The sequence below is a fragment of the Paenibacillus xylanilyticus genome (assembly GCF_013359935.1).
GTDB classification, from domain to species: Bacteria; Bacillota; Bacilli; order Paenibacillales; family Paenibacillaceae; genus Paenibacillus; species Paenibacillus xylanilyticus.
Genome location: NZ_JABMCB010000190.1, coordinates 288,358 through 403,700 on the forward strand (window position 1 = coordinate 288,358; position 115,343 = coordinate 403,700).

Annotated in this window: 104 protein-coding genes and 1 pseudogene (2 of these 105 only partly in view); 29 read left to right on the forward strand and 76 right to left on the reverse strand. The window is 49.5% G+C overall.

Annotation, left to right across the window (positions count from 1 at the left end):
- The 3 genes in view from cydD to HP552_RS18275 are tightly spaced (at most 1 nt apart) and all read right to left on the reverse strand, a layout consistent with a single transcriptional unit that may run on beyond the window.
- Window positions 1–589, reverse strand: partial view of a thiol reductant ABC exporter subunit CydD gene (gene cydD, locus HP552_RS18265; RefSeq protein WP_175396832.1) — the 5' portion only. It extends 1,286 nt beyond the left edge of the window; only the first 589 of its 1,875 coding nucleotides appear in the window; the start codon lies at window positions 587–589; its stop codon lies beyond the left edge, outside the window.
- 1 nt (window position 590) lies between these two features.
- Window positions 591–1,646: a cytochrome d ubiquinol oxidase subunit II gene (cydB, locus tag HP552_RS18270; RefSeq protein WP_246310948.1), complete on the reverse strand. Its 1,056-nt coding sequence runs from the start codon at window positions 1,644–1,646 to the stop codon at window positions 591–593.
- Window positions 1,591–3,006: a cytochrome ubiquinol oxidase subunit I gene (locus HP552_RS18275; protein WP_175396833.1), complete on the reverse strand. Its 1,416-nt coding sequence runs from the start codon at window positions 3,004–3,006 to the stop codon at window positions 1,591–1,593. The genes cydB and HP552_RS18275 overlap by 56 nt, the downstream gene beginning before the upstream one ends.
- Window positions 3,007–3,390: 384 nt before the next feature.
- Between HP552_RS18275 and HP552_RS18280 the strand changes: the two genes are divergently transcribed.
- The 5 genes from HP552_RS18280 (at window position 3,391) to HP552_RS18300 (ending at window position 8,209) form a co-directional block, all read left to right on the forward strand.
- On the forward strand, window positions 3,391–4,683 hold the full coding sequence (locus HP552_RS18280) for a hypothetical protein (protein ID WP_175396834.1): 1,293 nt from the start codon (window positions 3,391–3,393) through the stop codon (window positions 4,681–4,683).
- Window positions 4,683–5,573 carry a glycosyltransferase gene (locus tag HP552_RS18285; protein ID WP_175396835.1) on the forward strand — a complete coding sequence of 297 codons (891 nt, stop codon included), beginning with the start codon at window positions 4,683–4,685 and terminating at the stop codon, window positions 5,571–5,573. Before HP552_RS18280 ends, HP552_RS18285 begins: the two co-directional genes overlap by 1 nt.
- A gap of 1 nt (window position 5,574) precedes the next feature.
- Window positions 5,575–6,915: a glycosyltransferase family 4 protein gene (locus HP552_RS18290; RefSeq protein WP_175396836.1), complete on the forward strand. Its 1,341-nt coding sequence runs from the start codon at window positions 5,575–5,577 to the stop codon at window positions 6,913–6,915.
- Window positions 6,912–7,583 carry a class I SAM-dependent methyltransferase gene (locus HP552_RS18295; RefSeq protein ID WP_175396837.1) on the forward strand — a complete coding sequence of 224 codons (672 nt, stop codon included), beginning with the start codon at window positions 6,912–6,914 and terminating at the stop codon, window positions 7,581–7,583. The genes HP552_RS18290 and HP552_RS18295 overlap by 4 nt, the downstream gene beginning before the upstream one ends.
- 77 nt (window positions 7,584–7,660) lie before the next feature.
- On the forward strand, window positions 7,661–8,209 hold the full coding sequence (locus HP552_RS18300; RefSeq protein WP_175396838.1) for a hypothetical protein: 549 nt from the start codon (window positions 7,661–7,663) through the stop codon (window positions 8,207–8,209).
- Between the two features lie 88 nt (window positions 8,210–8,297).
- On the opposite strand, the gene HP552_RS18305 is transcribed toward HP552_RS18300, so the two are convergent.
- The 7 genes from HP552_RS18305 to trhO form a co-directional block, all read right to left on the reverse strand.
- Window positions 8,298–9,605: an MFS transporter gene (locus HP552_RS18305; protein ID WP_246310949.1), complete on the reverse strand. Its 1,308-nt coding sequence runs from the start codon at window positions 9,603–9,605 to the stop codon at window positions 8,298–8,300.
- A gap of 66 nt (window positions 9,606–9,671) precedes the next feature.
- Window positions 9,672–10,850 (reverse strand): winged helix-turn-helix domain-containing protein, encoded by a 1,179-nt coding sequence (locus HP552_RS18310; RefSeq protein ID WP_175396839.1) that lies wholly within the window; start codon window positions 10,848–10,850, stop codon window positions 9,672–9,674.
- Window positions 10,851–11,015: 165 nt separating this feature from the next.
- Window positions 11,016–11,810, reverse strand: coding sequence for an ABC transporter ATP-binding protein (locus tag HP552_RS18315; protein ID WP_175396840.1), 795 nt, complete (start codon window positions 11,808–11,810; stop codon window positions 11,016–11,018).
- A gap of 2 nt (window positions 11,811–11,812) precedes the next feature.
- Window positions 11,813–12,673, reverse strand: coding sequence for an ABC transporter permease (locus HP552_RS18320; RefSeq protein WP_246310967.1), 861 nt, complete (start codon window positions 12,671–12,673; stop codon window positions 11,813–11,815).
- A 150-nt stretch (window positions 12,674–12,823) separates the two neighbouring features.
- Window positions 12,824–13,873, reverse strand: coding sequence for an ABC transporter substrate-binding protein (locus tag HP552_RS18325; RefSeq protein ID WP_175396842.1), 1,050 nt, complete (start codon window positions 13,871–13,873; stop codon window positions 12,824–12,826).
- A 318-nt stretch (window positions 13,874–14,191) separates the two neighbouring features.
- The gene (locus HP552_RS18330) at window positions 14,192–14,830 is read right to left on the reverse strand and encodes a helix-turn-helix transcriptional regulator (protein ID WP_312884309.1); all 639 of its coding nucleotides are present in this window, start codon (window positions 14,828–14,830) and stop codon (window positions 14,192–14,194) included.
- Between the two features lie 21 nt (window positions 14,831–14,851).
- Window positions 14,852–15,739, reverse strand: a complete 888-nt coding sequence (gene trhO, locus HP552_RS18335) for an oxygen-dependent tRNA uridine(34) hydroxylase TrhO (RefSeq protein ID WP_175396843.1) — start codon at window positions 15,737–15,739, stop codon at window positions 14,852–14,854.
- A gap of 418 nt (window positions 15,740–16,157) precedes the next feature.
- Between trhO and HP552_RS18340 the strand changes: the two genes are divergently transcribed.
- Complete coding sequence (locus HP552_RS18340) at window positions 16,158–16,775, forward strand: tail fiber protein (RefSeq protein ID WP_175396844.1); 618 nt, start codon at window positions 16,158–16,160, stop codon at window positions 16,773–16,775.
- Between the two features lie 8 nt (window positions 16,776–16,783).
- Window positions 16,784–19,780 carry an InlB B-repeat-containing protein gene (locus tag HP552_RS18345; RefSeq protein WP_312884318.1) on the forward strand — a complete coding sequence of 999 codons (2,997 nt, stop codon included), beginning with the start codon at window positions 16,784–16,786 and terminating at the stop codon, window positions 19,778–19,780.
- A 97-nt stretch (window positions 19,781–19,877) separates the two neighbouring features.
- Here HP552_RS18345 and HP552_RS18350 read toward each other — a convergent pair whose 3' ends face one another.
- The 17 genes from HP552_RS18350 to lspA form a co-directional block, all read right to left on the reverse strand.
- Complete coding sequence (locus HP552_RS18350) at window positions 19,878–21,302, reverse strand: YfcC family protein (protein WP_246310950.1); 1,425 nt, start codon at window positions 21,300–21,302, stop codon at window positions 19,878–19,880.
- A gap of 4 nt (window positions 21,303–21,306) precedes the next feature.
- Entirely contained in the window at window positions 21,307–22,500 is a 1,194-nt protein-coding gene (locus tag HP552_RS18355) for a M20 family metallopeptidase (protein ID WP_175396847.1), read from the reverse strand.
- A gap of 370 nt (window positions 22,501–22,870) precedes the next feature.
- A complete protein-coding gene (locus HP552_RS18360; protein ID WP_175396848.1) occupies window positions 22,871–23,779 on the reverse strand; it encodes a LysR family transcriptional regulator in 909 nt (302 codons plus the stop codon).
- Between the two features lie 134 nt (window positions 23,780–23,913).
- Window positions 23,914–25,023 carry a hypothetical protein gene (locus HP552_RS18365; protein WP_175396849.1) on the reverse strand — a complete coding sequence of 370 codons (1,110 nt, stop codon included), beginning with the start codon at window positions 25,021–25,023 and terminating at the stop codon, window positions 23,914–23,916.
- A gap of 56 nt (window positions 25,024–25,079) precedes the next feature.
- Entirely contained in the window at window positions 25,080–26,585 is a 1,506-nt protein-coding gene (locus HP552_RS18370) for a sensor histidine kinase (RefSeq protein ID WP_175396850.1), read from the reverse strand.
- A complete protein-coding gene (locus HP552_RS18375; protein WP_175396851.1) occupies window positions 26,582–27,292 on the reverse strand; it encodes a response regulator transcription factor in 711 nt (236 codons plus the stop codon). Before HP552_RS18375 ends, HP552_RS18370 begins: the two co-directional genes overlap by 4 nt.
- 239 nt (window positions 27,293–27,531) lie before the next feature.
- The gene (locus HP552_RS18380; protein WP_376768966.1) at window positions 27,532–28,425 is read right to left on the reverse strand and encodes a helix-turn-helix transcriptional regulator; all 894 of its coding nucleotides are present in this window, start codon (window positions 28,423–28,425) and stop codon (window positions 27,532–27,534) included.
- A 261-nt stretch (window positions 28,426–28,686) separates the two neighbouring features.
- The gene (locus HP552_RS18385; RefSeq protein ID WP_175396852.1) at window positions 28,687–30,096 is read right to left on the reverse strand and encodes an MATE family efflux transporter; all 1,410 of its coding nucleotides are present in this window, start codon (window positions 30,094–30,096) and stop codon (window positions 28,687–28,689) included.
- Between the two features lie 286 nt (window positions 30,097–30,382).
- The gene (locus HP552_RS18390) at window positions 30,383–31,246 is read right to left on the reverse strand and encodes a carbohydrate ABC transporter permease (RefSeq protein ID WP_175397077.1); all 864 of its coding nucleotides are present in this window, start codon (window positions 31,244–31,246) and stop codon (window positions 30,383–30,385) included.
- Window positions 31,247–31,301: 55 nt separating this feature from the next.
- Window positions 31,302–32,183, reverse strand: a complete 882-nt coding sequence (locus HP552_RS18395) for a carbohydrate ABC transporter permease (protein ID WP_175396853.1) — start codon at window positions 32,181–32,183, stop codon at window positions 31,302–31,304.
- Window positions 32,184–32,239: 56 nt separating this feature from the next.
- Window positions 32,240–33,571 (reverse strand): extracellular solute-binding protein, encoded by a 1,332-nt coding sequence (locus tag HP552_RS18400; RefSeq protein WP_175396854.1) that lies wholly within the window; start codon window positions 33,569–33,571, stop codon window positions 32,240–32,242.
- Window positions 33,572–33,696: 125 nt separating this feature from the next.
- Complete coding sequence (locus tag HP552_RS18405) at window positions 33,697–34,485, reverse strand: response regulator transcription factor (RefSeq protein WP_175396855.1); 789 nt, start codon at window positions 34,483–34,485, stop codon at window positions 33,697–33,699.
- Entirely contained in the window at window positions 34,475–36,262 is a 1,788-nt protein-coding gene (locus tag HP552_RS18410; RefSeq protein WP_175396856.1) for a cache domain-containing sensor histidine kinase, read from the reverse strand. The genes HP552_RS18405 and HP552_RS18410 overlap by 11 nt, the downstream gene beginning before the upstream one ends.
- Before the next feature lie 255 nt (window positions 36,263–36,517).
- A complete protein-coding gene (locus HP552_RS18415) occupies window positions 36,518–37,345 on the reverse strand; it encodes a carbohydrate ABC transporter permease (protein ID WP_175396857.1) in 828 nt (275 codons plus the stop codon).
- Entirely contained in the window at window positions 37,345–38,211 is an 867-nt protein-coding gene (locus HP552_RS18420) for a carbohydrate ABC transporter permease (RefSeq protein WP_175396858.1), read from the reverse strand. The genes HP552_RS18415 and HP552_RS18420 overlap by 1 nt, the downstream gene beginning before the upstream one ends.
- A gap of 24 nt (window positions 38,212–38,235) precedes the next feature.
- Window positions 38,236–39,441, reverse strand: coding sequence for an ABC transporter substrate-binding protein (locus HP552_RS18425; RefSeq protein ID WP_175397078.1), 1,206 nt, complete (start codon window positions 39,439–39,441; stop codon window positions 38,236–38,238).
- 296 nt (window positions 39,442–39,737) lie between these two features.
- Entirely contained in the window at window positions 39,738–40,229 is a 492-nt protein-coding gene (gene lspA / locus HP552_RS18430; protein WP_175396859.1) for a signal peptidase II, read from the reverse strand.
- Between the two features lie 229 nt (window positions 40,230–40,458).
- On the opposite strand from lspA, the gene HP552_RS18435 reads away from it, so the two are divergent.
- Window positions 40,459–40,938, forward strand: coding sequence for a heme-degrading domain-containing protein (locus HP552_RS18435; protein WP_246310951.1), 480 nt, complete (start codon window positions 40,459–40,461; stop codon window positions 40,936–40,938).
- 195 nt (window positions 40,939–41,133) lie between these two features.
- Here HP552_RS18435 and HP552_RS18440 read toward each other — a convergent pair whose 3' ends face one another.
- The 15 genes from HP552_RS18440 to HP552_RS18510 form a co-directional block, all read right to left on the reverse strand.
- Complete coding sequence (locus HP552_RS18440) at window positions 41,134–42,081, reverse strand: nucleoside hydrolase (protein ID WP_175396860.1); 948 nt, start codon at window positions 42,079–42,081, stop codon at window positions 41,134–41,136.
- A 57-nt stretch (window positions 42,082–42,138) separates the two neighbouring features.
- Window positions 42,139–42,543 (reverse strand): DUF350 domain-containing protein, encoded by a 405-nt coding sequence (locus HP552_RS18445; RefSeq protein ID WP_175396861.1) that lies wholly within the window; start codon window positions 42,541–42,543, stop codon window positions 42,139–42,141.
- A 15-nt stretch (window positions 42,544–42,558) separates the two neighbouring features.
- Window positions 42,559–43,869, reverse strand: a complete 1,311-nt coding sequence (locus HP552_RS18450) for a glutathionylspermidine synthase family protein (protein WP_175396862.1) — start codon at window positions 43,867–43,869, stop codon at window positions 42,559–42,561.
- 5 nt (window positions 43,870–43,874) lie between these two features.
- Window positions 43,875–44,156, reverse strand: coding sequence for a hypothetical protein (locus HP552_RS18455; protein ID WP_175396863.1), 282 nt, complete (start codon window positions 44,154–44,156; stop codon window positions 43,875–43,877).
- Window positions 44,156–44,689 (reverse strand): hypothetical protein, encoded by a 534-nt coding sequence (locus HP552_RS18460; RefSeq protein WP_246310952.1) that lies wholly within the window; start codon window positions 44,687–44,689, stop codon window positions 44,156–44,158. Before HP552_RS18460 ends, HP552_RS18455 begins: the two co-directional genes overlap by 1 nt.
- Window positions 44,690–44,871: 182 nt before the next feature.
- On the reverse strand, window positions 44,872–46,800 hold the full coding sequence (gene abc-f, locus HP552_RS18465; protein WP_175396864.1) for a ribosomal protection-like ABC-F family protein: 1,929 nt from the start codon (window positions 46,798–46,800) through the stop codon (window positions 44,872–44,874).
- A gap of 97 nt (window positions 46,801–46,897) precedes the next feature.
- Window positions 46,898–47,059 carry a hypothetical protein gene (locus HP552_RS18470; RefSeq protein ID WP_175396865.1) on the reverse strand — a complete coding sequence of 54 codons (162 nt, stop codon included), beginning with the start codon at window positions 47,057–47,059 and terminating at the stop codon, window positions 46,898–46,900.
- 109 nt (window positions 47,060–47,168) lie between these two features.
- The gene (locus tag HP552_RS18475; protein ID WP_175396866.1) at window positions 47,169–47,453 is read right to left on the reverse strand and encodes a YesK family protein; all 285 of its coding nucleotides are present in this window, start codon (window positions 47,451–47,453) and stop codon (window positions 47,169–47,171) included.
- Window positions 47,454–47,504: 51 nt separating this feature from the next.
- Window positions 47,505–48,503 carry a glycosyltransferase gene (locus HP552_RS18480; RefSeq protein WP_175396867.1) on the reverse strand — a complete coding sequence of 333 codons (999 nt, stop codon included), beginning with the start codon at window positions 48,501–48,503 and terminating at the stop codon, window positions 47,505–47,507.
- A 17-nt stretch (window positions 48,504–48,520) separates the two neighbouring features.
- Window positions 48,521–49,498 (reverse strand): phosphotransferase, encoded by a 978-nt coding sequence (locus HP552_RS18485; protein ID WP_175396868.1) that lies wholly within the window; start codon window positions 49,496–49,498, stop codon window positions 48,521–48,523.
- Between the two features lie 274 nt (window positions 49,499–49,772).
- On the reverse strand, window positions 49,773–50,714 hold the full coding sequence (locus tag HP552_RS18490) for a glycoside hydrolase family 113 (protein WP_175397081.1): 942 nt from the start codon (window positions 50,712–50,714) through the stop codon (window positions 49,773–49,775).
- A 34-nt stretch (window positions 50,715–50,748) separates the two neighbouring features.
- Window positions 50,749–51,786, reverse strand: a complete 1,038-nt coding sequence (locus HP552_RS18495; protein ID WP_175396869.1) for a glycoside hydrolase family 130 protein — start codon at window positions 51,784–51,786, stop codon at window positions 50,749–50,751.
- Window positions 51,787–52,015: 229 nt separating this feature from the next.
- On the reverse strand, window positions 52,016–52,855 hold the full coding sequence (locus HP552_RS18500) for a carbohydrate ABC transporter permease (protein ID WP_175396870.1): 840 nt from the start codon (window positions 52,853–52,855) through the stop codon (window positions 52,016–52,018).
- The gene (locus tag HP552_RS18505) at window positions 52,852–53,739 is read right to left on the reverse strand and encodes a carbohydrate ABC transporter permease (protein WP_175396871.1); all 888 of its coding nucleotides are present in this window, start codon (window positions 53,737–53,739) and stop codon (window positions 52,852–52,854) included. The genes HP552_RS18500 and HP552_RS18505 overlap by 4 nt, the downstream gene beginning before the upstream one ends.
- Window positions 53,740–53,930: 191 nt before the next feature.
- On the reverse strand, window positions 53,931–55,244 hold the full coding sequence (locus HP552_RS18510) for an ABC transporter substrate-binding protein (RefSeq protein WP_175396872.1): 1,314 nt from the start codon (window positions 55,242–55,244) through the stop codon (window positions 53,931–53,933).
- A 231-nt stretch (window positions 55,245–55,475) separates the two neighbouring features.
- Between HP552_RS18510 and HP552_RS18515 the strand changes: the two genes are divergently transcribed.
- From HP552_RS18515 to HP552_RS18525, 3 genes are all read left to right on the forward strand, one after another.
- Window positions 55,476–56,648, forward strand: coding sequence for an AGE family epimerase/isomerase (locus HP552_RS18515; RefSeq protein WP_175397082.1), 1,173 nt, complete (start codon window positions 55,476–55,478; stop codon window positions 56,646–56,648).
- Window positions 56,649–56,650: 2 nt separating this feature from the next.
- On the forward strand, window positions 56,651–57,835 hold the full coding sequence (locus HP552_RS18520) for a glycoside hydrolase family 130 protein (protein WP_175396873.1): 1,185 nt from the start codon (window positions 56,651–56,653) through the stop codon (window positions 57,833–57,835).
- A 180-nt stretch (window positions 57,836–58,015) separates the two neighbouring features.
- On the forward strand, window positions 58,016–59,029 hold the full coding sequence (locus tag HP552_RS18525) for a substrate-binding domain-containing protein (protein ID WP_175396874.1): 1,014 nt from the start codon (window positions 58,016–58,018) through the stop codon (window positions 59,027–59,029).
- A gap of 156 nt (window positions 59,030–59,185) precedes the next feature.
- Here the strand turns inward: HP552_RS18525 and HP552_RS18530 are convergent, their stop codons facing one another.
- Window positions 59,186–60,613 (reverse strand): pectate lyase family protein, encoded by a 1,428-nt coding sequence (locus HP552_RS18530; protein ID WP_175396875.1) that lies wholly within the window; start codon window positions 60,611–60,613, stop codon window positions 59,186–59,188.
- A gap of 283 nt (window positions 60,614–60,896) precedes the next feature.
- Entirely contained in the window at window positions 60,897–61,412 is a 516-nt protein-coding gene (locus HP552_RS18535) for a DUF2179 domain-containing protein (protein ID WP_175396876.1), read from the reverse strand.
- A 315-nt stretch (window positions 61,413–61,727) separates the two neighbouring features.
- Between HP552_RS18535 and HP552_RS35420 the strand changes: the two genes are divergently transcribed.
- Window positions 61,728–62,915: a Leu/Phe/Val dehydrogenase gene (locus HP552_RS35420; protein ID WP_281366089.1), complete on the forward strand. Its 1,188-nt coding sequence runs from the start codon at window positions 61,728–61,730 to the stop codon at window positions 62,913–62,915.
- A gap of 210 nt (window positions 62,916–63,125) precedes the next feature.
- On the opposite strand, the gene HP552_RS18545 is transcribed toward HP552_RS35420, so the two are convergent.
- From HP552_RS18545 to HP552_RS18585, 9 genes are all read right to left on the reverse strand, one after another.
- Window positions 63,126–64,784 (reverse strand): hypothetical protein, encoded by a 1,659-nt coding sequence (locus HP552_RS18545; RefSeq protein ID WP_175396877.1) that lies wholly within the window; start codon window positions 64,782–64,784, stop codon window positions 63,126–63,128.
- Window position 64,785: 1 nt separating this feature from the next.
- Window positions 64,786–65,571, reverse strand: a complete 786-nt coding sequence (locus HP552_RS18550) for an ABC transporter ATP-binding protein (protein WP_175396878.1) — start codon at window positions 65,569–65,571, stop codon at window positions 64,786–64,788.
- A 235-nt stretch (window positions 65,572–65,806) separates the two neighbouring features.
- Entirely contained in the window at window positions 65,807–66,439 is a 633-nt protein-coding gene (locus HP552_RS18555; RefSeq protein WP_175396879.1) for a PepSY domain-containing protein, read from the reverse strand.
- Window positions 66,440–66,574: 135 nt separating this feature from the next.
- Window positions 66,575–67,366, reverse strand: a complete 792-nt coding sequence (locus HP552_RS18560) for a PepSY domain-containing protein (protein WP_175396880.1) — start codon at window positions 67,364–67,366, stop codon at window positions 66,575–66,577.
- Between the two features lie 76 nt (window positions 67,367–67,442).
- On the reverse strand, window positions 67,443–68,831 hold the full coding sequence (locus HP552_RS18565) for a sensor histidine kinase (RefSeq protein ID WP_175396881.1): 1,389 nt from the start codon (window positions 68,829–68,831) through the stop codon (window positions 67,443–67,445).
- Entirely contained in the window at window positions 68,828–69,574 is a 747-nt protein-coding gene (locus HP552_RS18570) for a response regulator transcription factor (protein ID WP_175396882.1), read from the reverse strand. Before HP552_RS18570 ends, HP552_RS18565 begins: the two co-directional genes overlap by 4 nt.
- A 49-nt stretch (window positions 69,575–69,623) precedes the next feature.
- Window positions 69,624–70,268, reverse strand: coding sequence for an SDR family oxidoreductase (locus HP552_RS18575; protein WP_175396883.1), 645 nt, complete (start codon window positions 70,266–70,268; stop codon window positions 69,624–69,626).
- A 309-nt stretch (window positions 70,269–70,577) separates the two neighbouring features.
- Window positions 70,578–71,759: an NAD(P)/FAD-dependent oxidoreductase gene (locus HP552_RS18580; RefSeq protein ID WP_175396884.1), complete on the reverse strand. Its 1,182-nt coding sequence runs from the start codon at window positions 71,757–71,759 to the stop codon at window positions 70,578–70,580.
- Window positions 71,760–71,782: 23 nt separating this feature from the next.
- Window positions 71,783–72,223, reverse strand: coding sequence for a DUF1641 domain-containing protein (locus HP552_RS18585; protein ID WP_175396885.1), 441 nt, complete (start codon window positions 72,221–72,223; stop codon window positions 71,783–71,785).
- 684 nt (window positions 72,224–72,907) lie between these two features.
- On the opposite strand from HP552_RS18585, the gene HP552_RS18590 reads away from it, so the two are divergent.
- Entirely contained in the window at window positions 72,908–73,081 is a 174-nt protein-coding gene (locus HP552_RS18590; RefSeq protein ID WP_175396886.1) for a CsbD family protein, read from the forward strand.
- A gap of 160 nt (window positions 73,082–73,241) precedes the next feature.
- Here HP552_RS18590 and HP552_RS18595 read toward each other — a convergent pair whose 3' ends face one another.
- On the reverse strand, window positions 73,242–74,246 hold the full coding sequence (locus HP552_RS18595) for an NAD-dependent epimerase/dehydratase family protein (protein ID WP_175396887.1): 1,005 nt from the start codon (window positions 74,244–74,246) through the stop codon (window positions 73,242–73,244).
- Window positions 74,247–74,397: 151 nt separating this feature from the next.
- Between HP552_RS18595 and HP552_RS18600 the strand changes: the two genes are divergently transcribed.
- A complete protein-coding gene (locus tag HP552_RS18600; protein WP_175396888.1) occupies window positions 74,398–74,913 on the forward strand; it encodes a cupin domain-containing protein in 516 nt (171 codons plus the stop codon).
- 133 nt (window positions 74,914–75,046) lie between these two features.
- On the opposite strand, the gene HP552_RS18605 is transcribed toward HP552_RS18600, so the two are convergent.
- From HP552_RS18605 to HP552_RS18625, 5 genes and pseudogenes are all read right to left on the reverse strand, one after another.
- Window positions 75,047–75,703, reverse strand: a complete 657-nt coding sequence (locus HP552_RS18605; protein ID WP_175396889.1) for a TVP38/TMEM64 family protein — start codon at window positions 75,701–75,703, stop codon at window positions 75,047–75,049.
- A 245-nt stretch (window positions 75,704–75,948) separates the two neighbouring features.
- Window positions 75,949–76,386 (reverse strand): annotated as a pseudogene (locus tag HP552_RS35925) (HNH endonuclease); the annotation flags it as partial.
- Window positions 76,387–77,480: 1,094 nt separating this feature from the next.
- Window positions 77,481–77,636, reverse strand: a complete 156-nt coding sequence (locus HP552_RS18615; RefSeq protein ID WP_175396890.1) for a hypothetical protein — start codon at window positions 77,634–77,636, stop codon at window positions 77,481–77,483.
- Window positions 77,637–78,029: 393 nt separating this feature from the next.
- Window positions 78,030–79,205, reverse strand: a complete 1,176-nt coding sequence (locus HP552_RS18620) for an acyltransferase (RefSeq protein ID WP_175396891.1) — start codon at window positions 79,203–79,205, stop codon at window positions 78,030–78,032.
- Window positions 79,206–79,418: 213 nt separating this feature from the next.
- On the reverse strand, window positions 79,419–79,904 hold the full coding sequence (locus HP552_RS18625; protein WP_175396892.1) for a GyrI-like domain-containing protein: 486 nt from the start codon (window positions 79,902–79,904) through the stop codon (window positions 79,419–79,421).
- 134 nt (window positions 79,905–80,038) lie between these two features.
- Between HP552_RS18625 and HP552_RS18630 the strand changes: the two genes are divergently transcribed.
- On the forward strand, window positions 80,039–80,782 hold the full coding sequence (locus HP552_RS18630; protein ID WP_175396893.1) for an effector binding domain-containing protein: 744 nt from the start codon (window positions 80,039–80,041) through the stop codon (window positions 80,780–80,782).
- Here HP552_RS18630 and HP552_RS18635 read toward each other — a convergent pair.
- The 5 genes from HP552_RS18635 to HP552_RS18655 form a co-directional block, all read right to left on the reverse strand.
- Window positions 80,736–82,082, reverse strand: coding sequence for a cryptochrome/photolyase family protein (locus tag HP552_RS18635; protein WP_217506474.1), 1,347 nt, complete (start codon window positions 82,080–82,082; stop codon window positions 80,736–80,738). The genes HP552_RS18630 and HP552_RS18635 overlap by 47 nt on opposite strands.
- Before the next feature lie 19 nt (window positions 82,083–82,101).
- Window positions 82,102–83,265, reverse strand: a complete 1,164-nt coding sequence (locus HP552_RS18640; RefSeq protein WP_175396895.1) for a response regulator — start codon at window positions 83,263–83,265, stop codon at window positions 82,102–82,104.
- 118 nt (window positions 83,266–83,383) lie between these two features.
- Window positions 83,384–86,467 (reverse strand): ATP-binding protein, encoded by a 3,084-nt coding sequence (locus HP552_RS18645; RefSeq protein WP_175396896.1) that lies wholly within the window; start codon window positions 86,465–86,467, stop codon window positions 83,384–83,386.
- 234 nt (window positions 86,468–86,701) lie between these two features.
- Window positions 86,702–87,124, reverse strand: coding sequence for an SRPBCC family protein (locus HP552_RS18650; protein WP_175396897.1), 423 nt, complete (start codon window positions 87,122–87,124; stop codon window positions 86,702–86,704).
- 349 nt (window positions 87,125–87,473) lie between these two features.
- On the reverse strand, window positions 87,474–88,508 hold the full coding sequence (locus HP552_RS18655; protein WP_175396898.1) for an NADH:flavin oxidoreductase/NADH oxidase: 1,035 nt from the start codon (window positions 88,506–88,508) through the stop codon (window positions 87,474–87,476).
- Window positions 88,509–89,052: 544 nt separating this feature from the next.
- Here HP552_RS18655 and pepT point away from each other — a divergent pair.
- Window positions 89,053–90,291 carry a peptidase T gene (gene pepT / locus HP552_RS18660; protein ID WP_175397084.1) on the forward strand — a complete coding sequence of 413 codons (1,239 nt, stop codon included), beginning with the start codon at window positions 89,053–89,055 and terminating at the stop codon, window positions 90,289–90,291.
- A 127-nt stretch (window positions 90,292–90,418) separates the two neighbouring features.
- On the opposite strand, the gene HP552_RS18665 is transcribed toward pepT, so the two are convergent.
- Window positions 90,419–91,111, reverse strand: a complete 693-nt coding sequence (locus HP552_RS18665) for a Crp/Fnr family transcriptional regulator (RefSeq protein WP_175396899.1) — start codon at window positions 91,109–91,111, stop codon at window positions 90,419–90,421.
- Between the two features lie 285 nt (window positions 91,112–91,396).
- Here HP552_RS18665 and HP552_RS18670 point away from each other — a divergent pair, with 285 nt between their 5' ends.
- Window positions 91,397–92,239, forward strand: coding sequence for a methyl-accepting chemotaxis protein (locus tag HP552_RS18670; RefSeq protein ID WP_175396900.1), 843 nt, complete (start codon window positions 91,397–91,399; stop codon window positions 92,237–92,239).
- A gap of 139 nt (window positions 92,240–92,378) precedes the next feature.
- Here HP552_RS18670 and HP552_RS18675 read toward each other — a convergent pair whose 3' ends face one another.
- On the reverse strand, window positions 92,379–93,821 hold the full coding sequence (locus HP552_RS18675; protein ID WP_175396901.1) for an alanine/glycine:cation symporter family protein: 1,443 nt from the start codon (window positions 93,819–93,821) through the stop codon (window positions 92,379–92,381).
- Between the two features lie 429 nt (window positions 93,822–94,250).
- On the opposite strand from HP552_RS18675, the gene HP552_RS18680 reads away from it, so the two are divergent.
- Entirely contained in the window at window positions 94,251–95,180 is a 930-nt protein-coding gene (locus HP552_RS18680) for a response regulator (RefSeq protein WP_175396902.1), read from the forward strand.
- Between the two features lie 135 nt (window positions 95,181–95,315).
- Here the strand turns inward: HP552_RS18680 and HP552_RS18685 are convergent, their stop codons facing one another.
- Complete coding sequence (locus HP552_RS18685) at window positions 95,316–95,492, reverse strand: aspartyl-phosphate phosphatase Spo0E family protein (RefSeq protein ID WP_175396903.1); 177 nt, start codon at window positions 95,490–95,492, stop codon at window positions 95,316–95,318.
- Window positions 95,493–96,185: 693 nt separating this feature from the next.
- Between HP552_RS18685 and HP552_RS18690 the strand changes: the two genes are divergently transcribed.
- Together HP552_RS18690 and HP552_RS18695 are read left to right on the forward strand one after the other, a co-directional pair.
- Window positions 96,186–96,809, forward strand: a complete 624-nt coding sequence (locus HP552_RS18690) for an acetate uptake transporter (protein ID WP_175396904.1) — start codon at window positions 96,186–96,188, stop codon at window positions 96,807–96,809.
- A gap of 164 nt (window positions 96,810–96,973) precedes the next feature.
- Window positions 96,974–97,486: an acyl-CoA thioesterase gene (locus HP552_RS18695; protein ID WP_175397085.1), complete on the forward strand. Its 513-nt coding sequence runs from the start codon at window positions 96,974–96,976 to the stop codon at window positions 97,484–97,486.
- 8 nt (window positions 97,487–97,494) lie between these two features.
- On the opposite strand, the gene HP552_RS18700 is transcribed toward HP552_RS18695, so the two are convergent.
- Together HP552_RS18700 and HP552_RS18705 are read right to left on the reverse strand one after the other, a co-directional pair.
- Window positions 97,495–98,571, reverse strand: coding sequence for an anthranilate phosphoribosyltransferase (locus HP552_RS18700; RefSeq protein ID WP_175396905.1), 1,077 nt, complete (start codon window positions 98,569–98,571; stop codon window positions 97,495–97,497).
- An 18-nt stretch (window positions 98,572–98,589) separates the two neighbouring features.
- On the reverse strand, window positions 98,590–99,183 hold the full coding sequence (locus HP552_RS18705) for an ANTAR domain-containing response regulator (RefSeq protein ID WP_175396906.1): 594 nt from the start codon (window positions 99,181–99,183) through the stop codon (window positions 98,590–98,592).
- Between the two features lie 593 nt (window positions 99,184–99,776).
- Between HP552_RS18705 and nirB the strand changes: the two genes are divergently transcribed.
- From nirB to cobA, 4 genes are read left to right on the forward strand one after another with little or no spacing between them, the layout of a single operon-like run.
- Entirely contained in the window at window positions 99,777–102,218 is a 2,442-nt protein-coding gene (nirB, locus tag HP552_RS18710; protein ID WP_175396907.1) for a nitrite reductase large subunit NirB, read from the forward strand.
- 16 nt (window positions 102,219–102,234) lie between these two features.
- A complete protein-coding gene (gene nirD, locus HP552_RS18715) occupies window positions 102,235–102,552 on the forward strand; it encodes a nitrite reductase small subunit NirD (RefSeq protein WP_175396908.1) in 318 nt (105 codons plus the stop codon).
- 52 nt (window positions 102,553–102,604) lie between these two features.
- Window positions 102,605–103,486, forward strand: a complete 882-nt coding sequence (locus HP552_RS18720) for a formate/nitrite transporter family protein (RefSeq protein ID WP_175396909.1) — start codon at window positions 102,605–102,607, stop codon at window positions 103,484–103,486.
- Window positions 103,483–104,253 carry a uroporphyrinogen-III C-methyltransferase gene (gene cobA / locus HP552_RS18725; protein WP_175396910.1) on the forward strand — a complete coding sequence of 257 codons (771 nt, stop codon included), beginning with the start codon at window positions 103,483–103,485 and terminating at the stop codon, window positions 104,251–104,253. The genes HP552_RS18720 and cobA overlap by 4 nt, the downstream gene beginning before the upstream one ends.
- Before the next feature lie 18 nt (window positions 104,254–104,271).
- Here the strand turns inward: cobA and HP552_RS18730 are convergent, their stop codons facing one another.
- Window positions 104,272–104,910 (reverse strand): TetR/AcrR family transcriptional regulator, encoded by a 639-nt coding sequence (locus tag HP552_RS18730; RefSeq protein ID WP_175396911.1) that lies wholly within the window; start codon window positions 104,908–104,910, stop codon window positions 104,272–104,274.
- A gap of 197 nt (window positions 104,911–105,107) precedes the next feature.
- Here HP552_RS18730 and HP552_RS18735 point away from each other — a divergent pair, with 197 nt between their 5' ends.
- Entirely contained in the window at window positions 105,108–105,875 is a 768-nt protein-coding gene (locus tag HP552_RS18735) for an SDR family NAD(P)-dependent oxidoreductase (protein ID WP_175396912.1), read from the forward strand.
- A gap of 148 nt (window positions 105,876–106,023) precedes the next feature.
- Here the strand turns inward: HP552_RS18735 and HP552_RS18740 are convergent, their stop codons facing one another.
- The 3 genes from HP552_RS18740 to HP552_RS18750 form a co-directional block, all read right to left on the reverse strand.
- On the reverse strand, window positions 106,024–106,278 hold the full coding sequence (locus tag HP552_RS18740) for a hypothetical protein (RefSeq protein ID WP_376768967.1): 255 nt from the start codon (window positions 106,276–106,278) through the stop codon (window positions 106,024–106,026).
- A gap of 114 nt (window positions 106,279–106,392) precedes the next feature.
- Window positions 106,393–107,685 (reverse strand): sensor histidine kinase, encoded by a 1,293-nt coding sequence (locus tag HP552_RS18745; RefSeq protein ID WP_175396914.1) that lies wholly within the window; start codon window positions 107,683–107,685, stop codon window positions 106,393–106,395.
- Window positions 107,685–108,362, reverse strand: a complete 678-nt coding sequence (locus tag HP552_RS18750; RefSeq protein WP_175396915.1) for a response regulator transcription factor — start codon at window positions 108,360–108,362, stop codon at window positions 107,685–107,687. Before HP552_RS18750 ends, HP552_RS18745 begins: the two co-directional genes overlap by 1 nt.
- Before the next feature lie 256 nt (window positions 108,363–108,618).
- On the opposite strand from HP552_RS18750, the gene HP552_RS18755 reads away from it, so the two are divergent.
- From HP552_RS18755 to HP552_RS18765, 3 genes are read left to right on the forward strand one after another with little or no spacing between them, the layout of a single operon-like run.
- Complete coding sequence (locus HP552_RS18755; protein ID WP_175396916.1) at window positions 108,619–109,437, forward strand: polyphosphate polymerase domain-containing protein; 819 nt, start codon at window positions 108,619–108,621, stop codon at window positions 109,435–109,437.
- On the forward strand, window positions 109,430–110,110 hold the full coding sequence (locus HP552_RS18760; RefSeq protein WP_175396917.1) for a DUF4956 domain-containing protein: 681 nt from the start codon (window positions 109,430–109,432) through the stop codon (window positions 110,108–110,110). Before HP552_RS18755 ends, HP552_RS18760 begins: the two co-directional genes overlap by 8 nt.
- A gap of 34 nt (window positions 110,111–110,144) precedes the next feature.
- The gene (locus tag HP552_RS18765; RefSeq protein WP_246310954.1) at window positions 110,145–112,469 is read left to right on the forward strand and encodes a carbohydrate-binding domain-containing protein; all 2,325 of its coding nucleotides are present in this window, start codon (window positions 110,145–110,147) and stop codon (window positions 112,467–112,469) included.
- Between the two features lie 54 nt (window positions 112,470–112,523).
- Here HP552_RS18765 and HP552_RS18770 read toward each other — a convergent pair whose 3' ends face one another.
- Together HP552_RS18770 and HP552_RS18775 are read right to left on the reverse strand one after the other, a co-directional pair.
- Entirely contained in the window at window positions 112,524–113,102 is a 579-nt protein-coding gene (locus tag HP552_RS18770; RefSeq protein ID WP_175396918.1) for a class I SAM-dependent methyltransferase, read from the reverse strand.
- Between the two features lie 29 nt (window positions 113,103–113,131).
- Window positions 113,132–113,821: an FHA domain-containing protein gene (locus HP552_RS18775; RefSeq protein WP_175396919.1), complete on the reverse strand. Its 690-nt coding sequence runs from the start codon at window positions 113,819–113,821 to the stop codon at window positions 113,132–113,134.
- 212 nt (window positions 113,822–114,033) lie between these two features.
- On the opposite strand from HP552_RS18775, the gene HP552_RS18780 reads away from it, so the two are divergent.
- Window positions 114,034–114,189: a hypothetical protein gene (locus HP552_RS18780; RefSeq protein WP_175396920.1), complete on the forward strand. Its 156-nt coding sequence runs from the start codon at window positions 114,034–114,036 to the stop codon at window positions 114,187–114,189.
- A gap of 199 nt (window positions 114,190–114,388) precedes the next feature.
- Here the strand turns inward: HP552_RS18780 and HP552_RS18785 are convergent, their stop codons facing one another.
- Window positions 114,389–115,343, reverse strand: partial view of a DUF2339 domain-containing protein gene (locus HP552_RS18785; protein ID WP_175396921.1) — the end only. 1,634 nt of this gene lie beyond the right edge of the window; 955 of the gene's 2,589 nt are visible here — the last part of the coding sequence; the start codon falls outside the window, past its right edge — the gene reads right to left on this strand; the stop codon is at window positions 114,389–114,391.

Consider the following 115,343-nt stretch of genomic DNA (forward strand, 5'->3'; position numbering starts at 1 on the left):
CCACGAAGTGATTCGCCAGTGCCTTGTATGACTTGAATTGCCCATCCATCTTGCGCTGTGCAGCAAGACCAACCAGAATCATGAACACAATCAATATGGGAAGGGTCAGCATCAAAATAATGCCGGACATGACATCCAGCTTGAACACATACAACAGAATCACAATAGGGGTGAACCCCATGCCCAGCATCCGGGGAATAAACAGCTCCAGATACGTTTTGTACTGGGCCGTCCCTTCCCGTGCCAGTGTGACCAGGTGTCCTGTGCCTTCTGTTTTGGCAAAACGCGGGCCCAGCCTGAACCACTGCTCCACCATCTGTCTGCGCAGATCGGTTCCTGTTTTCTCTGCATAACGCAAGGCAACCCGCTGCAACCAGAAGGAAATGGCATACCGGGCGGCAAAAGCAGCCAGGAACAGCAGCAGCACAGGGTACTGCTCTGTTATGGATGACCCTTCAAACAATGCTGTTATGGCCTCGGCGAGCCATTTGGCCTGCATAATAATTGTCATCGCCTGCAGCAGCACCAGCGCTGAAGCCAGCGCCAGTACTGGCCGAATCCCCGGCAGCTTCAGCAATCCCCGTCCCATGTCAGTACTCCAGGTGATGCTGCTCGTTCAGACGTTTGCGGAAAATGTAATAACTCCAGATCTGATAGCCGAGAACAAAAGGCAGCAGCGTGCAGGCTACAATGGTCATCACTTTCAGCGAATATGCACCGGATGCCGCATTGTAGACCGTCAGGTCAAACGCGGAGCCAAAGGAACTCACCATAACTCTTGGGAACAGGCCGATAAATACGGAAGCAAAGGCGATGGCAATGACACCTCCAGTCATGCCAAAAGCCCAACCCTCGCGCTTATGCCGCACGAAGTAAGCGGCAAGACCCAAGGAGACAGCGCCAAGGACCACCATGATCCAGAGCGCCCAGCCGCGCACGGCGAACACGTCCGTCATGAAGTATGTCATTATGGCATACACCGCAAGAATGGCAGCCAGCGGCAGCATCAGTTTTTGGGCAGTTTGCAATGCTCTCTCCCTGAGATCGCCAACCGTACGCAAGGAAGCGAACAGCAGTCCATGAACGAGACACAACAAGGTTACGCTTAAACCGCCAACGACAGTATACGGATTGACGATGTCCAGGAATCCCGCACGCATCTGCATCTGCCCATCGATGGGGAGACCCTTCATGAGCGTGGCAAACACTACGCCGAACAGAAAAGGCAGGAGGCTGCTTGAGACAACAATGATGACGTCCCATGTTTTGCGCCAGCGTTCATGTCTCATTTTACTGCGGAATTCAAAGGCCACCCCGCGACCAATTAAGGCCAATAACACCACTACAAGCGGCAGATAGAAGCCACTGAATAACGTAGCATACCAGTGAGGGAAGGCAGCAAACATTGCTCCCCCTGCCGTAATCAGCCACACCTCGTTGCCATCCCAGAACGGACCAATCGAATTGATCAGGGTACGGCGTTCACGATCCGTTTTGGCAATAATGCCAGTCGACATGCCAACCCCAAAATCAAAACCCTCCAGAAAGAAAAATCCAACAAATAATACGGCAATCAGCAAAAACCACAACTCACTTAGTGACAACTGAATAACCCCCATCCACGCCGAACGGATCGGACGATTCATCGTGGTCCTCCGGCTTTTCTACTGCATATGGTCCTGCCTTGATCTCACGCACGAACAGATAGACCATTACAATACCCAGAACCGTATAAGCTGCCGTAAATGCAATGGTAGAGAACAGAATCTGGCCTGCACTCACGTTAGGCGATACACTGGCTTCGGTCGTCATATATCCGAATACCGTCCAAGGCTGCCGCCCCACCTCCGTCATGATCCAGCCCGACGTATTGGCGATAAACGGCAGGGAGATGGCAAATACCATCAGGCGCATAAACCACTTTCCGGCTACCTCCAGCTTCCTGCGGAAGGCCAGGAACGTACCGTACAAGGCGAGTATAATCATTAAACCACCCGCTGCAATCATGATGCGGAAGCTCCAGAACGTCGTCCGTACTGGCGGGATGTAGTCCCCTGGCCCATAAGTCTGCTGATACTCAGCATTCAGCTCCTTCATGCCTTTAACACTTCCGGAGAACTTGCTGTAGGACAGATAACTGAGCAATCCGGGAATCTTGATCTCACCGGAGTTCTCCTGTTTGTCCGGATCGATAAACGCGACTACCGTCCATGGTGCAGGATCTTCCGTTGTTGTCCATGTCCCTTCACTGGCTGCCATCTTCATGGGCTGCGTTTCCACCAGGTATTGCGCCTGGAAGTGCCCGGAGAACGCTACACCGAATGAGGAAACAAGACCAATGATGATCGCAATGTTGAATGATTTGCGGAAAATCTCCACATCCTGCTTCTTCATCAATTTGTAGGCACTAATTCCCGTTACCACAAAGGCACCCGTCATTAATGCGCCGAAGATGGTATGCGGGAATTCAACCAGCAGCTGACCATTGGTAAGCAGTGCCAAGAAATCATTCATCTCCGCACGGCCGTTGTTAATCTCGAAACCAACTGGATGCTGCATGAATGAATTGGCTGCCAGAATCCACAGCGCGGACAGGAATGTGCCGACAAATACGAGCCAGATACAGGCCAGATGCACTTTTTTGGACAACCGATCCCATCCGAAAATCCAGAGCCCGATAAACGTAGACTCCATAAAGAACGCCAGTAAGGCTTCAACCGCCAGCGGCGCACCAAACACGTCCCCGACGAAGCGGGAATACTCGGACCAGTTCATGCCGAACTGGAACTCCTGCAAAATACCCGTAACGACCCCGACAGCAAAGTTAATCAGGAACAGCTTGCCCCAAAATTTGGCCATCGTTTTGTAGATTTCCTTACCTTTGACTACGTACAACGTCTCCATAATTGCTACCAGCAGCACAAGACCGATGGACAGCGGTACAAAAAAGAAATGGAAGATCGTTGTGAGTGCATATTGGATACGCGATAACATAATCGGATCCATACCGTTACCCCTTCTTTCTGTTACATCGCAGTTAATTCGCATTCGGCATGGAAGCTGCACCTTCGCTGTCTGTCCGCCAAATACGCTTGATGAACGTATTGTGCCAGATTGCCTATTTTCTACATGTGACAATTATCACAATCCTCATCGGAATTTCGAAAAAAATGTGACGATGGTCACACATTAGATAAAATTCAGCCTATCAATATGGCTTGCCAGCTTCGTCTATTCAGGGAAGTTGCTCATGTTTGGCACATAATGCCCATATGCTAGAGTCAGACATATCATGCGAAGTGCCATAAGGGCTTTACATATGATGTGGAAGAACGGATCCCGGAAACGGGGCAGAAACCTTGAACGCAGTCAAAGTGAGGTGATTAACACATGGATAAATCCGAAACCATACCGGAAAAAGCCACAGAACCGGCTTCAAAAGAGGGGAATGCAGAGCTCCCTCCCATCAGGTATATTCTCTTTCCACGCAAAGGCGGATGGTCCACTTTTCCTTACCCGGCCATCGCTGCCTTACTTGCGGCAGAGGGAGAGGTATTCTATGTAAGCAGGCAGGAACGTTCAGAAGATATGCCCCCGGCCATTGCAGTGGTTACCTTGCCGGAAGCAGAATTACTGCTGCAGCAGTCTCGCACCGCAGCTGTAATCACCCACCCCTATTGGCTTATGGCAGCAGCTTCGCTGCATCCGGAGATCTGCATTGTACTGCTTCCCGAACCGGCAGGCGATGAAGCGGAGTCACCGCTGTGGGAAAGCTGTATATCCCGGCTGGTTGGCGTTGCATCCCTGGTCGGCACGTCTTCGGAAGCGCGTTATATGAAGCTGGCCTTTCAGGGTATGCGCGCGGTCTGGTTGGGTGGTGAAAACACGGCTCCTGCCGGCACCATACCAAAGAATGATCTCGAATTTCCACTAAAGGATTGCGAATTGCTGTTCCTGCACGCCCTGAGACAAATCGTTGCAGGTGCACCGGACACCATTACTCCGCTCCAGTGCAGTATGCGTGCGGACTATTATCGCCAGCTCCGTTCAAAAACGGGGCCGCATGAGACGATTTCCTTTTTGCTGGCAGCCTATGAATACTTGCTGGACGATTCGCGAGCAGCTGCATCGCTTAACGAGGCTTTCATCCATGCCATCATGAGCGGACGAAGTGACTGCATCCATTCCCACTACCGGTTCCTCTCGGCCATTCATGCCAAAGCAGGAGAAGTGGAGCATGCGCTGCAGGTCTACGGGATCAGTGCAGGCCATGCACAGGAACGGCATCACTATGAACAGTTATGCCGCTGGCTGGAGGCCGGGGAGAATCAACTTGTTCAGGCGGAGCTGCTGCGAATAAACGATGATTACGGAGCAGCACTCAGCATACTGGACGCACTTGGAGGAGAGACCGCCCGGCATTGGAAATTCCGAATTTATCAGGAGACCGGACGTGTGGAGGACGCCATGGCTCTGGTACACGCGGTGGATATTCAGGATGGCTCCAGCCGCAGGGATTATCAGGTATTATCCGGTACTGCCATGGCACTTCGCGGAGAACGCCACGGGGCAGTACATCAGTTCCTCGAAGCAGCCATGGAGAATGAGGATGCACTCTCCCGGATTGTGGAGTTGGAACTGCTGGATCAGGCTGTACAGCAATTACTGGGGGAGGTGCCGTGATGCTGGACCCGAAGAAGCGCACACAACATATTCGGGGTCTGGGCATGCAGACAGACATCCGGGTTGATGTCCCCTCAGCTTTAACTGAACCAATTGCAGACAGTGTGGTGCATTCGAAGGGCACGGAGGAGCAGCGGGAACGTTCAAACCCGGTATCCTCTTCCATTCGCCGCGTTCGCAAAAGTAAGGGAAATAAACTGACCGCAATGCTGCAGGTCCGCAACGAACGAGGCAGATACCTCGAAGAGGTACTCGGTGATCTGAGTGAGTTCGTGGATGAGATCGTTATTGTAGATGATGCGAGCACAGATGGCACACCCGACCTATGCAGGGCCTATCCGAAGGTTGTCCGTCTTGAGGTGCTGGAGAAGCCCCTGTTCGCCGAGGAATGGCGGCTCCGTAACGCCCTGTGGCAAGCGGCAGTGAGTACCTCTCCGGACTGGATGCTGTCCGTCGATGCGGATGAACTCTACAGCTCGGAGGCCAAGGAAGCCATACGTACTCTGATCAATCAGGAGCATGCGGACTGGGTTGCATTCCGGTTTTACGATATGTGGGGTGGTCGAACTCATTATCGGGATGATGAATTATGGGGACTGCACAGACGACACACGGCCTCCCTTGTACGCTATATGCCGAACTATCCCTACTTTTACCCGCAGCAAAACCATCATGTTCCCCGCCTCCCCTTGTCCTGCACAGTCCTGCCTGGTATTAGCACGGAGCTGAAAGTACAGCACCTTGGATGGGCGGGCAGTCTGGAAGACCGGGTTCGCAAGTATCTGCGTTACAAACGCATTGATCCACACGGCCAGTGGGGCAGTCTGGAACATTACGAATCCATCCTGGACCCGGAACCTCGGCTGGTTCCCTGGAAGGAGGAGCGGTGAGATGGGTGTGGTCAGTATTTTGACACACAGCTTCACAGATGGATACAACCGGGATTTCGGCCGGGTATTCGGAGGTGGGCTTGAACGTTACATTCTCGATCTGTGCAGAGTGATCCGCGAATTGGGGCACATTCCCGAAGTGCATCAGCTGTCCTATTATGAAGCATTTCAGACGCGGACGGAGCAGATTGACGTGTTTGGATACGCCTATGATATGGATGATGTGCCTGAAGCCTTTGCCCGGATGGCCGCAGCAGCGCGCGGTCCCGTAATCTATGCCAGCTGCCTCTGGCAGCCCATCAGCTACAAACCCGGCAGTCTGGGGATCTGCCACGGCATTAACTGGGATCGTCCCGGTCTGCCGCTGGAGACCAAACAGCAGGTCGCCGGGCACATCCAACTGGCACTGGATGGACTGGTACGCATCGTATCGGTGGATTCCCATTTCCAGACCTTTTGCCGGGCTGCTTGTACGTTTGGTGATCCCAATCAGGTCGTCCTCATTCCCAATGCAGTGGATACTTCCTATTTCACTCCAGCTCCGCCCAGACCAAGATTTGGTCAGGAGCAGGAAGCGGAATGGTTGTCGGCGTGGAAGGAAGACCTTGCCAGCCAGGAAGAAGACATCGGAGTAGTCATCTCGGGGTTGAGCACAAAAGAAGCTATGGAGCTCGCTGAGGCTGACTTTTCCGATATGGCAAATGAACACATTGAACCTGTTGCCAGCACCGCTAGCCCTGTTTTACATCCGAACCTTACGCGCCCACTACGGATTTTGTATCCGCGCCGTATCAGTATGGAACGCGGCATAATCCCCATGATGCTTGCCTCAGATCGGCTGCTGGGTGCCTTTCCTGACCTGGAAATTGAATTTGCCGGGGAGCTGGTCGAGGGCAGCACTGTGGGCAGAGCGTTTCGCTATTGGCATCGCACTCACCCCCACAAAGATCGGATAATACAGCGTACGTATGACTTCAGGGATATCCGGGAGGCCTATCACCAAGCCGATATTGCTGTGATCCCTACGGTGTTCTCGGAAGGTACCTCCTATGCCTGTCTGGAAGCCATGAGCTGTGGCATTCCGGTCGTTGCCTCCAACGTTGGCGGATTAAACGATCTCATTCAGGATGGTTTCAACGGGCTGCTTGTACCTCCGGGAGATGATGCACTCACTGCTGCTCTGGTACGTCTCCTCGAGGACAGGGCAGAGCGGGAGCGCTTGGGCATATACGCCCGGGAGACAGCACTGGCCTATGACCTGTCCGGATGGCGGCGCAAATGGAGTACGGTATTGGAAAATTTCCTGGCAGACGCAGGATTGAGAGAGGGGATTCGGGGATGATGGACACACCTGATCAGACAGAACAGCTGGAATCAAGATTTGTTCGGCAAAGTGACCCTAAAACAGATACGCTGATATTTCCGCTGCATCCGGCATGGTGGAGCAGACCTTACGAATACGAGTGGGCCCGTCAGTTTGCCCGTTCGGACGACGTCGTACTGGATGCGGCCTGCGGCATCTCCCACCCGTTCAAATTCTGGTTGGCCGAACACTGCCGGGAAGTTCATGCCTGTGATTGGGATGAACGCATTTTGTCGGAAGAAGCCATCCGGCTGAATATTGCTTCTGACTTTGGCGAAGAGGCTGCACGTGATCTGCCGGAATCCTGCTTGACCAGGCTGCATCGCGCCCGGGCCAATCTGGCCCAGCTGCCGTATGCATCCGGCATGTTTGACCGAATATTCTGCATCTCGGTTCTGGAGCATCTGGATACAGGCACGATGCTGCGTGCCTTTCGCGAATTTGCCCGGGTCATGAAGCCGGATGGACAATTAATTGCGACCTTCGATGTACCGGAGATGCGACCTGATCTACTCGAAACCATCATGGCTGTTACCGGGCTGACGATTGACGGGAAGCTCGTTGTGGATGAGCCGGATGATGCCATCTGGTCAGACATGTATGGTGCACCGATTCGCTGCTTCCGGGCAGTTATTCGGAAAGGATGAAGTATTCTGAGTTCCTTGAGTGGAGCAAAACAGGTTAGAGATGAACGAATAGCATCCTGCAGCGGGCTGCATCGCTCGTGGAAGAGGCTGCGCCAGAAGCTGTCAGGCGCAGCACTCCCGGCATTGTTGCGCCACCGGAAAATAATGCAGGAAGCGTGGGAAGTCTGTTTAATTCAGGTACAACCAATTCCACCACCCTTGGGTTATTGGGAGGAAGCGTAATCGTGACTGTCCAATTGGCCAATCCTGCTGGAAGCGGCAGAACATTGTATGTATCCCGATTTTCTGGTGGAATCACGGTCTCCCTCAATCTCCTGTCTTCCTTCAGTGGATCCATGATCCTCAGTGCCAATGGAACGCTGGCCTCGCCCAGTACACTAACACCTGTGAACAGCAATCTGTCCAGCACCAACATTAGTGTTGCAGCGGTCCGATTCTCCACTTCCGCTCCATCCGGGGCAACCACGTTAATGACGCTGGCTTTGCAAGCGGGACCCTTTTCATCCAATGTTTTTGGCAGTTATGTCGTCCCGCCAGGACAGTCCATTAATCTGACGGTCAGCGGTTCCCTCACCGTCGGTGGCCTGCTTGCTTCCACTGCCTATTTCGCTTGGTGGGAGGTATAATTTATCCCTCTTCAAGAAGAGAAAGCCGCTCTCCGTCGAACCGGAAGCGGCTTTTGATTATTGTTTTTTTGCACCAGAATTACTGATGTTATATGTGTTCCTGCCGGACAGCACCCAGCGCTTCCTGGCCATTCCACAAAACACGCTGCAGCAATATACCTGCAAAACCAATAGCAAGCGTCGCAATACCAATGTATTGAAAGGTAAGACTTGGCCCTGTGGCACGAATTAATGCACCCCCTGCAAGCGGGGCAACGACAAGCACGATACTGGACAGAGAATTTTGGATGCCGAAGACGCGCCCTACATAGGCAGGAGGCGTTTCCTTTTGCAGCAAATAATTGAGCGTCACCATAAAGAGACCATTTCCGAGTCCGATGCACAGCCCCCAGACGATGACCCAAATATCTGGTGTTAGCGGCGCAACTCGTCCTAAGGCAGCAATACCTACCCCAATAACAAGATAACCCCCTCCGAGCCCCCAGCCATAACCGATCCGCGGCAGCCGATTCAACAGTAGAATCATGATGACTGCACCCGCACCAGCTGACGAGCCGAGCCATCCGATCAGGGCTTCATTTTCCGGTTTAATGCTGCGAAACAGCGTCGTGAACTGGTAATCAATCATAAGAATGGCCATTAAGCCAAAACACCCAAATAGGATGGTGCTCAGAATGGGCCGACTGCTGCGGATAAAGCTCCATCCTTTTGCCCATTGCGCAAGCACAGATTCGTTTTCTGCCTTCTCCTGCCCAAGCGTTTCATCCATATCTGAATCTTTTGGCTGTTCCGTTAAACGTCGCAAAGGCCATAATACCAACCCAGATAATAGACGAGTGCAGGCATTGATGACAATGCAGATCTGGGGTGAAAATACGGCCAGGATTACGGCACCCAGCAGCGGCCCAGCCACCTTGGAGCATTGTCCAACAAAGCCGTTCAGGGACGAAGCCTGAAACAAATGCTCCTCTGCCACTACTTGACGTGTCAGCGCCTGTTGGGCCGGAATGTGGAAAACTCCCATCATGGCTCGCAGGGCCAGAAGCGGAAGCAGCCATGCCGCACTAGGGGCGAACAGGATGGCCAATGTCAGTACAACGGTAATCACATCACAGAGCATCATGATCTTTACTTTGTGCAAACGATCCGCCAGCGTACCTGCGACCGAGCCCAGCAGTATGCCCGGGACAGCCATACAAACCGGAATAAGCGCGATGATTAGTGGATCGGCACCCCACCGATATGCAACCATCACCTGGATGGCGAGTGCATCGAACCAGTCCCCAAAGGTCGCGAGCGCGTACGCGATAAACATGCGGACAAACTGAAAATTACGCCATAAACCTTTGGATGACATTTTGGACGGACTGGATGATTCATTGGAAATGCTAGTCATTATGTAGTAACCCTCCTTGATTACAGCCGTAGTGGTCTGTGTTCCATGGCTGTAATCATACGGGAGTTATATCAGAGGAAGATCAGAGGCTGGAGGAAACATGGATAAAAAAGCCCGGATTTCATCCGTAATCTGCTGTCCATATTCAGGAATTCCAAATTCTTTGGCGATTTCTGTGTAAACTTGTCTATATTTATGAAGCAGACGCCCCTGGATCCGGTGATGTGCCATGAACAATAGCACTTGATGCGCAGAATTTATATATAACGGTGCGTTTAAGCTCATTTTCAGCACATCGAGCCCATCATCGATTCTTGGCTCTGCTTCACGGGTCCGTCCTTGCCTCAGCAGCCATAACCCTTCCATCACCTGAAATCGCCCGATTTCACGCAAATAGGGTGCATCCTTCAAGCCTGATCGTAATGTGATCATCTGCTCCTCCACCCTCTCACCACTGCCGCCCCACAGCTCTACATACAATTCCGACAGTGCTACGGGAAGCTTGAAGTTGACCAGGTTGTCTGTCTCAATGACATGATATGTATCTGCCAGCTGCGCTTTGGCCCGTCGATATTGACCCACCTCTGCATAAACCTCAACAATATTCAGGATGCGGAGCTCTCGAAGCTGATCCGCGGACAAAGCCGATGAGCCCAATGCCCGTTCATACAACTGTAGGCTTTCCTCTGGTTCAACCAAGGCGTGTACAAAAATCAACAGCCAGTACACACGCTCCTCGAAAGGTATTTCCTTCGTTGTGATCAGCCATTCCAGATCTCCCTGAATAAAGCGGGTATACAATTGATAGAACGAGTCAATCTGAATGCCGAGGGCGTCCTGCTGATGAATCAGGGTTAGCATCGATCGCCCCTGCCCAAACAGATGATATTTGCGGAACAATCCATGGATCACTTCTCGCATCTCCAGATCTTGGGCGGAGGGATTAGAGGGCAGTGCTGTCCTATTGGCCTGAATGGTGAGCCGGTAACCATAGCCGCGTACGGTATCCAGCGAAATTTCTTCCCAACGTTTCAGTTTCTTGCGCAGCCGATACACATGATCATCCACGGTGCGTTCAACCGGATACTCCAGCGGCCATACCCGGTCCAGCAGCTGGCTGCGTGTAAATGCTTTTTCCTTGTTCTCGTATAAAAAATGAAGAAGCGCAAATTCCTTCGCCAGCAGTCGGATGGAATCGGTACGCCGGGTTACGGTAAATGTGCCTTCATCAAATTGCAATGACATGCTTGGTCCTCCTGTGCAAACTTGCTAATCCTAACGGTGTGGCGTCATTCCAAGATTTGATTTCACTACAATCTCGTATTTATGACATTGAAATCAATGTACCACAAAAAACCTTTTGCGAGCACGCAAAAGGTTTTTGTATGATCCAACCCTATATCCCTGTACCTAACCAAGTACAACACGGTCGTCTGCCATCTTTTTGCCGCTGATGCGCTCGAATTCGACGAGCAGCTCGGGTACGGTCAGTGTACGCTTACGCTCTTCACTGACATCCAGAATGATTCTGCCTTTGTCCATCATGATCAAACGGTTGCCAAGACGAATCGCTTGCTCCATATTGTGGGTAACCATTAAGGTGGTCAATCTCATCTCACGCACCAACGTTTCGGTCAGTTCCGTGATCAGTTCGGCACGCGCAGGGTCAAGCGCTGCGGTGTGCTCATCCAACAGCAGAATCTGCGGTTGGGTAAAGGTCGCCATAAGAAGGCTGAGCGCCTGGCGTTCTCCGCCTGAGAGGAGACCCACTTTGGCATTAGGACGCTTATCGAGTCCAATCCCCAGCTTCTGCAGCTGGGCATTGAAAATCTCCCGTCTTGCCCGGGTAACCCCGAAGCCAAGACCTCGCCCTTTACCACGTTTGTACGCCATGGCCATGTTCTCTTCGATGGACATATGTGGAGCCGTTCCTGCCATCGGATCCTGGAATACCCGGCCGATCCAGCTGCTGCGCTTATGCTCAGGCAGGTTTTTGATGGAACGATCATTAATCAGCACATCGCCCATATCCGGCTTCATTACGCCTGAAATGATATTCATCAACGTGGATTTCCCCGCACCGTTACTGCCGATAACCGTTACGAAATCCCCTGGATTCATCGTTAGATTCACGCCAACCAGAGCTGTCTTCTCGTCTGTCGTTCCCGGATTGAACAGCTTCGTCACATGTGAAATCTCCAGCATGATCACATGCCTCCCTTCGCTTGTTGACCCGTGGACCGCATAAGCTCTTCGGTTCGTTTACGAGCAAGGCTCTTCTGCTTCATGGAGCGCTGCATGGTCGGGAACACAAGGGCAATGATGACGATCACCGCGGTAATCAGCTTCAGATCAGAAGTATCAAACCATTCGACCTGCAGGGCAAGCGCGACAACAATCCGGTAAATAATTGAACCAACCACAGCAGCGAGTGTTGCCCAGAATACCGTTCTTGCACCAAGAATAGCTTCACCGATAATAACAGAAGCGAGTCCGATCACGATCATACCAATTCCCATGGTGATGTCTGCGAAGCCGGATTGCTGTGCAATAAATGCTCCGGACAAGGCCACAAGCCCGTTGGACAAACTAACGCCAACAATGGTGGTCACATCTGTGTTTGCGCCAAAGCTGCGAATCATGCGTTTGTTATCACCTGTCGCGCGGAGTGCAAGTCCAATATCTGTTTTCATGAACAGATCGAGCATGATTTTAAACACCAGCACCACGATAATAATTAGCACCATGACATGTTCACCCGAGAATGGATTATCCATGCCCATAATGGATTTATTCGGTGCGCCAAGGATACGCATATTAATGGAGTAGAGCGCAATCATCATCAAAATACCGGATAACAATCCGTTAATTTTGCCTTTGGTATGAAGCAGACCTGTACATGCCCCAGCCACCATGCCTCCAGCCATTGCCGCCAAACAGGCGAGCCAAGGAGAGAAGTCATTGGAGATCATAACCGCTGCGATTGCGCCTCCTGTTGTGAAACTTCCATCTACGGTAAGATCGGGAAAATCGAGAATACGGAACGTAATATATACACCAAGTGCCATCAGGGCATATAACAGACCGAGCTCTATTGCCCCTTCAATTGAATTCCAACTTATACTCACGCTACTTCCTCCCTGTCTATCGAAAAGAATGAGGCGAACCAACTGCACGTCCGCCTCGCATCCGTACTGCCGGGTTGTCGTCCGGTCAGATTATTGAATAATGTTGTTGTCCTGGTCCTGCACTTCAGCCTTCATCTCGTCGGTAACCGTGATGCCTTGGGCTTCAGCAGCTTTAAGATTCAGGATCAGGTCGAGCTTGTCCGGAACAGTGACTTTCATATCGCCAGGCTTCGTACCATTCTTCAGAATATCTGCGGCCATTTCGCCGACCTGGTATCCGTGGTCATAGTATTTGAAACCTACAGTTGCAAAGGCACCTTTTTCAACGGTATCCCGGTCACTGGAGAAGAACGGAATTTTGTTGCTGTTTGCCGTTTGAATGATGGTATCCACCGCACTGACAACCGAGTTGTCCAGCGTAATGTAGAAGGCATCGACTTTGCCTACCAGAGAATCCGTTGCCTGTTTAACTTCAGACGTATTTGTAACTGGGGCTTTCACCAGCTTGATGCCATGTGTTGCCAGCGCTTTTTCTGCATTGTCTGCCATGACAACGGCATTCGGTTCACCCTCGTTAATGACCAAACCAACGGTTTTGATGTCCGTCATGTATTTGGCAATAAAATCAGCCAATTGCACAATCGCCTCCGGATTCGTATCCGATGCCCCGGTTACGTTGCCACCCGGTTTGTCCATGTCACTCACCAATTTGGCACCAAGCGGGTCAGTGACCGCTGCGAAAAGCAGTGGCTTTTCTTTTACTTGTTGAGCCAGAGCCAGCGCAGATGGGGTTGCAATCCCCAGCACCAGGTCATTTTTGGAATCCCCTGCGATCTTTTGGGCAATGGACAGATTGTTTGTTGAATCACCTTGCGCATTATTGTAGTCAATGGTCAGGTTTTTATTTTCTTCAATTCCCGCTTCCTTCAGTGCCGCAATGAAACCTTCTCGTGTTGCATCCAGCGATGGATGTTCCACAATTTGCGAGATAGCGATACGATACGATTTCTCTGCAGTGCCTTCACCCGCTGTAGTACCAGATCCTTCGGACTCTGTACCTGTACTGCTGTTATTTCCGCAACCTGCTGCTACGATCATTGAGGCAACCATCATCAGTGACATCCAGAACTTCTTTTTCATGTGAGAACCCCTCTCCATCTTCTAAATGTTGTACCCTTTTTCCTCATCCAAGTGACACGATAGGGCGGGACAAAGCGAACGCTTCAGCGCATTGTTGCTTTTATCGACAAAAGCAGACAAACATAGACGTTCGTCATGCGACTGAAGTCCATGACCCATATTGGTCATTTTGTGTTTCTCTAATATTAAGGTGCGGCCTCTTTCCCGTCAATGGTTGAACCGCTTCCAATTTGGTTTGATCTTCTATGTATGATAGAAAACATTACATAAAGCAAAAAGAGATTGCTTCGAGTGATCGAAACAATCTCAAAATGTAAACTAATTTCCCGCAGCTTCGCGGATCTGATATGTGCATTTCTTGCCGCCGTCTGCGTAACATTCGGTGCGCTCCACATCCGCCTTCAACAAGGAACGGAACAGCTCGAGTTCACACCGGCAAGCCTGACGATATACATTCGCTACCTGCACAATCGGACAATTCAGCTCGGTTAACACGTATGAACCGTCCTCTTCTCTCGATGCATCCGCCATATAGCCATTTGCGTTCTGTATGCGTGCCAGCTCCTCCACACGTCCGGCCAGATCCTGGCCTTCCATCTGTGGTAACTTGCTGCGGAGCAACTTGTCCCGTCGGCTCTCGAACAACGTATCCACGATGCCTTCACCAGCCGACTCCGTCAGCTCCTCCAGCAGTTCAAGGGTAAGCGACGGATAGGATTTTGGAAAAAAGCCATCTCCGCGCGCCGTCAGGTGGTACACCGAAGAAGGACGTCCAGCTGTGGCCCGGGCTTCTCTGACTTCAATAAGTCCGTCCTGTTCCAGTGCCGTCAGATGACGGCGAATCGCCATGCCGGTCAGTCCCAATTCGGCAGTCATTTCCCTCGCGGTCATTGTGCCCTGACGCTTCAGCATGAACAATATCCGTTCACGAGTCGTCATTTCGTCTTCACGCTTCACGTGCAGCACCTGCTCTCCTGCTTATGCGTGTACCGGCGCTGCCTCCCGGCAAGCATCCGAACAAAAGCGGTTATGCGTCTCTTCGCAATCCTCACAGCACACGTGCTGCAGGTTGCAGGTTGGACAATTAATATATCGGTCATGTGTCGTTCCACAGTGATAACAGCTGGCAATGACGATATCTTCATCTGTCCGGTTAATCGGCACGGAGATTCGTTCGTCAAACACATAACATTTCCCGTCAAATAAACGTCCTTGTACTTCCGGATCTTTACCATAAGTCACAATACCGCCGTCCAGCTGTGCAACGTCCTGGAATCCTTCATTGATCATGAAGCCGGTCAGCTTCTCACAGCGAATGCCGCCCGTGCAGTAAGTAATGATCTTTTTGTCCTTCATGTCGCCCAGATTCTCCCGAATCCAATCCGGGAACTCGCGGAACGACTCGACGTCCGGACGAATGGCTCCGCGGAAATGACCGATTTCGTATTCGTAGTCATTGCGGCCATCGATAACGATGACGTCTTCCCGTTGCAAATGCTCGTGGAACTCCTTTGGTGAGAGACGTTTGCCGCTAATCACGTTAGGGTCCAGATCTTCGTCCACGCGGAAGGTTACCAGCTCCGCTTTGTGACGAACAAATATTTTCTTGAACGCATGCTCTTCCACATCATCAATCTTGAATACCATATCGCTGAACAGCGGATTGGCATGCATGTCCTTCATGTATTGCTCCGTTTGCTCCGGTGTACCGGACACGGTGCCGTTAATGCCTTCCGCTGCAATCAGAATGCGGCCTTTCACACCCAGGTCTTTGCAGTATTGCAAATGTTCTTGGGTAAACGTCTCGGGGTCTTCAATCTTCACGAACTTATAATATAAAAGCACGCGGTACGCGCTGTTACACATGTGTATCACCTGTTCCTATTCCATGTTGATATTGGCCGGATCATCCGACAAGCCTACAACGTTGCAACCTTGCTCATTAAAAAAAGAAAATAAACAGCCGCCCGAAACATCGTCTCGAACTGCTGCCCAACATTCGACTTTTATTCCTGCATTCTAGTTTATCGGAAGCGGAATGGCTTAGTCAATATAAATGTATAGAAAGGGATGAAAGTTATGGAACATTCCAACCATAAATGATGTACGTCTGGAAAGTTTCAATAATTATTTTAAATTTGAACTGAAATCTTATTCATTTTTGCTTTCGTATCCATTACACTATGCTCATCATTATATGGCTTACCATTGTAAATCAGGAAAGTACAGTGGACGGGAGTAAGCATAACGTGAACATATCTATGAGGAAAATGGGGATGAAATTGTGAGTTTAACACTGTTCAAGAAAGTAAGTGTCATCTGGTTGGTATTCCTGATCGGACTGAGTGGTCTGTGGAATAATTTCAGTGTAGAACGGGCTAATGCGGCAGCAGTAGAGCCTTATCTTGGTGAGATCAGATTATTTCCGTACAATGCAACACCCAGAGGATGGATGCCTGCCAGAGGACAAACCATGTCCATCTCTCAGAATAACGCTCTCTACTCTCTGCTGGGTCTAAATTTTGGGGGTGATGGAGTAAGAACTTTTTCACTACCCAATCTAACAAATGTTGCGCCTGATGGCATGAGCTACTACATAGCGATAAACGGAATTTTCCCTTCGCGTGAAGAGAGCATTTATGGTGAGGGACTATCCGTTCTTGGAGAAGTTCGTCTGTTTCCGTATCAGTTCACCCCACCAGGGTTTTTAGCTGCGAATGGCCAAGAGCTCTCCACATCTGCATACAGCGACTTATACAAGATGATCGGCACGACCTATGGTGGAGACGGGAATACCACATTTAAACTGCCCAATTTACCCAAAATACACAACAATATCAAATATGTCATATCCACTGATCCGACCCAGCTTGCCGAAAACGGTACTGGTAACGAGTATTAGGCGAGATCATTCCCATGCTGGTTAACCTCTCGACTAAACACTGGATTCTTGCTGATGGGTCTGCACTCCTCACTAACCAAAATCAAGCCTTATTCAGCCTATTGGGTACCAGGTTTGGGGGCGATGGTCAGGTAAACTTTAAAGTCCCTAATCTGAACAGCAGTCAATCTGACCTGATCTATTATGTTGCTAACGCAGGAATATTCCCCAGCTTGGACGGTGGGCAACTTCCCGAAGCAATCGAAGACACTTATGCAACCAATCAAAACTCCGCCCTGGTTTTGCCTGCACCAGGTGTACTGTCCAATGATAGAGATGCTTCTGCCGCTATATTGAGAAGTGGGCCGACGAACGGAACACTCGTGATGAATCCCGATGGTTCGTTTACGTATACTCCGAATGCCAACTATGTGGGAAGCGATAGCTTCACTTACAGTGCTTACAATGAATGGGGCACCAGTGTTCCGGTGGCAGTGTCCATAACTATTGAGCAAACTACAGCTCCAATCATTAGCGGCGCAGCTGACGGCGGAATATACAATCAAGCAGTCACACCTCAATTTAATAGTGGTACGGCACTACTTAATGGTGCTCCATTTGCAAATGGCACTGCGATTACGACAGATGGCGATTATACCCTGGCCGTTACCAATAGCCTTGGTACGACAACGATTCACTTTACGGTAGATACCCATCCCCCTGTTGTCACAGGCGTGACCCAGAACGGCGTCTATAACGTTAGTCCCGTAATTACCTTTAATGAAGGAACAGCTACCCTCAATGGTTTCCCATTCAACAATGGGGATACGGTCCAATCTGAAGGAGAATATGTACTGGTTGTTACCGATCGTGCGGGCAATACCACAACCATCCAATTCAGCGTTTATACGCCGCGAACGATCACGTTTAATAGTAATGGCGGTTCTGAAGTTACAGAACAAACGGTGTCTTACGGTGAGAAGGCTATTGTTCCAGCAGTTCCAACCAAAGCCGGACACACTTTCGCTGGATGGTTCACCGATTCAGGCTTGAGTCAGGCCTTTAATTTCAATAATACAACTGTTACTGAAGATATTACGCTGTATGCGAAATGGACGATCAACTCCTACACCGTTAACTTTGAATCCAATGGTGGTACGGCAGTCGACGATCAATCTGTTCAATACAGAGAGTTAGCGACTGCTCCGGTCGATCCAACCAAAGAAGGACACACCTTTGCCGGATGGTTCACCGATTCAGATTTGAGTCAGGCTTTCGAATTTGAGAGTACGACTGTAACTGGCGATATCACCCTGCATGCAAAATGGACGATCAACTCCTACACCGTCAACTTTGAATCCAACGGCGGTACGGCAGTCGATGATCAGTCTGTTCAATACGGAGAGTTGGCGACTGCTCCGGTCGATCCAACCAAAGAAGGACACACTTTCGCTGGATGGTTCACCGATTCAGGTTTGAGTCAGGCCATTGATTTTAACAACACAGCCGTAACTACCGATCTTACGTTATATGCCAAATGGACGATCAACTCCTACACCGTTAACTTTGAGTCCAACGGCGGTACAGCAATCGGTGAACAGTCTGTTCAATATGGTGAGTTAGCGACAGCTCCGGTCGATCCAACCAAAGCTGTCCACATCTTTGCTGGATGGTATACCGATTCAGGTTTGAGCCAGGCTTTTGACTTTGCCAACACAGTAGTAACTGGCGATCTTACCCTGTATGCAAAATGGAATGCAAACCAATACACCGTCTCCTTCAATACTCTCGGAGGATCTGCAGTAGCTGATGTTGCTGTTGAGTATGGGAAGAAACTGTCAGCTCCGGTTTCGCCGAGCCGTTCAGGCTTTACGTTTGCAGGCTGGTATACCGACTCTGAACTGCAAACACAGTTCAACTTCGAACAAACGGAGATTACTGCCAATCTGACCTTATTTGCCAAATGGAATGTTAATGCTTCTCCACCATCAGGCGGCAATGGCGGTAACAGCGGCGGCTCCGGTAACCAAAATAACAACGGATCAAATGGTAATCCATCGCCATCTAACACAACAAATTCGTCAACTAATGGCCGTTTAACCCTTACATCGGGGCAGGCAGGGCAAGTAAGTTTGGGCAATGGCATCACGTTAACGATCCCTGCCGGGGCGATGAATCAGGAACTGACGATCACGATGGATGAGGTTGCAGATTCTTCACACTTGCTGACCAATCAGACACAACTGCTTAGCCCGGTATATGAACTGCTCAAAAATGTCTCACAGAATTTCAATAAACCCGTAACATTGAAGATGGCCTTCGATGGATCAAGCTTGCGAAGCAATCAGCGGGCTGAACTATTCTACTTTAATGAACAAAACAAGACGTGGCTCTCGGCTGGTGAACCTTCTCTTGAAGGGTCACAGATCCAGGTGGACGTAGACCATTTCACCAAATTCGCTGTATTCGCAGTCGATCCATCTACAGCACCAACAGACATTGCGTTAAGCGATGTCGAGGGTCACTGGGCGGAAGAATTCATTCGGCAAGCTGTCCGTGATGGCATTGTGCAAGGGTACGCGGACGGATCATTCAAGCCAAACGCGTCCATTACGCGTGCAGAGTTTACGGTGATGCTGATGAATACACTGCAAACAAAGTACACAGAAGCCACTTTATCTTTTACCGACCGTTCAAAAATAGGAGCATGGGCACAGTCTGCTGTATCACGTGCTGTGCAAGCAGGATTCATTCAGGGAGACGCAGACGGCGCTTTCCGTCCGAATGATGCAGTAACCCGTGCCGAGATGGCCATGATGGTAGCGAATGCCTTGCAATTGAAGACAGAATCGGGCACCAGCTCCACTTTTGCAGATGACGAACAGATTCCTGTGTGGGCCAAAGCAGCGGTCGCTGGAATGCAAAATTCCGGATTGTTGAATGGTAAAGGATTGAATACCTTTGCTCCAAAAGATAACACCACACGTGCAGAAGCAGTGAAGTTACTGCTGAGCATGAAAAATTAAATCCCATAAATAAAAGCCTGTGTTCTGGCAGTATCCTATCTGAACTGTATATAACAGTTGGAGAGGAGCTGCCTCAGAACACAGGCTCTTTTCTTTATTAGGAATACTGAATGGTACTCGCGATCAGCATGAAGATAATGCCCAATGCAATCCACATCACCATCAGGGGCCAGAAAAACTTGACCCATTTCTGATACGGAATGCCGGATACGGCGAGACTGCCCATCAATGCGGAAGACGTTGGCAGAATCATGTTGGTGAAGCCATCACCGAACTGGAATGCCAGTACGGCGGTCTGACGGGTAATGCCGAGCAGATCGGACAGTGGCACCATGATCGGCATCGTTGTTACCGCCATGCCTGTACCGGATGTAATGAACACATTCATGATATTTTGGAAAAAGTACATGCCCAACACCTGAACGGATGATGGCAGTTCACCGACCGCTGTAGACATCCCATACACAACCGAATCGATAACATTCCCCTGATCCAGAACAACCATAATCCCTCTGGCCAAACCGATGATAAAGGCTCCGTACGCGATACTACTTGCTCCCTTGACAAATTCACTCGCAATACGGCTCGGTCCGAATCCGGACACCAGACCGGAAATGACACCCATGCTCAGGAAAAGTGCCGCCAGCTCCTCCATCCACCAGCCTTCCTTCGATACGCCCCAGATCAATAGGGCAAACCCGGCAACAATCGTAACAATCGTAAGGATATGTGTGATGCGAATGGTTGGCAGCTTATTCAGATCAACGGCTGGTGTATCTCCTGCCTGCTCCTGTTCCAGCTCGTGTACCAAACCTCGAGTCGGGTCTGATTTTACCCTTGAAGCGTAGCGCATGATATAGATACTTGTAATGGCAATCAAGCATACCAGGATGATCGCACGCAGCCACATACCGGAGAAGATCGGAACTTCGGCAATGGCTTGAGCGAGCCCCACATTGAACGGATTCAGCAGTCCGGCGGTGAAACCACAGGAGGCGCCAAGTGAAATCATCGCTGTACCCGTTAGAGCGTCATATCCCAGTGCCCTGGCAATAGCGATACCTATGGGTACGAATACCATGACCTCTGTCGACATGCCCATCGTAAACCCGCCGACAGAGAACAGGGTGATAAACACTGGGATGACCCACAATCCCTTATTAGCGAATGAACGCGCCACCCTGCCAGTGAGGGCTTCGATCGTCCCCGTGCTTGTAATGATCTGAAAGGCTCCGCCAATGATGAAAATAAAAAATACGACGTCAGCGGAATCAACCAGCCCGCGGACGATGGATTTGGGGATATCCCACAGGCTTGTTGGATTGGCCTCCACATGATGATATGAACCCGGGACGAGTAGGGATTTGCCTGTAGCTTCATCTTTTACCCGGTCGAATTCACCTGCGGGAATGATGTAGGTCAGTACGGTAGCGACCAGTACCAGAATAAACAAGATGACGAAGGTATGCGGCATCTTGAACCATTTGCGTCGTTGTTGTGGTGGTTTTGTTATGTTTTCCAATTGATCATCCCTCGTCCTTCTGTTGTTTCCAATCTTCAAATTCATTCCGCACCTGCTGCAATGCCGCCTTGTCCGCACACAGGTCATACGTTGTCAGTGCAAGTGCCTTGGCCGCACGGTTCAGCTCAATCATCCCCTCTTCTGCTCCGGCAAGCCGGGCAAACTCAGGGGTATGGGTCGTTGCGTCTCCCAACCGGATATACGGATGAATCGCTGCGGTTACCTGGCTCACATTGCCAATGTCCGATGAACCCACGCCACCCGTTTGCGGCGGATCATGTACTTCAATGCCCATGTCCTCCAGATTCTGCTGAAACAGACTCGCCAGCGCCTTGTTGTTATTGCGTTCGGCATAGATCAGTCCTTCCGAAATATCTACCGTTGCACCTACACCCTCGGCAGCATGGCGTACTACGCGGTAGACTTTCTCCATGACTGTCTTCAATTCCTCAACGGTTTTTGCCCGGATAATATATACCGCCTCTGCCAGTTCAGGCACAACGTTGGGAGCATCTCCGCCCTTGGTGATAATACCGTTCACCCGCACGTCATCCTTCAAATAAGGACGAAGCGAATTAATACCCGCATAAGCATTAACCAGTGCATCCAGCGCACTGATTCCTTTCTCGGGGGAAGAGGCTGCATGCGCTTGTTTGCCATGAAAGGTGAAGGTTGCGTCCACACAGGCCAGCGCTCCTCGGAGTACCATCGTCTTTTGCTGCGGATGACACATCATGACCGCATCAATTTCGTCGAAGACACCCTCATTGGCCATGATGATCTTGCCGCCACCCTCTTCCTCGGCCGGAGTACCCAGAACAATGATCCGTCCAGGCAACTGAGGGCTGGCTTCCTTGAGAGCCAGCGCTGCACCTACTGCAGAAGTTCCGATCAGATTGTGTCCGCAGGCATGTCCAATGCGAGGCAGAGCATCATATTCGGCCAATAGAGCGATGGTAGGACCACCTGTTGCTCCTTCCCATACAGCTCGAAACGAGGTTGGAAGACCGGAAATCCCTTTCTCCACCTGAAATCCTGCTGCTTCAAGCGGTTCGGTCAACCACTGCTGTGCCTGGACCTCCTTAAAACTAAGCTCCGGATTGGCATGAATGCGAAGCGATAACTCCCTTAGTTGTTGGTCAAGCTGATCCACCGTTTCCTTAATTTTTTGCTTCATATGAGCATGATCTTGATTCATAAAGTTTTGCCGCCTTTCTCCGAACCAGTTTTTCTATATTCAATTCAACCGAATAAATATACAATACGAATTTCATATATTGTATGTGTGGCCATGCCATAAGTAAATTCAAAAAAATTAAGGAAAGACCCATAAAAAAATTTATGGGTCTTCGATTACTAACATATGAATATCATGATTTGTAAGCATAGACGGCCATTTGACCTTCACTGCCGAGTTGTCTTTTGAGCCATTCAGCGTATGTACATCCCTCTTTAAACAAGCACTCACATAGAATTCGTATCATACTGTCCCGTAAAAACCCGCCTTTACGGTCCAAACGACACGAATAATTATACATAATGGCATGCAGCTGCCGAGATGGTTACATCTAATTTCCGTTCAATCCAGTCTGAGTCCCTTCCGTTCTCATCAAATCGATAAAACGGTTCACTGCAGCTTGCTGCAGCACACTTTTCTTATAGACAAGCCATGTATTGCGTCTAACGCTCTGCCCGTCCAGTCGAATCAGCTCCTGCTGATGGAGCCTGTCCGCATCTGTTACGAAGATCCCCGGGATAATGGCGTAGCCAAGTCCATACCGCACCATCTCCTTACAGGTCTCATAGCTATCTACCCGCATCGCCACCGCTGGCGAGCGATCATAGCGTTCATACCACCAGGCGGCCACTGCTTCACGAAACGGACTTATAGCCGCTCCCCCTGCTTTGGTCGCGGGTTCCTGAAAGGCGATCTGCGGCAGTTTGGGGAGTTCATTCAGATCGATGGGTTCCCGGGATACGATACAGACCGCTTCATCGTGCAGCAGATGTTTGCACTCAAACCAAGGGTGCTCTCCCCGAATGACGCCCACCTGAATTTCATCCCGCATTAACAGTTCAATCACCTCTACACTCAGTGCGCAGGTGACGGCAAACTCCACCTCAGGATACAATTCCCTGAATTGTTTTAACAGCGGCGGAAGCTTGTACAATGAGTAATGATTGGCGATCCCGAGTCGCAGTGTTCCCTTGACTTCATTGCGAATATTTGAGAGCTGCTCTTTCACCTGATGGAGATCACTCAGCATTTTTCGGGCGTAGATCGCCAGATGTTCACCTTCAGGTGTAAACCTGGCTCCTTTCAGCGATTTGTCGATGAGCGGTACGCCGAACTCCTTCTCCAGCTGCTGCAAACGGTAAGTCAATGCCGGCTGAGTCATAAACATGCGTTCCGCAGCTCGGGTAAGACTGCTCTCTTCGGAAACGCTCAGCAGCAAACGGCAGTCCTTTTCATCCATGACATGCCCCTCCTTCACTTCTCGTCTCTCCAGTATAACTTACTGCAGCCCTGACAACGTGTCTCTCCTTTAATACTTACCAATCAGCATAAGAAAAAGCCTGTGTCCTTCTGGGACCAGGCTCATCCTGATATTTACTCCGAGATCGTGATAACGGATGTGACAAAGTGGTACGATTCATTCTGCAGCACCGCTTGGGACAGCAGGATCTTGTTGCCTTCCGGGCTCCAGGCAAGCGGATCGGAGACATTGTCCATATCGGCCGAGATCTGAAATTGTTCAGCGGACTCCGTATTGGAAACGAACAGACCCTTCTCATCATCGCTCTCCGAGTTAATCGTGTACGTGATCTTGGAATCATCACCGGACCAACTGGTGCCAAAAATCTGTGTGCCTCTGGCAAGTGTCGCCTTCTCATTGCCTTCGAGATCGGTGAGCACCAGCGCCCGTTTCGTATCAGCTGTTTTTTTCACAATGGCCAGCCTGGTCCCATCATTGGACGGAATAACCCACTCGACACTTTTCAGCAACTGCTTCACATCACCCGTGGTTGTATCGTATGCATTCAGCTGCCCGTCTTCTCCGGTAATATAGTAGATCATACTGCCCGAAACCCTAACGCTCCGCACGTTGAAGTTGCCGGTCTCCACCAATACTTTCGTTGTACCATCCACACTGGCAGAGACGAGGTCTCCCTTCATATTCGGAAAGACAACATGCTCATTATCGAGCCATGCTCCTTCCTGGACGAAACCATCTTCCTTGCCCGCGTTCACGGTCTCTCCGTTATGCAAATTCAGAAAGAAACCTTTGCCCGTCGATTCCTCCGGCTCCCGGTAGAACAGGTACTGACCATCCGGTGATACGAGCGGTGAGCCCAGACTGACTTCGCTCTCTTTGAGTGGTGTATCTGTTCCCTTCGTCAGGTCATACATATATAAGTTATGCGGGTATCTCTCCTGGCCTTCAACCGTGACGGGCTTCATTGCTGTGTTTTCTTTGTCCGATACGATCCATTCGTCACTCAGCCAGGCCACACCGCGCATATTGGGCAATTTATCGATTTTCTCCAATTTGAAGCTCTGGTACACCGACGTATTGGGATTGTCTTTTACAGTAATATCGGTGCCCGTTTTCCCGCTATGAGCATTTCCCTCGGGCTCCGTGCTCCCCCCACAAGCCGCTGCAGACAACAGCGCTAACGCTCCCAATGCACTCAATGCTGCCTGTTTCCAATTCATCATGGTCCCCCCTGATTTCTCTGCTATAGACCAAGCATACACATGCCATACTTCCAAAGTTATTCAGACTTGTTTCCAACTTGTAAACTTGAATCAGCGAGCGGGAGAACCAGCTGGAACGTGGTTCCTTCCTCATTCTTCGGATCGTTAGGCAGCAGTGTAATAGTTCCGCCCTGCTTCTCTACAAATTGCTTCACGAGCGACAGACCGAGTCCGGTTCCGCCTGTTTTTCTCGCCCTGTCCTTGTTGACCGTATAAAAAGGCTCAAAGATCTTCTCTCTTGCCTCTACCGGAATCGGCATACCCGAGTTGAAAATGCGAATCACTGCCTCACACGTCTGCAGCCGCTGCTCGCTCTGTACCCGAATGACGCCGCCAGGCACGTTATACTTGATTGCATTATCCAGCAGGTTGATAAAAATATGCATGAGGCTCTCTCGGTCACTGCGAATGACGGCAGGCTGGATGTCCAGCTCCATCCGAAGCGCAAACTTCTCGGCTTTGCCTCGCATGCGTCCGCAGGCATCCTCCAGCAGCGCACCCACCTCTACATCCTCCGCCTGATTCTCGAAATCGTACTTCTCCAATGCTGACAAATGCAGCACCTTCTCAACCATTTCGTACAACCGCTCGGTCTCCTTGCCAATGTTGCTTGAGGCGTCCTCAAGTAACTGAGGGTCATCCCGGTACATATCAAGCAGTTCCACATATGCCTTGATCGAGGTAAGCGGCGTTTTGAATTCATGGCTGATGTTGCCGATATATTGTTTCTGCTGTTGTTCCAATGCCTGCAGTTTCTCAATTGCCAGCTGCAGCTTCCGCTGCTCTGCATGCATGTCTGTAATATTTTGCTGGATGGACGTGCTCATATAATAAATGCCTTGCCCCAGTTCTCCCAGTTCATCTTTGCGTTTTACAGGAGATTCCGTAATGTACTCGCCTTCCCGAATGGAATCGGCCGATTTTTTCAGCCTGGTAATGGCGACGGCGAAGCGATTATAGAATAGGTATCCAAGAATAAAGCTCAATGCAACGACGGCAATACCCGCCCATATGAACAACTGTAAAATCCGGGCATAGAATTCATGGTAGCTCTGAACCGGATACTGCATCCATACCGCACCCATCTGACCATCCGGACCGTCCAGCGGTGCTGCATAGAGCAGCGTGTCGCCTTGTTCATGGTAGGCGATTTTATTTTGCAGAGCATAGTTCAGTGTCTCCTGGATTTCCAGACTCTCACCTGGTGTAATGGACGAGCCCACCTGTGTTCCAGTCATGTCATAGAGGGCAATCGGTAGCCCTGTGGAGTTCGCAAGTTCCTGTGCAAGCCTGCGGCCATTTTGCTTCAGAAAGGCATCCGTCTCCAGCCGAATGGCTTCGGTGTAGTAGGCCTGACGCACATTCAAATTGACCAGACGTGTCTGCTGCGACAGAATACCCTCAATCTGTGACTGCTGGTTGCGTTCGATTCCCCGCAGTACGAGGGAGCTGAGCACCACAACAGTCAAAATGAGCAATGCCGCAAGAAAAACGCTGAATTTCAGCTTGATGCTGACCCTCATGCCGAACCGCCCGGATTGGGAGCAGATGCCTTGTAGCCGATGCCGTAGACGGTCTGAAGCTTTTGCTGATCCGTATCACCAATTTTTTTGCGCAAACGCTGAATATGAATGTCCACCGTCCGCGTGCCTCCCGCATACTCCATGCCCCACACCCGATCCAGCAGATCATCCCGTGTGTACACCCGTTCCGGATTGGACATCAGGATGGTGAGCAGATCGAACTCTTTGGGGGTCAGATCCAGCTTCTCTTCCTTTACCGTCACCGTTCGATGAGCCACATGAATACGCAAGTCACCATTTACAATGGCCTGACTCTTCTGCTCGTCTGCTGGAGGGCTGCTCTTCTCCACCCGCCGCATGAGCGCCTTCACCCGGGCGAGCAGCTCCCGGATCTCAAACGGTTTCGTCATATAATCATCTGCGCCCATTTCCAGGCCAACAATCTTATCCACGATGTCATTTTTTACGGTGAGTAAAATAATCCCGATATCATCGCGGTCCTCCAGTCTGCGGCATACGCCGTATCCATCGAGCCTCGGCATCATCACATCCAGAATCATCACCTGTGGGTGAAATGACGCCACCTTAACCAGCGCTTCCTCGCCATCATTGGCTGTCTCCACTTCATATCCTTCGCGCCGCAGCGCGTAAGCAATGGCACTGACGATACTTGATTCATCATCTACCACAAGCACTTTTTTATTCATCGGATTCATCCTCTATATTGATGTCATAAGTTCCTTATTCCTGGATCTATGTTAACAAGGTCTGGCCGGATAATCCATGAGGACTATACAATCTTGCAAGAAAGCCTGTATCCTCTCAGCTTGGACTTCGCCCCACTTTGTTTATACCCGCACACGACAAAAAGAGCCAATCCGCTATTGGATCGACCCATGACTCGATATTTCATCAAATTCAGGTTATAGCGTGAATACATGATGAGCTATTCCTCAAATGACAAGTTCATCGGCTCATCCGCCATCTCATATTCCGTCGCCATGTGGGTCAGCGGCGTATTTGGATCAACCTCTTCGAAACGGAAGCTGTCCACCCACACTTTGCCTTTGCCGTTCAGAATGACCCCGAATGAAATGACGGCACTGTCCTCCGGCACATCCAGCACGATGCTGTACTGATTCCATGGCTGTGTGCCCGTGATCGGCCGGTCATGCATGTTATCAAACTGAAGCACATCTTGTACATTGTTATCCACGCGCATCCATAACCCACAGAACCCATCCACACGTTCGGTCTTCACGAATCCGGATAATTTCATCCGTTTGCCCACATACTTGTCTGCCTTGAACTGCTGCATCATCGTGGCAAACTCATTACTTTCCATTGGTGTAACGGCCTTCAAGTAGCCGGACGCTTTCCCTTGATGAACTTCGGCGGGATCAATGCCCATCTCATAACTTTGCGGATGACTCCCCGTCAGCATCCAACCTTTAACTGTTGACTTCTGATCCATATGTAATTCTCCTCCTCTGGTTTTTCCGGTGAATACCTTCAGATCGAATAATTTGCGAAAACGTCCCGGTGGCATGCCATATATTTTGCGAAAGGCACGGGTGAACGCTTCCTGACTCTCAAATCCGCATGCCAGAGAAATGTCCAGAATACCTGCATCGGTGGAACGAAGTGCAACGGACGCATAACTCATCCGGCGATTCCGAATATAATCCACCACCGTCATGCCCACCTCATTGCGGAAAACCCGATGGTAGTGGTAGGGCGACAGCAGCGCCTCGGATGCCACTTCTTCAAGCCCGATATCCTCATCCAGGTGTGTCTCTATAAAATACAAACTCTGCTGAATCATTGCGCTGTAGCGGATCAAAATGAAGTAACGCCCCCCTTCCATATCCATACTATACGGGATGGGCCTGAAACCGTTTTGATCAATTTTGCTAAACTTAGAATCGAACTCCCTGGAAACAACAAAGAGCCGGGTTAGGGACATCATCGTCCTTAACCGACTCTTCTCGGGTATTGCGGCTGAAGAAGGTGTAAGACACCTTAGAGCTGCATGCATAACCTTCCAGCAACAGATGCTTCTATTCAAACTAAATTAATCCTTTACCGCAGGCTAACGAGATCAGACGGCCGGAACCGGCTGTGCACTAACCTCATCCTCATCATGCTCCACCAGTTCATGTTTCTCCCATGCCCGGCTCTTCCAGCGGAAGTACATAATGACCGCACGTGTCCATTCGTCCGCCGCTATCGCGAGCCAAACCCCGGCCAACCCCAGATGAAGCTTAAATACTAGAAGATACCCAAGCGGCAGACTCATGCACACCATGGAGATCAGTCCCATATATACCGGGAACTTGGCATCCCCTGCCGCACGCAGGGAACCGATAATGACAATGTTGCAGGTACGTCCGGTTTCGAGCAAAAGACTGAGCAGGAGTACCTGAGCACCCAGCTTGATAATCTCCGGGTTATCCGTAAAAATGCCCATTAATGGCACGCGGAAAATAATAATGATCACGTCAATAATCACGGTGGCCAGCAGAGCCCATTTTACACTGTCGAATACACGTTTGTAAGCATCATCTTTGCGGCGTGCCCCCACAAGACGGCCGACAATAATGGACGTTCCCATCCCAATCGCCATGCTGAACAGATAAATGTAGCTGGAGATATTGCCCGCATATTGCTTGGTTGCCATGGCTTCCGCACCCAGATAGGTCACGTACAACGTAAATACGAGTTGGCAGGAATGATACACCATGGATTCCATCGCAGACGGAATGCCGATTCGCAGAATTTTGCCGATAAAATTTTTGGACAGTTTAATGTAATAACCGAATTCTACCCGAACCTCACTCACACGGTACAAAAGCCAGAAGAAGATCAGCAGGCAGATGAAACGGCTTCCCACCGTCGAGATCGCTGCCCCTTCCACACCCAGCTTCGGCAGGCCGAAATGTCCAAAGATCAGGGCATAGTTACCAATAACGTGAATGACATTCATAAACACGGATACGTACATGGTTTCCTTGGTATACCCGTGTGTACGAATGGTTGCAGCCAGCGCATTAATGAGGGCCTGCAGGAAAATCCCGCCCCCGACAATGCTTATATACGAACGAGCATAATCGTAAATTTCACCTTGTATATTTAAAAGCGACAACAAATGTCCGCCAAACACCAGGAAGATCACACTCAGGATCAACCCAACCACAAGATTAAGCGTGATGGCATTACCTGTAACCTGTGCTGCTTCTGTGAGCTTTTTCGAACCGATATATTGGGCTACAACAATCGCAGCACCATGTCCAATGACTTCTAGAACAAGAATGGCAATCGAGATAATCTGGTTGGCTGCCCCTACCCCGGAGACCGCATTATCAGATACCGAACTAAGCATGAGCGTATCGACGCTCCCCATCAACATAAACAAGAAGAGTTCCAGGAAAATAGGCCAGGTCAGCCGAATGAGCTTCAGATCCTTGGCATCTGAACGGAGGGACTCTTTGGTCGAGGATATTGCTGTCATTTTCTCACCTTTCCAACGTGGGCTTGATTTCATAGGGTATGTTAGCACAGGTGGTTTGAAAATGCAGTAGTTTTGCGAAAATAATTGAAAAAAAATTGAAATCCCATAAAAAGGTATTTTCATCATTTTCATTACATGCGTCTTCCGTGCGCCTCGGAGAGATTATGGACGAGGAAACATAACCAATAAAGACCCTTTCATCGCTCGCCGGAAGGAGAGCTGAAAGGGTCTTCAATCTCAGAGAACGCGTATGATGCAGTGAAGTGAAGCACCGAGTCTGTACAACTTAACCTTTGACCGACCCCGCGGCAATCCCCTCTACAATTCGATTGCTCAGGACCAGAAACGCTATCAGGATTGGCAGAATGCTGATCATCAGCGTTGCACCGATCGCCCCCCAATCGGTTGTGTACTGTCCGATGAAGTTTTGCACCCCAACGGTTAAGGTTTTGTACGCATCCGTACTGATAAACGTATTGACGAAAATAAACTCGTTCCAGTCATAAATCATGTTGATGATTGCTGTCGTAGCAAGTACAGAAGCCGTCATCGGCAGCACAATCTGGAAGAAAATCCGATGCACCGAGCAGCCATCCATGACCGCCGCCTCCTCCACCTCTCTGGGAAGAGTATAATAGAATCCGAGCAGAATCATAATTGTAATCGGCATGTTGAATGCAATGTAGGACAGGATAACCGATAGGGGATGATCCGTGAGATTCAGCTTCAGAAACAGGCTGAACAGCGGGATCAGTGTGGAGTGCACAGGAATCATCAGACCCACCATGAACAGCCCCAGCACCAGTGAACGCCCCTTCCAGTGCATACGTGTGATAGCGAAGGTCACCAAACTGGCAAACAGAACCGTGAACACCACTGAAACCACCGTAATCCATACACTGTTGAAAAAGTATAAGCTGATATTGCCTTCGGTCCATACCTTGACATAGTTCTCCCAGCGCGGCGTAGCCGGGAGCGCAAAAGGCGCCATATCGAATACTTCCTGATTATTTTTGAGCGAGAATAACAGCAGCCAGACTAATGGCAATATTTGAAGCAAAGCCACCAGGGACAGGAGCACATACAGCAGGACATACCCGAATCTTCTCAACCATGCCGAACCTGGGCCTGTCTCCGGATGGACTGGCAGCCGAACAGCCGTGTCTGTCTTCACCGAAATGAACCTCCTTTCATTTTACATCGTGTCAGGAATACTGAATCGGTTCTTTCGAGGCTGTCACCTTGCGGAGCAGCCATGTAACGACCAGGCAGATCAGGAGCAGGAAGAACCCTACAGCACTGCCGTACCCAAAGTCAAAGCTGCGAAACGCCTGACGATACATGTAGGAGGCCATCACTTCGCTGGAGCCGTTCGGGCCGCCATCCGTCATGACGTAGATGAGGTCAAAATACTTGAGTGAGCCCACCACAGCCAGCACAATGGTTACCTTGATCACTTCCGTAATCAGCGGCAGCTTGATACGGAATGCAATCTGCCACGGATTTGCGCCGTCAATTCGGGCGGCTTCGACCAGCGACTCCGGGATATTTTTCAGTGCTGCATAATAGATCAAAATATAGAAGCCCGCGTACTGCCACAGAATTGGTACAAACAGCGCATACAGCACGAGCGATGGCTCCGCCAGCCAGGCTGGCGGATTACTTAATCCAATCGCTTCCAGAAACGTGTTCAGCACACCGTTGCTGGGATGATAGATTTTCAGCCATAACTGGGCGATAGCAACCGAAGACAGCAGCATCGGAATCAGATATATCTTTCGAAACAGATTTGCACCCTTGATCTTGCCCGACAGCACCAAAGCAATCATCAGATAGCCGATGAGGCTCAGCGCGGAGAACAAGGCCAGTAAGAAAGTATGATTCGCACTCTGCCAGAACGTTCCGTCCTGGAGCAGCCTGCTGTAATTATCCAATCCAATAAATGTCATTGCACCAATCCCATCCCACTGCATCAAGCCATAATAACCGGTGAGTACGATCGGAATGTAGATTAAGACCAGCAGCAGAAGCAGTCCAGGCAGCACGTACAACGCAGCAACCAGACGGTTTGACATGACTCTGTTCAAAACATGATCCTCCCTTCAAGCGTTCAAGCATCCGAGTGGTGTAAGTGAGGGGTACATCAGTTGCCTTTATCAATCGCTGCCTGATGATTTTTCACAAAGTCCTCCGGTGTCACGGCTTTGCCAAACAACGCCTGAATCATATCCAGATGAGCCTGAGCTGCTGCCGGTTTCATCTGCACGTCTGCAAAGAGCGTAAGGCTGCTTGCCTGATTCAACTCATTCAGCAGATCGATATAGAGCTGAGGCAGCTGTACTGCAGCCGTATCGACTTTGGTCGCCGGAATGACCCCAGCTTCGGTCACGGAGCTTTCGCCCCATTTTTCCACAAAATACTGGACAAACTTCTGTGCCTCTTCCTTCACTTTGGAGTTCTGGGCTACAAACAAACCTACGCCCGGTCCACCTACCCAGCTGTTGATGTCGCCTTTGCCTCCGTCAATCGTCGGGAATTTGAAAAATCCAACCTTATCCTTGAATTCCTGCGGAATATCCGGGTTCGTTGTAAAGTTTGGCAATTCCCATGTTCCCATAAGGTACATGGCTGCCTTCTCATTCATGAATTCGGATTTGCCTTCGTCGTTGGACAACCCGTTAAAACCCTTGTTGAATGCGTTCATATCGACGAGCTTCTGCACTTCTGCCGCAGCTTGGGTCAGAGCAGGATCTTCAAACTTGCCTGATCCGCTAATTGCCTTTTCCAGCGCATCGCCGCCTAAACGATTCGCCAGATACATGTACCAGAGTGAGCCGGTCCACCGGTCTTTATTCCCGAGTGCAATCGGCACTTCGCCGTTCTCGGTCAGCGTGTTCAGCACATTCAGGAATTCATCGTATGTGGCTGGCGGCTGCAAATTATATTTGGCAAAAATAGCTTTGTTATAATAAATGGGTGAGATGTTCAGTTCGATCGGGAGTGCATACGTTTTACCGTCTACAGCATACGCTTCTGTCGTTCCGGCTATAAACTTCTCGCCCAACGATCCATTCAGCAGATCATCGAGGGGCGCAAACAGATTGCCCTTTACATAAGGCTCCAGGAAGCCTGCGGCCCAGGTTACCCCGACATCAGGAAGTTCATTGGATGCGGACAGGATTTTCAGTTTGTTTTTGTATTGTTCGTTCTCCAGCACTTCCTGCTTGATGGTCACATTTGGATTATCCGTCTGATACTGCTGGATAATATCGTTGACCAGTTTGTTCTGCTGTGCAGAACTGCCGGCTGGCCAGAGGTGCATAAATTTCAGGGTCACCTTTCCGTCAGCGCCGCTGCCACTAGTATTACCACCGGATTCATCGCCTCCACCGGAACCTGCATTGTTGCATCCTGACAAAATGACAGCAAGGACCAGCGTCCATGAGAGAAGTAACGCCATCGTCTTTTTGCTCATAATCCCAACCCCCAATAGTGGTTTATCGGTTAATGTAACCGCTTTATAAAAATTGTAGCATGGGCACATTCACTCCATAAGACCAGAATGATTTGGAAAAACTCCACTATTTTAAGGTGTATTTGTTAGTTCTTTTCATGGACAGAATGACGGTATTTGCTGGGACTAAGCCCCTCCAGACTTTTGAATACCTTGATAAAATATTTATCCGTCTGGTATCCGACTCGCTCGGCTACCTCCGAGATGGGCATGGCTGTCTGTACCAGCAGTTCCTTCGCTCTCTGCACCCGTTTGCGCGTCAGATATTCACTGAAATTCAGCCCGACCTGCTCCTTGAACAGTACGCTGAAATAACTGGAATTCAGGTGCAGGGAATCGGCAATTTCACGCATGGTCATGTTCTCCCCGAGATGCGCTTCAATGTAAGCCAAAGCTTCGCCAATCGGCGTATCCCCGCGCTGTTCCCTTCGCTCCCTGACATCGATCAGCTTGGGATCAACCATCTTCTCCATCGTTTGAATGCGCCGCTGCTGTTCATGGACATGCAGTGCCTTCTGTACCGTCTGGAGCAGCTGCTCTTTATCAATCGGCTTGAGCAAATAATCCACCACACCAAGCTTGATCGCCTGCTGGGCATAATTAAAGTCTGCATACCCCGACATAATGAGGACAGCCGGCTTGCCGGGAAACTGCTGAATGGCCTCCACCAGCGACAAGCCCGATAACTCCGGCATGCGTACATCGGTGATCAGGAGGTCTGCAGGCTGGCTGGCGAGCCATTCCCTGGCTTCAACACCACTCGCAGCAGTCTGAATCCGGTTCTTCCCGGCAGACCATTCCTCAAGGGTTTTACGTATGCCTTCTCTTGTACGCGGCTCGTCGTCCACAATCAGAATCGTTTTCTCATGAATCATGTGCAGCCCCCGTTTCCCTCGGAATTTCAAAACTTACGACTGTTCCTACCCCCTCTTCGCTCTCCACTACAAGTTTGGCTGAGTCACCCAATTGGCTGCCAAAATAAACTTTCAGCCGGCGATGCACATTGATCAGCCCCACTCCCGTTCCCTTGGTGGATGCCGCAGGCCCGCCGTCCAGGGCTTGAATAATGGATAGCAGACGCCCCTCATCCATGCCTGGCCCATTATCGCGAACCTCGACGCGTACCCGACCTTCTGCCGAGGAAGGTTCAACACAGATCTCCACCTTTCCCGGTCTTAACGTACTTTCAATCCCGTGCAGTATCGCATTTTCCACCAATGGCTGGATCAGCAGCTTGGGGATAGGCACGCTGCGCAGTTCCTGGCTAAGCCTGATCTCCCACTGCATTCTCTCACCCAACCGCATCTGCATAATGTTCAAATAACGCTCTGCGTGCTCCAGTTCATCAGCTATCGTGACCCATTCATCCTGATGAGGACTGGAGATGATGTAGCGAAACAGCCGGGACATCGCTACCACCATACGGGACATTTCCTCGTCTCCCTTCTCCTCCAGTGACCAATAAAATGCCTCTAACGTATTAAATAGAAAATGGGGATTGATCTGGGATTGCAGCGCCTTCAGTTCGGCCCGGGACTGCATGACTTCCTTCTCATGCACCTCCCGGGTCAATTCGTTCTGCCTGTAGACCATCTGGTTATAAACGTCATTCAGTTCATTGATCTCCATCGTGGAGCTGACCATCAGATTGGGTCTCATCGCCCCCGGCTGTGCCCCGCGCATGGCCCGCATCAGCCGTATCAGCGGACGTGTGATCATCGTGGACAGAAAAAAGGACATCACGAGAAACAGCACCACACCGATGATTCCCGAAACGAGCAAGGCCGTTCTCAGGATCGATACCCCTTCGGTCGTTTCTCCTAGCGGTGTCAGCACAGCAAGTGTCCATCCCGTCAGCTCGGACTTATGCCGAACAACGATATAGGATTCCTCTCCATTCTGAATGACGGACCCGCTGTCCATGATGGCCTCGGGATCAAGGTTAATCTCCAGATTGGAAGTCACCACTTCACCATCTCCGTCCAGCAGCAGGATGGAGTCCTGTAACTCCCCTGTCTCATTCGAATCATTCAGTTGAAAAAAACTGCGCTGCATCCGCACCACAACATAACCCCCATGTTCAAAGGCATGATCCAGCAGGTTGATTCGACGAATGGCGAGAAGGACACCCGGATCTTCAGGGTCAGAGCCTGCCCACACTAATCTGCCTTTGCCTTCGTCCGCTTGGGTGATCCAGCTGCGCTCCACCCGGAGATCCAGGGATCGGTCATCCATCGGGAAAATACGGTTATAACCAGTTGTGTAGATCTCCATACTTTGTGCCCCGTTAATAAAAGATTGATAGCTGCCTGCAATTTGCAGCAGTGCTTGGCGTTGATTAAAGGTGGCCGGTTTTCCCCGCTTCTCGTCACTGAGCAGACGCTGCACGTACGAATCATCCGCGACCTGAGCCGTCAGGGAGTTCACTTGTGCAATGAGCGCATCCAATCGTCCACTGGCCTGTACTGCGGTCTGATGGATATGTTTCTCGGCATTGCTCTTCAATAACGCAGCCACCCGGTCATAGGCCGTCACACCTGCGAGCAGCAGAACGATGAGCATCACCAAGACGAAACCGACGAAGATCTGATTGCGAAGCGAGTTAAAGCGCCCTGTTTTTCCCTGCAACTTCTCCAATTCTCCTTTCTGCATATAAAAGAAACCACCATCTTACGCCTTGCTCTTGAAGACTGAGTACGACCGATGCTGGATTCTTCCATTTATTTAATTAAAGCGCTTGCAAAAAAAACAGCTTACTTTCTTTGTTTATCGATTAAACTAACGAATAAAAAATAGCACAGTTTCCTGGGTTAATCAATCCGTTCGAATCGTTCAGAACGCTTTCTTAAAATAAAAAAAGAGAGGAGGACTCTTAGGGCCCGCCTCTCTATAGTCATATCCCTTTATTCATTTAACAGAACCTTGGGTCACCCCGTTAATGATCCACTTCTGAGCAAACAGATAGATGATAATCATCGGCAGCAAGGCCAGCAGGTACGACGCAAACGCCAGGTTGAAGTCGGTATTGAACTGACCTTGGAAGACGTATTGCACCAGTGGCAGTGTGTACTGCGCCGGGTCACTGATAATAATGAGCGGCAGCAGGAAGTCGTTGTAAGTAGACAGACATGTCAGAATACCAACCGTAGCACTGATCGGTGCCATGAGCGGGAAAATGATTTTCCAGAACGTTCCCCAGGTTGTGGCTCCATCCACAAAAGCTGCTTCTTCCAGCGCCACCGGAATGGACCGGATATATCCAACATAAACGAATACGTTAAAGGCAAGTCCATACACCGTATGTAATAAGGTAAGGCCAAGCAGATTCGTCATGTCCAGCGAAGACGTCAGTTTGACAATCGGCAGCATGATGATCGGAAACGGAATGAACATCGCACTGACGAAGTAATAGTACAGCCCTTTGAAAAACTTACGTTTCTCCATATTGCGCGCGATCGCATAGGCAACCATGGAGTTACTTAGCAGTGTCAAAATGACGGTAGATGCAGTAACGATGGCACTGTTACGGAACGATTGGAAAAAGTTCGTCATGTCGATGGCGCTTGCGAAGTTCTCCCAATGCAGTGTTGTCGGGAAGGCAAATACCGACTGAGCCATTTGCTCCGGATTTTTCAATGCAATCGTTACCGTCATATAGAGCGGGAACAGGATAAACAGCGTACCCAGAACAACGAGCAGCATAACGAGCCAGTTTGTACGTGTACGGCTTCTCATTACAGATCCATCTCCCTTCTTTGCAGGAACCGGATTTGCAGAATCGAAATCACCGCAATAACGATGAAATAAATAACCGAGTTCGCAGATTGATACGCATATTCGCCGCCTTCAAATCCACCCGTATAGATCAGGTGGGAAATGGATTGCGTCGCCCGGCCAGGTCCCCCGTTGGTCAAGGCTACGATCTGATCGAAGACCATCAGGGAGTTTTTCATGGCCAGCACCATATTAATGGTGAAGAACGGGGCAATCAGCGGGAACGTGATGCTCCAGAATTCACGCCATTTGCCAGCACCATCGAGGTTCGAGGCCTCGTATAGTGTCGTTGGTATCGTTTGCAATCCGGCCAGATACAGGATCGTATTGAGTGCTACCGATTGCCATACGGCTACGATAACGATCCCGATCCATGCCAGACTTTCGCTACCGAGGATGTTGGTCGATAAGGCGCCTATTCCCAGGTTTTGTCCCCAGATTGGAAATACGTTGGAGAACAGATAGTTAAATATGTAACCTACAATCAATACACTCAGGATATTCGGCAGGAAGTAAATGCCCCGGAAAAAGTTGCGGAACTTGATCTTGGCATTCAGCCCAAGTGCGATGAGCAGACTCAGAATATTCGTCAGGATCGTCACCACGATCGCAAACTTGAAAGTAAACCAGTAGGCATTGCCCACATTGTCATCCTGGAACAGATTGAAATAGTTTTTGAAGCCGACAAAATCATAACTTTTCCCGAAACCGTTATAGTTCGTAAAGGAATAATAAATCCCCTGGAGAGCCGGCAGCGTCATAAAAACGAAGAACAATACCACCGCCGGAACCGTCATCCAGTAATAGGGTGCGATACGTTTGTTCATACTCCATCCTCCTTTGGACAAGGCTTAACGCCGGTTTGCTACCTTGTCCCATTCTTTGTCGAGTGTATTCAGATAGTTGTCGATGTTTTTGTTTTGCAAAAAGGACTGTACGATGGAATTCAGCTGCACCGCAGCCGGAATGTAGTGATCGGCAAAATCAATAACTTTGCCCTGCTCGATATAAGGCGTCAGTTCCTGAACTGCAGGGTCGTCCTGCTCCACGCCTTCGACCGCCGCAAACAACGTTTGCTCTTCAATGTATTTCCCGATATTTTCAGGTTCCAGCAGAAATGCGATAAACTCTTCAGCCTGTTCCCGGTTTGGCGTATCCGCCGAGATCGTAAACAGGGAGTCAATGCCGTTTACCAGCTTGATCTGGCTTGGATCATTTCCGGTCGGGAACGGGAAGAAACCGATATCCACATTCGGATTCGCTTTGCGAATCTCGGAGATCGCCCAGGTTCCCTGGATATACATGTATGCTTCGCCGTTGGCAAAAGCCCGGTTACCGTCGGAATAGGCCTTACCGAAGTTATCGCCATGACCGTAATTCATAAGTTCAAGCTGTTTCTCGGCCACTTCGCGGTATTTCTCCTTGAAGGTTACCTTGTTCTCGCGTCGATCCAGATAGAAATCAATACCGACCAAGTTAGGTCCGAGTGCATTGAACGGCAGATTCGTCTGCCAGTCATCCTTGTATGTGAAGTAAAACGGAATCTTGCCTGCGTCCTTAATCTTTTGGGCGGTAGCAATCAGCTCATCCCATGTCTTGGGAACATCCAATCCCATTTCCTTAAACAGCGTTTTGTTATACATGATGCCGTTTGCATTTGTTGCATATGGAATGCCCGTCACTTCCTCCATGCCCGTGACATCCTTCAGCATTTGTATGTAATTCGGATCGATTGTCTTGGTCAGCGAGCTGTCCGTCAGATCGGCAAAAATCTCACTCTGAGCCAGAATTGAATATGTATCGGTTGCACCCATGGCCATAATATCCGGCACATCGTTCTTTACTACACGGGTCTTCAATACAGTTTCTGCATCTGGCGGATTCACCTGAGTGACCTGTATATCGGAATGCTCCGCATTGAATGTTTTGATCAATTCGTCAAAGGTTCCTTTGGCTTCGGGTTTGTTCTGGAAGAATTCGATTTGCACTTTGCCGCTTGCGCTCTCCCCGCTTGTACAAGAAGATAGAAGCACAGCCATTATTCCACATAGCAACATTGTCCCGAGTGCCTTGGTAAGCGATGTTCTCATGTTGTACCTCCCTCAGCGTTATATACGTAAAGATATACCCATTAAATTGGTGGAATAACCATTTGGTTAATTCTTCCACACAGAACATAGCATAGGGGCGGGTTATTCAACCCTTTATTATTTCTAAAACGGTTTCGGCAAAAATGAATCATGGTGTTGTTTTCCAAGGGAACTGTCCGCATAACAAAAAGAAGGACATTGGATAGTCCAATGTCCTTCTTCATTTCAATTCACGTAATTACAAAAAATTGATTTATTTCGCTCTAGGAACGTTCAATTTTGGGCAATGCGCTGCGCAATCGCTTGGCCCGGTGACTCCGGTATGCTCGGATTAACATGCCGATCACCAGGAGTACTACACCGATGTTAATGGCTACATCCGCCAGGTTAAGAATCCCCCGCCCGGACGGAAATACGAGGAAATCCGTGACCTTCGCATAAACAAAACGATCAATGGCATTCCCCAAAGCTCCACCAACCATGAAACCTGCCCCCGCCTGCATCCAGAAACCGCGAATTTCACCTTTTCTCCGGTAATACAGAATACCCGCAATAAACAAAATGGCGACTACGCCGAATAGACGCGCATTCCCCTGAAACATGCTTCCCGCCATCCCGCTGTTCTCGTAATGCTGCAGCTGCATGCCCGAGTCACCGAGCCTCATCATGTCGCCAACTTCCATATACATCCTTACTGCCATCTTGGTTCCCTGATCCACCAGCGTAACCAGTAATGCTATAAAATAAAACAGCATATCGCCTCTCCTCCTGCCTCACTTCGCTTAGTCATATCCTATGTTAACCTGTGGGATCTCCAGTGTATGTTCCCTTCACTTTAACACAGCCGAAGTCGTCTCTCCAAATGGATTGGCACGATACCCAAGCAGGGAAACGATTACATTGCCCAACCGTACCCGGCAGGGACCACACCGATCCGTGTCGAATGTAGACATGAACTATACATGTAAAGGGGCTGCCTGTAAATTGAACCTAACGATGACAGAGAAACTAAAGGAAATGCAGCAGGAAGAAACGGACTTGGTATTTCGTACATTCGACTCTGAACGGGCACTCCAGCTCGGACTCCATTTGATCGAGGAAGCAAAACAACGCTCACAGGCGGTTACGATCGACATCACACTCCAAGGACATCGCCTTTTTTTACATGCCATGGAAGGCACTCATCCAGACAATGAGGATTGGATTCGGCGTAAAAACAACGTGGTGAATCACTTCTCCTCCAGTTCATGGCATACCGCTCTTCGTCTGCGTAGTGAGAATAAAACACTTGAACAGGATTTTGGCCTGCCTTCTTCTGACTATGTACTGGCTGGCGGTGCTTTTCCATTAATTATGGAGGACAAGGGACAAGTCGGCACCATTACGGTATCCGGTCTGCCGGATGAGGAGGATCATGATCTGGTGACCACCGGAATCCGCTCATTTCTGTTGCAGCAAAGCTAATACGCTATACAAAAAAGTACACCTGATCGATATGGATCAGGTGTACTTGCCATGTCACAGCAATCCTTCCGATAGCACAGACAATCGTTGTCCGGATGATCAGGAAGGATTTTTGCATTCCATAAGTTGATATACATTGCTAAAACTGCCGGACCGTATTCCGGTAATCAGGCATATGGTCCAGGTAGTTCCGGTTTATTGAATAGCCGACAAAACGTCGAGCAGCATGGACTTGAATTTGGGCCGATCGATGGCCTCGCATACGCGTACGTTAGGCTCTTTGCCGAAACGTCCATTGATATCCACTACGCTGTATCCACGCGTCAGCTCTCCTGCCGCTTCCACATCCACGTAATACTGTCCCGATTTGGTCATGAGTGATTCGTCTGCGGCAACCGCCATCAGCAATGTATCCGGGTGTGTGGTGCCATTCAGCTTATGTACCGATTTGTTGAACTGCATGACCACTTTGTTGATTGCCGTAAAAAAGTCTGCTCCAGCTGTGCCAAGAGCTGCAATTTCTGCATGATCGTCATCATCCATGACGGAATATTGGGTACACATCTCCCAGCCAACCATCGTTGTTGGAATGCCGGCATGCAGTACAATTTTGGCTGCCTCGGGGTCCACATAGAAGTTGTACTCCGCAGCTGGCGTAATGTTACCCAGTGCATTATTCGTTCCGCCCATAATGTAGAGATGAGCAATCTCCGGAATAATGGTCGGGTCCTTCTGAATCGCCATCGCAATATTGGTCAGAGGTGCAATAGCCAGAAGAGAGATCTCTCCCGGATTGGCATGCACTTTCTCAATGATAAAATCAACGGCATGGCCGCTCTCGGGACGCTGGTCTGCCTTGGGGAAATGCGCGCCGCCCATGCCATCGTCACCATGCACGTCTTCCACTGTACGGTGCTGTGCCTGCCCATAGGCCATCAGTGGACGTTCGCATCCTTTATATACAGGCACCTTGCCGCCATGTCCAGCAACCTGTACGGTGTACAGGGCATTTTCAACCTCTTGGTCAAACTGAACGTTCCCACCCGTAATTGTGATGCCTTCCACCTGAAAGTGGTGCAAAGCCGTCAGGATCGCAATCGTATCGTCTCCTGCTGTATCTGTATCGATGATGACTTTTCTCATGATGCCGCGCTCCTTCTTCCGTTTGATATTCATTCCAAATAAACACTAGGGTTTATTTTACATCAAAAATGTACCGATGACGATGGAAACGCCGATGATAATGGAACGCAGCAGCTGTGCCACCGCCAAATTACCTCGTGCAATTTCATCACACACACGCATTTTTGGAGTCAGGAAATCAAATATAATATAGACCAGACACAAAATAATGATTCCCAGCGCAGACCATAGCAGCATATCCAGCCACGAATGCGTGGAGAAGGACACCATTCCAACAATGATGCACAGTCCCAGCAGCTTGCTGCCCATGTACATGCCCGCCGCTTCATTTCCTTTGGTGATTTCCTCACTATCGTTATACCGGGTCAATTTGCTAAAAGCAAAATACCCACATACCAATACAACCAGCAGAATGCCAATACCTATCACAACATTCAGCAGGTTCAGCCCCAAGTTTTCCATTCCTACTCCTCCTCATTATCCATTACGTTCATTGACTGCAGCTGCACAATAATAAGCCATATCTCCGGTCACTTTCTCCCCGATCCGGGGCAGCACACCGGCAAAACGTCCACCGATGACAAACACACCTGTAAGCAGATAGCCGCTATAATCCCCGTCCTCTGTCTGAATCACCGCCTGCTCCATCGGAACAAGCTGCTGATAGATCTTCGGTTGATTGTTATAATAGGCTGCCATTTCTTCATCTTCATCCGGTCCTGCCGTGTTAATCTCCGTTTCCTCACCTAGCAAAAGGGTGCCTCGACCCTCACGGCCCCAATAACTTTTCTCTACATAAGGAGTAGATTCCAGCTCAAAGGGTCCTGCTTCGAAATAGGTGGGCAGCAGATACCGGGAAATCGAATCCAACTCTGCATCGGTAAACAGCCGAAAACCGCAGTACTCTGGAGTCTGTTCATTGCGTTCATAGAGGGACCAAATTGCAGCCATGAAGCCTTTGCTCTGCATCAGGACATGCTGTACGGGGTTCATCAGGCCAAGGCGACCATCCTGTACCAGTTCTAGCAGCGCCGCACCGATGTCCACACCTGTTGTCTCATCCCGATCATCCACAAGGTACTCCAGCGGATAAAGGCGATACAGCAGCTGAATCTGATGTCCATCATGATACAGCGCATCGCCTGGAAAAATCTCCAATTCCTCCAGGGGAGCGTAGCGCACCTCATACCCGGCTTCCCGGCAGCGTTCCATCAGGTATTCCGTATTGGTCCGATCCTCCACATGCTCACCAAATGAGGTAAACGTCACAGGGCCTTGCAGTCCTTGCCCGGCATATGCCTCCAGCCACTTACGGAAGCAATTCCGGATACATGCATCCATGTCTGCGGATGGCGCAGTTAATGCAGCATCTTCAGCCATGCCTACCAAAATACGCTCCAGAACGGCCGCTTCGGGTATGCCGGTAGGCGTGTCGGTATTATTTTCGATACACTTGAATCCAGCCTCACCGATAATCCAGTCCTGACGCGTAATGCCACCGGTCACAGTCTCCATTCGTGCTGCCGCAATCAGTCCTGGATGAATACCCAGCTGGTGCTCCAGAAAACTGTCCGGCATATACTGCTGGATAAACCGCATGACTTTGCAGTATATTCCGTCGATCAGCTCGACTGCACGCTGCAGCTCATGTATCTCTTGAGGGGTATACATCGTCAGCGCAGGTACACAATATTGCTTGCCATACATCCGGTGATAGGGGACATGCTGCCCGGCTTCGCCCGCAAACACCTCTTCGTGACGATAGGGCAACGAGTGCATTTGCCTCATAACACTTAGCCTCCCGAACTGCGGAAGAAGCTGCCAAAGCCGCTCGATTTGGACTTTGATTTACTATAGGAGCTGTTCTTGCTGCTGCTACTGCCGCCGTATGAGCCACCATAATAATAATGGCCGCTGCTAGAGTCATACTCACATCCGGTATCATATTCCGGGTCACACTCGTCGTTGCTGCCACAACCGGACAACACCGCAGGCACGGCGAGCATCAGGGAAAAGGCAACCAGCTTCGCCCGCGATCCGGGTTTGGCCGTGTTATTCCGCTCTTCTTCTGTCATTACAGGTCTACCTCCTTCATGAAAAACAACACTTTCCTGCGATCCGCATCGAGCACGGAATACACGAATTCATAGGTCGTTCCGCTACGAACCATGTAATGGTCCAAGAGCCGTTCGGCAAGTTCCATCGTGTACGAAGAGGAATCTGCCAGTTCCAGCTCCTGAAATGCCTTTCCATTCCACAGCATATACTCTGCGCTGTACATGGAGGACATTTTGCACATGGCCAGTGCAGCGTCCGCAATCGCTGTACCGTAGTCTGCAGGCACCTGGTTGTTGTACGCAGTCACATAGATGGCATGATCCCGAAGATCCTCGCATTCATTGGACAGGTGGGTCCACAGTTTGTTTTTCATCAGGGTTGCATCCACCAGTTTGCGCATGAACAGTTCATCCCGGGTAACGGATACCTGTTCCAGCTGCCCCGTCTCAACCTGCCGATCATCCGACCAGCTTCGATAAGTCAATGCATAATAGATAACGATAACCTCCCTTTTGTGTAGCTCTAAGATGAGCCGCCTCAATTCATACAAACGTATTTAACGCATGAGAAGGAAAAAAGTTACACTATTCTCCATGACATGAAAATAAGAACATTTGGAAATGAGTGGATCGCTAGACGATCGACCATGCTGCTGGTTGCTACCACCATCCAAAATAAAAAAAGCCGGAGACATTCTCCGGCCTTGCAAACAGATTCGAGGTCCGACTATACTCACATCTCTGCCCATTGGGCCAACATCTCATTATATTCACCGGACAGCTGCTCACGCTCGTTCCATACCTGTTCCAGATCAGGGGAATTTGCCAGTAATTCAAGCTGCTGATCCAGCTCCTGAATCTGCGCCTCAAGACGTGCCAGCTTTTGTTCCAGCTGCTCGGCCGACTGCCTTTTCTCCGTACCGCTCTCCGCTTGACGGGAAGCAGGCTGATCCTTTGATTTGACACTTGCCCGAGATGGAGCTGCAGCAGTAACGGTATGCTCTAGAACTGCTGCTCCTGCACGCGCCTGCAGATCAAGCTTTTTCTCCCGATAGTCTTCATAGTCTCCAAGATAAGTGGTCATCTCCCCGTTCTCCAGTTCCCAGACACGTGAAGCGAGGCGATTGACGAAGTAACGATCATGAGAAATGGCAAGCACAGTACCTTCAAAATCCACCAGCGACTCTTCCAGCGCTTCTCTTGAGGCGATATCCAGATGGTTGGTCGGTTCATCGAGCAGCAGCACATTGGGTTTGCGCTGCACCAGCAGAGCCAGCCGCAGACGGGTCCATTCACCGCCGGATAGCTGACCTACCGAGCGAAATACATCTGCGCCGTAGAATAGATATCTGGCGAGAATTCCACGCGCTTCGCCTTCTTCCACACCTGCCTCCAGGCGGAAATACTCAAGCACACTCAGCTTCGGATTGGAAGGCTCCTCCTGTTGGGCCAGATAGCCCACATCCACTCGTGCTCCCCATTCAAGCTGGCCAGCAGTCGGCTGCTCCTCTCCAAGCAGGAGCTTGAACAATGTTGTCTTGCCTGAGCCGTTGCGGCCAATCAGGGCAATTTTGTCCCCATGCTCAAGTAAACCCGAGACACCGCGCAGGATCGGACGTTCTCCATAGGCCTTCTCCACCTGTTCAATCACCGCCACCCGGCGTCCCGTCCGGTCTGTAGGGCGTACATCGAAATCCGCATTGCGCCGCTCGAGCACAGGCCGCTTCACCTGCTCCATCCGCTCCAGTGCTTTGCGCATCGAAGCGGCCCGCCGGAAGAACTTCTCGTTCCCGCCGATGCGTCCCCATTCCTCCAGCTGGCGGATCGTTTCTTTCATTTTCTTCATGACCTTCTGCTGTTCCTTGAACTCTTCGAATTGCTGCAGCAGCCGTTGTTCCTTCACTTTCATGTATTCCGTGTAGCCGCCAGCAGACGTTTGCGCTTCGCCATCCTCCAGCTCCAACGTTCGGGTCACCACGCGGTCCAGAAAATAACGGTCATGGGAGATCAGGACGATTGTGCCCGTATACTCCCGCAGAAATCCTTCCAGCCATTCCACCCGTTCCAGATCAAGGTGGTTGGTCGGCTCATCCAGCAGGAGCAGATCAGGACGCACGATCAGCTGTGAAGCGAGCACAACCCGGGTCTGCTCTCCCCCGGACAGGGAACCGAACCGCCAGCCGTAGTGCGCTTTGGCGATATCCAGACCGTCCGCCACCTGATCAATCCGAGCGTCCATTTCATAACCGCCCTCACGCTCAAACTGCTCCTGGAGTGCGGCATATCTTTTCAACAGACGGCCCAATTGGTCTGGATCTGCTGCATAGTCCGGGTCAGACATCTGCTGCTCCATTTCCTTCATTCGGCTGCGGCACTCCGCTAGCTCCTTAAATCCGAGCCCCAACACGTCCAGTACCGTATGATCATCCAGTCCTTCCGGAACCTGAGCCACATAGCCGATCCGTGTATCTTTCTTGATCATCAATTGCCCTTCGTCCGGCTGGTTCAGCCGGGCCATCAGGCGCATGAGTGTTGTTTTGCCGCTTCCGTTGCGGCCGATCAGGGCGACCTTGTCACCCTCCATGATTTCAAAAGTAATGCCGTCCAGCACCAGATGTGCTCCGTGATATTGTGTCAGTTGTTGCGCGCTAATGATCATCATAATAAGGTTCCTCCTATGATATGGAAGATCCTGACCGCAACACAAAAAGAGCCGCAGAGGTTAGCTCCGCGGCTCTTCAGAATTCAAGCAAAATTGCTTATCGTCCGAATGAGGTCAAGGCAGGCATCTTCTCGCAATGGTTAACTTCCGTATATTCAAAATTGGACAGACTTCTCCCGTTGTAGAAAAAAGTGTGAACAATGCCAGCCATAGCAATCGGCAGCTGGCTAATACGGTTGTTAAGCATCTCGTGATTCACCTGTCTTCACCTCCCTTGTCATAATTATTGTCAATATATCACAGACGAATGCATTCCTGCAACCATCCCATTTGCCCGATTCATCCTTATCGCGAATTAATCGTCCCGGTTAATTCCTTCCCCGTCGACGCAGTACCAACTCCGCGATCACAACCGTAATCAGTGTCAGCATTCCCGCTGTACCCAGAGAAACGCCGAGCAAGGCATACCCGATGCCATTCCAGCCGCCTATATCAATGCTAATCATGACCACAATGGCTCCCCCAAGCAAGGCTGCACATGGCAGTATATATTGTCCCCAGGTCATTCGCCGTCCCTGCATCCGGTAAATAAGCCAAACGATCAATAACTGAACTACCCACATGCCGAGCGTCCACAGAATGAGTACATCCATCAGGTTCTCCTCCGATCTGCTACATGGTCAAATTCCTTCATAACAGCCTTATCACTTCAACCAATCTGCAAAAAACTTCCGGTACCCCTCCTTCATGATCGTACGCGAGAACGCACCGAACGCATACTCCCGGTTATCTTCCGATACACTTCGCGGTGCCGCCGCAGCCATGTTTACCAGCTCAAACCAGTTATCCTCATTGCCTGCAAAGGCATGTGTGGATCGAATATGACCATAGCACGGATGCTCCGGCTTCACGACCATTTTGCCCATCGCCATCGCTTCTGTCAGAGGCATCGCGAACGTGTCAAATGCTGAACAGCTCCAGTATACCTTGGCCGAGTTCATTAGCATAAATACCTCATCTTGGGTCAACGCAAACTGAAGTTTCACATTGTCCGGAATGCTGTATTTCTTCATGCTCTCCTCGTAACGCCGTCCACCAAATACCATGTAGACTTCCTTGTCCGGGTTCTGCCGTGCATACTCCAGCACCAGGTCGGGACGGCGGTTCTCTTCATCCCGGCCGATCCAGAGCACACGGTTATGCACCACCTGACTTGGATCGTAGTGGCGGTGTGCCAGCTCTTCATTGAACCCGATCGGAATGACATTCACGTCATGTACACCGAAATTGCGGGCCAGCTCTGTTTTTAGAAACTCTGTCTGTACAATGGCTTTATCCACCATCGTATAGAATGGCTTCATCATCTCATACCCTGTAAGTGCCGGATCAGGGAAGCTGTGCGGGAACAATACACTCTTCGGCAAGAACATTTTGAGAAACGTAAAGCCGGATACGGTGTAGATGACTTGCTCTATATGTTGGCTGTAGATCTGGTCGAGTACGATATCGTAGTTCACCAGGTCACCCTTCTCATGTTCATAACCCGGCAGCCAGTCGTATCCACTCACATGACGCTCCGGCGAAATGAACACAATATCCACCCCCAGCTCCAGACCAATCTGCTTCAGGCGATCGGCGAATACGCGCGGCCCCTGTGCTTCGGTGAATTGAATTTTACGCATAACGAGTCCTACCTTACGCATGTTCTGCCCCCTCATTTCTATTCCGTAAATAACTGTTTCATGCACTGTCCCAGCGTTCCCACCGTCTCATTCCACTGATTGCGCAATTGCTCCTCTGGCCATACACAGTCCGGATTCTTCAGATCAGAATCGATCAAACGCAGCATCCAGAGCGAGAATACAATGGCATACGCTTCATACCATCTTTTGAAAGAAACCCTCTTCACCTTTCTAGCGAAGCCCTCCAATCCGTCCAGATATACCTGAACCACTCGATCCCGCAGCTGTGATGTAACATGTCTTGGGAACAGTGGATGAGACAGATCGATTAAATGGTACAAATCCCAGAGCGGTGTATTGAGATGGGCATGTTCCCAATCGATAATGACAAGTCTGCCATTCACATCTGCCATATTGCCGGGATGCAGGTCCCCGTGACACAGAACGAGCGGAAGTTCTGTCTCTGCCGTTTGAATCAGTGTTGTGATCTCATCCCAGCAGGATGCAGACAGCGTCATTCCAAGCTTGGACAGCAAGTCACCCGTTGATTCCTTGGCGCCCAAGAGATCTTCAAGCATGTTCCCAATGGGCGGCTTCTGACCCACACGTGGCAGCTCGTCCCAACGGGGTGCCCAGAGCGTATGCCATTGCGCCATATGCACCGCAGCAGACAGCATCTCAGTTTCCTGCGACTGGTGCACCAGAGGCCCCAGATCCTCGTAAATCAACCAGCTCTGTTCTGGAGCGATTTCTTCGTTAGAAGAGGCGATTAGCTGCGGATAGATGGATGGCAATACGGACAGTACATGCCGGGATATCCACCGTTCACGCCCGTGCTGCCCGAGGTTCGTGAGGGGTTTGAAAATATAACTTTTCCCGGTATGGACCGTGAATCGCTCCACATATTTGCCATTCATCCCCTTGTAGAGCTGCTGCCGGCTGGTTATAAACTGTTCGTTCAATGTCCCTTCAGCCGTAACCCAGTCATGCGCATATTCGTTCATGCCCACCATCATCCATTCGTCCTTCCGTGCCTGCACATTTATATTTTCTATCCATCATACGTTGCTGCTCACAAGCCTGCAAGCTTGGAACAGAGTGCTTTTCGGATTAACCGGCTCACAAAATGAGCATTGAATGAATTCACAAAATTTAAAAAAGCAATCAAAAAAGACGCACATGGAGATAATCCTGAGATCACCTCCATGTACGTCTTTTTCTTCGTGTTTGCTCACACTGCGTATTCATTTATATCTCGCGATTTGTGAATTGCTCCACACCGATAAAAAGTTAAACTTCGACCGCAATACCTTCATAAAAACGACGAATAACTTTCTCTGCTGGTTTACCATAAACGCCGTACCCGTCATCCGTCAGTGCATCCTGCTCCTGATACAGATGCGCGCTCCAGTCCCACAGGCCAAAGCCCCGAACCCACTCCCGCTGGCTGGCATGACGGAACATGGCTTCATAGAACCGCTCCTGTTCCTCTGCATTGACTTCACCTTCTAATCCCCAGTCATTCGGCACCTGCGCCGATCCACTGCGGCTCGGACAGCCCGCTTCTGCAAAGAAAAAAGGTTTGCCATAAGGCGCAATTTCCCGTTCAATGCGATCCAGCTGCGCTTCCCAATCCCCGATAGGATAATATCCGCTCGACGAGATCACATCCACGGCATCCCACCATTTCACATGACCTTCCTGATACTTGTCGGTGTTGTAGGATACAAGGCCGGAATAGACCTCGCGCACTCCCGCGATCACCCCGCGCCACTCCTGATCCCGGCGCTCAGACTGCACCATCTCACAGCCAGCGATGAACATTTCGCACTTCTCTTGCTCTGCAATCGCTGCATAGTGCTTCTGATACGCGGTATAGCTGCGGAACCAGTCTTGCCATTTCGGCTCACATGGTACATCGATATCAAAAAAGTTAATATGTGCACGCCATGTGCCATCGGTGCAGTTGACCGTTGGTTTCAGAATGACACGCAGTCCTAGCGTGCGGGCATAACGCATCATGTCTACCAATTCATCGTCTTCCACCATATGTTTACCCCGGTACTTGACCTCTGTCGCCTGCGGATGATCCTGATGGGCCGCCAATGCAAAAATGACATGTGAACTGCCTGTGCGTTCGGCCATCAGGCGCAGGGATTCCTTCGCTTCCGGCTTGCGGAAGTCCCCCCTGCCGCTCATCCAGCCAAATGTAAATCCTTTAATGTACTCCATTTGCATTGTGCTTTAGAGCCCCTTTCATGTTCAATTAAAGCTTGCCTTCCTCGCGATCTCCGGCAATCACTTCATCGGTCTCAATGACGTAGTTCACAATTTCTTCAACGGTCGTGTAAGCAACGCCAACGTACGTATCGGCAGCACCATAATAGATCGCGATGCGCCCTGTCTCCGCATCATGCAGCGTTGCACATGGGAAAATGACATTATCGACGAACCCTTGCTCCTCATACCATTTCTCTGGTGTCAGCACGAAATTGGAGGAACGATACTTCACTTTGGACGGCTCCTCCAGATCCAGAATGACCGCACCCATGCTGTACACAAAACCGTTGCAGGTACCGGTTACGCCGTGGTAGAACATCAGCCAGCCTTCGGACGTTTCAATCGGAGCAGGACCGCCGCCAATTTTGACCGATTGCCACCAGCCCTCGCCGCCTTTGCTCATGACATGACGGTGTTTGCCCCAATACACAAGATCGGGGCTTTCGCTCAGGAAAATATCCCCGAACGGCGTATGTCCGCTGTCGCTTGGTCTGGACAGCATGACGTAGTTGTCCTTGATTTTGCGCGGGAACAACACGCCATTGCGGTTAAACGGCAGCATCGGATTTTCGAGACGGACAAACGTTTTGAAATCGTCGGTCTTCGCCAGACCCAGTGCTGCGCCGTAGAAATCGGTACACCAGATGATGTAATAGGTGTCCTCCACTTTGACCAGACGCGGGTCATACGCATAGTTTGGCATGAAGGGGTCGCCATTCTCATCCACAAAAGCAATGCGCTCCTCCTCAATCGTCCATGATAATCCGTCTTCACTGGAACCCATATGCAGGTGCGGGCGGCCATTAATCGTTTCGGCGCGGAATACGCCGATAAACTTCCCTTCATAAGGAACGACTGCACTGTTGAAAATACGGGCAACCCCCTTGACCGGGTTACGCGGTACGACCGGATTCGCTGAATGTCTCCATACCGGCCCTTCCGTACCCTCCGGTTTGTCCTCCCAAGGCATATTCGGTAACGCATCCCCAACAATGTGCACGTTCTTCGTTTCAACAACTGTCATCGATTCATTTCTCCCTTCGGTGATAGGTTATATGAGATGAACTTATGACTTGCACGAGACCACTCCAATGGCAGAACAACCTTCCGATCGCTGTTATCCCCAGATTTTTTCGATTCCCTTATAAAAGGGAAAATCCGGTGATAAATGCGAGCACTGCGTTTCTCCAGGTTTTTTCTGCCCTCTCCGTTCCTGCGCATGTTCATATCCATCTCCCATAACCTTCGTTTTTCTATTTCACGGAGCCTTGCGCGAAGCCGTTGTAGATGTACTTTTGTAGCAGCAGGAAGATGATCATCGTTGGAATGATGGCGATCATGATGCCGGCACTGATGACTTCCCACTGGGATCCGAATGGCCCCTTGAATTTGAACAAGGCCGTGGATATGACCTGTAGATCCGTCTTCGGCATGTAGAGGAACGGCGTGTAGAAGTCGTTGTAGATGTTGACCCCCTTCACGATAATGACTGTTACAATCGCCGGTTTCAGGAGTGGCAGAATGATTCTCCAATAAATGGTGAAGTACGAAGCCCCGTCCAACATCGCTGATTCATCCAGCGCATTGGAGATGGAACCCAGAAACTGCAGAAAAATGTACACCGCAATAATATCCGTACCCAGGTACATGACGATCGCGGCCCAACGGGTGTTGAACAGATCGAGTGCGTTAATGATCTGGAACGTGGCGACCTGTGTCGTCACACTCGGAATCAGGGTAGCAAGCAGGAACGCCGCAACCATGATTTTTTTACCTTTGAATTTGAATCGATCCAGTACATACGCAATCATGGAACCTGTTAATGTGGCACCCACGATGGAGATGATCAGGATAATAATTGTATTTTTAAAACCAACTAACATGTTCCCGTCCACAAAAGCCTTCGTGTAGTTCGCAAAATTGAACCAGTTTTCAGGCGGAGCAAGCGGACTGCTTGTCGCGTATTCGGCATTGGTTTTGAGTGACGCAAACAGAACAACAACGATAGGCACAAGCGCAATGAACGCTGCGAGAATGAGTGAAGCATATTTAAATATGCTCGCGAGGGTGTATTTGAATGGTCGCACGTTCATTCCTCCCCTTTCATGGTGACACGTTGAACCAGTGTAACCAGAATAACGATAAACAGCAGGACAACAGCCATGGCTGATGCCAAGCCTAGTTTGCCATACTTAAAGGCCAAGTGAACGGTCTGAATGACAAACGTCTCACTGCCGTTGGAACCATCCGTCATAATATATGGAATATCGAACGCACTGATTGCGCCGCTGATCGCCAAAATCAGATTGAGCTGCAGGATACGTGTAATGCTTGGCAGGATAATGTGGCGGAATTGCTGCCAGCGATTCGCACCATCGATATCCGATGCTTCATAGACATCCTTTTGAATGGAAGAGATCGCACCCAGGAAGATGATGAAGTTGAAGCCCATGTACCTCCATACCGATGCGCCTGCAAGAGAGACGTTGATAATATCGGGATTACCGAGCCAGAGCTGGGTGTACTGTCCAAGCCCGATCGCTTGCATCAGTGTGTCCAGTGTGCCGTCCGGTTTAAAGAAGAACAGGAAGATAAATCCGATCGCTACCCCGTTTAATAAATAAGGGAAAAACAGTATGCCTTTGAAGAAGTTTTTGCCTCGGATTTTAAAACTCAGAATCGTTGCAAAGTATAGAGCCAGGCCCATTTGCACGAAGGTAGCCACAAAATAATACAAACTGACTATAAACACTTTGAAATATTCAGGATCACTGAAAATCCGCGTGTAGTTTTCGAATCCGACATAGTCGAACCTTTTGCTGTAACCATTCCAATCGGTAAAACTGTATTTGAACATGTTAATGACTGGCAAGTAAGCAAACGTGAACAGCAGTGCCAACGGAATGATCGAGAAGGCACAGATGATAAATATGCGCTGCGCTGAGTAACCCCAATTCGAAATTTTTAAGTATTTCATGCTCTCCACACCTCCAAGCGGTTCAACCGCTTTATATCGAAAGACTCCCGCCCAATAAACATTCAGAATTAAAGACAGCCGGAAGAAGGCATTTTGCACCATTCATGCGATACAAAATGCCTGCTGCAAAGGTTAGTTCAGCCATTTTTCCCGGCAGCTTTCATCCTGGCACAATCAGCTCGCACTTCTTGTTATTTCGCGAGTTCTGCCCGTGCTTTCACCCATTTGTCATTCAGATCTTTCATGATGTCATCATACGATTCGCTGCGGTTTCCAATAGCGGCTTCGATAATGCGTTTCTTGAAGTCAGGCTGCCAGAGGCCGATTTCACCCTCGTTATCAATTTTGTCGACCAGCCCTTCCTGCCCTTCCTTCGCAGGTGTAAGCGTGGAGAACTCAACATCTTGGAACTGATCCAGAATCGGCGGCAGTTCAGCACTTTTGTCTGCACTCATGCCTCCGCCTTGTTCTACCGCATAGTTCGACTTCGCCAGGAACCAGTCAATCCAGGCTTTAGCTGCCGGTTTGTTCTCGCTGTTTACATTCATCCCGATGTTGTAGTCTGCAGCGAGTGGAACGACGACATCACTTGCATTTGTAGGGAATGGCAAGAATCCAATATTATCCGGCGTATCTGTCAGACCTTGAATTTGGGTGATGGCCCATGATCCGAGCGCCATCGTTGCAATTTTGCCGTTAGCCAGATCGGCCTTTGAGCTTTCCCAGTCGGTAGTTGTTGGATCCTTCTCGATCAGGCCGTTTTTCGCTGCATCATACAGCACCTTGTACAGCTCATAATGTGGTTTGCCTGGCACAAAGTTCTCATCCGTGTTCGGTTGGTCAATGTTGACGTAATCCACACTGCCTGCAACGGTTGGCAGATCCGATTCCCATTGCGTCAATGCCCAGCCGGAAGCGTAGTTGGTGTAGAGCGGTATGGCATCGGTATTATCTTTGACTAACTGCAGAGCCGCCTGAAATTGTTCCGGCGTTTTTGGTACATCCGCAATACCAGCGTCTTTGAATACCTGTTTGTTATAGATGATGCCGGAGAAGGTGATGACCGTAGGGATACCATATACCTGACCGTCCACCATCCGTTCTTCAATCCCCGTGTACTTGTCTTTCAGCTCGTCATACGTGCCCAGCGGCTCGAAAAAGTCGGGAATGTCCGCAATCGGTACACTCGTTGGGATCATCAGCACATCACCGTAATCCTTGGTACTCATCCGGATTTTCACTTGACCCTCATAGTCGGCGAGTGCCTGGAAGTTCACTTTGACATCAGGGTACTTCTTGTTGAACTCTGCTGCGTAATCTTTGAATACGGTATCAACAATATCCGTCCGCTGCGTCAGAACGGTAATCTCACCCTTAATATCTGCCGGATCTGTGCTAATCTCCTCTCCAGCCTGTGTGGATTCACCTCCTGATGAACAAGCGGCAAGCAGTGAAGTAATGAGCAGCATGGTAAGCAACAACGTCCAACCTTTATTTTTTCTCATGTGTTTCGGCCCCTTTCTTAAGTTAATTTAAGTTATCGATTAAGTTACAAAATGAATTTTATTATGGTAACGCTTACCTGTCAATTGATTTATTTATAACTTAATAAAAAGTTTTGTGACCGGATGCGTTGACAACGCTTTTTCAGATCACTAATATTGTTTAATAAAGTTACCGATAACTTAATCAATTATGATTCTTGTTATGTTGAAGGAGCGCTCACGATGACTCAAATGACTTATGTCAAGACAGAAATAAAGGAACATTGGGAAACACACATCCTTCCCTTCTGGTCCAACCTCAAAGACGCTGTTCACGGCGGATTCTACGGGTGGGTCGGCAACGATCTTCAGGTAGATCGGCTCGCGCCCAAGGGCGGAATTGCCACTGCACGTCAACTATGGTCTTTTGCCGCGGCCTATCGGGTTACGGGAAATGAAGTCTGGCGCGAGCACGCCGAGCACGCCTATCGTTTTCTAGCAGACCATGTGATGGACAAGGAATACGGGGGCATGTACTGGATGGTAGAGGCCACAGGGGAACCACTAGATACGAGTAAACATGTGTACACGCAGTCCTTCGGGGTTTACTCACTCAGTGAGTACTATCGTGCAACCGGGGATGCTTCTGCGCTGGAACTGGCGAAAACGCTTTTTGCTCTAATTGAGGATCGAGGCCTGAATGCAGAATTACCTGCATATAAGGAGCAGTTTGATCGCTTCTGGAATGAACAGCCCAATGAAATGCTGAGCGAAAATGGTGTGATCGCGGATTATACGATGAATACTCATATTCATGTGCTGGAAGCCTACACCACGCTCTATCGCGTGTGGCCGGATCAGCAGGTGAAGACCGCGCTGGAGCGCCTGCTTGGCATTTTGCATGAACGCGTGTATGACAAGGACACCAAGTTTCTCGGCGTATTTTTCAACAAACAGTGGCAGTCCATTATCGATCTGCGCTCATTCGGACATGACATTGAAGCCAGCTGGCTGATCGATGAAACGCTGAAAGTGCTTGGACTGGAGCAGCACCCGGAGTATGCAGCGATGGTGACGGATATTGCCTATAACATTTCCAATGTCGCCGTACAGCCAGATGGCTCCCTGATGAATGAACAAGAGGGAGATCATGTGGATGAGCAACGGATATGGTGGGTTCAGGCAGAGGCGATGGTCGGCTTCTATAATGCCTATCAGCGTACAGGGGATCCGTTGTTTCTGGAGAGAGTGGAACGCTTGTGGACGTATACGAAGGAACATATTATCGATCACCGCGCCGGCGGGGAATGGTACTGGTCGGTGGACGGGAACGGCACACCGGATCAAAGTGAAATCGCCGGACCTTGGAAATGCCCGTATCACAATAGCCGGTTCTGCATTGAACTAATTGAGAGGATGGGATAACGATGATACACCCAAAATACAATGAATTGTTGGAGAAACAGGAGCAGCTGCTTACACGCCAAAACGAGATCGATCCTTCATTTTACAACGGTGTATATGATCGGTACCGTTATCCGGTGATCACACGTCATCATGTACCGCTGCACTGGAGATTTGATCTGGATGAAACAACGAATCCGCATTTTATGGAGCGTCTGGGCATTAACGCCACGTTGAATCCGGGAGCCATCTATTTCAATGGCAAATACGTAATGGTCATCCGCACGGAAGGTTTGGATCGCAAATCCATCTTTGCCCTCGCGGAGAGCGACAATGGCATCGACGGATTCCGCTTCACAGGCAAGCCATTAGTATGGGAAGATATCGATGCTGAAGAAACCAATCAGTATGATATGCGATTGGTTCAGCATGAAGATGGCTGGATCTATGGCATCTACTGCTCGGAGCGCAAAGACCCGGAAGCTCCGGCATTTGATACATCCAGCGCGGTGGCACAAGCAGGACTTGTGCGGACACGAGATCTGGTCAGTTGGGATCGTCTGCCCAACATCACGACCAACTCCCCCCAACAACGAAATGTCGTGCTGCACCCGGAATTTGTTGATGGCAAATACGCGTTCTATACACGTCCACAGGACGGATTCATCTCCACAGGCAGCGGCGGCGGAATCGCTTTTGGTCTGTGCGATGATATCCTGAGTCCGGTTATTCATGAAGAGACCATTATCGACGAACGGAAATATCATACAGTGTATGAAGTCAAAAATGGACAGGGGCCCGCTCCGCTCAAGACGGAACGGGGCTGGATTCACATTGCCCACGGGGTAAGGAACACCGCAGCTGGTCTGCGTTATGTGTTATACACGTTCGCCACAGATCTGAATGATCCGGCACGTATCATTGCCAAGCCTGGCGGACACTTTATTGCTCCTTACGACGATGAGCGTGTAGGCGATGTATCCAATGTCATTTTCTGCAATGGGGTCGTGGTCAATGAAAATGATGAGGTCTTCATTTATTACGCGTCCAGCGATACCCGATGTCATGTAGCCACAACTACCCTTGATAAATTGGTTGACTATACCTTCAACACACCTGCAGATCCATATCGATCCCTGGACTGTGCTGTCCAGCGCGGTGACCTGATCGAACGAAATGAACTGCTTTTGCAGAAGCAATTCGCATGAATTTGTCCGACCAATGACCCCGTCTGCATGATTTGAGCCGGATTTTCTTTATTCCACGTTGGTAACGATGTATACTGATATGGATGGTTATTATGTTTAAGTAAACGCTAAGCATAATGACAACACATTGTACTTAAACCGGCTTGAAGGAGGCGACCAAAGCTGAAGAACAATATCACCATGCGGGATATCGCCGACAGGCTCGGGGTTAGCAGTGTGACGGTCTCGAAAGCATTAAATGACAAAGATGGCGTCAGTGGCGAACTGAAGGAAAAAATCAAAGTGCTTGCCGTTCAGATGGGTTATCGGTATAACGCCGCAGCCCGTTCGATGAAGGAAGGCTTGACTCATAATATCGGCGTTATCATTCCGGAACGTTTTACCGGACCTACACAATCGTTCTATGTACGTGTATTCCAGCGCATCACCAAGCACCTGGAGGATCAGGGATACTACGGTATTCTGCACATTCTGAATGTGGAGGACGAAGAGGAATTAACACTGCCCAAGCTGTACAGCGACTCCAAGGTAGACGGCTTCATCGTGCTCGGACAGATCAGCAAGGAATATATCGAATTGGTACAGTCCATGGATGTCCCCAAAATGTTCCTCGACTTTTATGACGAGCATTCCGAGATCGATTCCGTCGTTACGGATAACTTCTATGCCGCTTATGAGCTGACGAACTATCTCGTACAGCAGGGACACCGGAGCATCGCTTATGTCGGGAATCTGTATTCCACGAGCAGCATTCAGGACCGGTTCCTCGGTTACTACAAATCATTGCTCGAACACCGGCTGCCCATGAATCAGGATTTGGTTCTCAACGACCGTGATGAACGGGGAACCTTCATTGAGATTGATCTGCCGGAGCAGCTGCCGACCGCTTTTGTCTGCAACTGTGATCAGGTTGCTCATCTACTGGTGCAGAAACTCACCTCAATGGGCATTCAGGTACCGCTTCAATGCTCGGTCGTTGGTTTCGATAACGATATCTATGCCACTCTTTCCGATCCCAAGCTGACTACGGTTGAAGTGGATATTGAACAGATGGCGCGCACTGCCGTTCAATCCATGCTCAAAAAGATTGAGAATCCGCATCGCAGCTTCGGCCGTGTACACGTGAAGGGCAACATCATTTATCGGGATTCGGTAAGTGCTGCGCCTGCTCTCTCGGATGCCGCATCTAACTAAAAAGGAACTAAGACTTCTCATTCCACAAAAAGAGTGCTCCCGGCCAATACGGCTGCAGGAGCACTCTTTGCTTATGAAAAAGCGATGAAATGGCCAGAGACCCCTTTTGATCACAGACGCTCGCCACTCGGTTCAGTACCCAATTCTTGCTGCAGCCTAGTAACTCGTCTTCAGCCAGTTGTCTTTCGACCAAGTTAATTTGCCTGCACCTGCTCCGCTTGAACTGGTGAGACGTGCATTCAGCGTCGCTGGATCATCTGTAGTGTAGCTGTAAGGAAGTGAAGAGAATCCATTCCAGGAGAACGCTTTCACCGCAGCTGGAACCGGGCTGAGCGGACTGCCGGACGTATTACTGTTTCCACGGAATGAGCTTCCATCCAGAGAATACATCGTGTCAGTCACCTGGATTTTACCGGTATACGTTGCATCGGCTGGATCTGTCTGGTTATTGCGAACCGGGAACAGTACGTCTTTGATCACCGATTTTTCGACCAGCACTGCACCGCTTTCGGTGGAGATCGCTCCGTTACTGATGATATCAAAATGATATCCTTTGGACGAAATCGCCGTTGCCATCGCCGAAGTGATTCTGGATTTGGCCGCACGTGCCCCTGACGCATCCATCACGATATTGTAGGCGTGTGCATTCCCTCCGCGCAGACGCGGCATGCGATCCTGGATATCCTTGTACAAATTATGGTGCAGGGTCATGGACAGATTGGCGTTAGCTGACTCGAAGCTGGTTGAGCCAACCAGATGGCCTTTTTTCTGCGGTCCCGAAATGGCGATAATGTCCGCTTTGCTGAGGCCTACAGCGCTGCTGCGCAGGTAGTTGTACATTGGATAGGAAGCCTTGTTTGCTTCCAACTCGTTGATCTGCTGGGTAACCCAGCTGTTCGCGCTGCCGTCATCCCCTTTGAAGAGAGACCAGGAAATGGTCACACCACTGGTTCCTTTCTTGGAATCGACAAGTCCGTCATAAGCTTTATTAAAGGTACAGTGATCAATCCATACATTGCTGTTCTCTTCCAGGGTAATGTAATCCCAGTCGTTCTTGTCGTAATCACCTTTGGTTGCTTCATCCCATTCCCATAACTCATCAAATTCGAGATTGCGGATGATGACGTTAGAACTGCGTTTGATGCTGATGGCTGCATGTTTGATCTTGGACCCGTTGGCCGAAAATATGGTCAGGCCATTAAAGCTGTCGATCGTCAGCTTGCTGATGCCCGTTTGTTTCAACACAGGGTGAGTCAGTGCATCATTATGCTTGGCAAAAGGAGATGTCTGAGCTGTGCTCGGTATTTCATTCCATCCCAGGTTGAGGTCGTTCATAATCTCGACGACTTTGACCCCGGAGTTCTTTTTCAGAGCCGCAGCCAGATCAGTTGCATTGTATACCTTTTTATACTTGGACGTATCCGATTCGCTGATGGTACCTCCACCCGTGTTCCCTTGGGAGAAACCTGTAAGATTGTAATCTGCATTGCCCGCTGCCTGTACACTTGCGGGTCCAGACAGTAGGGTAAAACCCAACGTCAGCGCCAGCGCTGCACTGCACCATGTACGAATTTTGCTTTTCATGAAACCATTCCTCCCTGAATTATAATGAGCATGTCCGTCCATCTCTGCCAGCGCATGTCATGAAGGACATGTCCACAATGTACATCTTGGAAGCGATTACAACAATAATCCCTATTTTACATTCGTGATAACCGTTGTCGGAGCTGCATGGAGTGTACTGTATGCAACCTCAAATCGTACGCAATTAACCTGAAAGGAACTCCAGGGACATGGAGAATTCGTAATGAACCGATACACTGCCCACAAAAAAAACAGGCCTGCAACACTGCAAGCCTGCCTTATCCTATTTTTTGATGGAGCGTGTCCAGAACCCACCATGGAACTGCTTCGGCTCAACGGTGATAACAAATGCTTTCGGATCCAGTTCCAGAATGGTCTGGTAGAGCAATTTCTGATTTTTCCGTTTCGCAAGAATCTCCATGACCAAACGATCTCCGTCACGCCCACTGCCTACCCATGCCGTGACACCGTAACCTTTATCCCTTAGTGCATTGGCTACATTGCCACCCATCTGATTACAGATTACTTTAACGGTAACGTAACCAAGCGCAATTTTCTCTTCGATCCAGGCACCGAGCAGTACACCCAGCCCGTAACCTACAGCATAAACGAGCAATGCGGAAGGCTGCTTCAAGTACTGGAGGACCAGATTCAACCCCAGTACATAGATCACGATCTCACCCATACTGATCAGCGCAGCGATGTATTTCTGACCTTTCAGTGTCAGAATCATTCGAAGCGTATAAGCCGATACATACACAATCTGGATCAAAAAGATGAACAACAATATTTTAAACAACAGCAATCCCTCTTTCCTGGCTGCACACCGGTTGGACCCACTTTCCGTGCTCCGGTCCGTTTCCTGTACGTTTTTCTATATCTCCATCATTGGACCTTATACAGTCATTTTAAACGGTCGAATAAAAATCTCTGGGCAATTCCTGTCGAATGACAAGCTGGAACTGCCATTATAGAACCGTTTGTACCGATTATCAACCCGGCCGAAGACCCAGGGGCGAAACCAGGTTTTTATGAATATGATGAAGGGTCAGCAAACGGAGAGCAAACGCTCAGACAACAAGATGGGTACAAGGTGACATAAGGGGGAAGGGCCATGCTGCTATGGCAGGAGATGGAGCGTGAAGGCCTGGAAGAACTCGTATTTTGTCATGATCCATACAGCGGACTGAAAGCTGTCATTGCCATCCACAGCACCGTACTGGGGCCAGCGCTGGGAGGATGCCGCTGTTGGGCGTATGCGTCGGAGGAAGAAGCCGTTCGGGACGCGATTAAGCTGGCCAAGGGCATGACCTACAAAAATGCCGTTTCCAACCTGCCGTATGGCGGTGGAAAAGCCGTGGTCTGGGAGATGCCGGCGGCAGTGCGGGCCAATAACTTGGATAGCGGCAATCAAGACAGCCAAGACAGTAAGCGTGCTACTGATTCCACTGCAGACCCTAAGACAGTGAAACAAGTACCCGGAGTTGATCCGTCGGGCAGTAAGGTCATGAACCCGAATATCTCTCAACGCGCCGACATCTTCCGTGCTTTGGGACGATTTCTGGAACGGCTGAATGGACGCTATGTCACAGGCCTTGACCTGGGCACTACGGCGGCAGACATGGACCAGATCCGGATGGAGACCACATATGTAACAGATACCACCGGATCGCTGGGCGCTCAGAATGACTTCACAGCCGAGATGACCGCTTATGGGGTGTACACGGGCATTGTGACCTCTCTGCGTCACCAGGGTGTCCCTTCTCTTCAGGGCATTCCCGTTGCCGTCCAGGGACTGGGCAAGGTTGGGTATGCCCTGTGCCGTCACCTGCATGCAGCCGGGGCACGGCTCATTGTGGCAGACGTTGTACCGGAACGTGTACAACGTGCCCTTGTGCAGTTCAGCGGCGCCACCCCGGCCGATCCGGCCCATGTTCACGCCGCTGACTGCAAGGTGTTCGCCCCCTGTGCCCTGGGGGGCGTGTTGACCCCGGCAGCGGTAGAGGAGCTGCGCTGCTCCATCGTTGCCGGGGCGGCGAACAACCAGCTCAGCGAGCGGGAGCTGGTTGTTCGCCGCATGCAGGCGCGGGGCATCCTGTACGCGCCTGACTATGTGCTTAACGCAGGCGGCATCATCAGCACCGCCTACGAGCTCGAGGGTGCAGGTCCAGACCAGATCCGCCAGCGAGTGGCGGGAATCGCGGACACACTCACCCAGGTCTACCAAAGAGCTGCCACATCAAGCATCCCAACTGCTGATGCCGCAGACCAGATGGCTGAAGACAGACTCGCACAGCCATAAGTTGAATTTAACTTCCCCTTTGCGCGTGCTGGAAGCTACTTTTCACCTTTGTCCCGTCGTGAAGAAGAACGAACCGTATGAAGAACACGAGCGATAAATAATGTTCACCTATAAAAAGCCAACCTGTTTGAGGTAAACAAGGTTGGCCTTCTATCTTACTCTAGCTTGCTGTGTGTGTTGTTTGTTTTCCTTCTATATTTCTTATTTCCTTCAGACCTGTACTTCTTGTACCCGCTTGACCCGGAATAACATGGTCCAGAGCAAAACATTCGCCACAATCAGAAGCCCCCCGAAGATCCAAACGCCTCCAGGAAGCGTACGGAAGAAAACATGTATCCCCCATAATAAGGCAAGCACCGGGAAGGCGGCAAAAACGAACCATCCATCACTTTGCTGGGCAATGCTAAAGGATAGGGAGAACGGCGGTTTACGCAATAAAAGTTTGCCTGTTATCGGAATCAGGGCAGTAGCCACCAGCAGAATCACGGCCAGATCAGGCAGAATCCGCAGCCCAAATGTCCAGGCAAACACGAGGGCATTCAGCAGAAACACGGGCAAAAACATATTGCATAAAAATGCCTTCAAGGCACCTTTATATAATACATTCTCAATTGCAACTGGCGCCGCCCGGAACGTCCAGAACGCCTTGTATTGGCCAGAATACTTAAGCATAATGACTACCGATACAACCAGGATCAGCATGATATACAGCGTGTAAAAAAACGAGCTTTCTTTCAGCTCCGCCCACGAGGATGACTGCAATTCGGTGAACCAGAACACATAAGGCAAAACAAAGGATAAGCCAATGGATGGATACACCTTAAGCTTGAATTCCCGTTCATTCCGCATCATACTCGCTGACAACCGGAAGCAGGCCTGCTCCTCCCCCGACCTACAGAACACCTTGGCGAGTGTACGATCCCACAACCCTTTTCTTCGTCCTGAAGTGGAGCCTGAATAGGTCATTTTCTCCAAATACAATTCAAAGGACGGCATTAGCTTCACATACACGCCCAGACAGACAATGGGAACTACAACAGCCAGAGCGCTGAAGGTATACAGCCACGCATCTCCGCCACCGCCGAACAGCCATTCATACACAGCCGCATACCACATAGGAGGGAGCAGCAGCTGCCACCAGGCAGGTGTGAAGACCATGTCAAAATTAATGATACTGAACGAGCGTGCAACCAGTTGGTATCCAACAGCAATTCCAACGGATAACAGAATCTGTACCATATTGATCATGTCTTTCAGCTTTTCTCCATCGAGAAATTTCATCATGAACAGGTAGACCAGAGATGTGGTCACCAGAATGAACATATTGATCAGAATGAGTTCTACGATAAAAATAAGAAAAAAAACGATGCCGTATGTAATCAATCCCGCAATTAGCGGTGCAGCCGACAGGGAACCTGTTAACAGCAGCAGATAAACCCCGGCGTGAATGGCACGAGCCATACCAACGGTGCGTCCATTCACCGGTTTGGTCATAATAATATTTCGATCACGGATGTCCAGCAGCACGGACGAAAAGTCCGAAATCATGGACGTCATGATGATAAACATCAGCACTGCGGTGACCAGACTCATCTGGAGCATATAGTGACCGGTATCCCAGACGATAAAAGGTACCAAAATCAAACCCATCAGTCCGTATAACCACAAGGAGCGAAGATACAGGTTTCCTTCTTTTTGCTCCTTGTTACCGCTGCGTGCAGACAATACAGTCGGTACCCTGCGCTGATCCATTTGGAATTTTACCCGCAAAATAAGCCGCAGCACATCATAATCTGCCCCTGTCCTGGCAATGACATGTCGGAAACGATCCAGAATCTTCAGCGTACGGAATTCGGAGGATTCCGCCATATCAGTACACCTCCTGCACAATCGACACAAAGCGTTCAGCAATCGCCTTATGCTCATTAAAACCTGTCAATTGGTTGAACACTTCTTCGAGCGTGCCTTCCATGGACTGCTGCTGCAGCTGCTTAAACGATCCATCAGCCAATACCCTGCCTTCCGCGATCAGGATGATTCGGCTGCTGATCTTCTCGACCACGTCCATGATGTGTGAGGAATAGAAGATGGTTGTACCTTTAGCGGACAGCTGTGACAAAATCTCCTTGACCACCATCACACTGTTGGCATCCAGTCCGCTGAGCGGTTCATCCAGAAACAACAGATCCGGGTCATGCAGCAATGCGGAGACGAGCAATACCTTTTGGCGCATCCCCTTCGAGAAGGTTGCAATTCGGGAGTGATAGGATTTTTCGAGTCCAAAACAATCCATCAGCTGCTTGGCCTTGTAATCGGCATCGTCGTAGGACAGGCCATATAATTCTCCAATGAATGTCAGATATTCTGCAGGCGTTAGTTGTTCATACAGCTCTGCCACTTCCGGCACATAACCGATTCTGCGTTTATATTCCACATCGCCATCTGCAATATCCTTGCCAAAGATGTGAACCTTGCCTACATATCCTTCAACCAGCCCAAGCAGGATCTTGACGGTGGTACTTTTGCCGGCTCCATTCGGACCGATATACCCGATCATCTCTCCCCGATTCACCTCAAGATCGATTCCGTTCAGGACATAGCGTCCGTTATATCGCATACGCAAGCCTTCAATGGACAGTACTTGTTCTTCGCTCACTTCGTTATCCCGCCTCCTGTCACAATCCATTTCTATAATTCTACTAGTTTACCACAGTTTAGGCGGTGCCCGAATATGTAATTTGTGTACCAGACAGCAGAAAAAAAAGCAAAAAGACGCTTCATGGGAAGCGCCTCTACCGTGTGCATGCTCTGATTCTAGATTGTACCCTCTTATGGTATAGGAGCATGCCTACTTATATTGGTTCAAACGTGTGTTTATCCAGCTTTATTACTTAATCCTCATCATCAAAATCTTGGTCAAAGGACAGCACTTTACCTGTATTGGCATCCACGTCCACGTCAGCCTCGCCATCCGCGGTTCTGATCTCGATCTCATACACATACCGGCCGTCATCATGGTCAAGCTCAATTTCGGTTACTTTCCCACCAGTCACTTGTTTCAGGGCAATGGCAGAAGCTTGTGCTTCTGTCAGTTTAACCTGTTTCGCAGCAGATTGGCTGGAAGAAGGGGCCTTGGCAGAGCCATTGTAATTATAATCATCATCGTCATCATAGTCTTCATCATCCACAACCGCCAGGATCTTGCCTGTGTATGCATCCAGACGAACCACGACATCATTGCTTCCTTTTCTGTCGATCTCGACCTCGTAGTAGGTTTGGCCGTTTCTGCGTTCCAGATCGATGTCATCCACTTTACCTTCCGCTGCTTTCAGGGCTGCCGCTTTTGCTTGTGCTCCAGTCAGCAATTTGCCTGTGCTGCTCTGCGTGACCGACTGCGAAGTCGATGTTGACGTAGTTTCCACCGATTGTCCGTTTACACTGCCGCTTGCTGCTACCGCTGATCCTCCAAGAAGCACCGCTGCCGAAAGGCTGCCAATCCATAGTTTGTGTTTGTTCATCATCATTATTCATCTCCTCGTTGTTTTTCTCGTTCTTGTCTACAGGTATAGAATAACCCCTGCGGATGAGAGATCAGCGAGAGTCAGATTAGAATTTGATGAGAAAATGAGTAGAACATTCACATTATTCTATTTATCCGTTTAATCTTCTTCGTCCTCATCCCAGGTCACGGACCGGATTGCGCCCGAGATCGCGTTCACCTGCACGATGGCCTCTCGGCCATCCTCCAGATCAATCTCCACCAGATAATACGGATTTCCACTATTCGTTCCACGAAGTTCGGTGTCATCCACTTCCCCAGGCACCCTGGCAAGCGCCTTTTGCTCAGCTTCCTTTTCGCTTAGAAACCGGGGCGGATCGTCCTCTTTTGCCGGTTCCGAGGCGGGTGTGTCCAACGTTTTGGAAGATTGCTTCTCCCCGTTATATGGATCAACCGTCCATTGCTCACGGCTGTTGTCTTTCATTTTCAGAACAGCCAGATACACCGGGCTCCCCTGCTGCTCCACCAGCTCCAGTGAGACCAGCTGCTCATTTGTTTGCTTGAGCAGCTCTGTCTTGATTTGCTCCCGGCTGAGCAATGTTTTTTCTTCCGCTTGCGGATTGGATTCCAGTCGTTTAATGGCACTGACTGTAGCCGTTTCAGCATCCAGTTGTACATCGTACAGCCCCGTTTCGGAACGGAGCTGCATGATATATGTGCCATCCTTCAATGTGGAATTCACAATTTCTCCGGGGTATTGCTCCAAAACTGCTTGCGCGGCTGCATCTGCACTCAGCATAACATGGCCTGACTGCCATGGTTTCCACCAGCCAACGATGATCACAAGCAGTACAGCCACAAGACCTGCTCCCCACCATAATGGACGCCGTGAACTCCTTTTGGACTTCTGCTGTTCTCGTTTCATTTCCGGTGGCATCTGTGATTTTTCCAATCGGGCTCCTCCTTTCACACGTTCATCTACTCCCGAAATACTCTTGCCATCAGTATATAAGAGAAGAATGAGAATTTCATGAGAATGGAGCGGTATGAACGGATAATGGCAAAATAATCGAAGCCTCGGTTCCGATCCCCTCGGTGCTGGTCAGTTCAACACGTGCCCCTATAGCCCCCGCGATGTCCTTCGCCAGAGACAATCCCAAGCCGGAACCACTTGCTCCTCCGCTGCGTGTCCTAGCCGGATCAACACGGTAGAAACGGTCAAAGACTTTCGACAGCTCTTCCTCCCGCATTCCGATCCCTGAATCCACAATGCGTATCCGGCATTCCTGCCCTATGGATTCTAGTCTGACCTCAATGGCAGCTTCACTATATTTACGGGCATTGTCCAGCAAAATAAACAGCATCTGCTTCAGCTTACTCTCATCGCTGATCGCCCATATACTGCCCGGATCATCACAATAAACCTCACGGTGGTATGCTTCGCGAAACGCACGAGTCGATTCCTGGGCAAGCCGTGTGATATCTACCCGTTCCAGCTGCACATTCCACTGCTCTGGCTGCTTCGCCAGCAGGAGCAGCTGTTCCGTCATCTCCCGCATGCGGACCGATTCGGACAATATTGCTTCTACGGCTTCATCAAACACCTCCGGCCGCTCCTTGCCTCGTCGCTGCAGCAGACTGGCATAACTTTCGATGATGGTCAGCGGTGTTTTAAGCTCGTGTGAGGCATCTGATACAAAACGCTCCTGGCGCTCGAAGTTGGATTCCAGCAAATCCATCATGCGGTTGAACGTCTGACCCATCGTACTCAGCTCATCCTTGGACTGGGCTGCTAGCGGAAGCCGCTTGAACTGACCGCTTGACTGGATATCACTCATCGTACGTGTCATCTGCTGAATGGGCCTTGTCATCCGGTTGGCCAGAATCCAGCTGGAGATAATGGCAGGGATTAGCGCGATGATCGTCACGGCAACAAGGACTGTACGCAGCACCGATAAGCCATTCTCGGTATCTGCAATACTTTCGGTGACTTGCACATTCACCACTTCACCGTCAGGCCAGATCACCGGCACGGATACCCATACATAATCGACCTGTCCAAGCCGGTTATATTCCGATTTCTTCTGACTCTCATACTTGTATGGCAGCTTGCTCAGCGTCACGTTCAACTGAGGTTCTGCTGCGGTCGTTACCGGATCAGAGCTGGTGCCGTCCTCATTGACAATACGGAGCATTCCTTCCACTGGTGCATAGGCACGCAGCAGGTCGTCCGGTGGAATGGATTCGGCAGAATCGCGTACTCCCGTTACAATGGCAGCAGCCTCAGCTTCCACCCGTTTGATCTCGTTATCCAGCGAGATACGTTCGAACACGATGTATACCGAGAGGTTCACAGCAATGAGCAGCACGGCAAACAATACCGAGGAGTATCCGTAGATTTTGCTGCGCAGGCTCATGATTGCTCCTTCAGGACGTATCCCACACCCCGAACCGTATGTATTAAGGGTGGATTGAATCCGTTATCTACTTTTTTGCGCACATAACGGATATACACATCCACCACATTGGTATCTCCATAATAATCGTAACCCCAAACCGCCTGTACAATCTGGTCACGACTTAATACTTGACGCTGATTTTGAAGCAGATAGACCAGCAGATCAAACTCACGCGGAGTAAGCTCAATCGGTGTACCATCTCGTGATACCTCACGAGTACCCTCATTCAATTTTAATCCAGCGGCCGTTAGCCAGCCTGTTTCGTCTTCATTCGCATGGCCTGATGATTCGTGCGTGGCATGCGGTGAAACCCCGGATAAAGAAGCCGCGGCGGCAGCACTCAACCTTAGCGCTGCTCGCACCCTGGCAAGCAGTTCTTCAATTCGGAAGGGCTTGGTAATGTAGTCGTTGGCACCGAGGTCGAGTCCGGATACCTTGTCCTCGACAGAATCCTTCGCTGTCAGCATCAGGATGGGTACCATGGCATCCTTGGCACGAATTCGCCGTAATACCTCAATTCCGCTCAAACCTGGAAGCATAATATCCAACAAAATCAGATCCCACTGGCCATCATTGTACATTTCCAGCCCTTCCGTGCCACTCTCCGCCTTGCCTACCTGATATCCCTCATACTGCAACTCAAGCTCAAGCAGGCGTGCGATTTTGGGCTCATCTTCAATTACCAGCACGGCTTCATTCATACAGCGTTCCCCCTCATTCCATTCTCCCCCGGATATATTACAATAGAGTCTACAATTTGCCCAATGCATCCTCCACGAAGTCATCCCCGGCAATCAAATCAAAAGCCATTCGATACGTCTTCTCTTCCTGCAAGGAGGCAGCGATAACGCGAGCTACATCCTCACGTGAGATGCTGCCTGGTTTCAAATCTGTTCCTACGGCGATTTTGCCTGTTCCCGGTTCGTTTTTCAAGCCGCCTGGACGAATAATCGTATAATTCAGCTCGCTCGCAAACAAAGCACGATCTGCATAATGCTTCGCCACATAATACGGCTTAATGGCATCCGACCATTTCTCCCGCCGATCCGCACCAAACGCACTGACCAGAATGTACCTGGAAATGCCCTGCTGCTGTGCGGCCTCCATTGTTTTTACAGCGCCGTCGAGGTCAATTAGAAGTGTCTTGTCTGCACCTGTAGAGCCACCGGAACCGGCTGTAAATACAATTGCATTATGATCTTTCATTGCCTCGGCCAGCTCGTCCACACTGCCCTCCAGATCGCCGATGACCACATTTGCACCCCGCTCTTTCAATGCATCCGCCTGTTCCGGTTTGCGAATCATCGCCGTCACCTGATGCTTGCCTTCCCGGGCCAGCAGTTCCACTAAAACTTTGCCAATTTGTCCGTTTGCTCCAATAACCAATACTTTCATTGTCATGCTCCTCTCGGTTAAACGGGGCATCCCCGTTTGATTTAAATTCTGTCCTGGACTTGTCTTTAATTTAAACGAAAGCCGACGCTTCTAAGCGCCGGCTGCTGTTGTCCAATCCGTCCAGCGCATCGCCCGCGCAAGAACATTCAATTAATATACTTCTTAATATACCATACATCCTGTACTGTCTATACCTGCCTGTTAACTCCGCCTCCGCTGGCATTCATCTCGGCACCCCTGCCTTGAAGCAGAAGCAAGAAACGCAAAAAGGGCGCCCCAAGGGGCACCCTTATATGGATGGCTACTAAATTAGTAAGCCAGTGCAAACAATCCGTGGATGTGAGACAGGTAACGAATGTTACTTGCTTCTTTCATCATGGTTGCTGGCAGACCTTTCAGACGAGTCTGGTTGCCACCGATCATGCCGACAGCATCCTTACGACCCAGACTTCCCAGTGTACCGGAGAATACTGGTGTGAAGGATTCCATTGCGCCACCTTTGAACATTACGCCCAGGTTGTGACCGATGGTTTCACCCATTTGCCAAGCCAGTTGTGCAGTTGGTGGGTACGGACGAGCGCCTTCGCTAGGGAAGACCACTGCGCTGTCACCAGCAACGAACACATCTTTGTGGGATGTGGATTGCAGAACTTCCGTCACTTTTGCACGGCCGCGATCCACTTCAATTCCACTGTTAGCAACTACCGCATTACCTTGTACGCCACCTGTCCATACGAGTGTGTTCGTAGGGATCGAGCTGCCGTCTTTCAGCAATACTTCGTTTTCTTTCATCTCCGTGATCGCTACGCCAACGATGAAGTTAACGCCACGTTTCTCGAGACTGGATTTTGCACGGTCAACCAGTTCTGGCGGGAATCCTGCCAGGATGGAAGGACCTGCTTCAACTGTGTACAGGGAGATATCTTTGAAATCGATACCTTTTTCTTGGCATACGCCTGGAAGAAGGTCTGCGAATTCGCCGACAAGCTCAATACCTGTCAAACCGCCGCCGCCAATAACAAACGTTGCGTCTGCTTTGTTGCCGGATTGTTTGTATGCATCCAGACGTGCTTCAACGTGTGCACGAATACGGTTAGCATCACTAACGGATTTCAGCGTGAAGCTGTACTCCTGCAATCCCGGAATTCCGAAGAATGCCGTTTCGCTGCCCAGGGCAACGACGAGTGCATCATAAGAGTAAGTGGAGCCGCTGGTCATCAGAACTTTTTTCTCGTCCGGCTTGATTGTGTCCACCGTATCGATTTTTAAGTTCACGTTTTTACCACGCAGCAATTTTTCAAGTGGAAGAGCAACTGCCTTCTCAGCAATGCTTCCTGCTGCAAGACGGTGCAGTTCCGTAATAATTTGGTGCGTAGGGTAACGGTTCACGACTGTAATTGTCGCTTCTTCCGGTGTCAGGTATTGACGCGCAGTCAGCGCAGTCAAAAGACCACCGTAACCTCCGCCCAAGATCAAAATTTGCTTCGACATATCCATCCTCCGTTCTTCTAATCTTAACGTTGCTGTTGTTGACGCTCGTTCAGGATGCTCAGGAAAGATTGAGCAAAACGCAGCGTTTGTTGTACGTTTGGATCTTTAAGCATTTTGAGCATAGCGAACAGGCCAACCGAAGTTTGCTCTGCTTGCGCACGGTCATTGGCTTCAATTGCAGCGGAAGCTACACCTTTAGCTTTGTCTACAACTGGTTTAGCGAATTCACCCATTGCACTCATTGTGTCGCTGATCAGAACTTTGTCTGTAGCAACGCTTTGTGCAAAGTCATATGCTTTGGTCATGGCAGTGACCATTTCAGCCAGTTTAGGCAGGTTTTCCACCAGAACGGTCAGAGATTCCTGTACCTCAGGCTTCATCAGTTGATCGAGCACGTCCAAGGACTGGCGCTCGTTGGCACCTTCTGTAACTGGCACCTCTTGTTGAGTAGGCGATTGTGACATAAGAGAAAGTCCTCCTTTACTTTGGGATAGAAGTCCGCGACTTTCATGATGCCTGTCAAGCAGAGCCGAACCACGAATACAAGCGATACAATGAAATGTACCAAATTTCACACAATAGAAAGAGCGAAGTCCAAAAGGCCGCTCCCGGATCATGTATTGTATTGGGTCTATTGCGGACAACATGTGTTGACGCAAAACGACAAGCAGGCCGAAACCGAACTCTATACCCTTATATTACACCTCTTACACATGAACATGAAAAAGAAATTTTTTACACTTGTGAAGATATTGTGAACATTGTAACAAAATCGATCTTTTTGTCAAGCATCGCAGTCAGGATGTAACCGCTTATCCTTCTGACCAAGATCTTCATTTCTACCACATGTGGTATTAAGACAAGATCACATATGTCCATATGTGCGAAAAAATACATATGGGAGGATTTTTTCAGTCATACATTTAGGGATTGTTTTCCAAAATCATGAGTTTCACGCAACGAATTTGGTCACTGTCGTTATTATGCGGCTAGTGATGCAGGCTTATTCCCTATTCCGCTCATTTCTTCCCGATATGTATGTTCACCTTCATTCAGGCCTATATCCTATCGGTTTTGGCTGCGTTACGTTTAGAATTCCGGGAACCCGGTTAATAACGACTACACCAGAAATGAAGGAGATGTTCGATATGAGTAATTCCACTAGCGATAAGCTCAAAGCAGGCGTGAATAAAGCCAAAGGCGAAGTGAAGGATCAGATCGGTAACGCAACTAATAACAGATCCCTTCAGGCTGAGGGCAAAAAGGACAAAGCCAAAGGTGCTGTTCAAGACAAAATTGCTGATGTGAAAGATCGACACTAGTACCAAGGTTCAAGATGCTTCGCACGTTCAAATCGTGCAATATATAACAGAGCATATCCACCCGTAGACTTACCGCATGAGCTTGCTGTCATACGGGGGCACAAAAAAGCCAAGGAAGGTGTTATTCCAATCACCCTTCCCTGGCTTTTTTTGGCTCGCATCAGACAGTCGGCACCATATACCTCGCCATATCAACAATGAAATCATGGCTTCCTCGTGACGTTTGATAATGCCTGCTGAACTGACGCACCCAATCCGGATGTTCCTGATACCATCGGTATGTTTTTTCCAAACCCTGCTCCAACGTAACCTGCGGTCTCCATCCCAATTCTTCTCTTAATTTGCCCGAATGAATCACTAAACTGGAACCTCTGGATTGTGTCGGCTCCTGATGACGGATCTCTACAGCTCCCGTTGTCGAGCGCTGCAGGGATTGCAGCAGCTGGCCGATCTCCTGCATCGTTGTACCTTGACCTGTGGAGATGTTATAGGTATGTCGATCTTGTCCATGCAGCATGATCTGTTCGATGGCTTTTAGTGCATCATCAATATACAGAAAGTCACGTACAGCCGATCCCTGGATATCCAGACGCAAGCCATCCATCATCCGTCCATAATTGCGTGGAATAATCCGGTCAGGCAGCTGCCATGGACCATAAAGGTTGGTCAGGCGAAAGATTTTAACAGGAAGGTTGTAACATTGGGCATAGGAATGAGCCAGCGTCTCACAGGCTACTTTGGATGCAGAATAGGGCGATACCGGGGCATACACATCTGATTCGGAGTAAACTCTGCCAAACTCCCCTCCGTATACCTCTACCGAGGAGGCCAGTACAACTGGAATACGATGATCGGCAGCATATTGCAAAATGGCCTGCGTGCTCAGTGTGTTGTTACGAAACACTTCTCCTGGATGATGGTAGGAATAATCGACATGCGGCATGGCGGCCAGGTGGATAATATAATCTGTTCCGTGCGGCAAGCTGAATTGATCTGACGCGAGGTTACAACAGGTGAAGGTCATCTCATGCAGTGGAGAGCTGTGAACAAGTCTTTGACAATAGTCATCCCTGTCAATCAGGGTAATGCGATGTCCTTTTTGCGCCAAATAATGAGAAAGATTGAATCCCACAAATCCGGAAGCCCCTGTAATGACAATGTTCACTAAACCATTCCTCCTTGAATTTACTCAGGCGGGCTCATGAGTTGAGCGTATGTACAAAGTATACCCTTAATACGATACGTTTTGTATCATTTTCCAATCATTTTTTTATTCTCTTTCTCCTGAACGGGTAATGTATAGAGAGGTGATTATAATGAATGAACGAAAAGAGAACATAGAGACGTTATTTTTTAAGGATGATGGTGTGATTCCCAATCACCCAAACCTGCCAGTTCTCCTGTATAAGGGGATATGGGCAAAAGACCCGTCCCGAGCAGAGTCACGGCTGAACCGAAATGGTTGGGGAAACAGCTGGCTTAATGGTGTGTTTGATTATCATCATTATCACAGTAATGCACATGAAGCACTTGCTGTGGTAAGCGGTTTCGTGCAGCTTGTTTTGGGTGGGGAGAAAGGACAGCGAGTCTATTTGCAAACGGGAGACGTTGTTGTGCTTCCTGCAGGAACCGGACATAAACGGCTGGAGGCCAGCCCTGATTTCCGAATTGCGGGCGCCTATCCTGGTGGCACGGACTACAATACACGTACAGGTGAACCTGGTGAACGGCCAGAGGTACTTCGGGAAATTCGGGATGTGCCGATTCCTGGTACCGATCCGGTCTATGGGAATGAGGGGCCTTTGTTGGAATTGTGGAACAAGAGAAAATAAGAGGTAAAGTCGTATATGAGTCGTTCAAAAAGAAAAACAGACTGTTAACGAGACCCTCGATGACAGTCTGTTTAGATTATGCGCGTAACCGGATGCCGTAGAACCGCATCGTGTGTTTTGCTGCCCTTCATTTTCAGGAAGAGATGGAGTTTCCCGAAGGCTGATTGGAATCGTTCAGTTCCTCCTGTGCCGATGAACGGGTAAAGTGTCTCTCCAGCTTCCGACTGGCCCACAGGGATACCGCGATAAACAGCAATACGCCTCCCCATCGTACCGGGTGCTCCAGGAATTGTGCCACATTGGAGCCAATATACGTTACACAGAAAATCATGATGGCTTTGCCGAAACCTACTGCCACCAGGAAAGACATCAGTCTCATCCGGGCTATGCCTGCTGCCACATTAATAATGACGAACGGACCAACCGGAAAGATGCTCAGCAAAAATACATAACTGAAGGCATTCCGCCGAATCCATACCATGCTCCGCTGAACACGAGGTTTGCTCGCCCATCGCTCCACAAAGGCTGATTTTCCAATCTCTCGCACCAGCAGGAATGTCAGGGTGCAGCCCAGCACCATTCCAATCCACGAGTATAAAAATCCTGCCCACAGTCCGTACACCGCACCGTTAACTCCCACGATCAGCAGGGTCGGCAGCGGAGGTATGAAGGACTTCATGAACGTAAGCAATATCCCCGGCAGCGGCCCCAGGGAACGAAACTGCTCCAGCCAATATCGAATATTCTCTTCCGTAATATAGGACATTATGTCCAGAGGTACCGGGGTCATGTGCATCCTCCAATCTTTTCAGTCTTAATCCGTATCTATCGTAAATCTATCAGCACTCAGACCATCCGAGTACGGTTCATCTTCTTCTCACAGTATAACGTACGAATCCCCTGCAGACCGTTGTTAATTTGAAGAAATATTCACAGTTGAGATCAAAACACCAAGAGCACATCCTGACCTGTACAGTCGTGATGTGCTCTCTTTATTCAATATCCCCTTCGTTGGAGAAGAGAAATGATATTAACCTATTCCAGCTGAGCTTCCTGCATCTCCTGCTCGTTCAATTCCTCCTGATGAGCCGCATTCCATTCCGGTATGCCAGACCGCATGAACTCATCTGCATCCATTGCGGCTTTGGACTGGTTGCACAGATTGCAGGCACATACACAGTTCAGCGGGGTTGTATGTCCGCCTTTGGCCCGGGGCAGAAGATGATCAATCGTATCCCCATACGATCCACAGAAGTAGCAGGTAAACCGATCCCGGGTCATAATATATCGTTTAAAATCCTTGTTGCTGAATAATCGGCGAATCGTGTACCGATTGACGACAACCGCGGCTTTTTCCTTGACCAGCGTGACCGCAAGTTCCAGGTCAACCTCCTGATGCCAGCGGCGCCCCTTGTCCGTTTTGCCGCGCATCCGTACCATCCCCTGTCTGTTAGTACGAAGTGATGACGGGTCTTCTGGATCAATGGGTACCGGCACTGCCGAAGTCTGGCGGCGCGGCCGGCCATCTGCACCCGCGCTGCGGCTGCGGGCGTGGTGGGAGTTGGGCCGGTGCCCGGATGTCGTGGCCCGGGCAGTGTCTTCACCATCGGCTGAATGCACACGCTCCGTGCGCACAGGCCGCGTCTTGGCCCCCTGCGGACCTTGCGGCCGCTTGGGGGCAGAACCGGCTGTCCCGGCCACAGCATGTGCTGCTTGGCCGGGATCCAGCCCCGGGGCGGCAGGCTGTGCTGCTGCCGCCAAAGGCATGTCGACAGCAGCGGCAGCCCCACGGTCGCCCACCGCTGGCACATCGGACTTGACCGTGATGCGGTCCGGTCCAGTGCCAGCGGTGGGCGGCGCCGAGCGCTTGCGGCGCCGCTTGCGTTTGCGCCCGGCTGCGGTCTGCTGACCCGCATCCGCTGTTCCCGCTGCCGCGTCCTGCGGAGCTTCCGGCAGCAAATCCCCATTAACCGCCGCAGTCGCCTGTGCGTCGGTCTGGTTAGCACGCACACTTGGACTCGTGTGCACAGCCACATCCGGATCACGTCCCGCCTGACGTTCCATTCTTGCCTCCGTGATCTGCTCAGATTGCTCAAGGCCTGGCTGTGCCTCCTGCGGCTTGGCTTTTCGTCTCCTTCTTCTTTTCTTCCGACTCCCTGAAGAAGGTTCCGGGGTATCTGAAGATAACGATTTAGCCTTCATATCCTGTGTAACAACAGCCTCAGTAGTTACCACTTTGCTTGCCGGGGTTACAACTGCTCCGCCCGGCTCTGTTTTCAGTCTCTGTGTCCGAATGGGCTGACTCTGATTCTGCTGCTCTGAGATGTCGTGGCCGTTAACCTGTCCACCTCGCTGACGGCAAAGGCGACAAGCCCCTCGTCTGGATCCGGGACCCGCCCTCTTTCCGGTTCTGCGCCGGAATTCGGACAACGGACGCTTTTGCCCGCAATACATGCATGTCTTGGTCTGTTGCGCTTCATGTTCCGTCATTCCCTGCCGGAAAGGGGCCGAGCCCGTCTCCATGTTGTCACCTCGGTTCCGTATGAATCCGGTTTCTTTCTATTGTATCACATCTGCTCGCGGACGCACTCATACCCCTGTGTCTGCGCCTGATAGCCATCCGTATTGTACTCGGGTGTCTGCCCGCTGCATTCGTGAAGGATGTGTTCCACATATTCCAATATATCTTGCATCGGTTTCCCGCATTGTTCACATGTTGTCATTCTTCTCACCTTGATCCTGTTCTTAAAGTCTCTACCTGTTGAACAAATGAATTTTCACTATACACTACGCTGTCAGAATAACCTTCCGATCGCTGTTATCCCCTGATTTCCTGATCCCCTTTTAAAGGGTGAAATCTGGTGATAAAGGCGAGCGCTTCGCTTCCCCAGGTTTCTTCTGCCCACTTCGTTAAAGTGAAATTTAGTATTCAAACTTATTTTGACTTATTCAATAATTGAATTGTGTTCCGCCTTCTCATTACCCCAGGCACATGATAAAGAAACACTCGTTCCCACCTGATGCTCATAAATCATATAAAAAAAACCGTTCCCCGCTCAACCCTAAGGGTCGACCAAGAAACGGTTTATTATTCCTATATGGTATGCAATTCCTCATTAACGAACGTCGAGTTGGCCCGAATTCTGTTGCGGAACGATACGCGGTTTCGGTTTTGGAAGATTGCCGAAAATAACCCAGGCAAACGGAACGAACCTTGCGGTCAGCCCAACCACGATCCATGAAGCGAACAGTGCTACGGCAAAGCCTCCGGCATACCACAGGTGAACCAGCCAGGACACCCCGGTTTGCGGCGGAAATTCCCGATACAACAGCAAGAAAAATGGATGAATCAGATAAATGCCGAAGGACAGCGCCCCAAGCCGATTAAGCGGCTTTGCAATCAGCGCAGGCCCCTTGCGGTACAACAGATATGCGATCTGGATCAGTACGAGCGCACAAGCAAAAGTATGCAGATTCCAGAAAAATTCATACCATAGCGTGTTGTACGTGGCAATTTTCATACGAAGCAGATAATAAATGTATACATGTCCCAGTCCTGCAGCAATCCAGACAGCCCATAACACAATCCAGGATGCTACGCGGCCTTTGGTCGCATTTTCACGACTGATGACAAACCATTGCTTGATCTTCGGAAAATAGACTCCAATGAATGCTCCCAGCATGAAATAGGAGAAGTACGAGAAGGCCCAGCTTCCCTTGTTCGGTACCTGGAATCCATATTTGTTGCTTACGATAAATGCCCATTGAATGAGCAATCCGATCGGTACCGACCATTTGACCACCGAAGGATACTTCTTCAGCAGCCACAGCACCAGCGGGAATAACAGATAGAATTGCATGTTGATAAATACAAAGTACAGATGCGTATACGCCTTACCCGTGAACAGCTTGGTAATGAAGCTGACGGCAGATTCACCAAATGGACGGCCTTGATAATGTGTCACATGCAAAATGATAAAGTAGAACAGGGAAAACAGGAAATACGGCAGCAGAATATACACGAATCTCTTTTTGTAAAAATTGCTGACCAGTTTCTTGTCCAGAGGACGAGAATAATAGTTATAGAACAACACGAAGCTGCTCATGAAAATAAAAGTTGGCGTACCATATTTCATAAAGATATTAATAAAATTGTACAGCCAGTAATATCCCGAACCTGTCATGTCCACCGTCGCGTAGGAAGTGGAATGCACACACAGCACGCCGATAATCGCCATGGCACGCACCAGATTCAGCTCCGGTATTCGCTCTCTTTTGATTGTCTCACTCATGTTTAGCGTTTCTCCTTAATGTGTTCGTCAATATGTCAGATATGACTTAGTACGATAAGCTCACTATCTATTAAAAGGCATAATGCTTAAGATGGGTAGTCCATTTTCTTAACAATTCCTAAATTTTCAGTAGATTTCACACTATTTTCATGTCTATAAATGTAAAAAAGACCGCTGCAATGCGGTCTTCCGGGGCTGCTGCCTCTACAGCAATTATTTCTGGTTCACTGGGATTAAAATGGTAAACTCAGGCTCCGGATCATATGGGTCCTGATCCATCGGATATACTTCATAGTGTGTAAGCGGACCGTCTGACACGGTATGGCCCTGATCCTTGATCCAGGTATAGATGCGATTATAGGAAGCCTCCACACTCTGTCCTTTGGCATGACTGCACTTGGCATAATCATGTGCCGGGACATCAACCTTCACCATTCCAGATGGAACAGCTGATAATCCACCTTCGCCAACCTCGACTGCAACATAATGAACAAATCCTGTATCTGTCGTATGATATGACAATCCCAGAAGCTCCTGCGGGTAAAGTACATCGCTGATCTCATGCAGACGATGCTTGAACTCCGTTTGCACAACACGTATGCCCCCTGCCCCTGCTTCAGCGAAAGTCCCTTCCCATTTCAAACCGATAACGGTCGCTGCCTCCTTATGCACCAACATGGAAGTATTGACATGTTCCATACCTTCTCACCCTTTCAATCATTTTCTTCTCTTCTTCAAGCTGATCCTGTTGTCGTGATTCCTGACTCTATTTTATACTAAAATAGTGACAAAATCTGTCAGTATAAAACAACTTGTTCAGAGGTGGACTGCGTATGACCAAAACCCAGCGTTTGATTGAACTCATGATGCGAGTGTATGACAAACCAACGTTCACCGTGGATGAGATGGCTGCTGAATTCGGAGTTTCTTATCGCACCATGCTCCGATATTTACATGAGCTTAGTGGAATGGGCGTGCCCTTATACGCAGAGCCCGGGCGACGAGGAGGATATTCCCTGCTGCAATCCGCCAACCGAACAGCCGGCATAACAGGGCAACGAATCGTCAGCTCAGATCCATTCCAACGGATTATACGGCCGCAGACCTATGTAATTGGCCTTGAGTTCCAGGCTCCTTTTACAGCAGTATATATGGCAAAAGTAATGATTCCCAAGCTGTGGGTGGAATTGGGCCGCAGACAACACGAAATCCCCCGCCAAATCAGGACGGGGGTGAAGACGGGCGTATCCCTGAGCCGTACACGCCTCTATCACTATATTGCCGGAGTGGAGGTCTCCCACTTCCACGACGTGCCGGAAGGCATGGTCGGTATTATCCTTCCAACCCGTGAATATGCCGTGTATACACATCAGGGGGATCCGGATCGGGCAGAGATCGATCAAACGCACCTCCTGCTCATGGATAAGCTGCGGCAGCGGGGCTTGGAACCCGACCTCTTGGCCTACGCCTTGGAGATCCGGGAATCCGGTGATTCCTCCAGCATGAACATGCACATTCCATTGTGTGATTCTAATCCTTCTGACGGCTCGCCAGAATTTGTTTATAGACCTCAATAGCCGCCTGTCTGGATGCTTTCAGATCCACAATCGCATCTAGGCGAGGCTGATGAATGTCCTTGCTGTGCTTCTTCAGATCCGGCAGCCATTTGCGAATATAGTCTCCTTGAGGATCATACTTCTCTGACTGTGTTACAGGATTGTTCACCCGGAAATACGGAGCCGCATTCTCGCCGAGTGAAGCGCACCATAACCAGTTCCCCCGATTCTGGATGTTGTCATAATCCAGCAGTTTGCGTCTGAAATAGGCCTCACCCCTTGTAAACGGACACTGCAGGTTTTTGGTGAGAAACATCGCTGTCAGAATACGCAGCCGGTTCGGCATGCGTCCTGTTTCATTTAGTTCAGTCATCGCTGCATCAATAATCGGGATACCTGTTTCCGCCCTGCACCAACGCTCGAAATGATACTCATTTAACGGCGACAGATCGTATACCTTTTCATATGTAAAATAGTGACTCTCGTATACCGCACGATACAGATAGAAGTCGCGAAAGCACAGCTGTCTGATCCATTCACCCGACTGCGCGGTTCGGTAAGCTGCATCATACATCTTGCGAATCGACACTGCACCTACTGCCACATAGGAACTGAGATGACTCGGCTCATACGCTTCGTATTCATCCCGATGTTCCCCATACTCCGCGATGCGTTCCTGCAGAAAACCATCCAGCAGCACATGAGGATCTTCCGCCGGCTCAACCTCCAGCAGCTCTTCGGGTACCCGGTATGCCTCCGGCCACTCCATGGAGTGATTGCTTACCTTCACATCGGCCACCGTTAATGCTGAAGGAGGATTGGGGAATTCATTCATAAACTCCACCCAACGCCTGTGAAATGCAGCAAACACTTTATAAGGCTCCGATTTGCCCGTAAAATCGGCAAACCGCGGAAGATCAATCAGCAGATGATCGGTCAGCTGCGTGAATGCAACCTGGTATCCTTCAGTAACTTTGCGTATGCTGCGGTCCCTGTCGATCGCGTAAGGCGTCATGTCACGATGTACAACGACCTCATCAATACGACCTTCCATTTGCCCCAAAATGTAATCCACAACTTCGGCCGGCTTGCCGTGTGCCAGATGCAGCGTCTTGCCCGCTTCCCGGTATTGTCTGCCAAGCCCGGCTGCATGCCTCAGAAAGTTGATACCGCTGTGCTCCTTCTCGCGGCCCTGCCGCAGCAAAAAGGGATCATAAATGAACAAATGAAAGCTCTCATCATCCTGGTTCCGCAAATAATCAAATGCATTCAGGTCATCCGTACGCAAATCTTTGCGATGTATGAATAGTTTCACTGACATCCTCCCGCCTGGATTCTGCCTACTTCGCCGTCAATTCATGAAAGAGACGACTCGTCTCCGGTTCCGGCTGATGCCCGAGTTCCTCCAAGAGTGTCCTTGCAAACGATGAATATAGTTTGAGTATGGCTTGTCCATCACCCATGGATGCATACACCTTCATCATTAATCGGCATATGTCTTCGGCATAAGGCTCCCGTTCCTGTAATTCCAACAATTGCTCAATCGCATCCTTGCCACGTTCATGCTTCATGTTCCAATCGGCAAGATCCAAGACCAATCTTATATATTTGCGCCTTAACTCACGGGCTTTCGCTTGCGACCATTGGTAATCATGCTCTTCCAGATAATCTCCACGATATAACAGTACAATTTCCCGAAGTTCTTCCACATTATCCGACGTAACCTCGGCATACCCCATACCCAGCTCAAACTGCTCCACATCGCTCACCAGGTTACCCGGCAGCAAACGATAGCGGTTCATGTTGTACTCCAGTTTACCTGTCATGCTCCATTCCTTCAGCAGTTTGCGGATCTGGTACACAGATGTATGCAGATGGGTTAAGCCCTTCTCCAGCGTTACGTCAGCCCATAACTTATCAAGCAGAATCTCTTTGCTTACCCATTCTCCGCGATGGTGAAACAGAAACGCAAACAGCTCCTGTGATTTCGTAGTCCTCCATTTATGTTTGGCTGCTTCGGGTCCCAAGCTTCTATAGATATCCAGATGTTTAAAGGTCAGCAGGCCGGGTAACTCGACGTCGCTCTGGGCAGCCTCCGCACCTGGTTCCTGTACTTCAGATGTCACTGCAATTTCAGGCATGGCAGACATCCAGGAAGCGATCCGGTCAATCGTCTTGCGCAATCTTGCCGAGCTCACCGGCTTCAATACATAATCCAATGCGTGCAGCTCAAATGCCTCGACTGCATGATCTGCGTACGCGGTTACAAATATAATTCGAATGTTGTTATCCAGTTGCTGTATATACTCAGCCGCTTCCAGTCCGTTCATCTCTGGCATGCCAATGTCCAAAAACACGACATCGACGCGTTCCTTTTCCAGAAAATCCAATCCATCACGGGCTGTTAAAAAACATTGCACGGGTGTAATCCGTCCGTCCGACAGTAACAGGCGCTCCAGATGGAGCTGCGCTGGCTTCTCGTCATCGATTACAATGGCTCTCACCGTTCTCCCAGCCTCCTGCTCTTACTTATTTATTTCTTTAAGTTCAATACCAATCGAATTCAATCCACTTATTAAACTGTTAACCATTATGATCTGCCTCGGCACAGTTTGGAGATTATTAACCTCTCGATAAAGGGATATGGAAACGAATTTTCGTTCCTTTGCCCACATGACTCTGAATATTCAACCCTTCCCCATACAGCGCTGCTAAACGTCTGTTTATATTTTGCAGCCCTACACCTCCTGGCCCTTCCGTTCGTCCCGAGTTCACCTGGGCCAGGCGCTCCGGAGGGATGCCCACACCATTATCCTCAACCTCGACGATCACCCGATTGTCCTCTCTGGCTATTCTCAGAGACACTGTTCCACCCGCGGCTCGCTCCATGACACCGTGACGAATGGCATTTTCAACAAGCGGCTGGATACTGAGCGGGGGCACATAGATGCGTACATCAGGGTCTATATCATAATTGACCACCAGCCGCTCCTCAAACCGGGCCTGTTCCAGATGTACGTAGGATTCGACCAGTTCAAGTTCCTTGGACAGCGGCACCAGCTGATCCCGGTTCTGGAAGTCGAAGCTTCCGCGCAGGTAGTGACTTAGTTCAATCAACAGATCCGTAGCTTTGTCAGGATTAACAGCGCAGGTCGCAATAATGACATTAAGTGCGTTATATAAAAAGTGCGGTTTGATCTGTGCCTGCAAAAAAGCCATTTCCGTTCGAATTGCGCCCTGAACAGAGGCTCGCATGTCGATCAAGGTACGTACCCTGGCACGCAGCTCCCCCGCATCCACAGGTTTGCTTAGGAAATCGTTCGCCCCGGCCTGGAAACCCAGCCTGATATCCTCAGGCAATCCGCGTGCAGTCAGCATCAGGATTGGCAGTTCCGAGAGGGAATTGTGCTCACGCAGCTTACGACATAACTCCATTCCGGACATCCGAGGCATCATCCAGTCGGTAATAACCAGATCGATTCCCGGGTATTGTTCTCGCAGCTTCAAGGCTGCTGCCCCGCTGTCGGCAGATATGACCCGATATCGCTCTGTCGATAGCAGATTGAAAAGCACCTGGCGATTCACCGGATCGTCATCCACAATTAAAATGGTATGCTCTGCTTCCAAACTCTCTTCTGACTCGTCCGGTTCTGTAGGGATAACTTCAGAATCATGGGTATGTTGTGCAGCTACATAGCTGGCCGCAGCCGGCTTGTTACCGGTATGGAGAAGAGTTGTCCTGGCAACCGGCAGGGTGAAATGAAAAACCGATCCCTGACCCAGTTCCGATTCAACCCAGATCCTTCCTCCGCCCAGCTCTACGAGTTTGCGTGTAATACTGAGACCGAGCCCCGTACCTCCACTCACCCTTTCACCGGTACCATTTTCCTGCTCGTAGGATTGAAAGATATCCTCGAGCTTCTCGGGAGCAATGCCAACTCCGGTATCCGCCACGGACATCCTGACTTGATCCCCATTGACACTTGCATATAGCCGTATTTCACCTTGCTGCGTGTACTTGTAGGCATTGCCTATCAAATTATAAAGAATCTGCCGCAGCCGGTCTTCATCTGCTTCGACAAGCGGGAGGGAGGAGGGCCACTGCTGGATTAGTACAATGGGCTTGTCTCCGAAGGTGAACCCGGAAACTTCAACCACTGTGCGGGCAACGGATTCCAGATCCACGGCCTCCCGTTTCAATTCAATCTCACTATTCTTGAGCTTGGAGAAATCGAGAATGTCGTTAACCAGCAGAGAAAGCCTTTTCCCTGTTGAAGTAATCATGGACAGGTTTCTCGCCTGTTTCGGCGTCACTGCACCTGCAGCGCCTTCCAGCATGGACTGGGCAATATTAATGATGCCATGCAGCGGGGTTCTCAGCTCATGAGATGTGTTGGCCATGAATTCATCCTTCAGACTGTCGATCACAAGCAAACGCTCGGATAAGGCCTCCACTTCTCGGAAGGACTGCGCGAACCGAATTGTGGTAAGAATCATTTGGGCAAAAACAAACAACAACAGCTCGTACAGCGCGAGAAACGTCGTATCCTGCGTCGTAAATGCTCCAATGGTATACAGAATAACGACCATCAAGATGCTCATCATGCTAATCAGCACGTAATGGCTGTCGTTAGGCCGTTTTTTCAACCAATAGAACATGGCCCTCAGGGTGTAAACGATGACACTAAGCGAAACCATCAGCATGGCCAGCTCCAGATGGGAGAACAGGGCCGGAGACAAAGTAAGCCCAATGATGCTCTGTACAATAACCAGTGTTACCCCAAGACGGACATACCCTTTGTGGATCGCACCCGGAACAAGTGCATGCATATAGCGAAGCAGATAGTAATAGGCAAATGCCGAACTCAGTAATTGAAGCCTTAGGATTTCATCATTCGGCAGAAATGGCACAAAAGTACCCAGCAATTTCTCCCCATGAGTGAGTGCGTACATTCCCCCGGAGAGACTGAACAAGCCCAGGTAACGAAGTTCCTTCTCACTCCGGCGCAGCAGGAACAGAAGCAGGAAAAATGCAGCAGGAAGAATGAACCCGAAGAGGGTCATCAGATCCTTAAGCCAATCCCTCTGCTGGCTGTACAGGATGCTATGTTCATCTCCAAAGAATACGGAAGCGACGATTCCCCCTGAGGAATATGTATAATTGGAAACCTGAATGATAATGTCAGCATGGTCTCCCTCAATAGAGGTGAACCCGGTAAAGGGCAGGTTGTACTGGATATCCGTTTCCCTTGTTTCTCCAGGCAATCCCTTGCCGCCAATTTCTTTGCCATCGATAAAGATACGGTGTGCCATACGGATATTTTGGGTGCGAATGCCATAGTCATTTTTCTCAAAACCGGGCTTGATTCTGACACGCAAGTGGTATGTACCGTATCCATGGGCTTCCCCCATCGTCTTGTTCCACCGAGCCGGAACCTGGATTGCTGAGGCGGGTCCAAGCGGCTTCCGCCCGGATAGATCTGCCTCGAAGTCGACTGGGGTTAGCAATTGATTAGGATAGAAATTCCAAGCCCCATCCAATATCGCTGCACCCTTTTTATTAAAATCCCATTTGGACAAATCTATAACGCCTTGTTTGGCTGCCGGATTCCCATGCTCGGATACAATACCTTGCACGATCCACCCGACGGGAAAGACAACGATACAAATGAAACTAATTGTCAGCATAATCCAGTGTTTTCTCATCTATGTAATCCTTCCGCCTCGTGACGATAGACGTCAGTTTTTGTCGGTTTATCTTCATAATCCATGTTACACGTTTCTGCTGCTGACGGAAATAGAAGGAAATCAAAAGAATCACATTTTTAAACCATTTCACTTATTCCACCTTTTATTCATATACCGCAAGCAGCATAAACAAAAAAAGACTGCCAGCTCATCAACCAGGATATGCTCCTGATCAACGCTGACAATCCTCAATTATTGGCCCACAACCTGAGCCAGCTTCTGTACGATCCCTGTCCAGCCCTGCTCCATCCGTTCACGCACGATGGCATGTGCCTGCCCAAATTCAGTGAGTTTATCGGCATCCCATCCGCTGTGGATCAACGTAAAGGTTGTACCTTCCGGCTGCTCGGCCAGTTCGAAATGAAGTGTCCAATCCTTGCCCCATTGAAACGACAGCTTGTGCGGTGCCTGAACTTCCGTCACCCGGCAGGGTGATTTTCCAAAAGGTCCGGCCTCCAGCACAAATTCATGCCCTTCAACCGGCTCCAGATTGCTGGGCATAAACCAGCTTTCCATGCCTTCTGCTGTCGAGACTGTCTTCCATACTTTCTCCACCGGTGCATGGAGCACTAATTGCTGCCGAATATCCGGCAGTGCGCTTGATGATGATGACATACCTATCGCCTCCTAAAATATATATTACTCATTGTTTGGGATGAGAGGATGTGTGTCAAATGTGTTCATGTAACAACTGAACTTTTACATTGATTCCCCTTTCATGCCCACCCTATAATTGGCACATATTGCATAAAAGGTGTGTGATTCCTATGTTAGTCTGCTCCGAACCATTGCATTCCAACCGTTTGGTTTTGAGGCCGCTCGAAGTGCATAAGTGCATGAATACACTACGCTTTCCGCCATACAAAATCAGGCCACAGCATAAGGTTAACCCTTGCTGTGGCCTGTCTTAGCAACCTGTAAAACTGGTCTGTGAACATTTTTTGCAAAATGCTGCAGTGTACGATTAGTATCCGCGGGAATATTGCTCGGCAATCGCTGCCTTATCCTTGCTGACACCCAGTGCCAATGCCGCATGGTTGGCCCAATACGGGTCACGCAGCATGCCTCTGCCGACTGCAACGAGATCAGCATCCCCGTTGCCAATAACGGCTTGAGCCAGAGCTGAATCATCCAGCAATCCAACCGCAATTACAGGAACGTTCAATTCTTCACGGAAACGGCGGGCAAATGGAACCTGATATCCTGGGTAGTTCCCCGGTTTCCGCTGTCCTGCAGGTCCTTCTCCGCCAGAGCTGATGTGGAATATATCCACGCCTGCTTCTTTATAGGCACGACCAACTTCAATGGTGTGGTCAATATCATAACCACCATCAGCGTACTCTACTGCTGAAATGCGCATAATGAGCGGCATGTCTTCCGGCATTTCCTTTTTCACCGCACGAATGATCTCAACACCAAAACGAGACAGATCCTGTCCGTACACATCTTCACGATGGTTCATCAGCTTGGAATGGAACTGGTGGATGAGGTATCCATGGGCTCCGTGCAGCTCAATAGCGTCCACTCCAGCCTGTACTGCGCGGCGAACACCATCCGCAAATTTCTGCACCATGGCCTCTACTTCTTCCGTAGTTAACGCACGCGGCTCCCTGTAGTTTTCTCCCGGAAAAGTGACCACCGATGGAGCAACCGGTTGTTTCGCATCCTCTGCTTTTCGTCCCGCATGGGCGATCTGAATGGCAACTTTGGAGCCGTGAGCATGCATGCCATCCACCAGTTTGGCAAAAGCGGGAATATGTTCGTCAGACCAGATGCCCAGATCATGATCGGTAATGCGTCCATCCGGTTCAACATCGGTCATCTCGATTACAATCAGTCCTGTACCCCCAACGGCACGACTTACGTAGTGAACCTGATGCCAGTCATTCGGGATACCATCCTTGGCTGTTACGGAATATTGGCACATGGGTGCCATGACTACACGGTTATTCAGTTGAAGCCCCTTGAACTGATAGGGGGAAAATAAAGTCTCGGACATATTGGTTACATCTCCTATTCGATATATTAATATATGTTGAGGCAATCACTTGTTTTCCAGATCGAAAAACAGATGCCCATTCTGGCCAACTATCTCTTTCGCCAATCCTTCCATCATTCCTTATTATGAAGCAGCATCCCCCAAATACAAGTACGTACATTTTTGTGCCATAGTACCCTTTTTGATACCTAAACCTACGTCCGCTGCACTTGTGCCTTGCGCGAAGTACCCCCAAAACATGGTATGATACACTTATCGACACACAAGAGATAGTATACCCCACCTAATATAAGATGTATCTAACCCTTACACGAAAACGGAGAGGGCAGAAACAACCTGTAGAAGCGAAGCCAAAAGCTTTCTGAAAGAAAGCTACTTCGTAAGCATAAACTCGCCTTTATCACTGGATTTTCACCTTTTAAATATAGAATCAAAAAAATCTGGGGATAACAGCGATCAGAAGGTTGTTCTGACCTCGTAGTTATTTGGTGTAAGACTGGTGATCCAACTTATATATCAACCCAAGCCAAAGGAGCGATCAATGGTGAAAGACATTTTAATCGAGCGACTGACCACTTATGCTCAAATGGATACTCAATCCGATGAAAGCAGTGAAACCTGCCCCTCTACACCTGGCCAACTGGCCTTGGGTGAATACCTTGTGGGCGAATGCAAATCCATTGGCTTACAGGATGTAACGATGGATGAGAACGGTTATGTCATGGCTACCCTGCCATCCAACACGGACAAGGACGTTCCCGTGATTGGTTTCCTCGCTCACCTGGATACAGCCACTGACTTCACAGGCAAAAATGTCAAACCTCAGGTTATCGACAACTATGATGGTCAAGATATCGTGTTAAACCAGGAGCTGGATGTGGTACTGTCTACCACCGACTTCCCGGAACTGCGTGAATACAAAGGCCATACCCTCATGACAACGGATGGCACAACATTGCTTGGTGCGGACAATAAGGCAGGCATTGCCGAGATTATGACAGCGATGGCCTACCTGATCGATCACCCCGAGATCAAACACGGAAAAATCCGGGTGGCCTTCACTCCTGATGAAGAGATTGGGCGTGGGCCGCACAAGTTCGATGTGCCTGCTTTTGGAGCCAAATATGCCTACACCGTAGATGGTGGACCACTCGGAGAACTGGAGTACGAGAGCTTCAACGCGGCTGCAGCCAAAATTACGGTCAAAGGAACGAATGTGCACCCCGGAACAGCCAAAAACAAAATGGTGAATTCGGCCAAAATTGCCATGGAGTTTAACCGCCGTCTGCCTGCGGAAGAGGCACCTGAATTTACAGAGGGGTATGAAGGGTTCTACCACCTTCTGTCCATCGAAGGCGATGTGGAGCAGACACAAATGAGCTATATCATTCGCGATTTTGATCGAGAGAAGTTTGAAGAGCGCAAAGCTTATGTATTGAAGGTTGCGGAAGAACTCAAAGCCAAGTACGGGGAGAAAAGCATTACCGTTCAGCTGAATGATCAGTACTACAATATGCGGGAAAAAATTGAGCCTGTGCGCCAAATTGTTGATATTGCACACGAAGCGATGACCCGTCTGGATATTGAACCAATCATTCGTCCCATTCGGGGAGGAACCGATGGATCCCAGCTCTCGTATATGGGCATGCCTACACCGAACATCTTCACTGGCGGCGAAAATTACCATGGCAAATTCGAATATGTATCCGTCGACAACATGGTGAAGGCCACCCGTGTCATTGTGGAAATCGCCCAATTATTCGAAGACCGCGGAGATATCTAACAGAATTGCGCCAGATCTCATAACGCCTTTTTCAACAAACGGAGGCGAGGCACCCTTTTGCTTAAGGCATCAGGGTGCTCTTTGCAATTTATACGAAGAGCTGGGAGCCGCACACAGAGACAACATTTCATTCGTACATATTCCCCCCGGCAATCTGACGCAGCTCCCCCAGATTACAGATGACGATCTTGCGCTGTTCTTTCCGAATGATCTGCCGATCACAGAGATCATGGATCACCCGGTTCAAATGTCTGTAGCTGGTACCCAGCATATCTGCCAACTCAGTCAACTTGGAGGTTTGGATCTCTTCCGTAACCTGTTCACCCTGTTCCATCGTTGACAACAGGTAGCTGGCAAACCGGCTTTCCACGGGGTACAGCAGATTCAAGCTTGACAGGTTCGAGAAGGTGTACAGCTTATGGGTAACATGACTAAGCATAAAATGGAGAAACTTCGGATTTTCCGTATAGGTATTCTGAAGAAAACGATAGCTCACGCCAAGCAGCAGGCTTTTATTGACGGATTCAACCGTATTTTTCGCTTCCTTCCCATTGACCAGCTCCAGATCACCTACGAGTGCAGGGGGTGTACTGAACCGGAGCAGCAATGACTTTCCATTGGGAAGTGTTGTATAGATCTTGAGTTTACCTTCTACGAGAATATAGAATCGTTCCGGCCGTTCTCCCTTGGCACATATCATTTCACCCTTGGAGGCTTCCAACAGTCTTAATTCAGCGAGTGCAGGCTCATCCAACACCTGATCCAGGCCATGTTCACGCGCAAACTGACGCACTCGCTCAAAGTCCATGATTTCTCTCATTCCAGGTAACCTCCACCCAAGTATTTAACGTATAGAAATGGACATATGTCCCATTTTCGATATCAGCCCGAACAAATATCTTGATATAAAAATAGTTACAACTAGTACTTATATCCAATAAATCATTTTACATGGGAAATTTTCAAGACTTCGTCCGTAATTCGTCATTATTTTATTTGAAAATGCAGTTAATGATAGCGCACTCTTATCCGATGATAGATAGAGCATTATGTACGTTTATGAATCCAATCGCAAATTGGAATACAGAAAGGATGGTTCGACGCCATGAATGTTGTAGATGCACTTCTGAAAGTTATGCCTTATATTAGTCTGATTCTTAGAGAACCAGCCGGCTTGACCGTGTATGATCATGAGAAGGTCTTGTACGCAGTCCCCACTGAGAAATTTAATCTCGGTTTCAATGCAGGGGAGCCGCTGCTCGATGGTTATAAAAACTTTACCGCTCTGACCAATGGACGTGAAGCTTCACTCACGCACCTGCCTGCGGAAGTCTATGGGATCGAGCTGGATATTCTGAATATCCCCATCTTTGATGACAATAACGAGGTTGCTGCCATTTTCTGTGTGTCCTACGATCAATCCAACCAGAATCAGCTTGAAGCCATTATCCAGGAAAATCAATCGATTAATAGCAACCTGGTGGAGATGGTACAGCACGTTGCGGCTCATGCCGAAGAATTACAGGCAACCAGTGAACAGATCCTGGAGAACACACGTCTTGCTGTTCAAAACTCTTCCCAAATTAACAAGGTGGCCGGGTTCATTCGTGAAATCTCCGAACAAACCAACCTCCTTGGGCTCAATGCTGCAATCGAAGCTGCCCGCGTTGGCGAGGCCGGTGCAGGCTTTGGCGTTGTCGCTTCTGAGGTACGCAAGCTCTCTGTTGATGCGAAGCAGGCCACTAGTGATATCGATATCAGTCTAAAAGATGTTCAACAGGTTATCAAACAAATGGAAGTGGAAGTTTCGCAGATTGCTGCTTCTTCCCAAGAGCAGGCTACCCTTGTCTCCTCCTTCACGGATGTCATTGAGAAACTGAATGAAACTGGCGATCGTATGAAGATGCTGGCAGACCAGCTAATCAGCTACTCCGTTCAAAACAAGTAAGCTTGTTTCCAAACATTCATATGCAATCTAAGATTCAACCAAATTTAAATAGGACGCCGCGAACCCGATCTGGGCATTTCCGGCGTCCTGTTTTTTAACCTTACTTTATATCATACCAAGCATTCACATGCCAGGTTCCCTAAGCTTGCTTCGCAATCCCCACTTTTGGGTTTCCCTTCACTTCAGCCTCAGATTCCCAACATTCCACCTCGCCCGGAATACGGATACGGTCACGGGTAAAGACGGGGTCATGCCCCTCCGCTTTCTGTTTTTTGTAATCCTTCAGCGCTTCGAATGTCACTTTGGACAACATGAGAATGGCAATCAGATTGACGACTACCATCAGTCCCATGAAGAGATCGGCAAGGTCCCAGACCAACTGCACTTTCGCTACAGCACCAAACAACACCATTGCGATGACGCAGATTCGGTACACCCACAGCCACATCTTATTGGACTTGATAAACTCAATGTTGGTCTCCCCATAATAATAATTCCCGATGAGTGTACTAAAGGCAAACAGGAATACCATCACGGCCAAAAATCCGGAGGCCCAGGAACCGATGTGCATACTTAATGCTGCCTGGGTCAATTCGATGCCTCCCAGATTGGAACCTTTGTATACCCCAGACAGCAAGATAATCATGGCTGTGCTTGTACAAATGACAAGTGTATCGGTCAGTACGCCAAGAGCCTGGATAAGCCCTTGTTTGACCGGATGTGTTGTATCTGCCGTGGCCGCTGCATTAGGCGCACTACCCATTCCCGCCTCATTGGAGAACAAGCCCCGCTTGACACCGTTCATTAGGGCGGCCCCCAATGTACCACCAGCCACCTGTTCAATGCCGAAGGCATTTTTTACGATCAACACAATCATTGCCGGAAGCTGCGTGATATTCGCCAGCACAACAAATGCAGCCACCCCGATATACAGTACAGCGAGGACAACAACGATATATTCAGACGCCTTGGCAATACGTTTCACGCCGCCCATAATAATTCCGGCAAAGATTACCGCCATAACAATACCTACCGTCAACCGATCCAACCCGAACGAGTTTTGGAATGCCACGGTAATGGTATTGGACTGCACAGCATTAAAGACAAGACCGAACGATAGTGTTATGAGGATCGCAAACAATACTCCCATCCAGCGTTTGCCCAATCCCCGTTCCATATAATAGGCCGGACCTCCGCGGAAGCCTCCGTTATCCTTAACTTTATAAATCTGTGCCAGTGTGCTCTCCACGAAACTGGAGGCTGACCCAATGATGGCAATGACCCACATCCAGAACACAGCCCCCGGACCTCCAAGGGCAATAGCCAGTGCAATTCCTGTTATATTTCCCGTACCTACACGGGCAGCCATGCTGATACAGAATGCTTGAAACGGCGAAATCTTGCCTGCTTCCTTGCTCTTGGGTTCAGTCAGCACTTTAATCATATCTCCGATCATGCGGAACTGCATGAAACGGGTCTTGGTGGTGAAGTAAATCCCGCACACAATCAGCAGGATAATTAAGAGCTTGGACCATAAAAAATCGTTGAAAATCACGACAATATCTTGTATTGTTTGCTCCATCAGCATTACCTCTCCAATTCGTATATTGTTAAACAGCATCCCGGCTGCATGTCTGAGCGTAAAATCTCCATACTATTGCATAGGGGATCCATTGCATAATTTTGAAGTGATAACGGCTCGTTCGAATGGCCGTTTGTACCATTTCACATATTCAATGGCCAATCCAGTCGGATGTTACCTATACTACAGTCATATCTACGGAAACCGACATATTCCTACATCCAACTGTGGATTTTTTTTGTGAATGGACCGAATTCAGCGAAACTCTGTTACGTTATCTGACATATTGTTCTTTATTGGATAAGGGCTTCTATGCAGCAAGTGAACTACGAAGTATGATAGGAAGAAAACGAACCACGATCGCGACGGTTACTCCGTCTGCAACATACATGGGCCCAAAGACATCCGGTGAGGAGAAAGGAGGATACTATGCGTTATTTTATCGTGGATGATGATCCTGGCGTTCGTTCAATGCTGATGGACATTATTGAAGACGAGGGATTGGGAGAGATTGCCGGAGAAGCGGAGGATGGCGCTCACATTCATGCGGAGCTGCTAGAACTGCAAAAGGTGGATGTGCTTCTGATTGATCTGCTCATGCCCCATCGGGACGGGATTCAGACCATACGGGCATTGGAAGGAAGGTTTGAAGGCAAGATTGTGATGATCTCGCAGATTGAATCGAAAAGCATGATTGGCGAAGCCTATTCGCTCGGCATTGAATACTACATTACAAAGCCGATTAATCGGCTGGAAATTCTGTCCGTCCTGCGTTTGGTTGACGAACGTCTGCGTATGCAGCAATCCATTCAGGATATCCAGCGAACATTGCAGGGATTAACCGGGCTTCCATCTGCCGGACGCCATGCTGCATCTGTTCCGAGCAAAACGATTGCAACAGCAGGGCATTTCCTTCTGTCCGAGATGGGCATGATCGGAGAAGCGGGCAGTAAGGATCTGCTGGACATGCTGAAATATCTGGAGCAGATCGAAACAGAGGATCAGACACTGTCACCGTATATGTTCCCGTCGCTCAAGGATATCTTTCAGAATATAGCTGTACGCAAGCTGGGAACGGATGCCTCCGCTACGGAGATCACCAAAGAGGTCAAGGCTTCCGAGCAGCGTGTTCGCCGGGCGATATTCCAGACATTAAGTCATGTGGTCTCACTGGGATTGACGGATTATACGCATCCCAAGTTCGAGAATTACGCATCGAAGTTCTTCGACTTCACCGAGATTCGCAAGAAAATGCTGGAGCTGCAAAACAATGTGGAGCCTTCCCTGTCCCAAACCCGAATTAACACCAAAAAGTTTGTCCAAGTGCTGTACATGGAAGCCAAACGGCTTTTACACTGAACAATTCCGCCAAAATACATGCGGGCATGAATGAACAGGAATGCAGCAGTTTAGCAATGGATGCTGTCCTTCCTGTTATGTTCATGCCCGCATCGTCGTATGTACTCATCTATGGTTGTCCCGATATAGGAATCTTTAATTTCTTGTCTGGCTTCGATTCATTCGATTGTATTCGTTAATCAACTCATCCAATGCCATGGACTGCCTTATGACATCCGGATGCCCAAGCCCACCCTCGTGATGTTCTACCAACATATGAAGGTTATGTCTGGCTTTCTCGATTTGATTTTTCAACTCCAAACTCATAACCATGCCCGTGACCTCCTTATTTCTGTGTTATATTTTAGTTTTTACTGTCAATCTATAGTTGGATTAACATTTGGCATAGTCGGCATGGATGTTTTGTATTCTCCCCCAGATTTTGAAAGTCATGAATGTTGATGATTGCATCAAGATGAAAAATCCGTGATACTATGCCTTTTATGCAGGTTATGTGCTATTTTGCATCCATGTTTTCATTCGATCGCCTGCTCTTCACAAGATTGTGTCTTTATTGTGTATTTTGGAAAATGAACGATAAAAAACACCCCTCTTGTATGCAAGCTAACCAGTAGAAGTTAGCCTCTGTGCCATAGAGAGGTGTCCAATCGATCAGATTATCGGATTATTGAGTAACCTTTATTTTGATCACTTCGCTTGTTGCTGGGCCACTTTCATTGATCCATTCCACATGGTACTCTTATTCGTCTGGAAGAGCGATCAGCAATTACAGTTGTGGCGGTCTGTGCATTAGGCGATGCCGCAGTTAGCTGCCATTGATTTCTAACATAGTCTTAACAGCAGATCTTTCCCTCTCTTCAAGGTGAACAAATTCCTTTTCATAACCGGGCCATTCAGGTACAATAGGGCGATGTGTGTGTCCGGACCCGGCGGATACGAAAGTTTATAGAGGATCGTATCCCGTATACCATCCTGATTTGATATCATTGGAGGCTCATCAACACCATGCAAACCGATTCACGGACTCAAGTTAAAATCATAAACGCCGATCCCAGCGCGATGGGATTATTTGGGCTGGCTATCGTGACCCTGGTCGCTTCCTCCCAGAAACTCGGAATTACGGACGGACTCAGCTACGCGATCCCATGGGCGATTTTCCTGGGAGCATTTGCACAGCTGTTCGCCTGTATCCAAGACTCCAAACGCAACAATACATTTGGGACAACCGCTTTTGGTGCATACGCATTCTTCTGGTTTGCGATGGGTGCCAATTGGCTGATTAAAATGGGCGTGTTTGGTTCCACTCTGGCAGAACAGGCCGATGGCAAGCAGCTCGGATTTGCCTTTGCCGGATACCTTGTGTTCACTTTATTCATGACGCTGGGCGCTGTGGAAGCCAACAAAGTACTGCTCATCATCTTCATTCTGATTGACTTCCTGTTCCTTGGCCTGACGTTTGATGCTTTCGGCGTGGCTCCTCATATCTTCCATACCATTGCAGCGTATGCAGAAATGGGTATTGGAATCGTGTCACTCTACGGCACCGGAGCTTCGGTATTGAACGCTCACTTCGGCTATACGTTTCTGCCTATCGGCAAACCGTCCGGCATTTTCAAAGCCAAGGCTTAATATACTGCAGTACCAAACCGCCCGCGCGCCGGTTGCCGGGCACCTATACTAGGAATAACACTAATAGACGATAGACCTGGCACAGATCTGCAAAGATGCAGCAGCCATGGGGTCAGGAGGAAGAGAAAATGAGAGAGACACCCAAACCTACGGAGTCTGAACAGGTGGAGAAGAAATATGTGCGCGAAACACGCTGTTTCAAGACCGCACGGGTATTCCCGACGGATGTTAACAACCATAATACTTTATTTGGCGGCAAGCTGATGTCCTACATTGATGACATTGCATCCATCGCTGCTTCCAAACTATGCCGGGTAAATACAGTAACGGCTTCAACCGATTCAGTCGATTTTCTATATCCCATTAATCCAACGGATTCCGTCACGCTGGAATCATTCGCAACCTGGACGGGACGCAGCTCCATGGAGATTTTTGTAAAGGTTATTCGCGAGGACTTGAAGACAGGGGAGAAAAAAATTGCCGCAACGGCATTTCTGACCTTTGTGGCCTTGGATGAAAATAATCGCAAACTCATCGTTCCCCGAATCATTCCGGAGACGGAAGAGGAGAAGAAACTATACGAGACCGCTCCCGATCGGGCGGCCATGCGGAAGCAGCGGCGGGAAGAGAGCAAAAAATTCGCTGACTTCCTTACCGTTACCTATCCTTGGGAGTAATTGAAACATTATCTGGATGTAGCCGGATACGTGGACAATGCTCTGCTATCCGGCAATTCTCCGCCCATGGAGACAGTCCATTGCTGATACTTCCGATACGCCGCTCCGCTCTCAAGCAGACTCTGGCAGGTGTATACACCCTCTTCAATCGAACCAACGCGGCCTGTCACATACAGACGAAAGCCAGCGTTCAGCAGGACCTGGTTCACAAAGGCGATATGCCCCTCTCCGCTCAACACCGATTCTGCCACTTCCAGCTGCTTGGCAGCCGTCCATGCCACCTCGGGTACAGGTATATCCAACTCGTAAGCTGCAGGGTCCACCAATTCCAGTTTCGTATCCCCGTTTTCCACAGCATATACACGTGTAGGTCGGTCAATATACAGGTCTTCCGAACCTTCCATCCCCTGTACCACGTAAGCCCGGCGGTATTCAAAGCGGGTAAGCAGCTTCGCAATCCGATCCAGAAACGTATTATGAAATACACCGAAAACAAGATAAGGCGAATGGTTAAAATCGATCAGCTTCTCAGCCGTATTAAAAACCGTACGGAAGCCAAGTTCCTCACGCAAAGGTCTTAGCTGCCGAAGCGGAGCACACCATTCTTCAGAAGACACATACATGACACCTGTCCTCTGCGCAGCAATCCTGGCATCCTCCCGATCCATTTTCGTTGTATCAATACCTGATTCCCTCAGCAGCATAGACAAGGTTACCCCCCATTTGGGTGGTAACGGCTCACTTCCATGCAATGTCACCGGAACCCCGGCTGCTGCCAATACAAAGGCAACCGGAAAAGTAGCCATAAACGATTTGGTTCGTCCGTCATAAGGGCCTGCGCAATCGAGTCCATCCTGAAATACGGACAGGCGATCCGCACTGTTCCGGCATGCATGGACGAAGGCTTCCAGCTCCTCGACATTTTCCATCTTCATCCGTTCCGCCATCAGAAAAGCAGCTGTCTGAGCAGGCGATACCTCCTGTCTCAAAATATGCTCGGCAACAGACAGTGCCTCGGCATAATTCAGATCACGCGAACCGCGTTTTCCACGTCCAACCTCCCTGAGAATCTCAGACATGTCCATGATGCGTCCTCCTTTCGATTAAGACTGGAGCAGCTGATGCGCCTTAACAATTGCTGTCGCTACATCCACCATTCGTTTGCGTTCATCCATCGCTCTCTTGCGTAACAGATCGTAAGCTTCCGATTCGGAGATCTGCTTCAAATCACATAAAATAGCCTTCGCCATGTCAATCCATTTCCGATCCTCAAGCCGGGACTGCAGCTGTTTTCGCTCCTGCTCCCACTGCTTGCGTTCCATGTACCGCTTGGCTGCAAAATGCAGTGTCCAGTGAATTTCAGGTCCAATCATGGATGGAGTCAATATTCCGTCCAATGAAGCTTCCACCTCGCAGGATTCCACCGAGGAAGAGGCTGTATCCGGTGCGCACCACCATAACAATGGGGTGTTCGTTTTCCCCTTTCCCAGGCAGCGTACCCAATATTCCACATCGACCAGTGACAGATGCAGGATAGATGCCTCTGCTTCAGCAGACAGTTTCAGTGCTTCTGTTTCGCTGGCTGTCACCTGCACATGGTACCCGTTTGCCCCAAGCAGTCTCTCAGGTGTAAGAGGGATTGCATCGGATGAGGCAGCTATCGTTGGTTCTACACGGATGACCAATAAAGATCGCATGATGGATCAATCCCTCCCTTAATGCATAGACAGAATTAGTTAACTTAAGCATCTAAACATAACAGCATGATTAGATGTCATATAACCTAACAATATCTTAAGGTGAAAATATACAAATTTGAACTTGATTATGCATTTCGGTAACACATATGCCGGATCACTATAATGTTTAGAGGGCTCTCTTCCTAAGTTCCGTACTGTTTACTTGCCTCTTAAGTATGCTTCTTATCTCTATAACCTTCGTATTATAAGTTTGTGCGCTAAGGTTCGATCCATCCGTTCGTTGTTCGGCCCTTATTTCCATTACACACATGTAAACATAATTAACTTCAAATTTCAAATACTTTTTTATGTTAACTATATTGACATGGAGAGAAGGATCTTTTATAGTTAGGCCATAACAACTCCATATTTGAATCGATCACAGTTACAACGGCGTAGCTGGTTGAAACGGCAATGAAGCCTGTTTTGCAATCTCGGATCAAGGGAAGCGTATGCATATACGCAGTCCTCCGAGGCATGACAGGCTTTTTCTATTTTTCTGGAACGAGGCAAGGGCATTTCGCAGAATGGAACCAAGGGGGCTAATCACAATGAGTACAACGAAAAAACTGGTGCTGGTCGGCAATGGTATGGCAGGTATTCGTACAATTGAACATATTCTAAAACTTGCTCCGCATGCTTATGAAATTACGGTTTTTGGTGCTGAGCCGCACCCCAACTATAATCGCATCATGCTCTCCTCTGTGCTGGCAGGCGGCACGAGCATTGAAGATATCGTAATCAACGAATGGAGCTGGTACGAAGATAACGGCATTAAGGTATACCCAGGTGATCCTGTCATTCGGATCGATGCCGAGCGCAAGGAAGTGGTCTCCCAGGCAGGTATCCGTGCGTCTTACGATGAGCTGATTCTGGCAACGGGATCACAGGCATTCATTCTGCCTTTACCTGGAGCAGACAAGGAAGGTGTCATTGGTTTCCGTGATATCAAAGATTGTGAGACGATGATGGCTGCATCGCAAAAGTATCGAAAAGCGGCCGTGATTGGTGGTGGATTGCTTGGCCTGGAAGCCGCGCGCGGTCTGCTCAATCTGGGGATGGATGTCACGGTTATTCATATTAACGGCCATCTGATGGACCGGAATCTGGATCTGCCTGCAGGCCTGATGCTTCAGCGGGAGCTTGAAGAGCAGGGTATGAAGTTTCTTTTGAACAAACATACCGAAGAAATTACAGGCAAACATCGCGTAAAGTCCCTGCGTTTCACCGATCAGACAGTGCTCGAAACCGATCTGGTTGTTATGGCCGTCGGCATTCGTCCTCAGGTTGAGCTGGCCCGTCAGGCTGGGCTGAACGTGAGCCGCGGTATCATCGTTGATGATTACATGAATACCAGTATCCCTGGCATTTCGGCGGTCGGTGAATGTGCGGAGCACCGCGGCATTGCGTATGGATTGGTGGCCCCATTGTATGAACAGGGGATGGTCCTGGCCAAACGTCTGGTGGGTGCAGCGACGGAAGGATATGAAGGGTCTGTGACTTCGACCAAGCTGAAGGTTTCCGGTGTAGATGTGTTCTCCGCAGGACAATTCAAGGATGCGGCGGATACCCGCAGCATTCGTATACAGGACGACGTGGACGGAGTCTACAAAAAGATGGTCATGAAGGACGGCCAGCTGATTGGAGCTGTACTGTTCGGAGATACAACAGATGGCGCCTCCCTCTTCTCCCTCATTAAAAGCGGTGAAAACATTAGTGGACGCGAAAAGGAAATTTTGCTTGGAGTATCGGCCGGAGGTTCAGGATCTGGTCCATCGGCAGCTGAGCGCATGGCAGCCATGCCAGATGATGAAATTGTCTGCGGTTGTAATGGTGTCACCAAGGCTGCCATCGGTGATGCGGTACTGAACAAGGGATGTAACACGCTCGGTGCCATCAAGTCCTGTACCAAAGCTTCTGCGTCCTGTGGAGGATGTAAACCGATTGTGGAATCCCTGCTCGTCCATTATGCAGGTGATGCAGTTGGTGAACAGGTGAAGGAAGGCATCTGCGGCTGTACCTCCTATGATCGCGACGAAATCGTTGCCCAGATCAAGGAGATGGGATTGAAGACGGTCAAGGAAGTCATGAATGTACTCGGCTGGAATGAACCTGAAGGCTGCTCCAAGTGCCGTCCGTCCCTCAACTATTACCTCGGCATGATCTGGCCGGCCGAATACGAAGATGAACGGGTATCCAAGTTCACGAACGAACGCTACCACGCCAATATTCAAAAAGACGGAACGTACTCGGTCATTCCCCGGATTTACGGAGGTGTTACTTCTCCAGCCGAGTTGATCAAGATCGCCACCGTTGCCGAGAAATATGATGTGCCGATGGTGAAATTCACAGGCGGACAACGGCTCGATTTGCTCGGTGTACAAAAAGAGAATCTGCCGAAGATCTGGGAAGAACTCGATATGCCGTCCGGATTCGGTTATGGCAAGGCACTTCGAACGGTGAAAACATGTGTCGGCAACACCTTCTGCCGATTCGGAACACAGGATTCCATTGAGATGGGCATTCGTCTGGAGAAAAAACTCGACAAAATGGTTGCTCCTGCCAAAGTGAAGCTTGCTGTCTCCGGCTGTCCGCGGAACTGTGCAGAAGCCACCATTAAGGATCTGGGTGTCGTTGCGATTGATGGGGCATGGGAACTGCATGTTGGCGGTAACGGCGGGGTCAAGGTCCGCGCAGCGGAATTGCTGTGTACGGTCAAAACGGATGCTGAAGTGGAAGAGTGGACCTATGCATACCTGCAATACTATAGAGAGAACGCACGCTGGAATGAGAGAACAGCAGCCTGGATTGAACGTGTCGGTCTGGACCATGTGAAGAAGGCACTCGAGGACCGCGAAGAGCGGCTCGCTCTGGTCGAACGGCTTGAACTGACACTTGGCCGCACGGTTGATCCTTGGAAGGAAATCATTGAAGACGAGAAACTGCGCAAAAACTTCACCCCACTCGCTGGCACACAGCCGGCAGCCCACTAGAAGAGGAGGATCAGCGATGAACCGATTGCGAATTGGACACCTTGCGGATATTGATGAAAAGGGAGCTCGGACGTTTATGGTATTGGATACCGAAATTGCCGTCTTCAAACTGAGTGACGGGAGTCTGCACGCCGTCGAAAATCGCTGCCCTCACAAGGGCGGCAGGCTTTCGGAAGGCATGGTATGCGGAACGGCAGTCCATTGCCCGCTGCATGACTGGAAGATCGATCTCCGGAGTGGCAAGGTATATGAACCGGATGACGGCTGTCTAAACACTTATAAAACCGAAGTGGATGACAACAGCGGAGAAATCTATATCACCATTGCAGGTTAAGTCTTCATATTGGAGAGTGCCTGACACATCATGAATCAAGGAGGCGTACGCTATGGATTTTGTTAAACCTGCAGAAGTGCTGCAATCAATGGTCGACGCAGGCGAGAATAAAGCCAGAATGAATCGGGTCCAGATGTTAATCCGTGGTTTCCTGGCTGGAGCGATTCTCGCATTTGCCACAACGCTAGCGTATACCGCTGTAGCTCAAACTTCCGTTGGTTTGGCTGGTGCGCTGATATTCCCGGCAGGATTCGTGATTATTGTCCTGCTCGGGCTTGAGCTGGTGACAGGCAGCTTCGCCATGATTCCACTCGCTGTGATGAAACGCAGAATCACCTTCATGGATATGCTGCGCAATTATACATGGGTCATTGCAGGCCATCTGCTTGGATGCCTGTTCTACGCTCTGTTATATGAACTTACGCTGACGAAGATGGGAACAGATATGAGCAGTCCGCTCATCCAAACTCTGATCCAGACCAGTGAGGCCAAGACGCTCGGGTATCAACACCTGGGCGGCGCAGGCATTGTTCTTGTCATCATTAAAGCCATCTTGTGCAACTGGATGGTCACGCTCGGTGCAGTCATGGCGATGACATCGACCTCCACGCTCGGTAAAATTGCGGCCATGTGGCTGCCCATCATGATATTTTTCGCTCAGGGATTCGAACACGCTGTGGTGAACATGTTTGTTATACCTGCAGGGATGATGCTTGGTGCTGATGTCAGTATCGCTGACTGGTGGTTATGGAATCAGATTCCGGTGCTGCTTGGCAATTTCATCGGCGGTGCCATATTCACTGGGTTAGGATTATATGCTGCACACCGCTGGGGAAGCTCAGTTCCAATGACCTCCAAGCTGGCAACCATCCATGGCGGTCGTTCAGGAATGGCGAATGCAGAGTCCTCGTCCAAACTGGGGACACGGTCATGAGCCGGGGCCTGGTAAGTATCATTGGCGCCGGTCCTGGAGATCCGGAACTCATTACCGTGAAAGCTCTGAAACGCATCCAAACGGCAGATATCCTCTTGTATGACCGACTTGTGAATGATGATTTGCTTGCGGAAGCTCCTGAAGCAGCACTCCGGATCTATTGCGGGAAAGCCCCCGGACTTCATTCCATGAGTCAGGAGATGATTGGACGGCTGCTGGTTGCTCACGCTGCGGAAGGCAAACGGGTTGTCCGGCTCAAGGGCGGTGATCCGTTCATCTTCGGACGCGGAGGTGAAGAAGCACTCGTGCTGGCACAGGCAGGGATCCCCTTCGAGGTTATCCCCGGTATTACTTCAGCTGTGGGTACATCTGCTTCATCCCTGATTCCATTAACCCACCGGGGAGTGGCTTCGACCTTTGCATGTGTGACTGGCACGGGGAGTGATGGCCGTGTATCATCCGTTCGCTGGGATCTGCTCGCCCACAGTGTGGATACTTTGGTGATCTATATGGGGATCAGCCAGCTGCCCCTCATTCAACACGAACTGCTGCAATCCGGCAAAAGCAGCTGCACACCAGCAGCCCTGATTGAACGCGGAACCACCTCAGAGGAGCGAATCATTACTGGCACGCTGGGCCAGCTTCATGCCCTCTCCCTTTCGGAAAAGGTGAACAATCCCGCGCTGATCATTGTCGGCGAGGCTGTTCTCGTACGCGAACAATTGCTTCAGCTCCAGCAAGCAGCCGATGCTTCCATGACGGGATAGCTGCCCGTATACATCTTTCTAATCCAACAGCATACGCTCGTGAATGGTCCGACCCTTCTGCCCTGGTTCAATCAGCAGACGGGTCGGTTTGATGTTGATCAATGCCGTCAACTGTTCCCCCATATAATGTGCAGAATACTTGAACCCAATTTCCGCCCAGTGCATGATGACACCGACCGTAGCCGATATCAGATAACTCAGCATAATATCGTAATTAATGGTGTACTCGCTATCTTCAGTTACCAGCACAAAATCCTCGGTTAAATACGCGCGGAACATATTGCAGAGTCTTAAACCCATATCACTATGCATCGTGATTAAGGCACGGAAGACGTCCTGGTGCGCTTCGATATATTCGAATACCGGCATCGTAGAAGGCAGCAGTCCGGTCATATCCACTTCCTTTAATTCAGCGTACGGTTTGGCGTAGGCTTGGCCCACTCCCTGCATGAAATCCTCCAAAATGAATTCAAGCAGCTCCGGTTTGCCAGGAAAATGCAAATAAAACGTGCCCCGATTGTAGTCTGCCCGCTCGGTGATGTCACGGATTGTGACGGCATCAGCTCCCTTTTCCAGTATTAAAGAAACCGTCGCAGCGATGATCGCATCCTGTGTTCTTCGTGCTCTCCGGTCCTGAGGGTGTTCGATAATCAACATTTCCGCCTCCTTTGTCCATTATTGTAACCTAAATAAACACCGCTTACATCTGTGTCCGATAGCAGACATATACGCTGTCAATGATTATTGTCACATGACTATGTATATCTTAACATTGAGACAGGAACGATAGACGACAGGTTGCATCTTTTTTTTGATGAACACCTGCCAATACAAATAAGGGAGCGGATTTTATCATGAGTACATCCTATACACATACAGCGGTTATTACAGGGGCTGCCGGAGGCATCGGTAAAGAATTGGCACGCCGACTTGCTGAACGCAAAATCAATCTGGTTTTGGTGGACCTGAACGAAGAAGCGATCCAGCAGACGATTACAGACCTCAACCTCGACAAAGAGCACGTGATTGCTGTAAAAGCAAATGTATCCCAGGAAGCAGACGTGAAAAACTATGTACAAAAAGCACTTGATGCCTTTGGCAGAATCGACTACTTTGCCAACAACGCCGGTATCGAAGGTCCAACGGGTCTGATTGAAGATCTGAGCGTTGAAGCACTGGATATGGTATATAACGTTAACGTTCGTGGCGTATTCTTGGGTCTGCAAAACGTCATTCCGGTCATGAAAAAACAAAAATCCGGTGCGATCCTGAACACGTCTTCCCTCGCAGGTCTGATGGGTGCACCTGCTGTATCTCCATATATTATGTCCAAACATGCGGTGGTTGGTCTCACTCGCACAGCAGCGAATGAACTTGCCCCATACAACATCCGGGTAAACGCTGTATTGCCCGGAACCATTAACACTCGCATGATGCGCCAAATCGAAGCAAACTCCGGCAACGTAGAAAATTATCAGGATGCTACCGTAGCCAGCATTCCGATGGGCCGCTATGGCGAACCAGAAGAAGTAGCTGCCGTGATGAACTTCCTGTTGTCCGAAGAGGCTTCCTATGTAACAGCTTCCCTCTACACGGTAGATGGCGGTATGATGGGTCAATAATATTCGCGGTTACCACGCGGAAAAAGGAATCCTAAAGGGTACCTGCTGATCTTCAAATATAAGATAACATAAGATCTAAAACAAAAGGAGCCTGTTACCAGGCTCCTTTTTGATATCCCACAAAATCCAAACTACCGATTAAGTCGTTTTAATCCACGTATCCTGCATGGCCCTTTTCCATTAAATAGTCCATTTCAGCATCCAGAATGCTTTCCACGGTCAACTCATCCAGCTTCACATCTTTACGACCAAGAATGTAGTCAGCCAAGTCATCACCGTCAATATCAACGTCTTTACCTTTGGCATTTTCATGCGCCTTGTTGATGTACGCCTGCTCATGCTTCAGCACAAGAGCAATATTCGCTTGGCTTGCCTTAGTCTTCTCCGCAATATATTGCATCATTTCCTGCTCATTAATGGAATTCGTTTCAGTCACGTTCAGTTCAGCTCCTCGGTTCATACATACTGTTGCCATTGTAGCATAGGTTAACCCATATCAGACATGCCTTATTCGGATCTAGGTTAAACGAACGTAGAACGTTGCCCCTTCGCCCACCACACTCCGGGCATAGATCTGACCTTTATGCTGGTCCACAATGGAACGGGCGATGGCCAGACCGAGGCCGTGCCCCCCATGCTTTCGGGCTCTGGAGGCATCCGTGCGATAGAAGCGATCGAAGATACGATCAAGATGCTCCGGTGCAATGCCTTCCCCTGTATTGGAGACCGCAAGCACCACCTCATGATTTTGTTTCTTCAACGATACATTGACCGCGCCTTTGGCTCTGGAATATTTCACGGCATTATCCAGCAGAATCAGAATGACCTGCTTGATCTGTTCGCTGTTGCCATGGACCATGAGCTGCGGCTCAATGCTGTAGTCCAGGGATATATTTTTCTCAAAAATAACAGCTTCCATCGTCAAAATAATGGTTTCTACCGCATCACTCATATCAAACTTGGAATGGATCATCGTGGAACGTGAATCGTCAATCTCGGTCAGATATAACAGATCGCTCGTTAACCGGGACATACGCTCTGTCTCCGACTTGATGTAATGCAGCCATTTGGCCTGGCTATCAATCGTATCCTCGCGATTGGCGAGCAGTACATCGGTGTTCGTATTAATGATGGCCAGCGGTGTTTTCAGCTCATGGGAAGCATCGGCAATGAACTGCTTTTGTTTCTCAAAAGCTTCCTTGACCGGCTTAATGGAACGATTGGCAAAATATCGGCTCAGGAAGTAGATCACAATCAGCATGACCAGTCCTACAATGGCAAATGTATAGATCAGATTCGTCAGAATGCCCTGTTGGGCCGTCACATCAATGAACACAATCATATGCCCATCGCTGCTCGGGTCGATTACATAGGCCCAGTTTGTGCCATCCAGCGCAAATTGTCCAGTCTTACGCTCCGTATGACCAGCCTGATCTACCTTCTCCAGTGCTTCTGTGTAAAACGTATCTTCCATACTAAATCTGGAGTGGGTATCTGTAATATTCCATGCATTATCGGTCTTGATCATAAATGATACGGAACGTCCCGGTGGTGAATTGGGATCTCCTCCAGGTCCGTTTCCTTGAACTTCCGATCGAGGTTCACCGGATTTCGTCTCATCTGTGCGCGGCATGTTGGATGAGTTATATGGACCATGATAGAAATCTGATACCTTGAACAGCTCCATGTTGGTTTCCCGCTGTACATTCTGATACGTAATAATGTAGATTGTCGCAAACGCAACCAGCATCATGATGGAGATGGACACCAGGTTGACGACCAAAAACCGATTTCGGAGTTTCTTAAACATCAGGACGTCACCTCAAGTACATAACCCACACCCCGAATCGTATTAATGCGGACGGAGGAGTTGAGGAAGGTCAGTTTCTTGCGCAAAAAGGAGATGTACACCTCCACGTTGTTATATTCCACCTCTGAGTCGAAGCCCCACAGCTTCTCGATAATCTGCTCTTTGGAAGTGATGGCCTGTTTGCGGGTAATCAGCAGTTCCAGCAGCTCATTTTCTTTTAGATTGAGTTTGATCTCCTTGCCCTGCACGGTCAGCTTTAGCTGTGTCGTATTGAGTTCGATGTCACCAAACTTCAGCCCATCCTCTGGCACAACCTCGCCCTTTCTTCTAAGTGCTGCCCGAATCCGGGCAAGCAATTCCTCTGTCGCAAAAGGCTTCGCAATATAGTCGTCCGCACCCGTATCCAGTCCGGCCACCTTGTCCGAGAGCTCTCCCTTGGCCGTCAGCAGAATGACAGGTGTATGGTTTCCCTCACTGCGCAGCTTCCGCAGCACACTGATTCCATCCATCTCCGGCATCATGATGTCGAGCAGAAGAAGATCGTATATACCGCTTAGCGCATAATCCAGTGCTGATCTGCCGTCATGGACCATGTCCACGGAATAATTGTTTTTCTTCAATATCTGGGATACGGCCTCTGCCAAATGAACCTCATCTTCCGCAATTAATATTCTCATGATTAACTCATTCCTCTGCCTTGAATTGTTCGTCGCAATTTTATTTTATTATATCAATCATTCTACCTGTGGAACCTTGAATCAATCTTAATTCATTAATTCCACGAGAACTATTATAGGAAGGTAAAAAAAGATCAACGGAATGTAAAATCATTTAAGATTCATTCAAGGTTGGCCCTCTAAGATACAGACATGGAAGCAATACACGATGAAATGAAACACAACATAAACCACTAACGAAAGGAATGATTCTTAAATGGCGATTGAAGTATTCAACCGATATGAGAGCAAGTACCTTCTGACCGATCAACAGTATGAACATTTCTACAACGATCTGCTGAAGTATATGGAACTGGATGCGTACAACAAGAAACACGAGTTCTACTCCATCAGCAACCTGTACTTCGACACTCCGCAGGATTCCCTGATCCGCGCCAGTCTCTCCAAACCGAAGTACAAGGAGAAGCTGAGACTGCGGGCTTACGGTGTACCTGAAGAGAATGCCAAAGTGTATCTGGAGATCAAAAAGAAAGTGTTCGGCCTGGTGAACAAAAGAAGAACGGCCCTGATGCTGGACGAAGCATATGAATTCGTTCGCACGGGACAGGCACCTGAGCTGCAGGATTACATGAACAAGCAGGTTGTCGAGGAAATCAAATATTTCCTCCGCCTATACGACCTGGAACCAAAGGTGTATCTGGCCTATGAACGCAAGGCCCTGTTCGATAAGAACAGCCGCGATCTCCGCATTACCTTTGACACCAATATCCGCAGCCGCAGATATGATCTGAAGCTGGAGCAAGGGGATTACGGCGAGCCTCTGGTGGAAGACGGTCGCTGGCTGATGGAAGTAAAGGCGGAAAAAACCGTTCCGTTCTGGCTATCCCAGCTGCTGTCGGAGCACGGCTTGTACCGTGTCGGCTTTTCCAAATACGGCAACGAATTCAAACGCCTCGTTAGAACGACGAACCTGAACTACCAAGGCGAACGGACTCTCGTTCCGGGTACTGACTTCGATCCAGCCATAAAACCAAACAAAACGATCATAGAAAGAGAGAGTGTAGTATATGCTTGATTCCATTTTCAGTTCTGCATTAACCGACACGACGCTGACATTCAGCAGTGCCGTGATTACGATTGGCCTAGCCATCCTTATGGGTGCGATTATCAGTCTCACTTACATGAAAACCAATGCAAACACATACTCCCAGAGTTTCACGTTAACCATGGTTGTCCTGCCCGTTATCGTTGCGATCATCATTCTGCTGATCGGCAGCAACGTGGCCCGTGCCTTCAGCTTGGCTGGTGCCTTCTCGATCATCCGGTTCCGAAGCGCGCCCGGTGATCCAAAAGATATCTCCTATGTCCTGTTCACCATGGCTTCCGGTCTTGCCTGCGGCGTCGGTGCCTTCGGATACGCGATATTGTTCACCATCATCTTGTGCGTACTGATGTTTGTTCTGAGCTATTTCAAATTCGGAGCCAAAAAGAGTCAGCAAAAATTGCTTAAAGTCACCATTCCTGAAAACCTGAGCTATGAAGAAGCTTTTGATGAAGTATTCAAAAAATTCAATGTGGATTACCAGTTGAACAAAGTTAGAACAACCGAACTCGGCAGCCTATACGAACTGGTCTATCTGGTTCATCTTGGCCAACACGTCAATCAGAAGGAATTCCTTGATGCCGTCCGTACACGCAACGGTAATCTGGACATCTCCTTAAATATGGCACCAACACCGGAATATTAATTCGAAGATATTTTACAAATAGAGAGGAACGATCATGATGAATAAAAAATGGATTGCAGGCAGCAAATTATGGTCCGTAGCAATGATTACCGCAATGGTTACCGCATGCAGTGCTCCTGCAGCGACCAACTCCACCGCTAATGCCGCAACATCAACGACGGGTACAACCAAAACGGTATCCGTCAGTGAGCAGACCTCTGTTAAATATGCAGACTTGGTTTCCATGGATGCAGACGATACCAATGTAAGTTGGAGTGAAGCCGACTCTACAACCATTAAGCTAAGCGGAAAGACAGCGACCGTTACTGGTTCCGGAGCCAAAGCGGCGAACGGCTCGGTAACGATCTCCGAAGCAGGTACTTATGTACTTAGCGGCGAACTGACGGACGGCCAGATCATAGTTAATGTAACCGACAAAGGAACGGTTCACCTCGTCTTATATGGAGCAACCATCCACGATAATGACAGTGCAGCCATCTATATTCAGGAAGCAGGCAAAGCGGTTATTACCCTGCAAGAAGGAACCGAGAACGCCGTTTCCGATGGCAAAACCTATGTATACGCTGATGACACAACGGATGAGCCTGATGCAGCCATCTTCAGCAAAGCGGACCTGACCTTTAACGGCACAGGCAAACTCACCGTTACAGGTAACTACAATGAAGGGATCACAAGTAAGGATGATCTCAAAATTGTAAGTGGCACCATCAACGTCAAAGCAGCCGACGACGGTATCAAAGGTAAAGATATGCTCGCGATTCAGGAAGGCACCATTACGGTTGATGCAGAAGGTGACGGTATTAAATCAACCAATGATACAGATGCTGAAAAAGGCTTCGTCGCCATTGCTGGCGGTACATTCAATATTCAAAGCGGAAACGACGGCATTCAGGCCGAGACTGCGCTCGTTACGGATGGTGGCACATTCAACATCGTAACTGGCGGCGGCAGCGCCAATGCACCAGCGAAAGCAGAAGAAGGTCCATTTGGCGGCGGCTGGGGTGGTGGAACACCTCCAACCGACATGGGTACTCCACCAGATGGTGAACCGCCTGCTGATATGCCGGCAGCGGATGGAACGAATGCCACAGGTGCAGCACCGGCAAGTTCTGCTGATAAGGCATCGACTACTGCTTCGGATGCAGATGCTGCGGCAACAACTACAACAGAAACAGAATCGACAAGTGCCAAAGCACTTAAAGCAGGGGCAGATCTTACCGTTAACGGCGGTACGTATACCATTGATTCCATGGATGATTCCCTGCACAGCAATAGCAATGTAACGATCAACGATGGCAAGATTACCCTTGAATCCGGCGATGACGGCATTCATGCTGACTTGGCGCTGACCATTAACGGTGGAACAGTTGTTATTGCGAAGAGCTATGAAGGGCTTGAAGGAGCATCCATTACACTGAATGATGGTGATGTGGACGTAACTTCTTCAGATGATGGTGTCAATGCTTCAGGTGACATCACTGCAACAACTGAGGATGCTGCCGCAACGACAGGAGAAGACAGCACTCAAGCAGCAGACACAACTGCAGCTTCCAACATCTCTGTAACAGAGACGACAGGCACAACATCAACTACGGATCAAGCAGCTCAAAGTACGGACGCAAATGGCAATACTCGTCCACAAGGTAGCGCCCCAGGAGGTATGCCAGGTGAATCCGCTGGAAACAGTGAACTTCATATTAACGGTGGATCCCTTACCGTCAATGCAGACGGTGATGGACTTGACTCCAATGGTTCCATCTACATGACTGGCGGAACCGTAATTGTGAACGGTCCAACCAATGATGGCAATGGCCCGCTCGACTATGATGGCACATTTGAATTGAGTGGTGGTTACCTGATCGCAGCCGGCAGCTCCGGTATGGCTCAAGGTACATCGGACAGTTCAACTCAAAATACGATCGTCATGACATTCCCTGAAACGCAAAACGCAGGAACTCTGGTTCATGTACAAGACAGCGATGGCAACAGCATCCTGACCTTTGCTCCGGCAAAAGATTATCAATCGGTTGTCATCAGCTCTCCTGATCTGAAAGAAGACGGCTCTTATGAAATCTACTCCGGTGGAACATCAACCGGCTCAGCTGCAGATGGCCTGTACACAGACGGTACGTACAGCGGCGGCACCAAAGTAGTTGCTTTCCAATCCACAAGCAACGTCACTTGGGTGAATGAATCCGGTGTAACGACTGCCAATACCGGTATGGGTGGTCCGGGTGGAGGCCGCGGCCAAGGTGGATTCGGCGGCGGAAGAAACAGAACGCAATCCGGAACATCAACAGAAGGCACAACTACAGATGGAACAACTACAAGTACAAGCACGACGGATTCCACAAAATAATAGACATAACAAAGAAGAAGCTGGTGCTAACGCATCAGCTTCTTCTTTGATTCACTAAAATACATAGACGTATACCTTCGTACGCAAAGTATCCCTACACGTAATCGTTCGGAGAGGCACCTTCCCCGGCAGTGCGAAACAGACACTAATAACCCGTGCTCCGGGCGGAAGCTCCCGGGTAAACTTGTCGACGAGCCTGGCCATGGCTCCGGGATACAAATAACAAACCACACCATCTGCATGTTCATAGGAACTATGATAGATATCCCCGCGTACGAAACGCAGTCGACCTTTCATTGAATTGCGGACGCCATTGGCTCTCCTGAATCCAATCATCATGCTGGACATGGCTTGCGAAAACCAAAGTGGAATAAGCGAATTCTCAATCCCGGTTATCCGCTTGCCCGGACAATGACGGACGATGTCCATTCCCAGCGTGCCCCAACCGGAGCCGGCCTCAATGATATCACCATAACCAGGGATGCGGCCTATCTCCTGGATGACCACCTGCCTGACCATTCGGGACGTGGGCATGGGTGATATTCCATTTTTCCAGCTGACCAGCACAATGGCTACTACGGCGATCAGTGTTACCACGGCAATCAGCCATGGAATGATTTGAACGATCAACATGGCCTCATCCCTTTGTTCATACAGACTGTTTACATCATGCCACCCATTACGTTAGGCACATGAGACTTCATGTATACACCCTTTTTGTAGACGGATTTAATCGTAAAATGAACACCCAACTTGCGATTGGTCCGATAGATCAATGAATTAATCTCATCGATCCCTACCGAATCACTCTCCAGCATGCTTCGTTCAGGCCATACTTGGCCGACAATCTGCTCTCTCGTCACAAAATGATCCAATTGACTATACAGCAGCTTGAACAGCTGGAACTCCTTCTTCGACAGCGGGATTTCCACCTCGCCAATCTGTACGGTCTGCAGATGATCATGTACCCGGACGCCCTCGCCGAGCAGGTCGGATATACGGTATTCACGCGTTTCTTCGAGATCACCTTCCATGCGAAGCTGGATCAAGCCATTGACCATGGTCAGGCTGTCTCCTTCGCCAAACGGGTATTTCTCATAGGGAACGAGCCGCTGCCCGTTTAATTCGGTTCCATTTTTGCTATCCAGATCCTCAATCCACAGCTGATGCTGTGCATCATAATGAATGCGGCAGTGCCGCTTCGATATCAGCTGATTATACACGGACAAGTCCGATTCACCGCCACCCGTGTAACGTCCCACCGTTATGGAACGACCCAGGCTTACATAAGCAAATGAACCATCGCTTTCCTGCCCAGGTGTACGAATGACGATTTTTGCCGTCTCCCGCATGTTAATCTCCCACCTTCGAATTTCGCTCGATCTCTATGACTTGTTCATGAATAATGATAATTTCATCAGATTTGTTCCATTGTTTGCATTCCTGACGATTTATATAGTGTATACAGGTATCGTTGTATGCTTTTCTCTACTATACCAGACGTTGTGCCTTTTTTCTCATAACGGTCTTCCATCCAGCTTAATCAACAAGAGAGGTATCTTACATGAACAAAAAGAACATTTTCATATATGTGCTGCTCGCCTTTGCCCTGTCCATTACATTAACCGTACTGTCACGAATGACGGATGAACCCGGAGAATCGCTAAACAGCACACCCGCTACCGAAACATCATGGCTGCATCTGAACACCCAGCCATAGGCTTATTCTATTATAACGCGGTCTATGTAAAAAACGTTTCACCAATGTCATAATCATCATGATTATAAAATAAGAGTCTCTGCTCGCCTATCGCGCAGACCTACATGAAGAAGCCCCTTGAACGCTGACAGCACAGCGGCAAGAGGCCTGTTTGGTTTCAATAGGAAAAAAGGGATTATTGCCTGGCATTTGTTTATATTCAGTACTTTTCTTCCTCTTCCTCAGACCGATCCGGCTCTTCCGCCCGCGATGTCTCTCTGGCCTGAACCTCCTCCATTCTGCTGGATACCTTCTGATACAGATAGGAAATGCCCAGCAACAACACACCGAAGCTAAAATAGGCGATAATTTTGCTGCCCGTTGTCAGCAAACTGACATCGTAGAACACCATTTTCCCCGTGGAGAACAACGTCAGGCCCAGTCCGAGACGACGAATCATGACGTACCTTCTTCGGAATCCATATGCGATGTACAGGATGGCGAGCAGCAGGTATACCAAACTGAACATCAGACCAATATCTCCCCACTGGAACTGTACTGTCAGAAAGACGGTGATGACACCCAGCAGATAAACGCCTGCAATGACGGGATACCACTCGACACTTTTGAACTGCCCGCGTATGCCTGCAATCAACAGATCTCTTCCCGCGAAGAATACACCGACATTAAAAATAATCAGAACCAGCAGTCCCACAATCTCTGCTGCCGAATGCTGCTGAACTCCCGGCTCAAGTGCCGGCATGGATAACGTTACTGCCAGTGCAATACAGCAGCCTGCTGCATGCAGAAAGGTTGTGTAATACTGCACAATCCGGTCATGGAGTACTTTTGCTTTACTTAACCCATACGCCAGTGCGATAGTCAGTGCAGCGAACATCAGCCATTTGTAGAACAAGTAAAGCAAGAACGTCCCTTCGACCGCACGGGTATACAGCTCATTCGATTCGTACAGAACGTACAACCACAGATTGCCGAGGGTAGCGTATTTGAATATATTCAGAGTGCCAAGTTCCAGCACACTGTGTTGAATCTTGGCTTTGGACAATAACCCCCTGCCAACCATGGCATAATACAGGGTAATGAATAGGGCACCCAGCGTAATGCAGGAGTATTTTAGCATAAAATAAGACTGCTCTCCCACCATGTACAACACC

Bases quoted from the DNA above. Each gene is read 5' to 3' on its own strand.
- cydB (WP_246310948.1), bottom strand. From the start codon at position 1,646: ATGAATCGTCCGATCCGTTCGGCGTGGATGGGGGTTATTCAGTTGTCA.
- HP552_RS18275 (WP_175396833.1), bottom strand. From the start codon at position 3,006: ATGGATCCGATTATGTTATCGCGTATCCAATATGCACTCACAACGATC.
- HP552_RS18280 (WP_175396834.1), top strand. From the start codon at position 3,391: ATGGATAAATCCGAAACCATACCGGAAAAAGCCACAGAACCGGCTTCA.
- HP552_RS18285 (WP_175396835.1), top strand. From the start codon at position 4,683: ATGCTGGACCCGAAGAAGCGCACACAACATATTCGGGGTCTGGGCATG.
- HP552_RS18290 (WP_175396836.1), top strand. From the start codon at position 5,575: ATGGGTGTGGTCAGTATTTTGACACACAGCTTCACAGATGGATACAAC.
- HP552_RS18295 (WP_175396837.1), top strand. From the start codon at position 6,912: ATGATGGACACACCTGATCAGACAGAACAGCTGGAATCAAGATTTGTT.
- HP552_RS18305 (WP_246310949.1), bottom strand. From the start codon at position 9,605: ATGACTAGCATTTCCAATGAATCATCCAGTCCGTCCAAAATGTCATCC.
- HP552_RS18310 (WP_175396839.1), bottom strand. From the start codon at position 10,850: ATGTCATTGCAATTTGATGAAGGCACATTTACCGTAACCCGGCGTACC.
- HP552_RS18315 (WP_175396840.1), bottom strand. From the start codon at position 11,810: ATGCTGGAGATTTCACATGTGACGAAGCTGTTCAATCCGGGAACGACA.
- HP552_RS18320 (WP_246310967.1), bottom strand. From the start codon at position 12,673: ATGGCACTTGGTGTATATATTACGTTCCGTATTCTCGATTTTCCCGAT.
- HP552_RS18325 (WP_175396842.1), bottom strand. From the start codon at position 13,873: ATGAAAAAGAAGTTCTGGATGTCACTGATGATGGTTGCCTCAATGATC.
- trhO (WP_175396843.1), bottom strand. From the start codon at position 15,739: ATGTGTAACAGCGCGTACCGCGTGCTTTTATATTATAAGTTCGTGAAG.
- HP552_RS18355 (WP_175396847.1), bottom strand. From the start codon at position 22,500: ATGAATCAAGATCATGCTCATATGAAGCAAAAAATTAAGGAAACGGTG.
- HP552_RS18360 (WP_175396848.1), bottom strand. From the start codon at position 23,779: ATGGATGAAAAGGACTGCCGTTTGCTGCTGAGCGTTTCCGAAGAGAGC.
- HP552_RS18365 (WP_175396849.1), bottom strand. From the start codon at position 25,023: ATGATGAATTGGAAACAGGCAGCATTGAGTGCATTGGGAGCGTTAGCG.
- HP552_RS18370 (WP_175396850.1), bottom strand. From the start codon at position 26,585: ATGAGGGTCAGCATCAAGCTGAAATTCAGCGTTTTTCTTGCGGCATTG.
- HP552_RS18375 (WP_175396851.1), bottom strand. From the start codon at position 27,292: ATGAATAAAAAAGTGCTTGTGGTAGATGATGAATCAAGTATCGTCAGT.
- HP552_RS18385 (WP_175396852.1), bottom strand. From the start codon at position 30,096: ATGACAGCAATATCCTCGACCAAAGAGTCCCTCCGTTCAGATGCCAAG.
- HP552_RS18400 (WP_175396854.1), bottom strand. From the start codon at position 33,571: ATGAGCAAAAAGACGATGGCGTTACTTCTCTCATGGACGCTGGTCCTT.
- HP552_RS18405 (WP_175396855.1), bottom strand. From the start codon at position 34,485: ATGATTCATGAGAAAACGATTCTGATTGTGGACGACGAGCCGCGTACA.
- HP552_RS18410 (WP_175396856.1), bottom strand. From the start codon at position 36,262: ATGCAGAAAGGAGAATTGGAGAAGTTGCAGGGAAAAACAGGGCGCTTT.
- HP552_RS18415 (WP_175396857.1), bottom strand. From the start codon at position 37,345: ATGAGAAGCCGTACACGTACAAACTGGCTCGTTATGCTGCTCGTTGTT.
- HP552_RS18420 (WP_175396858.1), bottom strand. From the start codon at position 38,211: ATGAACAAACGTATCGCACCCTATTACTGGATGACGGTTCCGGCGGTG.
- HP552_RS18425 (WP_175397078.1), bottom strand. From the start codon at position 39,441: ATGTTGCTATGTGGAATAATGGCTGTGCTTCTATCTTCTTGTACAAGC.
- lspA (WP_175396859.1), bottom strand. From the start codon at position 40,229: ATGCTGTTTTATTTTATAGCATTACTGGTTACGCTGGTGGATCAGGGA.
- HP552_RS18440 (WP_175396860.1), bottom strand. From the start codon at position 42,081: ATGAGAAAAGTCATCATCGATACAGATACAGCAGGAGACGATACGATT.
- HP552_RS18445 (WP_175396861.1), bottom strand. From the start codon at position 42,543: ATGGAAAACTTGGGGCTGAACCTGCTGAATGTTGTGATAGGTATTGGC.
- HP552_RS18450 (WP_175396862.1), bottom strand. From the start codon at position 43,869: ATGAGGCAAATGCACTCGTTGCCCTATCGTCACGAAGAGGTGTTTGCG.
- HP552_RS18455 (WP_175396863.1), bottom strand. From the start codon at position 44,156: ATGACAGAAGAAGAGCGGAATAACACGGCCAAACCCGGATCGCGGGCG.
- abc-f (WP_175396864.1), bottom strand. From the start codon at position 46,800: ATGATGATCATTAGCGCGCAACAACTGACACAATATCACGGAGCACAT.
- HP552_RS18475 (WP_175396866.1), bottom strand. From the start codon at position 47,453: ATGGATGTACTCATTCTGTGGACGCTCGGCATGTGGGTAGTTCAGTTA.
- HP552_RS18480 (WP_175396867.1), bottom strand. From the start codon at position 48,503: ATGCGTAAGGTAGGACTCGTTATGCGTAAAATTCAATTCACCGAAGCA.
- HP552_RS18485 (WP_175396868.1), bottom strand. From the start codon at position 49,498: ATGATGGTGGGCATGAACGAATATGCGCATGACTGGGTTACGGCTGAA.
- HP552_RS18490 (WP_175397081.1), bottom strand. From the start codon at position 50,714: ATGGAGTACATTAAAGGATTTACATTTGGCTGGATGAGCGGCAGGGGG.
- HP552_RS18495 (WP_175396869.1), bottom strand. From the start codon at position 51,786: ATGACAGTTGTTGAAACGAAGAACGTGCACATTGTTGGGGATGCGTTA.
- HP552_RS18500 (WP_175396870.1), bottom strand. From the start codon at position 52,855: ATGAACGTGCGACCATTCAAATACACCCTCGCGAGCATATTTAAATAT.
- HP552_RS18505 (WP_175396871.1), bottom strand. From the start codon at position 53,739: ATGAAATACTTAAAAATTTCGAATTGGGGTTACTCAGCGCAGCGCATA.
- HP552_RS18510 (WP_175396872.1), bottom strand. From the start codon at position 55,244: ATGAGAAAAAATAAAGGTTGGACGTTGTTGCTTACCATGCTGCTCATT.
- HP552_RS18515 (WP_175397082.1), top strand. From the start codon at position 55,476: ATGACTTATGTCAAGACAGAAATAAAGGAACATTGGGAAACACACATC.
- HP552_RS18520 (WP_175396873.1), top strand. From the start codon at position 56,651: ATGATACACCCAAAATACAATGAATTGTTGGAGAAACAGGAGCAGCTG.
- HP552_RS18525 (WP_175396874.1), top strand. From the start codon at position 58,016: ATGCGGGATATCGCCGACAGGCTCGGGGTTAGCAGTGTGACGGTCTCG.
- HP552_RS18530 (WP_175396875.1), bottom strand. From the start codon at position 60,613: ATGAAAAGCAAAATTCGTACATGGTGCAGTGCAGCGCTGGCGCTGACG.
- HP552_RS35420 (WP_281366089.1), top strand. From the start codon at position 61,728: ATGCTGCTATGGCAGGAGATGGAGCGTGAAGGCCTGGAAGAACTCGTA.
- HP552_RS18545 (WP_175396877.1), bottom strand. From the start codon at position 64,784: ATGGCGGAATCCTCCGAATTCCGTACGCTGAAGATTCTGGATCGTTTC.
- HP552_RS18555 (WP_175396879.1), bottom strand. From the start codon at position 66,439: ATGATGATGAACAAACACAAACTATGGATTGGCAGCCTTTCGGCAGCG.
- HP552_RS18565 (WP_175396881.1), bottom strand. From the start codon at position 68,831: ATGAGCCTGCGCAGCAAAATCTACGGATACTCCTCGGTATTGTTTGCC.
- HP552_RS18570 (WP_175396882.1), bottom strand. From the start codon at position 69,574: ATGAATGAAGCCGTGCTGGTAATTGAAGATGAGCCCAAAATCGCACGC.
- HP552_RS18575 (WP_175396883.1), bottom strand. From the start codon at position 70,268: ATGAAAGTATTGGTTATTGGAGCAAACGGACAAATTGGCAAAGTTTTA.
- HP552_RS18580 (WP_175396884.1), bottom strand. From the start codon at position 71,759: ATGTCGAAGCAAATTTTGATCTTGGGCGGAGGTTACGGTGGTCTTTTG.
- HP552_RS18585 (WP_175396885.1), bottom strand. From the start codon at position 72,223: ATGTCACAATCGCCTACTCAACAAGAGGTGCCAGTTACAGAAGGTGCC.
- HP552_RS18590 (WP_175396886.1), top strand. From the start codon at position 72,908: ATGAGTAATTCCACTAGCGATAAGCTCAAAGCAGGCGTGAATAAAGCC.
- HP552_RS18600 (WP_175396888.1), top strand. From the start codon at position 74,398: ATGAATGAACGAAAAGAGAACATAGAGACGTTATTTTTTAAGGATGAT.
- HP552_RS18605 (WP_175396889.1), bottom strand. From the start codon at position 75,703: ATGACCCCGGTACCTCTGGACATAATGTCCTATATTACGGAAGAGAAT.
- HP552_RS18615 (WP_175396890.1), bottom strand. From the start codon at position 77,636: ATGACAACATGTGAACAATGCGGGAAACCGATGCAAGATATATTGGAA.
- HP552_RS18620 (WP_175396891.1), bottom strand. From the start codon at position 79,205: ATGAGTGAGACAATCAAAAGAGAGCGAATACCGGAGCTGAATCTGGTG.
- HP552_RS18625 (WP_175396892.1), bottom strand. From the start codon at position 79,904: ATGGAACATGTCAATACTTCCATGTTGGTGCATAAGGAGGCAGCGACC.
- HP552_RS18630 (WP_175396893.1), top strand. From the start codon at position 80,039: ATGACCAAAACCCAGCGTTTGATTGAACTCATGATGCGAGTGTATGAC.
- HP552_RS18635 (WP_217506474.1), bottom strand. From the start codon at position 82,082: ATGTCAGTGAAACTATTCATACATCGCAAAGATTTGCGTACGGATGAC.
- HP552_RS18645 (WP_175396896.1), bottom strand. From the start codon at position 86,467: ATGAGAAAACACTGGATTATGCTGACAATTAGTTTCATTTGTATCGTT.
- HP552_RS18650 (WP_175396897.1), bottom strand. From the start codon at position 87,124: ATGTCATCATCATCAAGCGCACTGCCGGATATTCGGCAGCAATTAGTG.
- HP552_RS18655 (WP_175396898.1), bottom strand. From the start codon at position 88,508: ATGTCCGAGACTTTATTTTCCCCCTATCAGTTCAAGGGGCTTCAACTG.
- HP552_RS18665 (WP_175396899.1), bottom strand. From the start codon at position 91,111: ATGAGAGAAATCATGGACTTTGAGCGAGTGCGTCAGTTTGCGCGTGAA.
- HP552_RS18670 (WP_175396900.1), top strand. From the start codon at position 91,397: ATGAATGTTGTAGATGCACTTCTGAAAGTTATGCCTTATATTAGTCTG.
- HP552_RS18675 (WP_175396901.1), bottom strand. From the start codon at position 93,821: ATGGAGCAAACAATACAAGATATTGTCGTGATTTTCAACGATTTTTTA.
- HP552_RS18680 (WP_175396902.1), top strand. From the start codon at position 94,251: ATGCGTTATTTTATCGTGGATGATGATCCTGGCGTTCGTTCAATGCTG.
- HP552_RS18685 (WP_175396903.1), bottom strand. From the start codon at position 95,492: ATGGTTATGAGTTTGGAGTTGAAAAATCAAATCGAGAAAGCCAGACAT.
- HP552_RS18690 (WP_175396904.1), top strand. From the start codon at position 96,186: ATGCAAACCGATTCACGGACTCAAGTTAAAATCATAAACGCCGATCCC.
- HP552_RS18700 (WP_175396905.1), bottom strand. From the start codon at position 98,571: ATGGACATGTCTGAGATTCTCAGGGAGGTTGGACGTGGAAAACGCGGT.
- HP552_RS18705 (WP_175396906.1), bottom strand. From the start codon at position 99,183: ATGCGATCTTTATTGGTCATCCGTGTAGAACCAACGATAGCTGCCTCA.
- nirB (WP_175396907.1), top strand. From the start codon at position 99,777: ATGAGTACAACGAAAAAACTGGTGCTGGTCGGCAATGGTATGGCAGGT.
- nirD (WP_175396908.1), top strand. From the start codon at position 102,235: ATGAACCGATTGCGAATTGGACACCTTGCGGATATTGATGAAAAGGGA.
- HP552_RS18720 (WP_175396909.1), top strand. From the start codon at position 102,605: ATGGATTTTGTTAAACCTGCAGAAGTGCTGCAATCAATGGTCGACGCA.
- cobA (WP_175396910.1), top strand. From the start codon at position 103,483: ATGAGCCGGGGCCTGGTAAGTATCATTGGCGCCGGTCCTGGAGATCCG.
- HP552_RS18730 (WP_175396911.1), bottom strand. From the start codon at position 104,910: ATGTTGATTATCGAACACCCTCAGGACCGGAGAGCACGAAGAACACAG.
- HP552_RS18735 (WP_175396912.1), top strand. From the start codon at position 105,108: ATGAGTACATCCTATACACATACAGCGGTTATTACAGGGGCTGCCGGA.
- HP552_RS18740 (WP_376768967.1), bottom strand. From the start codon at position 106,278: ATGATGCAATATATTGCGGAGAAGACTAAGGCAAGCCAAGCGAATATT.
- HP552_RS18745 (WP_175396914.1), bottom strand. From the start codon at position 107,685: ATGTTTAAGAAACTCCGAAATCGGTTTTTGGTCGTCAACCTGGTGTCC.
- HP552_RS18750 (WP_175396915.1), bottom strand. From the start codon at position 108,362: ATGAGAATATTAATTGCGGAAGATGAGGTTCATTTGGCAGAGGCCGTA.
- HP552_RS18755 (WP_175396916.1), top strand. From the start codon at position 108,619: ATGGCGATTGAAGTATTCAACCGATATGAGAGCAAGTACCTTCTGACC.
- HP552_RS18760 (WP_175396917.1), top strand. From the start codon at position 109,430: ATGCTTGATTCCATTTTCAGTTCTGCATTAACCGACACGACGCTGACA.
- HP552_RS18765 (WP_246310954.1), top strand. From the start codon at position 110,145: ATGATGAATAAAAAATGGATTGCAGGCAGCAAATTATGGTCCGTAGCA.
- HP552_RS18770 (WP_175396918.1), bottom strand. From the start codon at position 113,102: ATGTTGATCGTTCAAATCATTCCATGGCTGATTGCCGTGGTAACACTG.
- HP552_RS18775 (WP_175396919.1), bottom strand. From the start codon at position 113,821: ATGCGGGAGACGGCAAAAATCGTCATTCGTACACCTGGGCAGGAAAGC.
- HP552_RS18780 (WP_175396920.1), top strand. From the start codon at position 114,034: ATGAACAAAAAGAACATTTTCATATATGTGCTGCTCGCCTTTGCCCTG.